A 115343-nucleotide genomic window follows, 5' to 3' on the forward strand; every position below is an offset into this window, starting at 1 on the left:
TTTTATTCGCTTCAATGGCTTTAGCTGGTTTTTCAGTTAATGCTCAAGAAGTAAAATTTGAAGAATTTGATCTAGACAACGGATTACATGTTATTCTTCATCAAGACAACACGGCTCCTGTTGTTATAACATCTGTTATGTATAATGTTGGGGGAAAGGATGGAGATAGATCTCGTACTGGGTTTGCTCACTTTTTTGAACATCTTCTATTTGAAGGCTCAGAAAATATTGAGCGTGGGGAATTTATGAAAATTATTCCTGCAAATGGAGGTACTTTTAACGCTAATACTTCTCAAGACAGAACATATTATTATGAGATTTTCCCTTCTAATAAATTAGAATTAGGATTATGGTTAGAGTCTGAGCGTATGCTACACCCTGTTATTGACCAAGTTGGAGTTGACACTCAAAACGAGGTTGTAAAAGAAGAAAAACGCCAACGTTATGACAGGCCTTATGGAGGTTTATTAGAAGCCATTGGATCCAATGTTTTTGAAGTACACCCTTATAAAGACCCTAATATTGGTTACCTAGAGCATTTAGATGCTGCTACCTTAGAAGAGTTTAATACTTACTTTAAATCTTATTATGGTCCAAATAATGCCGTATTAATTGTTGCAGGAGACTTAGACATTGCCAAAACCAAAAAAATGGTTGGCGATTATTTTAATGAAGTAAAAAAGGGACCAGAGGTAGTTAGAAATTTTCCTAAAGAAACTCCTATTACTGAGACTAAAGAGGCTATAGCTTATGATAAAAATATTCAAATTCCTGCAATTCTTGCGGCATATAGAACCCCAGGTTTTGGAACACGTGATGCATATATTCTAGACATGATCTCTTCTTATTTAAGTGGTGGTAAAAGTTCTATTTTGTACAAAAAATTAGTAGACGAACAAAAAGAAGCACTACAAGTTCAAGCAGTAAATCTAGGACAAATGGATTATAGCGTTTTTGCTTTATTTGCTTTGCCTTTAGGTGAAACAACCTTAGACACTCTACTATCTGAAATGGATGAAGAAATTACTAAAATGCAAAACGAATTAATTTCAGAAAGAGATCATCAAAAACTTCTAAATCAATTTGAAAATCAATTCGTAAATTCTAATTCAAGTATTGCTGGTATTGCTGGCTCGTTAGCAACATACTACTTATTATATGGCGATGTAAACCTAATAAATAAAGAAATTGACATTTATAGATCAATTACTAGAGAAGACATTCAAGCTGTAGCTAAAAAATACTTAAGCCCAAATCAACGCGTAGAAATAGAATATTTACCTAAAAAAGATGAGCAATAAGATGAAAACAATATATATCATGAATACTAAATTATTTGCCTTTATACTATTGTTTTTTGTAAGCATAAGTATTAACGCACAAATAGACCGATCTAAACAGCCAGAAGCAGGTCCAGCTCCAAAGATTACATTAGAAACTCCAGAAGAGTTTGAATTAAAAAATGGACTTAAAGTTCTTGTTGTTGAAAACCATAAATTGCCTAGAGTTTCTTACTCATTACGTATAGATAACAATCCAATTGCAACTGGCAAAAAAGCTGGTGTAGAAAGCTTAATTGGTAATATGTTAGGCAACGGAACTACATCAATTTCCAAAGATGATTTCAATGAAGAAATTGATTTTTTAGGAGCTAGTCTTAATTTTGGTTTTAGTGGTGGTTTTGCTAGCTCATTATCTAAATACTCAAATCGTATTATAGAATTAATGGCTGATGCAGCTATAAATCCCTTATTAACAGAAGAAGAATTTGACAAAGAAAAAGTAAAGCTTCTTGAAAATTTAAAATCTAACGAAAAAAGCATTGATGCTATTGGCAATCGTGTAGGCGACGCCCTATCTTACGGAACAAGTCATCCTTACGGTGAATTTATAACAGAAGAAACTATTAATAATGTAACTTTTATTGATGCTGTTGCTTTTTACGAAAGATATTTTAATCCAAATAATGCTTATTTAGTTGTTATTGGAGATATTGATTTAAAAACCATTAAAAAACAAATTAAAAAACATTTTAGTGCTTGGGAAAAATCTAAAGAAACACAATCTGCAGTAATTGCCGTGAGCCCAAATATAGAAGCAACTCAAATTAATTTTGTCGATTTACCAACTGCATCTCAATCTAGTATCTCCATTACTAATAATGTAGATTTAAAGATGAATGATGAAGATTATCATGCTTCTTTAATTACAAACAACATCTTAGGTGGTGGTGGCGAAGGTTATTTATTTAAAAACCTTCGTGAAGAACACGGGTATACTTATGGTGCTTATTCAAGTTTGAGCGCAAACAGATATGGCGCAGGGCGTTTTGAAGCAACAGCCAAAGTAAGAAATATGGTAACAGATAGTGCCGTTGTACAAGCGCTAAAAGAAATTAATCGTATTAAAACAGAACCTGTAGATGCACAAACACTTAAAGATGCAAAAGCTAAATATGTTGGTAATTTTATTATGGGCTTAGAGCGTCCACAAACAGTAGCAAATTATGCTCTTAATATCAAACTTAACAACTTACCACAAGATTTTTACGAAACATATTTACAAAAAATTAACGACGTAACTGTTGAAGACATAAATAGAGTTGCCAATAAATATATCAAGTCTGAAAACGCAAGAGTTGTTGTTGTTGGTAAAGGAAGTGATGTATTAGAAAACCTTGAAAAAACAGGTATTCCAATTAAATATTACGATGTATATGCAAACGCTGTAGAAAAGCCAACTTACGAAATACCAATGCCTGCAGATATGAGTGCAGACAAAGTACTTAACGCGTATATTTTGGCAATTGGTGGTAAAGAAAAATTAGATAAAGTGAATTCTGTTTTTATAACAGCTGAAGCTGAGTTACAACCTGGTGTAATGATGAATTTAGCAATGAAAAAAACTGTGAAAAATCAGGCGCTTCAAGAAATCACTGCGATGGGTCAGTCTATAATGAAATCTGTTGTTGATGGCGAGTCTGGTTACATGGTAATGCAAGGACAACGTAAAGATTTAAGTGACGATGAATTGAAAGAAGCTCAAGTGGAGTCTTCTCCTTTTCCAGAAGTTAACTATTTAAATGGTGGTGTTTCTCTTGAAAAAATAGAAAAAATAGAAGGCCAAAACGCTTATAAAATTAAAGTGAGTGATGAAACTTCTATTTATTATAGTGTAGAAACAGGTCTAAAAATCATGGAAGTTAAATCTGCTCCAACAGGATCTGTATCAACATACTTTACAGAATACCAAGAAGTATCAGGAATAAAATTCCCTTTTAAAATAGGACAAAGTTTTGGACCTCGTAAATTAGATTTCTTAGTAAAAGAAATTAAAGTTAATGAAGGCGTAAGTGATGTAGATTTTGACTAAAAATCTATCTAACATTTAAATTAAAAAAGCCGAAGTTATTATACTTCGGCTTTTTTTATGATTTTTTTTTATGCGATAAATAAACTCCAAACAAAATAATTAAACAAGCAACACCTTGTAAAAAACTAAAACCCTCACCATCAACAAAACCCCACATCAATGCAACAACAGGCATAACATATGTAACCGACGACGCAAAAACAGGCGTAGAAAGATGCACCAATTTATTAAACAATATTTTTGCCATTGCTGTACCAAAAAAAGATAAAATAGTAATATAAAGCATTGACATTTTAAATTCAGGATTTTGAAATGTTGATTTAGAAAAGAAATCTGTAAACAATAAAACGAGTACCGCCGGAATAAATATAGCAGCATAATTTCCCACAGCAATTGTTAAGGGTTTAACATCTTGCAAATAACGTTTTATAATATTAACATTCGTAGCATACATAACAGTTGATAAAATTACAAATCCAGCATACATATAATTTTGATTTGGATTTAAATCAGCTCCTTTTAAAATGAGTAATGCTGTACCTATAAAGCCAACAACAACACCTAAAATTTGTCTTTTTGTTGACACTATATTAAACACAGCAAATCCTAATAGGATAGTATTTAAAGGCACTAAAGAGTTTAAAATTGAAACTACAGCACTATCTATTTCTGTTTCTGCTATAGCAAAGAAAAAGGCCGGAATAAAAGACCCAAGAAAACCAGAAAGAATTAACCATTTCCATTCTTTTTTTTTAATTGTTTTTAGCTTATTAAACCCAAGCGAAAACAAAATAAGTCCTGTAATAATATTTCTTAATGCTCCTAATTGAAAAGGTGTTAAACCTAAAAGTGATTTCTTTATTAAAATGAAAGAACTCCCCCAAATTAATGACAAAACAATAAGATAAACCCATTTTTTATTAGCTAAAAACATAAACTCTTTCCTTTACACAGCAAAAGTGAAGTTTTTTTAACACAAATAGACCTAAATTATTATTAGTTTTGTAAACAATTAAATTACAAAAACTTATACTATGAAACGTATTAAATATATTTTCGCTCTTGTATTAATTTCAACTTTTGCTTTAAGTTGTAAAAACGAAGTAAAACCAGAAATTAAAACGGTTGAAGTTGAAACTGAAGCTGTAAAAGAATTAGACCCAAATGCAACTTATGCTAAAGCAGAATTTACTATTGATGGTATGACCTGTGCTATTGGTTGTGCTGCTACTATTGAAAAAAAGATTGCTAAAATGGAAGGCGTAAAATCGGCAACTGTAGATTTTGATAAAAAATTAGCCATGGTTGAATATAATGAAGCAAAAGTAAACCCTACTTTACTTGAAAAAACGGTTGCAAGCGTTGCTGATATTTACAAAGTAAGCAACATGAAAACAGTTGAGGATTTTTCAACTAAAAAAAGTAATGTTCATTAATTTGAGGTCATACTAAAAATAAAAAAAGCTTCTCAAAATGAGAAGCTTTTTTTATTTCCACTTAATAGTTTCCATAATTTGCCTTATATCTTTTTGAATATAATTGGCAGCTGGTAAAATGGAATCATAATTAGGTTTTGCATAAAAATACAACGACCCAGTTAAAAAATGATTTACACTATCGGTTACATAAAACTGTGCTAGCGATGCTACATTACCTTTAACCTCAGAGAATAGACCATAAACTTTACGTTCCTTACTTTCATAAGGATAAGCTGGTATCTCATTAGCTTTTTTTGTGTGCTCTAAGGTGAATTTTTGAGCATCTCTTAAAAAATCTCTTAGGTTCTTTTCATCCTTATCAATAGCCTTGTAGGTTAAAAAAATAGTACCTTTTAACGACGGATATTCTAAATTAATCCCATAACTTTTAGTTGGAGCTTTCAGTTCTTTAGATGTAACTTTTGTTGCTAACAAATTTGTTTCAAATGAAAATGGTAATTCTAAATCAACATCAACATACTTAGCTTTTGGATAATCTAATCGTAAATAAGCTTTTGGTTTTGGCACATAATCTTCATCGCATGATAAACAGAAAATGACTAGCAATAAAATGAAAATATTTTTTATCATTATGTTATAGTAAATTTTACAAGCTTAATACGCTTTTTGTCCATAGCTTCTATAGTGAAAACGTAATTTTTAAAATTTATTTTACTATTTAACTTGGGAAAATTTCTTGATATTTCTAAAACAAAACCCGCAATGGTTTCTGCTTCTCCTTTACTTTCTTCAAAAACGGTATCATCTTCAGCTTTAATAATTTTATAAAAATCCTTCAGTGCTGTTTTCCCTTCAAACACATAATTATTTTCATCTAATTTTGAATACGTTAAATCCTCATCATCAAACTCATCACTTATATCTCCCACAATTTCTTCAATAATATCCTCTAAAGAAATTAGTCCAGATGTACCTCCATATTCATCTACCACAACTGCTAAATGTACTTTCTTTTCTTGAAATTCGGCCATTAAATCATCTAACTTTTTGTTTTCTGGCACAAAAAATGGTTCGCGAATTAAAGTTGTCCAATCAAATTGTTTTCTATCTATATAAGGTAACAAATCTTTTACGTAAAGAATACCTTCAATAGTATCCATATTGTCCTTATAAACTGGAATTCTTGAATAGCCATTCTTTATTATTTCTGGCATAATCTCCGTATATTTTTGACCAATATTTAAAGAAAAAATATCAATACGCGGACGCATAACTTGCTTTGTATCAGTGTTCCCAAAAGACACTATACCTTGCAGAATTTTATGTTCTTCTTTAGTAGTATCTTCATCACTTGTTAACTCTAATGCTTGAGAAAGCTGGTCAACACTTAAATTAGATTTTTGTTTACCCAATTTGTTATGAATAGCCAACGTAACACTACGCATTGGCAAGCTTACTGGCGACAAAAGAATATCTAAAACCCGCAATGGGTACGCCATAAATATGGCAAACTTTAAATTATTACGACTGGCATAAATTTTTGGTAAAATTTCGCCAAATAATAAGATTAAAAAGGTAACAACAACAACTTCTAAAACAAACTTTATTTGAGGATTAACAATGCTACCAAACATAAAATCACCTAAAAAGGCAAACAAAATAACTATCGCAATATTTATAAAATTGTTTGCAACAAGTATGGTGGCTAATAATTTTTTTGGACGTTCTAAAAGCATTAAAATGATTTGAATGCGTTTAGATTTTGCTTCAACACCATCCTCAACATCTCCTCTATTTAACGAAAATAAAGCTACCTCTGCTCCAGAAATAAGTGCAGAACATAATAAAAGCAAAAATAACAGTGCAAAAGAAAAAACAACTGAAAAATCAACTGCCATAATTAAAGGTCTAAAACTCGTGGGGTCAGGATCCAAATACTTTTGCTTTAGTTAAACTTAAAAAGGGAGATCGTCATTTTCAATTTCAATAGACTCATTACTTGGCTTTTGAGTTGCCATTGAGTTTTGTACAGGAGTATTACCCATGTTGCTTTCACTCTCTTTTTTTGTTGAAAGAAATGTAAAATCGTTACATTGAATTTCTGTAGAATATCTATCATTCCCCTTTTCATCTTGCCATTTTCGGGTTTTCAACCTACCTTCAATGTAAACTTTATCGCCTTTACTTAAATACTTTTCGCAAATCTCTGCAGCTTTATTTCTAACTACAATATTATGCCATTCAGTATTTGTAATACGCTCATTAGTTTGCTTACTTGTGTAAGTTTCATTTGTTGCCAAAGGAAATCTCCCAATACAACCACCACCTTCAAAATAATGCATCTTTATTTCATCACCCAAATGCCCAATAAGCATTACTTTATTTAAAGTTCCAGACATATCTACCGTTTTAAAGAGGGCAAAAGTAACCTTTTGCTTTCCATTTTTTTAAAATTAATAAAAAAATATGATTGTTAATACTAAACTAATCAAAATTAAATGATTCAATAAAATTTCCTATTAAAATTGGCACCGCGTATTCGTGTATTTTATGTATTGAAATTCCTTTAACAGCAAGCCTCTCAACATTAATAATCCAAAAATTTGTATAAAGATGTTGATGCGATAATTTATGAACAATAGGTTCTTTATTATATAAGGACAATTCAAAAGATGTGTTTTTTAATAAATCATCACTTTCAATTTGCTTTTTAAAATTTTTAGAATCAATATTCTTTTCTATTTCAATTAAGGGAAATTGATATAGGTTTTGCCAAATACCTTTTCCTTCCCTTTTTTCCAAAATAGTTTTTTGATCTTCTGATATAAATACTAAAAAGTTGAAATACTTTTTTTTCGCTTTAGCAGATTTAATTTTTACAGGTAAATCGTTAATTCTATTTTTATTAAAAGCAATGCATCCTTCATTTAATGGACAAATATTACAATACGGATTTTTAGGCTTGCATTGTATGGCTCCAAACTCCATAATAGCTTGGTTAAACTCGGCTGGATCCTTTTTATCAATTAATTCTTGAGCTAGTTGCTTAAACTCCTTTGCTCCTTTTGATGAATTAATAGGTGTATCTATTCCAAAATATCGAGACAGTACTCTATAAACATTTCCATCAACAACTGCAGCAGCCTCATTAAAACAAATAGAAGCAATAGCACTTGCGGTATAATCACCTACACCTTTTAGTTTTAGTAACTCTTTATATGTATTAGGAAACACTCCTTTTAATTCATCTGCAACATATTTAGCAGTAGTATGTAAATTTCTAGCACGAGAGTAATAACCAAGTCCTTGCCATAATTTCAAAACCTCACTTTCATTTGCGTCTGCAAGATCAAAAATAGTGGGATATTTAGCGACAAATGCATCATAATATGGTAACCCCTGACTCACTTGTGTTTGTTGTAAAATAATTTCAGATAGCCAAATGTAATATGGATTTGTAGTTTCACGCCACGGCAAAATTCTTTTATTATTTGAATACCAGTTAGTTAGTGTTTTTGAGAATATCATTAATTAATTAAATAGTGTGAACAAAAATAAACGTTTATAATCTTAAATTTTAATGAATTAGGTTTGAAATATTGAATATTTAATCCCTATATTTGCATCCCTTTTAGAATTAATAGTAACAAAAAAATAATATATTAAAATGACGAAGGCTGATTTAGTAGCAAAAATTTCTGAAAAATTAGGAATTGAAAAAGGTGATGTTCAAGCAACTGTTGAAACATTTATGGAAGAAGTAAAGACTTCTTTAGAAAGTGGTGATAACGTTTATTTAAGAGGCTTCGGTAGCTTCATTATTAAAACAAGAGCCGAAAAAACTGGTAGAAACATTTCAAAAAATACGACTATAAAGATACCAGCACATAATATCCCTGCATTTAAACCTGCAAAAGTTTTTGTTGAAGGTGTTAAAACAAATGTAGACGTTAAGTAAAACATTAATCGAATTATTAATTTAAAAAGACACTATTTATGCCAAGTGGTAAAAAACGCAAAAGACATAAGGTAGCGACGCACAAACGTAAGAAACGTAGACGCGCTAACCGTCACAAAAAGAAAAAATAAATCGAAAAAAAGTAGTTAGATTAACTACTTTTTTTGATTTAAAAACAACAAGTTCTTTGAAATGAGTTCATTATTTTTTTGACACTTATTAAGTGTTTTATGGACTCCACGGATGTTAAAAATCCTGTGAAAAAATAATGTATAATCCATCTGTCACCTTAAAAGTGATGGATTAAAATTAACAAAATGGATAAAGAATTGATCATTCGATCTAGTTCCGATAATGTTGATTTTGCCTTATTAAAAGATGGAAAACTTATTGAATTACAGAAAGATGAAGATAGTAACGACTTTTCGGTTGGCGATGTGTTTATAGCCAAAATACGAAAAGCAGTTCCTGGACTAAATGCTGCATTTGTAAATGTAGGTTATGAGAAAGATGCATTTTTGCATTATCATGATTTAGGCCCAAAACTTCCTTCTCTTTTAAAATTCACAAAACGTGTAAGCACAGGTAAACTAAGAGATTTTACTTTAAAAAATTTCCCATTTGAAAAAGATATTGAGAAAGATGGCAAAATTGCCGACGTCTTAAAATCTAATCAATCGCTATTAGTACAAATAGTAAAAGAACCTATATCTACAAAAGGGCCAAGAATAAGCTCAGAGCTTTCAATTGCTGGTAGATATATTGTTTTAGTTCCTTTTTCTAACCGTATTTCTATTTCTCAAAAAATAGAAGACAGAGAAGAAAAAGACCGACTTAAACGCCTGGTAAAGAGCATTACTCCACCAGGTTTTGGTATCATTGTTCGTACTGTAGCACAAGGCAGAAAAGTAGCTGAACTAGATAAAGATTTACAAAATTTGCTTAGTCGTTGGACGGCAATGTGTAAAAAGCTACATAAAGCACATCACCCTAGTAAAGTATTAGGAGAAATGAATAAAGCCTCGTCTATTTTACGAGACATATTCAATGATACCTTTACAGGAATTACTGTTGATGATGAAGAGCTTTATTTACAAATTAAAGATTATGTGCAAGAAATTGCACCAAAAAAAGAATCAATAGTTAAATTGTATCAGTCTAATGTTCCAATTTTTGAAAAATTTGGAATTGAAAGACAAATAAAAACTTCGTTTGGAAAAACCGTTTCTATGTCAAAAGGTGCTTATTTGGTAATTGAACATACCGAAGCGCTTCATGTTATAGATGTAAACAGCGGAAATAGATCTAACAAAGCAAACAATCAAGAGGATACAGCATTAGAAGTTAATTTAATAGCTGCTACAGAAATGGCTCGCCAGTTACGTTTACGTGATATGGGTGGTATTATTGTAGTGGATTTTATTGACATGACCAATGCTGAAAATAGGCAAAAATTGTTCAATCACCTTCGTGATGAAATGAAGGATGATAGAGCAAAACACAAAATATTGCCTCCAAGTAAATTTGGATTGATACAAATTACAAGACAGCGTGTTCGCCCAGAAATGAACATTAAAACTCGTGAGGAAAACCCTGATGAGATTATTAATGGCTCTGAGGTTGAAGCACCTATAGGAATCGTGCAAAAAGTTAATCACGATCTTGAACAACTATTAAAAAAAGACTATAAAAAGTTGACTTTAAACACACATCCTTTTATAGCAGCCTTTTTAACAAAGGGCTTTCCATCTATACGTTCAAAATGGTTTTTTGAACACAAAAAATGGGTTAAAGTTTTACCAAGAGATGCTTACACATACCTTGAATATCATTTTTTTGATAAAAATGGTAAACAAATTAAATAATAAAAAAGCCTTACTAAATTAGTAAGGCTTTTTTTGTTTAGTTTTTATAAACTTTTAAAAGATTTTATCTCATTTTTAGAATCTCTCAATTTTTTTACCCCAAAAGCAGTTGCACCTAAAAGTAAAATAGTTAAGCCTCCATCTAATGGTATTGAGTCACCACCAACAGAATTAGGATTTCCTTCATTTCCTGAATTTGGATTGTGGTTATCTCTAAATTTCTCTTTATTAAATAAACTAACTAACCAATCCCAAAAACTCATTGAACTTAGTATAAGTTGAGCAGGAGCTGTTTTTAAATTAGTTGAACTTATTTTAGTGGTGGATGTTATTAAGTTGGTATCTAAGTTAATTGCATTGGCATTTACTGAGAATACTAAAAATAATGTTAATGCAATTAAATTAATAGATTTAAACAATGTAATCTTTCTGGTTTTCATAATCTCTCTGTTTTAAATTAATACCTACTCAAAGCTCTTATAATTAACCGAATACAGTTTGCTCTTTTAAATAAAATATTAACCTAAAAACATAATAACTTTGAAAACATATAGATTTTAAGGTGCTGGATTTGGAATTTGAGCGTGTATCGCATTTATTTCTCCCAATAATTCTTTACTTAAATCAACATTAATACTCTCTATATTTTCTTTAAGTTGCTCTAAATTAGTAGCTCCAACAATATTACTTGTTAAAAATGGCTGTTGATTCACAAACGCCAATGCCATTTGTGTTAGACTTATATTATTCGCTTTTGCCAATTGTAAATATTTTTCTGTTGCCTTTTTTGAGCGATCACCACTGTAACGTGCCATTCCAGGAAAAAGATTTAATCGTGAATCTGGGCTAGCGGTTCCTTCTATATATTTTCCCGTAAGCATGCCAAATGCTAGTGTAGAATAAGCTAATAATCCAATATTCTCTCTTATAGAAACTTCAGCAATATCACCTTCAAAAGTTCTATTTAGTAATGAGTATGAATTTTGAATTGTTATCATTCTTGGTAAACTATTATTCATTTTATGTTCTTCTAAAAAACGCATAGTTCCCCAAGCTTTTTCATTTGACAAACCAATATGCCTAATTTTACCTGCTTTAATTTGCTTGTCTAATGAGTGTAATACTTCGTTAAAATTATCCTCCCAAAAATCATTTGAATCATGTTTATAATCACGATTTCCAAAGGTATTAGTTAAGCGCTCTGGCCAATGTAGTTGGTACAAATCAATATAATCGGTTTGTAAGCGTTTTAATTCTTTATCTATTGCATCTTCAATTGATGCAAAACCATCTTTTCTAATATGTGCTACATAATCGCTACTGCGACCAACTATTTTACTTGCTAATACTACTTTATCTCTATTACCCGTTTTTTTAAGCCATGTACCAATAATTTCACTTGTACTTCCTTGTGTTTCTGGTGTTGCTGGAACTGGATATAACTCTGCAGTATCAATAAAATTAACTCCTTGGTTAAAAGCATAATCTAATTGTGCATGACCATCAGATTCTGTGTTTTGGTTTCCCCAATTCATGGAACCTAAACAAATTTTACTAACTTTTATATTGGTATTTGGTAATGTTGTGTATTTCATTTTATGAATTATTCTATGATTAGATTAATTAGTAAAGATAAAAAAACCCTTCAGTTGATTTAAAACTGAAAGGTTTAAAACTTTGTTAACGTTTATAAGTTTAATTATCGTTTAACAACTTAGATAGTTCATCTAACTTTGGTGTTAAAATCACCTCAATACGTCTGTTTTTTGCTTTTCCTTCTGCCGTTTCGTTTGATGCAACTGGCGCATATTCCCCTCGTCCTGCAGCGGTTAAATTTTCTGGATTAATAGATACGTTTTCTCTTAAAATATTAACTATTGCCGTAGCACGCTTGGTTGATAAATCCCAGTTACCACTTAACTGTGCATTACCTTGATAAGGAACATTATCCGTATGCCCCTCAATTAAAACTGCGATGTCTGGATTATCTCCAAGCACATTTCCTAATTGTTGTACTGCTCTTCTACCTTCACTACCAACTGCCCAACTTCCAGAGTTAAATAATAGTTTATTTTCCATAGAAACATATACTTTTCCATCGCGTTGTTCAACTGTTAACCCTTTACCTTCAAAATCGGTTAAAGCTCTTGAAATCGCATTTTTTAAGGCTGTCATTGCTGCATCTTTTGATGCAATAACATTTTCTAATTCTGCAACTCTGTTTGAACGATCTTCTAACTCCTTTTTAAGTTTTTCTAAACGTGCGTTTTCTGCTGCTAAAGCTTGTTCTTTAGCTTCTAATTGTGCTAATAATTCTCTGTTCTTTTTAGAATTTGCTGCAATTGACGCCGAACTATTTTCTTCTAATGCATTATAGGAAGCTTTTAAATTATCATAATTCGCTTTTGAAGCATTATAATCAGCTTGTAATTTATCACGTTGAGTAACAGCCTCATCGTAAGCCGACTGAATTTGTTTTAATTCATTTTCTGCAGCAGTTTTAGCGCTTAAAAGTGCTTCATTATCTAATGATAATTTTCTGTTTTCACTTTTCAAATCAGCATATTTTGCTTCTAAATCTTTATATACTTTTGGTGATACACAAGAGGTAAAAACCACTAGAACTAATACTAAGAATGTGCTTTTTTTAATCATTTTGATAGGTTTGTTTACTTAATAAATACTTTTAATTTTCTATTTCTAACAGAATAGGACAATGGTCGCTATGTACTGCATCAGAAAGTATAACGGCTCTTTTAATGTTTTCTTGTAATGGTTTTGAAACCATGGCATAATCTAATCGCCAACCTTTGTTGTTAGCTCGCGAATTTGCACGATAACTCCACCATGTATATTGTTGAGATTCTTGATTTAAATATCTAAAAGAATCTATAAATCCACTATCAATAAAACTTCCAATCCATTCTCTTTCTACAGGTAAAAACCCTGAAACACCTTTCATTTTAGGATTGTGAATATCAATTTCTTCATGACAAATATTATAATCGCCACAAATAACTAAGTTTGGAATTTCTATTTTAAGATTATTTATATAGGCATGAAACATATCCATATATTCTAATTTATGGTCTAAACGCGCATCATTTGTGCCTGATGGTAAATATAAACTCATAACTGAAAGGCCATCAAAATCTACACGCACGTTGCGTCCTTCAAAATCCATAGATGCTATTCCTGTTCCATATTCTACATGGTTTGGTTCTGTTTTGCTTAAAATAGCAACACCACTATAACCTTTTTTTTGAGCACTAAACCAATATTGGTATTTATATCCAGCCTCAGTAAATAGGTTTAAATCCAGTTGTTCTTTTAACGCCTTAATTTCTTGTAAGCAAATAACATCTGGATTTGCACTTTTAACCCAATTTATAAAACCTTTATTTAAAGCTGCTCGAATACCATTTACGTTATAGGATATAATTTTCATCTGATTTAATAAGAATTTTAGCTAAAATAAATAATGCGTTACATTTACACTATTAAATATAGCATGAGTTTTAACGAAGCTATTAACAAAATATTTTAAACGTTTTACAGTTTAATTACTTGATGAAGTTTTTTACATATATTCTTATGTTTCTAATTGGTTTTTGTGGAGTTTCGCAAGACCAAAATTCTAATTATAAAACTAAAAAATTTGCTGTAAAAGATTCTATTCGTATTGATAGTGTAAGCATAAATTCAAGCTACTTTTCAATCAAAAAAAAGAATAACACAGTTATAGATTCTACCTTTTATACTGTTGATTTTTCTAAAGCCATTTTAACCTTTAAAAAACCTATTGAAACTGATTCAATAATTATAAATTACTTGAAATTTCCTGAGTTTTTAACTAAAACTTATAAGCAATTGGATGAGAAGATAATAGTTGAAAATAATAGTAACAATCAAATATTATACAAGTTATCTCAACCTAATACGTCTAATACTTTTATTCCTTTTGATGGTTTAACAACCTCAGGAAGCATTTCACGAGGCGTTACTGTAGGCAATAATCAAAACTCGGTTTTAAATAGTGAATTAGATCTTCAAATTACAGGAAAGTTAAACGACAAAGTCTCGCTTAGAGCTTCCATTCAAGATGCTAATATTCCTTTACAAGAAAGTGGTTATAGTCAGCGTTTAGATGAGTTCGACCAAGTTTTTATTGAATTGTTTAGCGAGCGTTGGAATATTAGAGCTGGTGATATTGATTTAGTAAACAACAATTCTTATTTCGCTAATTTTTCTAAACGTGTACAAGGTTTAAATTTAAATGTTAAACTAGGTGAAGAAGATAAACAAACCAATTTATTTGCTGCTGGTGCTATTGTTCGCGGACAATTCACCACTAGTCAATTTACAGCACAAGAAGGCAATCAAGGACCATATAAACTCCAAGGACAAAATGGTGAGTTGTTTGTGCTTATTGTATCTGGTAGTGAAACCGTTTATGTAAATGGTGTTGCTGTAAAACGAGGCGAAGATCAAGATTATATAATTGATTATAACGCGGGTGAAATTATTTTCAACTCAACATTTCCCATTACTTCCGAGATGCGTATTACTGTTGATTATCAATTTAGTGATAGAAATTACTCGCGTTTTGTAGCTTATGGTGGTGGAAAAATTGAAAGTAAAAAATTAAATATTGGAATTTCTGTGTATTCTGAAAATGATGCTAAAAATCAGCCACTACAACAAAATTTATCTGAAGAACAAGTTCAAATTTTAGCTGATGCTGGAGATGACAGAACGCAAATGGTTGCGCCATCAGAAGTACGAGAAGACTTAAATGAAAATAGAATATTATATAGAAAAGAGTTTATTAGTGGTAATGAAGCTTTTGTTTTCTCAAATAGTCCAGACGATGAATTGTATAGAGTAAGATTTTCTTTAGTAGGTAACAATCTAGGAGATTATATTTTAAGTAACACCAATGCTATTAATAACATTTATGAATATGCTGGAATTAATCAAGGAAATTATGCGCCAATTGTGCAATTAATAGCGCCAACAAAACTACAGATTGCTGTTTTAAATGGAAGTTATAAACCTTCTGAAAAAACTACCATAAATTTTGAAGCTTCAGGGAGCAAAAATGATTTGAATTTATTTTCTAACGCTGATGATGAAAACAATGATGGTTTTGCTGGTAAAATAAATATTGAACAATCGCTTATAAAAAATGATAGTCTTTGGAATTTTGATGTGTTTGTAGATAGTGATTATATAAGTAAAGACTACCGAAATATTGAAGGACTTTACAATCCAGAATTTAACCGAGATTGGAATTTAGACCAAACTAATATAAATGGTATAGGTCTTAATTTAGGAAATCAAATACTTCTAAATTCTGGTTTTAGATTTTTTCATCATAAAAAAGGTTTTGCAGATTACCAATTTGAGCATCTAAATTTTTCAGATGGATTTAGTGGCAACAGACATATTATAAATGCCAATTTACTATTAAACAAGTTTAACATTTTATCTTATTCAAGCTTTTTAGATGCCAATTCTAATACAAATTCCTCTACTTTTTTAAGGTCTTACAACCGTATTACTTATAGTATGAAAAAAAGTTGGTTAGGGACAAAACTAGCTTTTGAAGATAATGAACAAACAAACATTTCAACTCAAACTCTTACACCATTAAGTCAGAAATTTAAGTCTTATGAAGTGTTTATAGGGGTTGGAGATAGCACTAATGTTTTTACTGAAATTGGCTACAAAAACCGTGTAAACGATAGCATTAGAAATAACGAATTACAAAAAGTAAATACATCAAATACATTTTATTTAGACTCCAAACTTGTTCAAAATAAAAACACCAATTTATCATTGTATGCTAATTATAGAAGCTTAAAAAGCGAAGATGAAAATGTAGAAGATGAACGATCTATAAATTCGAGGTTACAATTCAATCAAAATATTTTTAACCAATTAATACAATGGAATACCATTTTTGAAACCAATTCTGGAACATTACCTCAACAAGATTTCACCTATGTTGAAGTTGAAGCTGGACAAGGCACTTACACTTGGATTGATTATAACACTAACGGCATTCAAGAACTTGAAGAGTTTGAAATCGCTCAATTTCAAGATCAAGGCAAATATATTCGGGTACTTTTACCTAATCGAGTATTTATAAAAACACATCAAAATAGGTTGAGCCAAACGCTAACTTTAAATCCTGCACAATGGTCTGTTTCAGAAAATAAAACAGAAAAAATATTTTCACATTTTTACAATCAAACCAGCTATTTAATAGATAGAAAAACAAAAAGAGAAGGCAATAGTTTTAATCTAAATCCTTTTAAAAATAATGAAGAAGATCAATTAGGATTACAACTAAATTTTAGAAACGTTTTCTTTTTTAATCGCGGAAAGCAGCGCTATACAACATCTTACACCTTTCTTGATAATACCACTAGAAATATTTTATCTATTGGATTTATTGAGAATAGTTTAAAAAGTCATCAAATTAATTTTAATCATAAAATAGCTGAAAGTTGGTTAATCAATTTTCTATCTGCTTTTGATAATAACGAAAGTATAAGCGAAAATTTTGCAAGTAAAAATTACAATTTTGATGAAGCAAGATTTACCCCTAAACTCTCTTATTTATTTAATGACAATTCAAGTTTTGATATATTCTATCAATATGCAAGTAAAGAGAATACTATCGGAAACTTAGAATCTTTAAAACAACAGAAATACGGTATTTCTTTTTCTTTAACTAATAGCCAAAAAAGTGCTATAAATGGTGAGTTTAATTATTTTTCGAATATATATGATGGAAATGCAAATACACCTGTTGCATATCAAATATTAGAAGGTTTACAACCGGGAAAAAACTTTACATGGAGTTTGTTAGCGCAAAAAAAGTTAACCGATTTCTTAGACCTTAACTTAAGTTATTTTGGAAGAAAAACTGAAACCAGCAAAACCATTCATTCTGGATCAATTCAATTAAAAGCTTATTTTTAAAATTTAGAATTATCTATTTTTTCAAAAACTGAAATAATTGTTTTTACCGCATTTATATAAAATTCTGGTTTGATGTTTTCGTAATCATCAGTTGGTTCATGGTAATCCTTATGGTCTTCAACTCCAAAGTATAAAAACGGAATGTCTTTTTTATAAAAATTAGCATGATCGGAAGCATAGGTCCAATTCTCTAAACCATCATATCCTTCGTGTCCAGTTAAAAGTTTAATCTTTTTAGATTCTTCAATATTTGAAACAATATATTTTAATTGTTTATTTTTCGCTGTTCCTACTACAAACAATTCATCCTTTTCACTCCTACTAATCATATCCATATTAATATTGAGGATAATGTCCTTTTTTGAAACAATAGGATTATTTACAAAATATTTTGATCCCTGTAAACCTAATTCTTCAGCATCAAAAGCAGCTAAAATAACTGAGTGTTTAGGTGGATTTTTTATAAAATACTCAGCAAAACTGAATAAGGCACTTATACCAGAAGCATTATCATCTGCTCCATTATATATTGTATCATGTTGAACACCTTCATGGTCATAATGCGCGCTTAAAACAATATATTTATTGGATGATTCAGAGCCTTTAATAATACCTAAAACATTTGTAGCTTTATAATAGTTTCGTTTATTAATGAAGGTGAAATTTTGATTATAATCCTTAACCAATGGTAAAACATGCAATGCATTAAATTGATTGATGATGTATTTTTTTGCCTTTATTGCGCCTTCTGTATTGGTTCGCCTACCTTCAAAAGCATCTGATGACAATGCTTGAATGTGCTTTAATAAAGAGGTTTCATTAAATAATTCATGCGTATTTAAATCACCTTGAGCTACGCTTACACCACTAAAAAATAAGCAGTAAATAAATAAACAGTAAATAGATTTAGGCATAAAAAAGACAATAATATATATTTAAAAAATAGCTGACAAAGATACATATATTATTCATATCCCCTTTTTGTATAAAACAAAAAAGCTCATATCATCAAAAATGATATGAGCTTCAAGTATATATTTTGTTTTTAAATAGATGCTTTCATAAGCTCTCTATTCATTCTAGCTATGTTTTCTAATGAAATTCCTTTAGGACATTCAATCTCACAAGCACCTGTGTTTGTACAGTTACCAAAACCTTCTAAATCCATTTGGGCAACCATGTTTTTAACACGGTCTGCTGCTTCAACTTGTCCTTGTGGTAATAAAGCATATTGTGATACTTTAGCTCCTACAAATAACATCGCTGAAGAGTTTTTACAACTTGCAACACATGCCCCACAACCAATACATGTTGCTGCATCCATAGCTTCATCTGCAGCATGTTTTGAAATTGGAATAGCATTTGCATCTTGTGTATTACCAGAAGTATTTACAGAAATATATCCACCTGCATGTTGAATTCTATCAAAAGAACTTCTATCTACAATTAAATCTTTTAATACTGGAAATGCTGTTGCTCTAAATGGTTCAATAGTAATTGTATCACCATCTTTAAACATTCTCATGTGTAATTGACAAGTGGTAACTCCTCTATCTGGACCATGTGCTTCTCCATTTATATACATAGAACACATGCCGCATATTCCTTCGCGACAATCATGATCGAAAGCTACTGGGTCTTCCCCAGAGTTTACTAACTGCTCATTTAAAACATCCATCATTTCTAAAAAAGACATATGCTCTGAAATTTCAGTAACTTTATAATCCACCATTCGACCCTTTGTCTTCGAGTCTTTTTGTCTCCAAATTTTAAGTGTTAAATTCATAGTGTCTTTTTTTATTTGTATGAACGTTGTTTTAGTTCAATATCTTTAAATTCTAATTCTTCTTTATGTAAAACTGCGTCTGCAGGTTCTCCTTTATACTCCCAAGCTGCAACAAATGCAAAATCTTTATCATTACGTTTTGCTTCTCCTTTTTGAGGTCCAGATTCTTCTGCAGATTCTTCACGGAAGTGACCTCCACAAGATTCTTCTCTCATTAAAGCATCTTTAGCAAATAATTCACCTAATTCTAAGAAATCAGCAACACGTCCTGCTTTTTCAAGTTCTGGATTAATTTCAGCTGCCGTTCCTGGCACAGAAACTTCTTTCCAGAATTCTTCTCGAATTGCTTTAATTTCTGCCATAGCTTCTATTAGGCCTTCAGCATTTCTAGACATTCCTGCCTTATCCCACATTACTTTTCCTAATTTCTTATGAAAATAATCTACAGATTTTGTTCCTTTATTATTTACAAAGAAATTAATACGATCTGTAACTTCTTTTTCAGCTTCTTCAAATTCTGGCGTATCAGTCGAAATTTTTCCGGTACGAATATCATCTGATAAATAATCTCCAATAGTATATGGTAATACAAAATAACCATCAGCTAAACCTTGCATTAAAGCAGAAGCTCCAAGTCTGTTTGCTCCATGATCTGAGAAATTAGCTTCTCCAATACAATAACACCCTGGAATAGTTGTCATCAAATTATAATCAACCCAAACACCTCCCATTGTATAGTGAACTGCCGGATAAATCATCATTGGTGTTTCGTATGGATTTTCATCTACAATTTTCTCATACATTTGGAATAAGTTCCCATACTTTTCTTCAACAATAGCTTGGCCTAATTCGTATACTTTTTCTTTTGATGGATTTGATATATTATGAATTTTAGCTTGCTCGACTCCATAACGTTGAATCGCCGAAGCAAAGTCTAAGTAAACGGCTTCTCCAGTTGCATTAACTCCGTAACCAGCATCACAACGCTCTTTTGCAGCTCTTGAAGCTACATCACGAGGCACTAAGTTTCCAAAAGCTGGATAACGACGTTCTAAGTAATAATCTCTTTCATCTTCAGACAAATCGGTTGGTTTTTTACGTCCTTCACGAATTGCCATAACATCTTCCATATTCTTTGGCACCCAAATACGTCCATCATTACGAAGAGACTCAGACATCAATGTTAATTTAGACTGATAATCTCCTGAACGCGGAATACAAGTTGGGTGAATTTGCGTATAACAAGGATTAGCGAAATACGCTCCTTTTTTATGAATTTTCCATCCAGCTGTCACATTCGATCCCATAGCATTGGTTGATAAGAAATATACATTTCCATACCCTCCAGAAGCTACAACTACCGCATGAGCAGAATGTCTTTCTATTTCTCCTGTAATTAAATTACGAGCGATAATACCACGAGCTTTTCCATCAACTTTTACGACATCTAGCATTTCGTGGCGGTTATACATTTGTATTTTACCACGTGCTATTTGACGGTTCATTGCTGAGTATGCTCCTAATAAAAGTTGTTGTCCTGTTTGTCCTTTAGCATAAAAAGTTCTAGAAACCAATACACCTCCAAAAGAACGGTTATCTAACAACCCTCCATAATCACGTGCAAAAGGAACACCTTGAGCCACACATTGATCTATAATATTTGTTGATACCTCAGCTAAACGATATACGTTAGCTTCACGCGAACGATAATCCCCTCCTTTTACTGTATCGTAAAATAATCTATATGTCGAATCACCGTCGCCTTGATAATTTTTAGCAGCATTAATTCCTCCTTGTGCAGCAATTGAGTGTGCACGACGTGGAGAATCTTGATAACAAAATGCTTTTACATTGTATCCCAATTCTGCTAAAGTTGCAGCGGCAGAACCTCCTGCTAAACCTGTTCCTACAACAATAATATCTATGTGACGCTTATTGGCAGGATTAACTAAGTCTATATGATTTTTATAATCTGTCCATTTATCTTGAATTGGACCTTTTGGTACTTTTGAATCTAAAGCCATACTATTTAAGATTAATGGTTAAAATGATGATAAAGTGCAATAAAAATAAATCCTAATGGAATTATTATAGAGTAAGCTTTTCCAATACTCTGTAAACGTTTTTTACGAATTGTTGAAGCTCCCATAGATTGAAATGCTGCTGTAAAGCCGTGTAATAAGTGTAATGCTAAAAACACAAAAGCTAACACATATGCTCCTACTCTAATCGGGCTTACAAATTTATGTGTTAGTTCTTCATAGTATCTAAACCCTTCAACGCCTTCAATAGTTCCAGACCAATCGCCTTGAATATATTTCGTATTAATTTCTGGAAACCAAAAATCAATAAAATGCAGTACTATAAATGCGAGAATAGCAAGACCGCTATATATCATATTTCTACTCATCCATGAAGAATTAGCTGCGCCATTATTTTTTACATAAGCTATTTTTCTTGCATTTTTATTCTTAATCTCTAATACAAATCCCATAATAAAATGAAATACTACACCGAAAATTAAAACAGGTTGCAATGCAAATTGCACCAACGGGTTTGTACCCATAAAATGTGAAACTTCGTTAAAAAGTTCTGGACTGAATACGGATAAAATATTAATTGCAAAATGTTGAAGTAAGAAAAACATAAGGAAGAATGCTGAAAGTGCCATAGCTACTTTTCTTCCAATTGAAGATTTAAAAAATCCACCCATTATTTTAGAAGTTAATTTATTTAATTACAAAGGTAAGCTAGCATTCATTTATAGACAAATAACAAATGTCTTGTTTTTACTATTTAGAATGGTTTTAAAGAGATTGACCCAACTAACAATACGTTAATTTATTTTTACAAAAATTAAAGTATTGAAAATTATTAAATAGTTTTTTTAAATAATTCATAATAATTTTGTTAATTTATAAATACTAACCAATTAAAATCAATAAAAATGGAAGAGTATTTACCGTTGATTATTCAATTAATAACTGGAGCTGTTGGAGGAAATCTAGCAGGCTCTCTTTTGAAAAACTTATCGTTAGGAACAATAGGCAATACTATTGCTGGACTTGTTGGTGGCGGACTAGGAGGTCAGCTTTTAGTAATGCTTGGTCTTGGTGACGGAGCCGCTGCAACCGAAGCAGCATCAAGTATGGATATTGGTAGCATTATTAGTAGTGTTGCTGGAGGTGGTGTTGGTGGTGGTGCTCTTATGGCAATTATTGGAGCTATTAAAAACGCCATGAATAAATAATTTATTCATCTAAATAAATAAAGAGGGGTAAAATATAAATACACCTCTTTATTTATTGATTTAAAAGTAATTATTCTAAGATTATCTTTTTAGTTATAAACAAAGATTCAGAATAAATATTTACAAAATAAATACCTTTAGAAAAACCTGACAAACTAATTATTTTTGTTTGTGATGAATCAGAAATATCACATTCTACAATCTGTCTACCGCTAATATCATAAATAACAGCCTTTTCTAAATTTATAAAGGATTTATTTTTAATAAAAAGTTCTTCTCTTGTAGGATTTGGATACAATATAATGGCTTTTTCAAACTCACCTTCTTCAACGCTCAGGCTACAAGAACTAGTATCATAGTCTGTCATTAATTCTAAATTACATATAGGATTTGTTGTACTTCTTGTTTGAACATTAACCCCTGCTTCAATATCATCATTACTTAACACTCTATTATATTCAGAAATTCCCATACTATAATGCATAACAGCATTTGAATTAATCACATGACCTAATTGGTGTCCATGACCCAATTCGTGTAAAGCAACACTTTCAAAGTCATACTGCGATCCGCTAGGAGTTCCAGTACCAAAATACCAAGAAATAGCATCATCAAAAACAATATCTAAACCTGAAACATACCATTGAGGATTAGGCAAACTACATGATGGTGCCGAATACCAAGAATAACAAACCCCTAAAACGCCACTGTCTAGCTCATTACCATTATCAAACCTAATAACATTTGTACCATCACTACTAACAACATCTGTTGCTGTTCCATTATTTTTTATGGTCCAATTTACTTTAGTATTACAACGCCAACTTTCAAGAGCTCTTTCAAAAGCTACTCTCGCTCCAGGTTTTTCTGTATCATTAAAAAAATCTGTTTGCATAGTCCATACATAGCCTCCAGTTATAAAGCTTTGTTCGTAGTGCTGTACAGGATATGCCTGTATACCTGAGCCTGGATCATATTCTACATTAGATTCTGAATATGAAATAGTTAAATCAGTTGTAGATTCTATCTTTACAGAAGCCGCGTCTTTTACACGAATTTTTCCAGTTCCTGCAGTAGAAGGAACTTCAACAATAATTTGAGTATCTGTCCAAGATACAACTTGAGTATCTAAAGCATCAACAAAAAAGGCAAGTCCTCCCTCATTGGCATCTGAAAAGCCAACCTCACCAGAAGTCCCAAAACCAGAACCATTTATTGTTATTTCTGTTTTTGTGCCAGCTGTTGCAGTTGTAGGCGAAAAACTTGTTATAACTGGAGATAAAATCTTACTTTGACTTGATGCTTTTTTAAATTTTATAGTATTGTAAGCAGAAACTTCTACGTACTTTTCTTTTGTAATATACATCAACTCGTTATAAAAATTTGAAGAAATCCCTGATGTTTTATTAAATGGATTAACCACTAGATCATCGTATAAATTATACCTATAAAATCCCTGAAGAGCACTGTAAGTTTTAAATTTCTGATTTAGAGATTTAGTAACAGATTTAGTAATTACCTGGCTACTTTCTAACATAAAAACACCAACATTTCCCTTTTTTAATTTCAAACTTGAAGACACTATTAATGCTTCTAGACCAACCGTTCCTCCTAAAGTTATTACATCTACATTTTTTGATTCTAGTTTTCCTTTAAAAACCTTGTAAACCTTAATAGTATTGGAAGTATAAATTAAATTATTACTCCAAAAGGAGCTTTGTGAAAATACCTCACCTTCAACAATTAATATTGAATTATCAATCTGTTCTTTCAAAGAAATTTTCCTTAGAGAAAGTTGTGCAAATAGCGCGTTGAAACTCAATAAAAAGAGTAATAATGCAATTTTTTTAGTATTGTTTTTCATTTTCAAAAATTTAATCTATAGGTTTTAAAATGTATTTATGTTTGATATTATCCAAAAATAAAGAATTATTAATAAAGTCTTTTTTCTTTTTGTAATTTTATTGCCAAAAAAAAATTATGAAATATCTACCAATAAACAACAAACTCTTTATAAAAAATCGCAAAAACTTTACAGCTAAAATGAAACCTAACAGCTTAGCTGTTTTTAACTCAAATGATATTTATCCTATAAGTGCAGATAGCACCATGCCTTTTGAGCAACATAGAGATATTTTTTATTTAAGTGGCGTTGATCAAGAAGAAAGCATATTAATTTTATTTCCAGATTGCCCAAAGGAAAAGCATCGAGAGATTTTGTTTTTGAAAGAAACCAATGCACATATTGCGGTTTGGGAAGGTGAAAAACTAACTAAAGAAGCAGCTTTTAAAACTAGCGGAATTAAAACTGTGTACTGGCTTCAAGATTTTGAAAAAGTTATGTTTGAGTTAATGACACAATGTGATACTGTCTATATTAACACAAACGAACATTATAGAGCTAATGTAGAAACTGAAACACGTGAAGATCGTTTCACAAAATGGATTAAAGACAAATATCCTGCGCATAGCGTTGCTAAAAGTAACCCAATATTACAACGTTTACGTTCAGTAAAAGAAGATATCGAAATTGAGCTTATGCAGCAAGCTTGTAATATTACCGAAAAAGGCTTTCGTCGTATTTTAAATTTTGTAAAACCAGATGTTTGGGAATATGAAATTGAAGCCGAATTTATGCATGAATTTTTACGTAATCGCTCAAAGGGGTTTGCTTACACACCAATAATAGCCTCTGGTAACAACGCCAATGTTTTACATTATATTGAAAACAACCAACAGTGTAAAGCAGGGGATTTAATTCTATTTGATGTTGCTGCAGAATATGCTAATTACTCAAGTGATTTAAGTAGAACTATTCCTGTTTCTGGAAAATTTACTAGCAGACAAAAAGATGTTTACAACGCAGTAAATAGAGTTAAAAATGAAGCTACCAAAATGCTTACACCTGGAACTATTTGGGCAGATTACCATGTTGAAGTTGGCAAAATTATGACATCAGAATTAATAGGTTTAGGTCTATTAGATAAAGCTGAAATTCAAAATGAAAATCCAGATTGGCCCGCTTATAAAAAATATTTCATGCACGGCACCTCTCATCATATAGGTTTAGATACGCACGATTACGGTATTTTAACAGAACCTATGCAAGCAAACATGGTGTTTACTGTAGAACCTGGAATTTATATTCCAGAAGAAGGTTTTGGAATTCGTTTAGAAGACGATGTTGTTATAAAAGATAAAGGAGAGCCTTTAAATTTAATGCAAAACATTCCTATTGAAGCAGATGAAATTGAAGAACTTATGAATTCATAAAAAGTAAAGGGTCGTTATTAAACGACCCTTTTTTCAAAAACATTTAATTATTGCAATTTACAGAGTGACTAATTCAAATAAATAATCGTTTAGTTTTTGAAGTGTCTTAATTTTATGCTTTGTGTCAATTAATAGCGAAATGTTATTATTGCTTCCACCGTAAGAAATCATTCTAATTTTTACATCTTGTAATATTTGAAACAACTTATAGGTGTCTTGATGGTTTACAATAGAATGACCTACCAAGCATACAATACTTTGGTTTTTATCAACTTCTATTAAAGCTATTTTATCTAATTCAGCTAAAATTTTATCAAGATTTCTATCATCATCAATAGTTAATGAAACTGCAACTTCCGATGTAGTAATCATGTCGATAGAAGTTTTGTAAGTTTCAAAAATTTCAAACACCTTTTTAAGAAATCCATGAGCCTGCAACATACGTGCAGATTTAATTTTAATAGCTGTTATATTATCTTTCGCAGCAATAGCTTTTATACCATTTTCTGAAGTATCACTGGAAATTAATGTACCATGAGCCTCAGGATTCATAGTATTTTTTAACCGCACAGGAATATTATCTGCTCTTACCGGCGTAACCGTTTGTGGGTGTAATATTTTGGCTCCAAAATAGGCTAATTCTGCTGCTTCATCAAACGATAAATTTGAAATTGGTTTTGTATTATCAACATGTCTTGGATCATTATTATGCATCCCATCAATATCTGTCCAAATTTGAACTTCTTCAGCTTTAATAGCAGCACCAATAATAGTAGCGGTATAATCGCTTCCACCTCGTTGTAAATTTGAAATTTCATCATTATTATTCAAACAAATAAAACCTTGTGTGATATAAATTAGAGAATCTTCAGCATTATTTAAAATAGCTTGAAGATTTTTAGCAATATGGTCTATCTCTGGTTCTTTAAACTCATCAATTCTCATAAAACTTAAAGCAGGCAATAAAGTGGAACTTATATTCTCCTGCTTTAAGTAGCTATTAAACATGTATGTTGAAAGTAACTCGCCTTGAGCAACAATTTGATTTTCTAAATTTTCAGAAAAAACTTTATAAGTACATTCTACCAAAAAGTTAAATACGCCTGAAACGTATGTTTTAACATCTTCATTCAAACCCTTCTTTTGTAAAAGCTTGTCTATAGTTATAAAATATGTTTCATGAAGTTTATTTATCTTTTCTATGGCTTCATTAGGTTTATTATCTGCAATATTTTGTGCTATAGCTACTAATTGATTGGTGGTTCCAGACATAGCCGAAAGCACCACTACTTTTTTCTTTCCATCGTTAATTATACTTTTAACGTTGCTCATATTTTCAACAGAACCTACCGAGGTTCCCCCAAATTTCAATACCTTCATTTTCATTTATTTGACTATAAAATTATAACTCATTTATCTATTAACTATTTTTATTTAAAAAAAAGTTTATTTTTGCACATATTGTTAAATAGTTAACATGAAAACTGTATCTAATTGTGTAGAAGATATTTTAATATCTCAACCGTATCTGGAAGAAGCACTTTCAAGAAATATTATAAATTTTAGTGCTTTGGCTATTGAACTTACCGAACCTATTAGCCAAATGCTTAAAAAGGACGTGAAGCCAGGCGCTATAATGATGGCTCTTAGACGTTACAATCCGCCAGTTGCATTATCAAATTCTGTAAAAATGAAAAAAGTAATTCAGAATTTAGGTGACATAACTGTTCGTTCGAATTTAACAGATTTTACAGTAAAAAATTCGGAGACTATCATTGATAATCATTCTAAAATTCTGGATAGAATAAATCAAGAATCTAAATTATTCTATACATTTACTCGAGGTATTCATGAAAGCAACATAATAATATCTAGTAGCTTAAAAGATTTCATTCAAGAACAATTAAAAAATGAAAGCTTTTTAGCAGTACAAGATGGCTTATCTGCTATAAGTATAAACTTACCAAAGGACAATTCTAAAATTGCGGGATTATATTATCATTTTTTTAAGCGATTAGCATGGGAAGGTGTTGTGCTTTATGAAGTAATTTCTACAACAAACGAATTTACTATTTTGGTTGAAGACGAATATGTAGATAAAGCTTTTGCTGCTATTAAAAAAGTGAAATCTTAATTACTTATTTTCAAATTTTTCAAACACATTTACAATTACGAAAGTAAATAAAGCCGGTAACACCCATCCTAAATTTTCATTAGCTAAAGGAATAATTGCTTTAATATTTTCTAAATTTTCAGTAGGCAATAAAAAACCTAAAAAGTCTGGAATACTAAAAATAAAAGCGACTAAAACTACACATCTAAAAACCAATTTTGATGCAAATTTTTCAGGTAATACATTTAGTAAAATTAGCACAATACATAAAGGGTAAATAAACATTAAAGCAGGAAGTGCCACATCAATAATGTATTTCACATCCATTTGCCCAATACCAACACCTACTATGCAACAAAAAATAGCCGAAATTAAATATGCTTTTTTGAATGTTTTAAAATAAACTTTAAAAAAATCTGATACACTAACAATAATAGCAACGGCAGTTGTAAAACAAGCTAAAGCTACTAATACACTTAAAAATACAGACCCTACATTTCCTAATGTTCTTACAGCTATTCCCGAAAGAAGGTTTGTTCTAGATATATTTTCTTCAAATTGAGTATTATAGAATGCCCCTGTCGCAATTAATCCTGCATAAATAATGAGTAATCCAAACATGGCTATAAATCCAGATTTAGCAACCATGGTTTTTTTCTCATTAAAAGACATATTGCTATTTGAATTGTTAATAGACACCAAAACAACACCCCCCATAATCATACCTGCCATGGCATCATAAGTTTGATAGCCTTCTAGTAATCCATCAATTAAAGGCATTTTAAAAGCCGATGGATTCATATCTCCTACTGGATAAAAAACACCAACCACAATAATGCTTAATATAATTAAAACTATTATTGGTGTTAAGTATTTACCTATTATACTTAGTACTCTATTCCTATTTATTACAAACACAAATACTAGTACAAAATATATAATACTAATAAACAAAGGGCTTATATTAAAATAAGGCTCAATAGCCATTTCGTAAGTTACTGCAGCTGTTCTAGGGCATGGCAATGCTATAGTTATTGCCAGCATACAGAAACAAAAAATAGAACTAAAAAAAGGTGAGACGTTTTTACCAAAATCAAACATAGTGCCCTGTAATTTGGCATGTGCAAATATTGCTAATAAAGGAATAATCGTTGCTGATATTAAAAAACCTAATGCAACTAGCCACCAATCTGGTCCAGAATTAAAACCTAATAATGGTGGTAAAATTAAATTACCAGCACCAAAAAAACCAGCAAATAATGCGAAACCAAATACAAAGGTTTCTTTAGTTTTATTCATTGTATGATTTTATCTTTGCCTAAGATAAATTAAAAATGACTCTAGAATACAAAGACATCAATATTTTTTATACCGATAATGGCAAAGGAAACTCCATTGTTTTCCTGCATGGTTTTTTAGAAAATAGCAATATGTGGCTTCCATTTATTCCTTCTTTAGCAAAGAACAATAGAGTGGTTTGTATTGATTTATTGGGTCATGGCAAAACCGGATGCTTAGGTTACATTCATACTATGGAACTTATGGCTGATGCTATTGAAGCGGTTCTTAAAAAACTTGAAATTGAAAAAACCTTTATTATTGGTCATTCAATGGGTGGTTATGTGGCTCTTGCTTTCGCTGATAAAAACCCTGAAATGCTAAAAGGTTTATGTTTAATGAATTCAACTGCAGAAGCAGATTCATTTGAAAGAAAAAAAAATAGAGACCGAGCCATTCTAGCTGTTAAGGATAATCATAAAAGATTTATTAAAATGGCTATCTCAAATTTATTTAGACCTAAGAACAGAGCCGTTTTCTCTGAAGAAATAAAGCAACTCACAAAAGAAGCTCTACAAACACCTTTACAAGGTATAGTTGCTGCTTTAGAAGGTATGAAAATTAGAGGAAATAGAGAAGCGTTATTAAAAAGCAATACTTACAAATGTTTGATGATTATTAGTAAAAAAGATCCTGTTTTGGATTACAATTCACTAATTAAACAAACAAGAAAAGCACAAGTAAAAGTTGTTGAATTTGCAGATGGACACATGAGTCATGTGGAAAATGAAAATGATTTACTACAAAGCATAATGCATTTCATCGAAAATAATTGACGTTTTGTCGTTTATTTATTTTTTTTATGTAAGTTTATGTTCCAAACAACCCTAACATGAAAAAAATTACCACTAACAAACCCACCCTAATCCCAAAGGTATACTGCAATCTCTTTGGTCATGACTATCAAGTAACTAAAAAAGTAACCTACCATGTAAAAGAGTATACATGTAGGCATTGCAGAAAAGAATTAACTACAAATAGTAACGGCACATTAACCGAGCTAACCCCCAAGTTTAGAGAGATAAATGCTATTTTAGAGAAAATTCACGCAACAAGAATAGAACGTTCAAAGATAAAAAGTGACACTTCGTCGATTTACCACCAAGTTGTTTAAAGTTGTAAATCATTTTTTATACTTTAATTGTCTCTAGGAAGGCTAATTAAAAGATAAATGAAATGAAAAAAATTCATTGCAAGATGTTTGGTCACAAATTTCATGTAACACGCAAGGTAACATACCACGTTAAAGAATACACCTGTAAAAACTGTAAAAAAGAATTAACCACTAATGGCAATGGCTATTTAATTGAGTTAACACCAAAATTTAAAGAAATAAATGACGTTTTAGAGCGTATCTATAAAAATCGTTCTAAGAAAAAAATTGAAGAAACAACACCCCCATTAATTCCTATCGGAAATCTATTAATTTTTAGTCATTAAAATTTTTCCAACCTTGTGCTTTAATAGGTATTCTAGTCTCGGCTCTAGTTACTAAATGCATCCCTTCTCTTTCTTCTTTAATATGCCCAATAATACTTAAATTAGGGTTTGCTTTAATTTTCAGAAAATCATCTTGAGAAATAGTGAACAACAATTCATAATCCTCACCTCCGTTTAACGCTACCGTAGTGCTATCTATATTAAATTCCTCGCAAGTAGAAATTACTTGTGGATCTAATGGAATTTTATCTTCATACAAATCACATCCAACTTTACTTTGTTTGCATAAATGAATAATTTCAGAAGACAACCCATCACTAATATCAATCATTGAAGTAGGTTTAACATTCAAATCATTTAATAATTTAACAATGTCTTTACGTGCTTCTGGCTTTAATTGGCGCTCAATAATATAAGAATATGGTTCTAAATCTGGTTGACTATTTGGATTTACTTTATAGACTTCTTTTTCACGCTCAAGAACTTGCAAACCCATGTATGCAGCACCCAAATCTCCACTTACAACAAGTAAATCATTTGGTTTAGCTCCATTTCTATAAACCTCATTATTAGATTCAACCTCACCAATTGCTGTAACAGAAATTAATAAACCTGTATTAGACGATGTGGTATCCCCTCCAACAACATCAACATTATAAATATTAGCCGCAGTTTCAATACCCGCATACAAATCTTCTAAAGCCTCTAAAGGAAACCTGTTAGACACTGCAATAGAAACTGTAACTTGAGTTGGATTAGCATGCATTGCATAAACATCTGACAGATTTACAACAATAGCTTTATAGCCTAAGTGCTTTAATGGCATATAACTTAAATCAAAATGAATTCCTTCTAAAAGCAAATCTGTTGTCACTACAATTTTTTTGTTTTTGAATTCTAAAACTGCAGCATCATCTCCTATTCCTTTAATAGTTGATGATTGTTTTATTTTGAAATTCTCAGTTAAATGGTCTATAAGTCCAAATTCACCTAAATCACTTAATTGAGTTCGCTGTTGGTTTTTATCTTCTATCATATTGCAAAAATAAGAAGCTAATTTTGTTTTTACTATCTTTATACTAAAACATAACCTATTTAGTTTATTATTAAAAAAATTGCCATGAAATCATCACGAACTATTTACGCTATTTTTTTTGCGTGCTTACTATTTTCTTTCACACAATCCTGCAATACTGAACCTGTCGAAAGACCTGTAATAATAGATTCTGATAATGATGGGATTGACGACAGCATAGATAATTGCCCATCAACTACAAACCCTAACCAAGAAGATAATGATAATGATAATTTAGGCGACCCTTGTGATGAAGATGATGATAATGATGGCATTCTTGACATAAATGATAACTGTCCATTTACATCAAATCCAAACCAAGAAGATGAAGATAATGACGGAATTGGCAATTTATGTGATGATGATTTTATTAACCCCAACGCACCAATTGCTGAATGTATAAATGGTTTTGCTGATATTTATCCATGTGAAAATTACGATTTAGTAGGATATATTTCGATATCAGATTTAGGTGGTGCAGGATCTGCAGGAAATGATTGTTGGGGCTGGGTTGATCCAGAAACTCAAAAAGAATACGCCTTATTTTGCTCCACAACTGGAGTTGCTTTTGTTGATATTTCAAAGCCAAACGAACCGATTATTGTTGGAAAATTACCTACTGCAACTTTTAGTAGTTCTTGGCGGGATATAAAAATATATGAAAATTATGCATTTGTAGTAGCCGACAATGCAGGTAATCACGGTATGCAGGTTTTTGATTTAAGAAAATTAAGAACAGTCACTAATCCTCCAGAAACATTTATAACCGATGCTAATTTTACAGAATTTGGTAGCGCACACAATATTATAATTAACGAGGCAAATGCATATGCATATATAGTTGGTACAGGAAGAAATACTAACTACCAAGGTGGAACTATTATTGTTGATATTGAAAATCCTATAAACCCAACTAATGTAGGTATACTTAACGGGTATTCGCATGATGCCCAAGTTGTGGTTTATACGGGGCCAGATGCAGAACATTTTGGTAAAGAAATTTTTATAGGTAGTAATGAAAATGAAATTGTAATAGTAGATATAACAAACAAATCAAACCCAATACAACTCTCATCAATAAGCTATAATAATGTTGGTTATACACATCAAGGATGGTTTACTGAAGATTTGAGATACTTTATTTTAGGTGATGAATTAGATGAGATAAACTTTGGCAATAAAACTAAAACTATCGTTTTTGATTTTTCAGATTTAGATAATCCTATTTTTCAGTTTAATTATTTTGGCCCAACAGAAGCCATCGACCATAATGGTTACGTAAAAAGTGATACTTTTTATCTTGCAAATTATAGAGCCGGAGTAAGAATGGTTGATATCACCAATATTGAAAACAGCTCAATGACAGAAGTTGGTTATTTTGACACATATCCTGAAAATAATCTTGCAGATTTTGATGGTGCTTGGAGTGTTTACCCATATTTCCCTAGTGGCAACATCATTATAAGCGACATTAACAGAGGATTATTTGTAATTAGAAAAAGTGATTTATAATTCTTCCATTTATGAATACTATCAAACATGCTTCATTTCTGGTGTGGATTTTCATCATTATTTTAAGTTGTTCTTCAAATAATGATAATTCAAATATCCACAATGAGCATGAAATTGAAATAGATTTTGTAAAAACACTTGGCGGCACAAAAAATGAAAGTGCTCAAGCAATATGTAAAACACCTGATGGTGGTTATGCTATTTTAGGATACACCCAAAGTATAGATGGCGATATTGAAACTAAAACAAATGAATCTTTTGACTATTGGTTATTAAAATTTGATAGTAATAATCAGCTTCAATGGCAAAAAACCTATGGAGGAACGAATGATGACAGAGGAAGCGACATTATTCAAACCAGTGATGGCGGTTTTGCAATAATAGGTTTCACAAAGAGTAATAATAATGATGTTACAGAAAATGCTGGATCAAGCGATTTTTGGCTAGCAAAACTTGACAACGCAGGAAACATTAGCTGGCAAAAAAACTATGGTTTTTCTGGAGCAGATAACGGTATTTCCGTAATTCAAACTAACGATAATGGATTTCTATTAACCGGTGTTTTAGATGTTTCTGCTTCTGGTGGTTTAGGCAATAGTAAAAACGCTTCGATTAAACATGCAGGTGGTGATTATTGGGTAATTAAAATTGATGTATTAGGAAATAAAGAATGGAGCCATTATTATGGTGGCACTTTTACCGATACACCTTATGATGCCTTTCAAACAGAAGATAATAGCTATTTAATTGTAGGATCATCAGATAGTGATGATGTAGATATAAATAAAAATAAAGGTTCTTATGATTTTTGGATTATTAAAATTTCAGAAACTGGAGGACTCATCTGGGAAAAATCCTTTGGTGGTTCAGAAATTGATGAAGCTAGAGCAATAACAAGTTCCGGTGATGGAAATTACGTTATAGTTGGAGATACTAGAAGTAGCGATTTAAACGTTTCTAAAAACAAAGGCGCTGCAGATTTATGGGTAATTAAAATATCTCCTGAAGGAAATTTAATTTGGGAAAAAACTTTTGGCGGTAGTAGCTTCGATGTAGGTCGATCAGTTTTTAAAACTAAAGATAACAGCTTTTTAATATCAGGAAGTTCAAGAAGTGCCGACGGTGATATTTCAACAAATCAAGGTCAAAATGATGCTTGGATTTTAAAAATTGACGTCAATGCTAATTTAATCTGGCAAAAAAATATTGGAGGCTCAGAGATTGATTTTACTTACGATGCTGTTGAACTTGAAGACGAAACAATTATTGCTGTTGGAGAATCTGGAAGCTCAAACAACGGTATTCTAGAGAATAAGGGATTTACAGATTTACTTTTAATAAAATTAAAATAATTGAAAAAATTAGCCTCAATATTATTTACATTTTTACTGATTTTATCTTGTAGCGAAGATAAAGATGATAATGTTTCACAAGTAAGCACAACATTTAATTTTACTCATAATTGGGAGGGAACATTAGTTACAAATGCCAATTTCAACACCATTCAATACATCAACGCTAATGGTGAAGAATTAAGCATTGAGAAACTCAGATATTTAATATCAAAAATCACTTTTCAAAACACTAATGGAAAAACTTATATTATTGATGGTTATAATTTAGTTGATGTTACAAATAACAGTAATTTATCATTTTCATCTGTAACAACAATTCCAACAGGAGACTACACCAATGTCTCTTTTGTTTTTGGTTTTAATAACGATGATAATTATAATAACAACTACCCAGATTTAAATTCTACTTCATGGAATGTTCCAGAAATGCTAGGTGGTGGTTATCACTACATGCAGTTAGAAGGGAAGTTTATAGACAATACAACAACCGAAACTGGTTACGCTTATCATGCTATTAGAGCTGTTGATAATTCTGGCACTAATCTAGAATTTGAAGACACTTTTATTGAAGTTAATTTAGGCGAGGTCACTATAACAAATAATGCCACATTTAATATAGAAATGAATATTGCCCAATGGTTTAAAAGCCCAAATACTTGGGATTTAAATGTTTTAAACAATATGTTAATGCCAAATTATGATGCTCAAATAATGATTTATGAAAATGGTCAAAACGCATTTAGTTTAGAATCTGTAACACAATAAATAAAATTGAAAAAATGGCTATTACATATTTGTATAATAATCCTTTTCATTTTTACGTCCTGTACAAATGAACCAGTAGGAGAATATGTAGCTGTTCCAACTTCAAGTCCGCTACAAATCCCTCAACTATTTGAAGAAAACATCCTAAACCCAATAATACCAATAGATAACCCTCAAACAGTAGAAGGCATTGCATTAGGCAAAAAACTATTTTTCGACCCTATTTTATCTGCTAATAACACACAAGCCTGTGCCGATTGTCACGCTCCAGAAAATGCTTTTACAGACTCAAGTAGATTTAGCGATGGTATTGATGGTGTTTTTGGTAACAGAAACTCCATGCCTCTTTTTAATCTAGCTTGGAATTATGATGAAAAATTCTTTTGGGATGGTAATACTTTTGGTTTGGAACATCAAGCTTTTGTGCCAGTTTCAGATCCTATTGAAATGAAAAGCTCTTGGGCACAATTAGAAGCAGAACTTCAACAACATCCAGAATACCCAAACTTATTTCAACAAGCTTTTGGAGCTTCAACTATTGATTCTACTTTGGTAACAAAAGCCATAGGGCAATTTGAGCGTACTTTAATATCATCAAACTCAAAATTTGACAACTATCTTTTAGGAAAAACAGAATTAACTTCGCAAGAATTAAACGGATTTAATGTGTTTATGGACGAAAGCCGAGGTGATTGTTTTCATTGTCATGGAAGCGATAAAAATCCGTTATGGACAGATAATATTTTTCATAATAACGGTTTAGATGAAACTTTTTCAGACATAGGTTTGGGTGCAGTAACAGGCGATCCAGCAGATAATGGTAAATTTAAATCACCATCACTTCGTAATTTAAATTTCACCGCACCATACATGCACGATGGTAGATTTACAACCCTTGATGAGGTAATAAATCATTACAGTGAAGGTTTAAAAAACTCAGTAACTATTGATCCACTAATGAAAAAACTCACTCAAGGTGGCGTGGGTTTAACAGACATAGATAAAACCGATTTAAAAGCTTTTTTACTCTCCTTATCTGATTATGAGTTTATCAACAATCCAAACTTTAAAAATCAATAACAAAAACCTATAAAACTATATGCTAATATAATGTTAGGTTCTATGGTAATCCGTGACTTATATTGTATATTTGCACTCTATTTAGAGCAAATCTAATTAAAGAATTATGATAAAAGTTTCTGAAACAGCTAAAAAGAAAGTTATCGAGCTTATGCAAGATGATGGCTATAACCCAACTACAGATTTTGTTCGTGTTGGTGTAAAAAGTGGTGGTTGTTCTGGTTTATCTTACGATTTAAAGTTTGATAAAGAAAATCAAGAAGGCGACAAAGTGTTTGTAGATAATGACGTGAAAATTATTGTAGACAAAAAAAGCTTTTTATATTTAATAGGAACAACACTAGAATATTCAGGTGGATTAAACGGAACTGGTTTCGTGTTTAACAACCCTAACGCAAACCGTACTTGTGGTTGTGGCGAATCATTTTCATTATAAAATTAAGAAAGAATTATGTCGAAGTATACGGAAGATGATTTACGTGAAGAGCTTAAAACCAAAGAATACGAATATGGTTTTTATACAGATATAGAATCTGACACATTCCCTATTGGTTTAAATGAAGATATTGTTCGTGCTATTTCTCTTAAAAAAGGAGAACCAGAATGGATGACAGATTGGAGATTAGAGGCTTTCAAAGCTTGGAAAGAAATGACTGAGCCAGAATGGGCAAACGTACATTACAAAAAGCCAGATTTTCAAGCCATTTCTTATTATTCTGCACCAAATAGCAAACCAAAATACAATAGCTTAGATGAAGTAGATCCAGAGCTTTTAGCAACATTTGCTAAACTTGGAATCTCTATTGATGAGCAAAAAAAATTATCCAACGTAGCTATGGATGTTGTGATTGATTCTGTATCAGTTGCTACAACATTCAAAAAAACATTAGGTGAAAAAGGTATTATTTTTATGAGTATTTCTGAAGCTATAAAAAAGCATCCAGAACTTGTAAAAAAATATTTAGGAACTGTTGTTCCGCAAAAAGACAACTTTTATGCAGCTTTAAATAGTGCTGTATTTAGTGATGGCTCTTTTTGTTACATTCCAAAAGGTGTTCGTTGCCCAATGGAACTTTCTACATATTTTAGAATTAATCAAGCAGGAACAGGACAATTTGAAAGAACTTTAGTAATTGCTGATGAAGGTAGTTATGTAAGTTACCTTGAAGGTTGTACTGCACCTAGTAGAGATGAAAATCAATTACACGCAGCCGTTGTAGAGCTTATTGCCTTAGATGATGCTGAAATAAAATATAGCACAGTACAAAACTGGTATCCTGGAAATGCTGAAGGAAAAGGTGGTGTATTCAATTTTGTAACTAAAAGAGGTTTGTGCGAGAAAAACGCAAAAATTTCTTGGACACAAGTTGAAACTGGTAGTGCTGTAACTTGGAAATATCCAAGTTGTGTACTTAAAGGGGATAATTCAGTTGGAGAATTTTATTCAATTGCAGTAACCAACAATTATCAACAAGCAGATACTGGAACAAAAATGATTCATTTGGGAAAAAACACCAAATCAACCATCATTTCAAAAGGAATTTCGGCAGGAAAATCACAAAATAGTTACCGTGGTTTGGTTAAAATTAGCCCGAATGCAGATAATGCCCGTAATTTTTCGCAATGCGATAGTTTACTAATGGGTAATGAATGTGGTGCACACACTTTTCCATACATAGAAGCAAAAAATAAAACAGCAAAAATAGAACACGAAGCAACAACTAGTAAAATTGGTGAAGACCAAATTTTCTATTGTAATCAACGTGGTATTGACACAGAAAAAGCCATCGCATTAATTGTAAATGGTTTTAGTAAAGAAGTTTTAAATAAACTTCCAATGGAGTTTGCTGTAGAAGCTCAAAAACTTTTAGAGATAAGTTTAGAAGGAAGTGTTGGATAAATTATTTGTATTCAAAATGAAAAAAATATTCATTCTACTTTTATGTGTTTCTGCATTTATAAGCTGTAAAAATGATACAAAATCAAAAAGCACAGAAGAAACTATTATTACAGATAGTTCTGAGCGAACTAAAAAACAGAATGATGGTTTAACTCTATTAAAAGGAGATTTTGTTTATTATGGAGGTGCAGCAGTATTGCAAACTCATTCTGAAATTTATGGCGTTCTAATAACAGATAAAATGTTAGAACTAAATAAAAAGGCAGAAGAATACAAAAAAGAACCAACAGATATGGTTCAAGTTGAAATAAGAGGTAAAATAACAAATCAAAAAGACGATAAAATTCTTTGGGAAAACAAAGTTGAAATTGCTGAAATATTAAATGTTTCTGCACCAAAGAATAGAGATAACGTTGTAAAATTAGGACAATAAATAGTATGTTAAAAATTGACAATTTACACGCAAGTGTTGAGGACAAAAGCATTTTAAAAGGTATTAATCTTGAAGTAAAACCAGGTGAAGTACATGCTATAATGGGACCTAACGGTTCAGGAAAAAGCACACTTGCTTCAGTTATAGCTGGAAAAGAAGAGTATGAAGTTACAAAAGGTAACATTACTTTTGATGGTGAAGATATTGAAGAATTAGCTGCTGAAGAACGTGCACATAAAGGCATATTTTTATCATTCCAATATCCAATTGAAATTCCAGGCGTTTCAGTTACTAATTTTATTAAAACGGCTATTAACGAATCGCGTAAAGCAAAAGGATTAGAAGACATGCCTGCTAAAGACATGCTAAAACTTATTCGTGAGAAAGCAGATTTGTTAGAAATAGATAGAAAATTTTTATCACGCTCTTTAAATGAAGGCTTTTCTGGTGGAGAGAAAAAACGAAATGAAATTTTTCAAATGGCTATGCTAGATCCTAAATTAGCAATACTTGATGAAACCGATTCTGGGTTAGATATTGATGCACTTCGTATTGTAGCAAATGGTGTTAATAAACTAAAAAACAAAGACAATGCTGTTGTTGTAATTACGCACTACCAAAGGTTGTTAGACTATATTGTTCCAGATTTTGTTCACGTATTATATAATGGGCGAATTGTAAAATCTGGTGGTAAAGAATTAGCGCACGAACTTGAAGAAAAAGGTTACGACTGGATTAAAGAAGAAGTGAACGCATAAATTAGTAACCAGTTCTCAGTCCACAGTAAGTAACTAAACTGCAAACTGAAGACTGCTTACTGAAGACTTAGAAAAATGGATTTAAAAGAAAAATTATTATCATCTTATTTAGTTTTTGAAGATCATGTAGATATGGATACTCATATTCACAATCTTCGAAACGATGCTATAAAAATATTTGAAGAAAAAGGTTTTCCAACAAAAAAAGAAGAAGATTGGAAATACACCTCTTTAAATAAAATCTTAAAAGAAGACTATAGTGTTTTTCCTAAACAAGAAAACGCCATAGAATATAACGACGTTAAAAAATATTTCATCCATGATATAGATTCTTATAAAATCGTGTTTATAGATGGAAAATACTCTTCTCACTTATCGCAAACCACTCATGATGGTATGGATATTTGTTTAATGTCCGCTGCTTTTACAAAACCTAAGTACCGTTTAGTTATAGAAAACTATTTTAATAAAGCGGCTAGCAAAGACAGTTTATCATCTTTAAACACAGCGTTTTCAAGCGAAGGTGCTTATATCCATATTCCTAAAAATAAATTGGTTGAAAAACCAATACAAATCATACATTTTTCAACAGGAAATGAAGCTGCAACCATGTTACAGCCTCGTAACTTAGTTGTTGTTGATGAGAACTCCCATGTTCAAATTATTGAGCGCCATCAAAGTTTAACAAGCAATGCTGTTTTAACAAATAGTGTTACCGAAATTTTCGCAAATAAGCGTGCTATTGTAGATTATTACAAAATCCAAAACGATAATTCAAACGCCTCTTTAATTGATAATACCTTTATCAAACAAAAGCAAGAAAGTGTGGCATCTGTTCATACGTTTTCATTTGGAGGTAAATTAACACGTAATAATCTTAATTTTTATCAAGAAGGCGAACGTATAGATTCTACCTTAAAAGGAGTAACTATAATTGGAGATAATCAACATGTTGATCACAATACTTTGGTGCATCATATCGAGCCAAATTGCGAAAGTCATCAAGATTACAAAGGTATTTTTGATGAAAATTCTACAGGTGTTTTTAATGGTAAAGTTGTTGTTGAAAAAGAAGCACAAAAAACCAATGCGTTTCAAGCAAATAACAATATTCTAATAAGCGATAAAGCAACCATTAATACCAAGCCACAACTAGAAATTTTTGCCGACGATGTAAAATGCTCTCATGGTTGTACCATTGGTCAATTAGACGAAAGCGCTTTATTTTACATGCAATCCAGAGGTATTCCTAAAAAGGAAGCCAAAGCACTTTTAATGTACGCCTTTAGTAACAATGTTTTAAATTCGGTTAAAATACCTGAAATGAAACAACGTATTACTAAAATTATTGCTAATAAATTAGGCGTTAATTTAGGGTTTGATTTATAAAAAAATTTGAAGCTATTTCCCGCTATTCACTATATCTTTTTTGCTAAAAAAAACAAAAAAGGATGCCGTTGCTATCGGGGCTAAACACAAAGCTATGTTTAAAGTACATGATATACGAAAAGACTTCCCTATACTTTCACGAAAAGTAAATGGCAAACCTCTAGTGTATTTTGATAATGCCGCAACCTCACAAACACCACAACAAGTTATTGATGTAATTGTAGATTATTATTCAAATTACAATGCCAATATTCATCGTGGTGTGCATACTTTAAGTCAAGAAGCTACCGATTTATACGAACAAGCACGACAAAAAATACAAGCACACTTTAATGCTAAGTTTTCACATGAAATAATATTAACTTCTGGAACTACGCATAGTATAAACTTAGTCGCAAATGGCTTTTCTTCTATCTTAAAAAAAGATGATGAAATTATAGTTTCAGCTTTAGAACATCATAGTAATATTGTGCCTTGGCAAATGTTGTGTGAACGCACAGGAGCAACTTTAAAGGTTATACCAATGAATCAAGAAGGTGAATTGGTAATGACGGAATACGATAATTTACTTTCGGAAAAAACAAAACTGGTATTTGTAAATCACATTTCAAATGCACTAGGAACTATAAATCCAATTGAATCTATTATTGAAAAAGCTCACAAAATTGGAGCTGCAGTTTTAATTGATGGTGCCCAATCTTGCCCTCACATAAAACCAGATGTTCAAAAATTAGACGTCGATTTTTATGTAGCTTCAGCACATAAAATGTGTGGACCAACAGGCGTTGGTATGCTTTACGGAAAAGAAGAATGGCTTAATAAGCTTCCTCCTTATCAAGGTGGAGGTGAAATGATTGCAGAAGTAACGTTTGAGAAAACGACTTATGCAGCATTACCCCATAAATTTGAAGCTGGAACACCAAATATTTGTGGTGGCATTGCTTTTGGAGCCGCAATAGATTACATGAATACTATTGGTTTTGATGTTATTGCTTCTTACGAACATGACCTATTAGATTATGCTACTAAAAAACTTCTAGAAATAGATGGTTTAAAAATTTATGGTACTTCTAAGAATAAAACCTCTGTTATATCCTTTAATCTAAAAGGGATTCATCCTTATGATGTTGGTACTATTTTAGATAAACTTGGTATTGCTGTTCGTACTGGACACCACTGCGCACAACCTATTATGGATTACTTCAAAATTCCTGGAACAGTTAGAGCTTCCTTTTCTTTTTATAACACTAAATCTGAAATCGATATTCTGGTTGAAGGTGTCAAGAAAGCAAAAATGATGCTTTCGTAAGGTTTTCGTTGTTTTATTAAATTTTTATTGTTTAATAATTAACTATTTGTAGTGTTTTGTCGAATAATTAACATTTTTTTGAAGATATGTAAGATATTTTCTAAAATAATTCTATCTTCAGCGTCGACTAATTCAAATTTATATTACAAATGAAAAAATTACTTTTAAGTATGGCAGCAATAGCCTTACTATTTACAGCATGTGATGATGAAAAAAACGAAATCGTTCAAGAGCAAGAAATTGACATGAGCGATTTTTATGTTTACACAGATTTCAATGAAGATTTAGGCTCCAAATCAGCCAATTCTAAAGAGAAATTCAAAACATGTTATTCCATGAATGTTCTTAATAAACAACTTGATGCTAATCCCGGTTTAGCAAAAAAAATGTTTGATGTAGAATATCAAACAAGAAAATTTATAACCGCCAAAGGCAAACCAGGTGGTAATCCTGGAGGAGGCGGAAGTGGCGGCGGAGGATCTGATGTAGATGTATTACCAATAGAAGATGGTTTAGGAACTATAAATATTCCTGTGTATATACATATTGTTCTACCAAACGCTAATGATGTTTCTAACTCACAAATTCAATCACAAATAAGCGTATTGAATAACGATTTTAGCAGCACAAATACAAACTTACTTCCTTCTGGAGCAACAGACTTTATAAATGATGCAACAACAACGGGTGTTAGCTTTTCTTTAGCTCAAACATTTAGATACAATAATTCTACTTCATCTTGGGGAACTAATGATTCCGTAAAATCAGCTTATCCTCCTATTACTCCTGAAACACATTTAAATATTTGGGTTTGTAATATTGGTGGTGGTATTTTAGGTTATGCTCAATTTCCTGGAGGAAATTTATCAACAGATGGTGTCGTTTTATTACACTCAAGTTTACCTGGTGGTTCTGCAGCTCCATATAATTTGGGAAGAACTGCAACTCACGAAGTAGGTCATTATTTAAACTTACGCCATATTTGGGGTGATGGAAGATGTAAACAAGACGATTTTGTTACAGACACGCCTTCTTCTAATGGTGCTAACTATGGTTGTCCATCATTTCCAACAGTTAATTGTAATACAACTGATATGACAATGAATTATATGGATTATACAGATGATGCCTGCATGTACATGTTTACAGATGGCCAAAGAAATAGAATGCGTGCTATTTTTGCATCTGGTGGAGCAAGAGACACAATGGCTGGAAACTAAATAAACTCACATAATAAAAATTAAAAAGGCGCCAACTTTGGCGTCTTTTTTGTATTATTAATTATAAAAATAATCGATTAATTAAATGAAATTTTTATTAATATTTTTATCTATAGTACTAATTGAAAAAGGCTGTAACCAATCAAAAATAAATCAGGAAAATATTTCTGTTGAGTATACAGCATCGTCAAGAGGTATTTACAAACAAATAATAGTTGATAAAAAAACCATTTCAACCTTACAAAAAAGGGGAGGCATTCCAACGACTAAAGTTTGTAATGAAACTTATTGGGATAACTTAATAAAAGTAATCAAATCTATTAATATTGACTCGATATCATCATTACAAGCACCAAGTAAAGCGTTCCAGTATGATGGTGCTGCAATAGCAAATTTAAAAATAACTCATAATGGTAAAACCCATGAAACACCACCTTTCGATCACGGAAACCCACCAAAAAAAATAGCAGAACTTGTTAAAGAAATCCTATCAATTTCAGAAAATATTGAATAGCAACTTTTGTTATTGTATTTTTGTATAAAATATGTGCTTGTGACTATTGAAGATATCCAAAACGAAATTATAGATGAATTCTCAATGTTTGAAGATTGGGAAGAACGTTACCAATATATGATTGATTTAGGGAAAGATTTACCCCTAATTAACGACCAATACAAAACTGAAAGCAACATTATAAAAGGTTGCCAAAGTAAAGTTTGGGTACATGCCGAAATGAAAGATGATAAAATAGAATTTACTGCGGATAGTGATGCAATTATCACCAAAGGTATTATAGCTATTTTAATTCGTGCATTTTCAAATCAGCACCCAAAAGATATTATTGATGCGAATACCGATTTTATTGATAAAATTGGGCTTAAAGAACATTTATCTCCAACACGAGCTAATGGCTTAGTAAGTATGATAAAACAACTTAAAATGTATGCTATAGCATACCAAACACAATTAAAATAATGAGCGATACAACAATAGATACTACCGAATTAGGTGAAAAAATAGTAAACGTTCTTAAAACGATTTACGATCCAGAAATACCTGTAGACATTTACGAATTGGGGTTAATTTACGACGTATTTGTAAATGAAGATTACGATGTAAAAATATTAATGACATTAACAACTCCTAACTGCCCTGTTGCCGAAACATTACCACTAGAAGTTGAAGAAAAAGTAAAATCGCTTAACGCTGTAAATAGTGCTGAAGTAGAAATTACTTTCGATCCGCCATGGACGCAAGAATTAATGAGTGAAGAAGCAAAGTTAGAGTTAGGAATGCTTTAATTTATTTATGCAAGACGAAATTATAAATCGCGTAGCGAATAGCAAATTAGTTACTTTAAATCTTGAGGATTATTATCCTGAAGGAAGGCGTGTATTGTTTGATATTAAAGACTGGCTTTTTGAAGGTTTTGTATTGCGCGAAAAAGATTTTAGAAATCAAGTATCAGAATACGATTGGTCTCAATATAAAGGTAGCTATATAGCATTAACTTGTAGTAGTGATGCGATAATTCCTGGATGGGCTTTTATGCTTTTATCTATTCAACTAGAGCCTTATGTTAAAAAGACAATTATTGGCAATCTAGAAGCTCTAGAAACGTCTATATATCAAGATGTTTTAAATGATTTGGATGTAAGCACTTTTAAAGACAAACCTATTATCATAAAAGGCTGTTCAAAAAAACCTGTACCACAAAATGCCTATATCATGCTTGCAACAAAATTAAAACCTGTTGCTAGATCTATCATGTATGGAGAAGCGTGTTCTTCTGTTCCGCTGTTTAAAAAATAAATAATTTTTACTGTTTTTATTGTGACTTAATTGCAAAAAAGGGTCTCAATAATAATCAACTTTGTGAATATAAATCATCATTTTTGAAAGAAAAATTGACTTATATTTGCACGCATTTTATTAAAAAATCATAAAAATGAAAAAAACCTTATTATTATTCGCATTTATTATCGGAATCGCTTCGATGAACGCTCAAACTAAAGAAGAATTACATGCTCAAAAAGCGGAAAAACAAGCCATAGCAAATGCTGCTCAAGCTGAAGCTAACGCTTTACAAGCTCAAATTGATGCTTTACCAGGCTGGAGAAAAGGTGCATTTGGTACTATTGGAGGAAGCATTTCTAACTTTAACAATTGGTATTCACAAGGTGCTCCAAATAACTCATCAGGTAATATTGGCTTTACTTTTAACGGTTATGCTAATTTAATTGAAGATAAATTTTTCTGGAGAAACTCATTAAACACGAATTTAAACTGGGTAAAATTAGACAATAAAGATAATCCTGATGATGACGATAGTTTTAAACCAACAACAGATGTATTTAATATTTCGTCTTTATATGGTAGAAACCTTACTAAAACATTAGCTATTTCTAGTTTAATGGAATACAGAACAACATTATTAAACAACTTTAACGATCCTGGGTATTTAGATTTAGGTGTTGGTGCGACTTGGACACCAATTGAAAACTTAATAGTTGTTATTCACCCATTAAACTACAACTTTGTTTTTGCTGATAATGATGCTATTTTTCAATCCTCTTTAGGTGCTAAAATTGTTGCAGATTACACTAGACAAATTGGTGCTATAAATTTTAAAACTAATTTTTCAACCTTCCAAAGCTATGAAAGTGGTGATTTATCAAACTTTACATGGACTAACTCTTTTGGATATACATTATGGAAAATGATTGGTGTTGGTTTTGATTTTGGTTTAAGAAGTAACAAACAAGAAGCTTTAAAATATGCTTTAGGGCAGTTTGACCCAGTAGCAGTTCCTGCTCAAACTGAGCCTACATTTGATAATGTGGATAATAAATTACAAACTTATTACACTGTTGGATTAAGCTATAAGTTTTAATTCTCAATAATATAAAAAAAAGCACTTCAATTGAAGTGCTTTTTTTTGTCTTTTTTTACTCTGTTCCTTTAAAATCCTTAGTTTTATTCTTTTTACTAAACAGTCTTTTAAAAAACCCATCTCTCTTTTCTGGCTCACAATTTAAATCTTCTAAAACCTTTACTGTAGGACTTTCAAATTTAGATTTAGTAATGTTATTAAAGCTGCTGTCTGTATTTAGTTTTTGGTAAAATTTCGCAAAAATTGGTAGTGCAGAATTTGCTCCTTGTCCTAAACCTGTTGTTCTAAAACCAATGGCTTGATTATCGTTACCAACCCAAGTAACTGTTACCAAATTGGGAGTTAAGGCAACAAACCAACCATCTTTATTGTCTTGTGTAGTCCCTGTTTTTCCTGCTATATCATTAGTAAGATTATAAGTAAATCTTAACCTTGAAGCTGTACCTGAATTTACTGTAGATTTCATAATTTGTAGCATCACCTGTCTTGTATAATCAGTAAAAGCTTCATCTTTTTTAATTTGAGGTTTGAATGAAGCAATAATATTACCCTTTTTATCTTCAATTTTGGTAATACAATATGGCATTACAGCATGACCTTTATTAAGAAAACTCGCATAAGCCCCTGTTAATTCTTTCAAATTTATTTCGGCAACTCCCAAAGCTAATGATGGCTGATTGGGTAATTCTTTAGAAATCCCCATTTTTTTCGCCTGTTCTAAAACTTTAGGAATTCCAACTTCATTTAAAACTTTAACTGCTATGGTATTTATAGAATTACTTAATGCAGTCTCTAAATTATAATTTAAATAAGAATTTTCTTCATTGCTACCAGAATTACTTGGTGTCCAATTATCATAGTTTTTATACGTTACTTCACCCAAAGAAAAATAAGTACAAGGATTCATTCCATTTTCAATAGCCGCTGTATACACAAAAGGTTTAAAAGTAGAGCCAACTTGTCTTTCGCTTTGCGATACATGATCGTATTTAAAATACCTATAATCAATACCTCCTATATAAGTTTTTATTGCTCCCGTTTTAGGCTCTATAGACAACATTCCTGTATTTAAAAACTTTAAATAATACGATAAACTATCAATAGTAGACATGTTTTGAATGGTATCCCCTTTCCAATTAAAAAGTTCAATTTCATTTTTAAGTAATAGTGAATCCTTAATTTGCTTATCGGCTAAACCTTGTTTTTTATAAAATTTATATTTGTTCAGACTTTTAATAGCAGTTTCAAATATTTGTCCGTTAGTTTTCCAAGGTGTTTGTTTTCCAAAAGACGCTTCAAAATCACTTTGTAATTTATTAAGATGTTCTCTCATTGCAGTTTCTGCTAACTCCTGCATTTTGAAATCTAATGTGGTATGAACAATTAAACCATCTCTATATAAATCATAAGATTTGCCCTCATTTGTATTAATAGAATCTAATATAACAGCTAATTCTTTTTTAACTTGTTCTCTAAAATACGGAGCAATACCAACATCATGATTAAAGGAACGATAATCTAAAACCAAATCTTGATTTTTATAAAACTCAAGCGAATCTTTTGAAAGGTATTCATATTTAACCATTTGATTAAAAACCACATCACGCCTGTCTTTACTGCGCTGTAAGTGTAATCTCGGATTAAAATAATTATTAGCCTTTAAAGTTCCTATTAAAGCAGCAGCTTCAGATCTTGTTAAATCATTCGTCGTTTTATTGAAGAATTTTTGCGCTGCACTTTCAATCCCATAAGTGTTATCAGGAAACGTAACCGTGTTGAAGTAAAGCGTTAAAATTTCTTTTTTCGAATAGATTTCTTCTATCCGCTTAGCAATTATAGATTCTTTAAACTTATTGATTAGCATCCCAAAAACGGGGTAATCTTTTCGTCCAAATAAGTTTTTGGCTAATTGAAGTGTAATGGTGCTTCCTCCACCGGCAGATTTATCTTGAAGAATAATATTTTTAAAAAAAACTCGTGCTAAACTTACATTATCAATGCCATCATGCTCATAAAAACGAGCATCTTCTGTAGCAATTAGGGCATCAATTAAGTGTTGAGGAAATTTATCGAAAGTTAGAGGTTGCCTATCATAAATATAATACTTACCAATTAAAGCACCATCTTTATCTAAAACCTGTGTAGCTTGTTCTTGTTTTATGGAACTTAAATCTTCCTTTGATGGTAACTTACCAAATAGTCCTAAATAAATACTAAAATATAATCCTATAAAAAAAACAAAAACAGATACTCCAAAAATCAATCCCCATTTTACCCATTTTATCTTCAAAACTCTAAATAGCCAAATAAAAAAAGGCATATTCTTAAGTTTATCTAGCTGAATATTATTCATTATCTTCATAATCTGGATACAGAAAATGATTGTAAGGAAAACGAGTTACATGAATTTCTCTAACTTCATCATAAACACGTTTTTTAAAGTCTTCTAAATTTTCTTTATTTAATGCCGAAATAAATAAAGCATTATTGCCTACTTTACTCATCCATGTACTTTTCCATTCCTCTAAAGAGTAATGTCTTTCTGTTCTTTCTGTTTCTAAATCGTCATCATCTAAAGGTTCTGCTTCGTAAGCATCAATTTTATTGAAAACCATAATAGTTGGCTTATCACCACTTTTTATTTCTCCTAAAACTTTCTCTACAGAAGCAATGTGTTCTTCAAAATTAGGGTGTGAAATATCTACAACGTGCAGCAATAAATCGGCTTCACGAACCTCATCAAGTGTACTTTTAAAACTATCTACCAATTGAGTTGGTAATTTTCTAATAAACCCTACGGTATCACTTAATAAAAAGGGTAAGTTTTGAATAACCACCTTTCTAACCGTAGTGTCTAATGTTGCAAACAACTTATTTTCGGCAAAAACATCGCTTTTGCTTATCACGTTCATTAAAGTAGATTTTCCAACGTTTGTATAACCAACTAATGCCACACGAACCATTTTACCACGGTTACCACGTTGTACAGCCATTTGTTTGTCAATAGTTTTTATACGCTCTTTTAAAAGGGATATTTTATCACGTACAATACGTCTATCTGTTTCTATCTCGGTTTCACCAGGTCCGCGCATACCAATACCACCTTTTTGGCGCTCAAGGTGTGTCCACATACCTCTTAATCGAGGCAATAAATATTCGCATTGTGCTAATTCTACTTGCGTTCTCGCATAGCTAGTTTGTGCACGTTGAGCAAAAATATCTAGTATTAAATTGGTTCTATCTAATACTTTAACGTTAAGAATTTTACTAATATTTCGTTCTTGGGCCGATGATAATTCATCATCAAAAATTGCCGTACCAATATCATTATCTTCAATAAATTGGCGAACTTCTTCCATTTTACCTGTTCCTATAAATGTTTTAGGATTTGGCATGTCCATTTTTTGTGTAAAACGTTTCACCGCATAACCACCTGCAGTAAAGGTTAAAAACTCCAACTCATCTAAATATTCTTTAGATTTTACTTCGTCTTGATCTTTTGTTATAACGCCTATTAAAACTGCTTTCTCTAAAGCAATATCTTTCTTTTCAATCATGTTACAAAGTTAAACATTTGTAGCTATTATTATTTTTATATTTTTAAGCCTATTTTTGATTTATGGCAAACACTTTTGACGATATTCCTGTTCGTGACAATATGCAAACTATTGCATTTTATAATCTTGAAAATTTATTTGATTTAGTAGATGATCAATATACCAATGACAATGATTTTTTACCAACATCAGTTAAAAAATGGACTCCTAAACGGTATGATAATAAACTTAGAAAGTTAGGTTTTGCTATTTCTAATATTGGAAAACATGAAACTGGAAAACATCCTGCTATTGTTGGATTAGCTGAAGTTGAAAACGCAAAAGTTATTGAAGATTTAATAGCTTCAAAACATCTAGATGATTGTAATTATAATTATGTTCACTATGATTCTTTAGATGAACGTGGTATTGATGTTGCCTTACTGTATGACACTAATGCTTTTGTAGTTTTACATTCTGAAGCTTTTACTGTAGAGTTATTTAACAATCAAGGTCTCCCAGATTATACACGAGATATTTTGTTAGTATCAGGTTTGCTTGATGGCGAAAATGTAAATATTATTGTAAACCATTGGTCGTCTAGACGTGAGGGAGAAAAAGAAACCGAGCATAAGCGTATTGCTTCTTCTGATAAAGTTGGTGAGATTATTTCATCATTACGACTTGTAAATCCAGATGCCAAAATTATTATTATTGGTGATTTTAATGACGACCCAAGTAGTAATAGTATAAAACGTTTGGTTGAAGCTTACAGTTTACACAACTCTATGGAAACTTTACGTTCTTATAACAGAGGAACATCAAACCATAACCGCCAATGGAATTTATTTGATCAAATTTTAATTTCTTCCAACTTTTTTAAAACCTCAGATCATTTATTTGAATATAGTTCTGCTAATATTTTTGATGAAGATTTCTTAAAACTTTTTAACGGAAAATATAAAGGCACGCCTTTTAGAACCTATGTTGGTAAAAAATACAAAGGTGGTTATAGCGATCATTTTCCTGTTTATGCTGTTTTTAAGAAGTGATCATTTATTGTAGTAAAGAAAAGTTTGTCATTCTGAATTTATTTCAGAATCACATCACACATTACTATACTTTTATGAGACCCTGAAACAAGTTCAGTGTGACGACAGCTTTTAAACTGCTTGAAAAAGAACAAAAGTAAGTCCCAAAATCACAACAGGTAAGAACCAAAGCAACCAAATATTATAAGTCAGTTTTCTGTTTTTAATCATTTTTGCGTTTAGTACTTTTCGTTTTCTACCGCCATATTGCATCCAGTTTTTGAAGTATATGAAAATAACAATCAAAACGAAAAGTGTCCATGCTTTACTTGCAGACATGGTATCCATATGCATTTGCCTAAAAAACTTTGCAAAAAACACACCTAACAATAAAAGCAAACTACATTGTAGAACAGTAATATAAAACGTAGCAATGCTATTGGCTTTCTTACTTTTTTTGTTTTTATAATATTGGAAAAAGTGAAAAAACAGGATGTCGAATGTTGTCATTTGGCTAATTTATGGTTACTAAGGCACATAATCAACACTAATTTCATCCAACTCATAAATACCATCAAAAGTATCTTGTCCGCTTCCAGTATATTTAAATGCAATATGCATAATTCCTAAGGCGCAAGATAAATCGACAGTTCCAGAATTAAACCACGGCACAAAAGAATCGGTGTCTTTTACAACATAAGCCGCAGATAATACACCCCACGTTGCGGATAGTATATTTTCTTCAGTTCCGTCCCAATCTAAAGAATATAAAACCTCCATAAAACTACTATCGGCAAGACTGTTAGAGGTTTTAAAACGTAATGTTTCACCATCTTGAGCATCTAAATTAATTGCAGGCGTTATTAACCAACCTATATTACTATCATCACCAGAACTAGCAGATTGAAATCTTGCAGACCGACCTAAAGACGCATTAGATGATGTTGAAGAATAACCTTCCCAAGCTTCTACACCAGCTTCAATATAATTAGTCCATCCATCAATTTCAATCGGTCTATTATTTCGTTGTGGTTGAAAATTTTCATATAATAAATTATTTGAACCTACACTTTCTGCTAATCCACAAGTTAATTCCATTGGGTCACAACGTTCGTCACTATCAAAATTTATATCAGCAGAACTGTTAAGGATAAGCACATTAAAATCATCACCGAAATCTCTACTAAAAATACCTGTAACTATTCCATTTCCTTGTGGAACAATTAAAGATTTAAAATCGGAAAAAGTACTTGTTTCTAAAATCATTGAAATTCTCGAATCGCAACTTTCAAGCAAACGATGTCCATCAAATTCATCAAAAGATTCACTTGCAAATGTTGACCCCAATTCAAATCTATTTAATTGCATATTATTAAGCTGAATTATGGTGTTTTTATCAGCTTCTGTTAAATCTGCTAAACCTGAAACTTTAGGGATTATAGTTGCTATCTCGTTACTTCTAATAATGATGTCTTGATATTCCGCAGCTTGAATTTGTTTTACAGATACAGCATCTCCTTTACCTATTGTAATAACACCGCTTGTTTCTCCAATAGTTAAACCATTTAATTTTATGTATACTTTTTGCCCAAATTGATATGTATCTGATAAGTTGCTTACATTTATACTTACTCTAAAACCTAGTCTTGGATCGTTATCTGGATTACTATCATCCACTTTATTTTGAATAATTAACTCCTCAAAAAAGTTTCCCGATTTATCTGAAGACACAACATAACCTTGAATATATAAATCGTTTTCATCATCAATAATTACCGTTGTATTATCATTATTTATAGCCTGTTCATAAAGTGATTTAACAGCTCTAAAAGTGGTGATTTGTTCTTGTAGAATATTTGGTTCTGTTATTGATATATCTGGTAGACTATAATCATCATCTTTTACACATGATGAGATAAGAAACATTGCCGATATTACTAATAACACTAGTTTTATTTTCATAACAATTAATTTAAAATCTAACATTTAAATTCAAGAAATAGGTTGTGCCTCTTCCGTACCAATATTTTGATCCAAAAACAGGAGTGTCTAATGCTTTATCATCTCTCAGTTCTCTGTAATTGGCATTTCTACCTTGTTCAAAACCCCCTGTTTTATAAACTTCATCTAAAAGGTTATTAATACTTGCAAAAAGTCCGACATAGTATTTACCTAACTTCCAGGATTTCCCTCCAACTAAATTAACCGACATATAATCATCAAAACGTTCTTGCCTTAATAATTCTCGAGCTAAATCTTCGTCATAATCATTAAACTCATTACCATCAAAATCTGTGGTAAAATTGGTTGATCTTGTTAATGGACTTACATCTATATAAATATTACTAAAAAAATTCGCAGTAGCACCAAACCACCAAAAATCGGGATCGCGATATTCAAATCCTATTGAGTAAGCATTTTGCGGACCAGAGGCCAGCTTATAATTTTTCAAATTTGATTGTCCAAAATCTTTAAATCCATTTACAAACCCAGCATCTAAGGACTCTTCATCGGGTTCGGTTGAAAGAAATAAATTTGGATTATTATCATAAGTAAATTGCCCCATTGCTGCGACACCTTTCAATTTAATAGTAGGGGTTACTTGAGCTTCAACACCCAACTCTAATCCTATATGTTTTTTGTTAATTCCCTGTAAAATCTCTTGTACAAATGCTGTATTATCACCACCAATGCCATCAGCAAAAAAGAATGATATTTCACTGGCATCATTAATTTTGGTATAATATGCGGTGAGTTTTGATTTAATTATTGACGACCGAAAAATATAACTAGCGTCGATTGATGTTATTTTTTCTACAGAGATATTAGGCACCACATTATGATTTTCTCTAGAATTTGAAAATGTGTTTTGTATAGAAGGTGCTCTAGAAATATAACCTGCGTTAACATCGAACACATGTTTTCCTGTTATTTTATAGGTGAAGCCTCCCTTTACACCAATTCCAGTAAAACTTAACTTGTTACCTTTTCCTAAGGAATTATCTGGAAATCCACCATTTTGATAAATGCCTTCTCTTTGATATGTTGTGTTTTTTATACTTGTAGCAGCATAAAAATCTATCTTGTTATAGATAAATTGTGTTTGTGCATAACCACTTAACTCATTTGAAAAAATATTATAATCGTATTTAAATTTATCCCCTTCACCAACTATTCTATTTGGGTTTGTTAAATCGTTTTGAGCTTCGTCAATATTAGTCGCAAAACCATCAATATCTAAATAGGTTGACGCTCCTAAAAGATCTAAAACCTGTGCATAATTTTCAGATTTTAAAGTTTTATAATTTATCCCTACATTCAGAATAAGATTATTGCTTATTTCTTTATTTATAAGAGAATTCACCGTCAATTGCTTGTCATTTACAATGTCTTCATATAAAGCATAAATAGCATTGCCTCCGTTTTGTGAATTATTAATATTGGAACTATACATGGCATTCCAATCTATTTGTCCGTCATTTTGAAACGCTTTTAATGCACCATAAGCAAACTGTAAATCGTTTGGAAAATTACGTTCAAAATAACTTGGCAGTTTTTGATAATACGTTGGACTCGGATTTGAGCCACCGCCTTGTGGAAAACCATCAACTAAGTCTGTACCATTATAATCTAATCTGCTATTTCCCATTTTACCAAATTGATAGCCAATATTGGTATTTAATGTTGTTTTACTATTTATGCTCCAAAAATGGTTTAACATAACAATTGGCTCATTTACTTCCTTAATTCTTGAGTTACGCTTTTCGCCATCTTGAAAACCCCAATATTCGTTATATTTTATTCCTTTTAAATCATAAATTTCTTGAGTATTTGGTGATGATTTTCCTCTTCGGTTTGGTGTATAAATCGCTGAAAAACTTAGACTATGTTTATCATTAATAATTTTTTCTACGGATGTAAAAAAGGAATTAGAACTGTAACTTGTTGCTTCTTGATAACCTTCATTACCCCAACGCCTACCTACAGAAACTGTATAAGCCCAATTATTTTTCAACAATCCTGACACATAAGTTCCCATAAAACGGTTAGTATAACTTCTGTTTGAAGATGAATACGTTAAACGAGAACCTGGTCTAGCTTGTGATGCTCTTATATTAATATTTGTTGTGCCTAAAACACCTCCAAAAGTATAATTTGATGGTGTTAATCCTGATGTTAATTCTTGATTTCTCAATACATCATTTATACCTCCCCAATTACTCCATTGTGGCCGACCATTATAAACTTTATTCATTTCAATACCATTGATTAGAACTGAACTGTTATTTGAATCTAACCCTCGCACTCTAAAAAAAGAAGAACTAAACTCAAAAGCTGCTGTTCTTTGAAAAATATCGAGTGAAGATGCTAATAAACCCGAAATATTATCGGCGCCACTAGTATCGTCGTTAAGTTCATCATCAGATAAAGTAATGGTAAATAAATCGGCAGTACTTGAAACATCTCTATCTAAAGTCATATCCATAATATTTACCGTTTTTCCTTCATTTACAATAATTGGATAGCGTTTAGAAATGTATCCTGTTTTCGAAATTCGAAGAATTTGTTCACCTAAAGGCACGTTTTTATTAAAAATAAATTCACCAAAAATATTTGTTAATAAATACTGTTTTGTTTCCTCAATGGTAACCGTTACACTTTCAATAGGCTCAAAAGAAAGCGCATCTTTAACACTACCTTTAATAATTGTTTCTTGGGCGAGGGATATGTAAACTGATAAAATTGCAACTAAAAAAAGTAGTAAATTTCTATTCATTATTTAGATTAGAGTCGGCATAAAAATTTAAATCTAACTATTTTATATTAAAATACCTACATTTGAGATAAGTATTATATTTCAAATACTAAATAACACTCTATTATTAATGAAGTATTTAACTCTTTATATTTTATTTTTTTGCTTTTGCTCACTTATAAATGGACAAGAGAAAAAGACCTTTAAAATTCATACAGTAGCCTTTTATAATCTTGAAAATTTATTTGATACCATAAATGATCCTACAAAATTTGATGAAGCCAGCCCTATTATGGAAATAAAGGCTAATCGGCAAGATATTTATAGAAAGAAGATTAGTAATATGGCTCGAGTTATATCTGACATAGGATTGGATGTAACAAATAATTCGCCTGCTATTATTGGTGTTTCGGAAATTGAAAATAGAGAAGTATTAGAAGATCTTGTTAATGATTCCTTATTAATAAATAGAGATTATGGTATTGTTCATTATGATTCGCCAGATGTTCGTGGTATAGATGTGGCATTACTTTATCAAAAAAAATTATTTACACCAACGTCTAGCAGCAGTCATGAATTAAAAATCTATGACGATGAAAATCATAAAAGAATTTATACCAGAAACCAATTATTAGTAAGTGGTAAACTTGATGGTGATTTTATACATATTATTGTAAACCATTGGCCATCAAGACGTGGCGGAGAAGCCAAAAGTAGGCCAAAACGTATTGCTGCAGCTAAACTAAATAAACACCTTGTTGATTCGCTTCAAGTTATTAATCCATATACCAAAATTTTTATTATGGGCGATTTAAATGACAACCCAAATAATGCTAGTATAAAAAATGTTTTAAAGGCACAAAAAAATAAAAGAAAAGTAGGTTTAAAAGGTATCTATAATCCCTTTATAGCGTTTTATAAAAATGGCTTAGGCACAACAGCTTATCGCGATTCTTGGAGTTTATTCGACCAAATTATGATAACTAAATCTTTACTTGAAAAAGATTATTCGTCTTTTAGGTTTTATAAAGCAGGAATTTTTAATAAGCAATATTTAATTCAACCTACTGGCACTTACAAAGGCTACCCTTTTAGAAGTTGGTCTAATGGTGGTTTTAGCAATGGCTTTAGCGACCATTTTCCTGTATATGTCTATATTATTAAAGAAGTTAATTAATCTCTTTTTAACCTAACCAAGTACTCCAAGGAATTCTTGATAAAAACAAGACTAAGGCGATTGAATAAAATATAGCTATTGTTTTTAATTTACCGTTAGAAGTTAATTTCTTCTTATGTTTAGAGTAACCAATAGTTATTAAAGCTACAGCTATTATGTTTATTAAAGGGTGTTCTACTAAATATAACCTATTTACAGAATCTTTCATGATTTCACCCATACCTATCTCGCTAAACAGTTGTAATCTAGGAGATACAAAGTATAAAACCAATCCTATTAATAACTGAATATGTGATACTATTAATGTGAATAATCCCTTTCTAAAATCACTAGCTTCATATTCTTTATCTCCTAGCGTTTTTATAATAGCATTTACGGTAGCAATTATTAAAACTAAAAGCACTAAATATGCCCAATATGAATGAAGAGTTTTTACGATTCCGTACATGATTATTTTGTTTTATTTTTATTTAACAAATGTAATAATTAAAAGCATAAAAAAACCGCTTCAAGCTGAAGCGGTTTTAAATATTATAAGGAAAATATTATAGGAGTTTTAGTAAACTACCCATTCTCCATCTGTTTTAATTAAAGTTATAGTAAATTCTGAAAGTCCTCCAGCATAAACTAAATAGCTTAATTGATATTTTTGTCCTTCAACAGCATTTGGATCTAGATAATCCAATAATACACCTAAAGAATAAATAATATCATCTTGACTCCAACTAGAATCATAATCTGCATAATTTAAAAGTGTAGCAACTTTACTTGAATAATTTGGATCATCAGACAATGTCTCACCCATATAAGTATAATCAGCATCTGTAAGTGAATACTTTATAGTATTATCTGGAATCCAAATACCATTTTCTAAACCAAATTGTAATGTAGTAGAAATAGTAGATTGATAAGCCACCCAAACTCCGTTAGTATAAGTATATAAGTTACCTCTAGTTTGTGTTGCATTAGCCGAACTTGAATAGTATTTATAAATTACTATTATCTCATCTTCTTCTTGAGCATAAGGATTATTTATTCCTAAGAAAGTACTAATATAAGTATCTGCTGGAATAGAACTACTAAAGTTGTTGTAACGTCCTGGTTGTCCAGAAGCTTCACCCATAGAGTCATAATCGTTAGAAGTTAAGTAATAAACACCTGATGATAATTCCCAAGCACTACCAGTATATGTATAATATACCTCATTAGCAACAGTTTCTCCTTCTACTCCTGGAACTTTAACTAATACATTTTCTATTTCCCATGTAGCCCCAATAGTTAAATCAGATTCATATTTAAAAGCAATATGAATTGTTTCTCCTTCATAAGCTGAAAAATCAACATCCTCTGATGTTACTGCAGTCCAGCTACTTCCATCTGGCACAGGAGTTACATCAATAGTATCCCAAGTAGCAGTTGCTACATCACCATCATAATCGGTAGAAACCATAATATTATAATAATCTGATGCATTTGTATATCTAAGAACTTGAGTTAGTTGAAATAAAGGGTTTACTTGAGCTGTTAAATCAATTTCTGGAGAAACTAACCAATCTTCATTCACAAAATAGTTTGGATATTCTGAACCATTAATAGTTGCACCATATTGTGTTCCTGACCATACTTGAGTACCAGTAATATTAAAAGGAGTCCAATCTAAAAGAGATTGAGCTGTTTTAAAATCGGCACTAACAAGATTAGAAATCCCTTCTACAGGCACTTCTACATATGTGTTATATTGTACTAATACTGATTGTCCTTCTGTTGGAGATGTGTATTGAGCAGTAAGAATATCACTCATGAAATCTTCTGCATCTTCATTAGGATAAAATCCTGAAGCATTTAAATTTCCTTGAGGATAATCTGCATTAGCCAATGCATAAACATCTGCACCAGTATAATCACTTACTCCTTCTGCAGACCCAATATATAAAAGGTATTCAACCTTTGCTGAAGATCCATCAGATAGATAAGGGTATTTATCTGTTAAGAAAGCTGGTAATGCAGCTTTAGCATCGTCTTCTGAGCTAAAACTTCCAAAGCTAAGATCTAAGTCATCATAATCATCATCAGTTAACGTAAACTCGACATCTTGAACTACACCACCTTTGTTTGCATTAATATCATCATGAATATCTTCCATAGGATTACAACCAACTATGGTTGTTCCTAATAAAATTGCGAATAAATAAAATATTTTTTTCATAACTTTTTTTTAAAATTTAATTTTTAATCCAACACTATATGTTCTACCTGCTCCATAATATACTAAAGCAGAAGCAGATGTTCCGTCAGTATCATTAGCATCCGAAATATATTCAGTGTTAAATACATTGTTTACTTTACCATTTAAAACAGCTTCAAAAGATCCCATTTCAAATGTATGGCTTAAACCTGCATCAAATAAACCGTATGATGGTGTTTTCCATGTATCTGGAAGATCAGCACTACCTCTATCTGTAACGAAATAAGATGAGAACATATCTCCTGCGTAATTATAATCTACATAAATTTTAGATTTTTCTGCGATTTTATAATTAGCCCCTAAAGCAAAAGTAGTTTGAGCTGCATCACCAACTTTTAAATCTTTAGCATAAACATCAACAACATCTACTTCATCGCCATCTTGGTTTCTAACACTTGCAGATACATCACTTTTCCATTGCCAATCTCCAATAGATGCCATACCTGTTAATGTAAGCTCATCTGAAAACTTATATCTAAAATCTACTTCAATACCTTGATGTAAAGCATCCATACCAAGTAAGTTATAGTATACTCTTTCAGACTCTGGTGTTGGTCCAGGATAAGATCCAGAAATAGACTTATCTAACCAACTTGTACGGTAAAGGTTTACATTAGCGTATAATTTATCACTTCTATAACCATAACCCAATTCTACACTAAATACTTTTTCGTTTTCAGCACCTTCATTTAATTCTAAAGTGTCTTCATTTAAAAATACACTAGTTAAGAATGGTGCTTTTGAAAAGTATCCTACATTTACAAATACATTATTATTTGAATCTAAATTGTAGTTACCACCACCTTTTATACCATATCCTAAAAAATTGATATCAGCAGAAGTTCTACTTCCAATGATTTCATTATTCATAAATTCTTCTTTCTTGTAATTTGTGTTAGAAATATCTGTAGCCACAAATAAGTTAAAAGATTCATTAACTTGATATTCAGCTTGAGCAAAAAGTCCTGATCTGAATACAATACCATCATAATCCTTGTTGTAACGATCACCTACTTTTAATGGATTACCAAAAGCAAAAGTATCAGTTTCATTATCTAAGAAGAATTCTCCTCCTAATAAATCATCAACTTGATACCAGTGAGATCCTACATAAGATCTAGCATCTAAACCTCCTGAAATTGTTAATTTATCGCTTATAGTATTTTTATAAGATGATAAAACACCAAACCACTGATGTGAATTTCTTGAAGATGAAATTATATCTGTTGAGCCTCCTGCTCCATTTGCTATATTCTCTTCAACAACAGCGTCAAAATCAATTGGTTGTAAACCTGAAGAACCTATTCTGTAGTCGCTTGACCCAATTTTAGAACCTTCATCTCTACGTCCACCTCCGCTTCCAAAAGATGCATAAAGTGCTGTTGATAAAACTGAGCTGTCATTAATTTCCCATAAATGATTTAAAGAAATTTGAGGTTTATGATAGAAGTTATAAGATTGATGGTAAACTTGTCCGTTTTTATAACCCCAATCTTTATTAGCTTTTTGTGGACCTGAATCTGTATCTAATAATTCTGAAATAGTAGAACGATTAAAACGTTGTCCATGTGTTTGTTGAGCTCCAAAAGCACTAAATGATAATCTGTGAGAATCACTTAATTGTTGTGATAAACTTATAAAGTAATTATATCCTGAAAACTCAGTTCCATCAACATATCCGTCTCCAGTAATTTTTGATGCACTAACTGTTGCTGCAAAACCTTTTTCTGATAATCCTGTAGAATAGGTCATTCCATATTTCAAGTATCCATCGTTACCAATTCCGGTAAAAATATTTCCACCTTGTTCTGCATCAGTTGTTTTAGTAATAATGTTTACTGTTCCACCTACTGATGGTACAGCTACCTTAGAAGCTCCAAGACCTCTTTGTACTTGCAATGAAGATGTTACATCTCCTAATCCTGCCCAGTTAGACCAATAAACAGCTCCGTTTTCCATATCGTTAACTGGTACTCCATTAATCATTACTGCAACATTTTCAGAGCCAAAACCTCTTAATGAAATTCTACCATCACCATAACCACCACCTGCTCTAGTTGCGTATACTCCTGGTGTAGATTTTAAAATCTCTGGAAATTCTTGTGTACTTAATTTTAAAGCTATTTCCTCTGATTTAATTGTTGATACTGCTACTGGAGTTTTTCTATCTACAGCAACAGAAGCAATAATTTGAACTTCTTGCAAACCTACTTGGCTTGATTCTAAAAATACATTTCCTAAAGTTGCGTTTCCTGAAAAAGAAACTGTTTTTGAAGTGTAACCTACATAAGTAATTACAATTTCTCCTGAACTTCCTTTTGTGTTAAGCGTAAAATTTCCATCAAAATCTGTAACGACTCCATTGGACGTCCCTTTCTCAACAATGTTTGCACCCGGAAGTGGCATGTTTATTCCTGCTTCCAATACTATACCGCTAACAGTACTTTGTGCCATAATAACAGTAGTAAACAAAAATGCTACTGCCATTAATAAACTTTGAGTAATTTTTCTCATAATTTTTAAAAAGATTAATTATTTAATTTTTGAAATTAGTCGATGCAAAAATACGGATAATTAATGTTCTAATATTACCCAATTGTTAAGAAATTTAACAATTGTTGATAAATAAAGTGGTTTTTGTTTTAAAAATTATCACCCCTTTTGATTATTTCACTAAGAATATTTCTGAGTTTTATGAAAAATCCTTATAATAATTCAATAAATTATGAGTTGAAGAATCATGTGTATTAACGGCTGTATTGTTAAATTCTTGTAAAATTTTACTAGCTAGTTGCTTTCCTAATTCTACACCAAATTGGTCATAGCTAAAAATATTCCATATAACTCCTTGCACAAATATTTTATGCTCGTACATTGCTATTAATTTACCTAAACTTTCTGGTGACAATTTGTTGATAAAAATCGTATTTGTAGGCTTATTTCCTTCAAATACTTTAAAAGGAACAATCTCTTTTTGAGTTCCTTCTGCAATAACCTCAGATTCTGTTTTACCATTTAGTAAAGCTTCAGTTTGTGCTAAAAAATTAGAAATCAATTTGTCTTGATGATCTTGATTTGCGTGTAATGATTTTGTAAACCCTATAAAATCTGCCGGTATTAGCTTTGTTCCTTGATGTATTAATTGAAAAAAGGCATGTTGTGAATTAGTTCCTGGCTCTCCCCAAATAATAGTTCCTGTTTGATAATCTATTGGATTACCATTTCTATCAACACTCTTTCCATTACTTTCCATAATACCTTGTTGTAAATAGGTCGCAAATTGGTTTAAATATTGAGAATAGGGAATAATAGCCTCTGTTTCCGCTTTAAAAAAGTTGTTATACCACACACTTATTAATGCTAAAACTACTGGTATATTGGTTTTAAAATCTTCATTTTTAAAATGCTCATCCATTTTATGAGCACCTTGTAATAAGTTGTCAAAATTATTATAACCTACTGCTAAACTAATAGTTAAACCCACGGCACTCCAAAGCGAAAAACGTCCACCAACCCAATCCCACATTGGAAAAATATTGTTTTCGTCTATTCCAAAAGCTTTTACATTTTTAATATTAGTAGAAACTGCTACAAAATGTTTTGCAATATCATTTTCATCAGCCGATTTTAAAAACCATGATTTGATTGTATTTGCATTTGAAAGCGTTTCCTGAGTTGTAAATGTTTTTGAAACTATTACAAATAATGTTGTTTCTGGATTCAGTTTTTTAATAACCTCATTAACATGATCGCCATCTACATTACTTACAAAATGTGTAGTTAAATGATTTTTATAATATTGAAGTGAATCTACCACCATTGCGGGACCAAGATCTGAACCTCCAATACCAATATTTACAATATCTGTAAATGTTTCTCCCGTATATCCTTTTCTATGTCCATTAACAACTTCATTAGTAAAACTTTCTATTTTTTCTTTTACTTGATGTATTTCTGGCATAACATTAACACCATCAACAGTAATTTCAGAGCTTTTTGGAGCACGTAAAGCTGTATGCATAACAGCTCTTCCTTCTGTTTCATTTATTACTTCTCCTGAAAACTGACTTTTGATTGCCTCCTTTAGTTTAACCTCATCAGCTAACCCTAATAAAAATTTTAAAGTCTCTTCAGTAATTCTATTTTTTGAAAAATCTACATAAAAATCATCCCATTTAATAGTAAATTTATTTGCTCTATCTAAATCTTGAGCAAACAAATCTTTCATATGAACCTCTTTAACTTCTTTAAAATGTTCTTGTAATTTTTTCCAAGAATTTGTAGTTGTAGGATTTATATTTGGTAAAGACATATTATGAAGTTGCTTGAGTTATTACTGTTTGTTCTGGTTGCTTGTTTTCTTTAATTTCTGGCTTAAAGAATGTATTATCTAGCTTATATTTAATTGGTTTTATAAACTCTAAATATTCTATTTTTAAGGAATCTGAAATTGGTTTTGCTTCAGGAAGTTTTTGTTTAAAAGGATCTACTTGTTTTCCATTTTTCCAAAAACGATAACATACATGCGGTCCGCCTGTATTACCCGTCATACCTACCCAACCAATAACATCGCCTTGTTTTACAAATTGCCCCACTTTTGATTTACGTTTACTCATATGTAAATATTGGGTCTCATAAGTTGCATTATGGCGTATTTTCACATAATTACCGTTACCTCCTCTTCTTTTAGATTCTGTAACAGTACCATTTGCAGTTGCCATAATAGGCGTACCAATTGGTGCTGCAAAATCGGTTCCTTTGTGAGGACGTACTTTATAACCATAAACAGCGATTCTTCGTTTTAAATTATAACGAGAAGAAATACGACTAAACTTAACAGGTGCTTTTAAGAAGGCGCGTCTCAAATTTTTAGCTTCTTCGTTAAAATAATCAACAATACCTTTTACTGAGTCTGTCTCAAAGCGAAATGCATAAAAAGGCTCATTATTATGCTCAAAGTAAGCCGCTTTAACATCGTGAATACCTGTATAAATAGTATCATCAATATATTTATCAGTATAAATCACTTTAAAACGATCCCCTTTTTGTAAACGTCTAAAATCAATAGTCCATGCGTAAATTTCGTCTGCAAGTTTATTAGTCAATACGGCGCTAACTCCCTGTTCATCTAAAGTTTCAGAAATACTACTAGTAATAATACCCGTTACTGTTTTCTCAATATATCTAATTGGTTTTCTACTTTTGTAAGCATGTATAGAATCATTAAAATTAATCACCACATACTCTTCTAAACTAGGCTGATATATAAAACATTTAGGTGTTTCTAGTGAATCTTTTGCACAAAGAAGTGTGTATGGCTTACCCTTTTGAAAAAATCTGGCAATGTTATAAGTTTCTTTAGCTTTTTCTGCAATGTAAAAGATTTTGGGATAACCTACATTGTTTCGTTCTAAAACTCCCCCAAAGCTTTCCCCCGCTTTTACAGTATCTCTTTTTACTATGTAATCGTTTAATTTAAAACCAAATTCAAAAACATCCTTTGGCTCTTCAACCGCTGCTAATTCTTCTTTTACTATTACAGGTTTTTCCTCATCTTTTTTACAACCTATAAAACACATTGCTAGTGCTAGTATTGTTATATATCTGTTCCCCAAGTTTCTTTTTCTTTTTCTGTCCATAAATCCGGAAAAAATATTCTTTTTTGATATTTAGGGTGCATGTATTTTACCCATTCACTTCCCCCTGTTGCTTCGGCTGTTTTGCCGTTAATATTTAAATAATGGTTTGCTGTATTATAATGCGCCATAACCCATTTTATATTAACCGTATAATCATAATGGCGCATAGCATTTATTAACTCTTTATTGGATTGAGCGCTTTTAGGCAATGCCTTAAACTTTGTCCATAAATTGTTGTTTTTATAAAACTTTGTAAATCTAATAAATTCATCTTTATATCGCTCTTCAAAAGCAGATAATGTATACGTTTTTTTACCAGTTTTATAATCTTTACCTGCGGCTTGCCAATATAAATGTTCAAAAGCATGCTCGTAAGACGAATTACTATCAATACTATCTCTAAATCTTTTATCAATTAAATTATTAAGCTCCGTCGATGCAAATTCTATTTTCCTGTATTGCGCACTTTGAAAACCACTAGCTGGTGTTAATGTGGTTCTAAATTTATTATATTGATCTAAATCCATTCCATCTTTCATAATACTGAAAGAAGATGTAAGTACATCAAAATAACGACTAATACGCATTATTTTATCTGTAAATACTTCGGTGGTTAACTTATCGTTTTTCGCAACTTGTTCAATTTCACTAAGAATCATTTTGAACAAAAGTTCTGAAATTTGATGATACATGATAAACACTTTCTCATCAGGAAAAACTGTACGTTGCACTTGAAGACTTAATAAAGCATCTGTTTGGATGTAATCCCAATAATTTATGGGTTTACTGTGTAATAATCCTTCTAAATGCGCCTCAACATCTTGGTCTATAGCTTCGTATTTTTCTTTAAGTTGATTGGTTATTTTGGAGCTCAAAATTTCTTAATTATTAACAACTATTCTAAATGGGTGTTTTAATCCTTTAAAAGCTTCTAAGTCGGCCCTAAGTGACCCTACAGCCAAATCTGCTTTAATACGTAAAGGTACTTTATTTTTGTCTTTTGAAACCCAAAGTGTTAAACTTTCTTCTTCTTTAAAAACACGTCCTGCCATAACATAAGGGCGAAATTTTAATGACTCAATTTCGCCAAAATCTGTTTTAATAGTTTCTTCACCAAGGTATTTTAATTTAAATCCATAGTTTTCTTCATCAAAAAACATATCTATTTTTACTTCATCACCTACTTTCAACTTACTTATATCCAAATTATTTCTAAGATAATAGAACGTTGATACCATATCTTGAATATTAGGTTTGGTATCTATTATTTTTTTTGTGTTGTTTTTTTTATCGTTTATGTGCGCTTTATTATTTGCCTGATCAAAATCGATTTCTAAATCTTTTGTGTGACCTCCTTCATCAATATTTCTAACAAATTTATAAGGCATGATTGTTTTTTTATCAAAATAGCTTTCATACCTATCTTTTACTTTAAAAAACCATTTTATCATACCTGTTGTCCAGCCTTTTCCAACTACATGATATACTTCTTTGTCTTCTAATTTAGCATCTTTTACAGTAAGTGTAGCATTTCCTGCTTTTAGCCAATTACTATAACTCATTTTGAATTTAAACCATTCGCCATCACCAAATGCAGATTCTTTTTGCGCATAAGATGTTTGCAGCGATATTATTGCGATTATAATAAGTAGTGATTTTTTCATCTTTATTTGGGTAATTGTATTGTAACTCTTGTTACTCTACTTTATTGTTATAGCTTTGAAATTACAATTACTGTTCCAAAAATATAAAAAATCTTCAGACAGCTTGTAACTATAAGAAGTTCTTAACGTTAATTTATTACAAAAACCAAAAAACTCCATCATTACTGATGGAGTTTTTTATGTTTAAAGAAAAACTAAAGTGTCCCTCTATTTGCTTGTTCTCTTTCTATAGATTCAAAAAGCGCTTTAAAGTTTCCAGCTCCAAAACCTCTTGCTCCCATACGTTGAATAATTTCAAAAAACAATGTTGGTCTATCTTCAACTGGTTTTGTGAAAATTTGAAGTAAGTAGCCTTCTTCATCGGCATCAATCATTATCCCTAAGCCTTTAAGGGTTTCAATGTCTTCTCTTAATTCATGGCTATATTCTTCTAACCTACCAGGAACAGCTTTATAATATGCTTCTGGCGGAGTTGATAAAAATTCTACACCACTAGATTTTAACTGGCTTACTGTACTTATGATATCATCTGTTGCAACTGCTATGTGTTGCACGCCTGCCCCTTCATAAAAATCTAAATATTCTTCTATTTGAGATCGTTTTTTCCCTTTTGCAGGTTCGTTTATAGGAAATTTTATGCGTCCATTACCATTACTCATCACCTTACTCATAAGCGCCGAATATTCAGTATGAATTTGTTTATCATCAAAAGACAAGAAATTTTCAAAACCCATAACATCTTCATACCATTTTACCCAAGTATTCATTTGCCCCCAGCCTACATTACCAACCATATGATCAATATATTTTAAGCCTGCTGGCTTGGGGTTATAATCTGATTTCCACTCACGAAAACCAGGTAAAAATGAACCGTTATAGTTTTTACGCTCAACAAACATATGTACAGTTTCTCCATAAGTATAAATCCCCGCTCTAACCACTTCTCCATGTTCATCTTTTTCAACAACTGGTTCCATGTAGGATTTCGCTCCTCTGCTTGTAGTTTCTTGATATGCTTTTCTGGCATCTTCTACCCAAAGCGCTACTACTTTTACACCATCGCCATGTTTTACGATATGATCATTTATAGGTGATTTACTAGTAAGTGGTGTTGTTAAAACTAACTTTATTTTATCTTGCTTAAGCACATAGCTTACTGCGTCTTTGGAGCCTGTTTCCAAACCTTTATAGGCGTAAGACTGAAAGCCAAATGCTGTTTTGTAAAAGTGAGCAGATTGTTTTGCGTTACCTACATAGAATTCTACATAGTCTGTTCCTATAAGGGGCAAAAAATCTTGTGCGCCTTCGAATATTTTTTCTAAACCGTAGTTTACTGATTTTATGTCTTTACTCATGATTAATTTTTTGTTTGTTGATTTATTAAATCGTTTAGTTGATAAGGAAAACGTCTTTTTTAGCCCTGATTGAAGCGACATCCTTTTTTGATTTTTCTCAAAAAAGATATAGCGGAAAGCAGGAAGTCGCTTCTAATAAAAAGCTTACTCTAACCAAGATTTATGGTAGCTGTCGTCGGCAATTTTCATAGCTTCTTCTGTAACCTTAAGCGGCTTAAAGGTATCTACCATTACGGCTAATTCATCGGTTTTAGTTTTACCAATACTTCGTTCTGTTGCTCCAGGGTGTGGGCCGTGTGGAATCCCTGCTGGATGTAATGAAATATGCCCCGCTTCAATATCATTTCTACTCATAAAATCGCCATCTACATAATATAACACCTCATCGCTATCTATGTTGCTATGATTGTATGGCGCTGGTATGGATTGTGGATGATAATCGTAAAGTCTTGGTACAAAACTGCACACCACAAAAGCATCTGTTTCAAAAGTTTGATGAACTGGTGGCGGTTGATGTATACGACCGGTTATGGGCTCGAAGTCGTGAATTGAAAAAGCATAGGGATAGTTGTAACCATCATACCCCACAACATCAAAAGGATGCGAAGCATAAACCATTTCAATAATATCGTCTTGCTTTTTTACTTTTATTAAAAATTCGCCGCTTTCATTATTTGTTTCTAATTCATATGGCCTGCGGATATCTCGCTCGCAAAATGGTGAATGTTCTAGTAATTGCCCAAACCAATTACGGTAGCGTTTTGGCGTATAAATTGGTCGGCGAGATTCGACAATAAATAGTCTATTATCTTCCGTATCAAAATCTATTTTATAAATAATTCCTCTTGGAATTAACAGATAATCACCGTATTTAAAATCTAAATTCCCTAAATGTGTTCTTAACTTACCGCTGCCTTTATGTATAAAAATAAGTTCGTCGGCATCTGTATTTTTATAAAAATAATCTTGAGTTGATTGCTTTGGAGCCGCCAAAATAATAGCACAATCACTATTTATTAAAACTGTTTTTCGGCTTTCTAAAAAATCGTTTTCTGGCTTAACTTGAAATCCTTTTAAACGGTAGGATTGTATATTATTTGCTTTTGCAATTTTTGGTGCTACACTGTATTGTTTTTTAATTTCTTTAACTTGTGTAGGTCGTTGCTCGTGGTAACTGTTTGTAGACATACCGTCAAAACCAATAGTACCAAATAGTTGCTCGTAATACAAATTACCATCTGGTTTTCTAAATTGAGTATGACGCTTATGCGGTATATTTCCTAATTTATGATAAAAAGGCATTGCTTTAAAGTTTAAAAATTAGATATTGAAAGTAATCCTTGAAATTAGTTTTAGGATAACTTATTTGTTTAGTAATTATAAAGATACAATAAAAACTGACCGATTACTCAGGATTTCTCTTGATGAGATAGTGTAGAAATGATAATAAGTCTTCCCAAAAAAGTTTCATAGTCTTACAAATATCGTAATTAATTTAAGAGAACGCAAAAAGACATTTATATTAACAGTATTTTACTAAAACCAAAACCCAATATTAAAAAACCATGTGCTTTGTTTTTGCTCTGGTGAATAACTATATTTTGCTTGTATAGGACCTATAAACGTATCTATTGCATAACCTAAAGCATATCCTCTATAGTCCGGTAATGTAAACCATTCGCCTGTATCAAAAATATTGTCTTCTATGTTAGCCCAATTCGCTTCTGCAGTAATGTGTTGGTTTTTATAAATTTCATAATCGGCTGTAATTGATGCTTTAACATAGCTGTTTCCTGTGAGCGAAATAAAATCGTACCCAACAAATGGCACAAAATTATTAATCAAATTATTTCCATAACCTCCTAATGCAAAATCTAATGTTCTGGTAGTATCTTCGCCAATTTTAAAACCTCCATGAGCTTGTAAATTAAAAGCTAGCTTGTCTAAAAGACTGAAAGCGTAACCTATATCTGCTTTTGCTATTGAAAAATTTTCAAAGTCTTTATTAAAATTTGAAGCGTACAAATACATGTGTAAATCGCTATTAAAGTAAACTCCTTTCGTTGGGAAGTATTTATTATCGTAAGTATCTAGTCTTAAATTACCAAAAAGACTTAAATAATCTGTTTTTTCAAAGAAAAACTCATCTTCAGGATTATTTCCTGAAATTGTTTCAGATTTCACTTCTAACCTTTTATGCTCTGCTCCAATACTTAATGCAAAATCTCTTCTAAATAAGGTTTGTAGATAAAACTGATTGGTTTGATCTTTAAGTTTTGCATCAATTTTATTTAATCCATTGGTTGCTATTTGGTCATCATCTAACAACAGTTGTGCATTAATATTTCTATTAAATTGATTGTATCTAGAATTTAATCCTATACTCCAATAAAAGCCTTTATCAATTAAATACTCGAAATTATATCGCACATTATCACCCAAAATTAAATCTAAAGAAGCCAAATCATTATTAAATAACACCCTTTTTTTTGTTATGTTTAAAAGTGCTGCACTTTTATATAAATCGTCATAATGTACTCCTAATTTTAAAAATGTATTTATTTGAGATTCTTTTAAATTAGCAATAAGATCATAACCTTCTTTATCCTTTGTGTTTTTTAATTGGTATTCAAAAGATTTGAAATTATTTGTAGCTACAAGATTATTAATGCCTTTATTAAAATCATCATAACTTATTTTTTCATCGTTTTTTAATTTAAGTTTTCCTAAAATATAAGCTCTTGTATATTTTTCATTCCCCTCAACAGATATCTCATTAATAACTAAGCTATCTATAGGCTGTGGTCTTATTTTTGGCTTAACATCGTATTCATCATATGATGCTAATTTTCTAAAAATATTCAGTTTAGATAATGCAGCAATTTTGCCTGCTTCTATAATTTTGGTTCCTTCATTAAATGAAACAACGCTGTATGGCTTTATATTTGGCTTAATGTAAACATCAGTTTTTTCAACTTTTATTTTCATATCGTTGATTGTCCTGAAGTTGTTAATTTGAAACAAAACATCTGTGGCTGATGTTAATTCTTCACGATTAGATAATCCATCTTGAACATCAACACCAATAATAATATCCACGCCTTTAGCACGTAACTCATCAATAGGATAGTTATTCACAACTCCCCCGTCAATTAAAATATCTCCATTAATAACAACCGGCTGAAATAATGATGGTAAGGCCCCACTTGCCATCATAGATTGTGTTAAATTACCTTTATCTAAAACAACTTGTTTTCCCGTTTCTATATTAGTTGCAATACAAAAAAAAGGAATGGGTAATTCACTAAAATCTTTTACTTGGTTAACATGTAGCGTTAATTTTAAGAATAAACTATAAGTGTTATTTCCTCTTGAAAGTGCTGATGGTAACTTTACTTTATAATTATCAAATGGCAATTTCACAGCATATTTCTCCATGTTATCACGTTGATCAAAAGCTGTAGAAGTTCTTGGTAACTCATCATTAATAATATTATCAAAATCTACTCCTTGGAAAATAGAATCTAGCTGATTTCCAGAATAACCAGATGCATATAATGCGCCAATTATAGCGCCCATACTAGTTCCTGCGACATAATCTACTTTTACGCCTAAACTATCTATAACTTTTAAAACACCAATATGTGCCAAACCCTTTGCGCCACCGCCACTTAAAACTAATCCTACTTTTGGCGTATGTTTTTCTTGTGTTTCATTTTGCGCTTTCGCGGAAAGAGAAACCACTAAGCATAAAGTTAATATGATGGTTTTAAAATTCAAATTGATTATTATAAACTATTTATCATGATAAAAATTATAAACTTTCTCTGCTCGTGAAACACCTACAACAGCTTCCAACTCATCTAACTTAGCATTGGCAACACGTTTTGCAGATTTAAAATGCTTTAGCAATTCTACAATGGTTTTTTCTCCCACACCTTGTATGGTTTCAAGCTCTGTATTTAACGCACTTTTACTTCGTCTATTTCGATGATGTTCAATACCAAAACGATGCGCTTCATTACGCAACTGCTGTATAATTTTTAAGGTTTCGCTTTTTTTATCTAAATATAAGGGAATTGGATCGTTTGGGTAGAATAATTCTTCTAAACGTTTTGCTATTCCAATAATCGCTATTTTCCCTCTTAAATTTAAAGCATCTAAACTTTTTAACGCAGATGATAATTGCCCTTTTCCGCCATCAATTATAATAAGCTGTGGCAATGGCTGTTCTTCTTCAACCAAACGTTTGTATCTACGATATACGACCTCTTCCATTGAGGCAAAATCGTCTGGACCTTCAACGGTTTTTATATTAAAATGTCTGTAATCTTTTTTGCTAGGTTTTCCATTTTTAAACACTACACAAGCTGCAACTGGGTTTGTTCCTTGAATATTAGAATTATCAAAACACTCAATATGTCTTGGTTCTTCAGAAAGTCTTAAATCGGCTTTCATTTGTGCCATAATTCTGTTTACATGCCTGTCTGGATCAACTATTTTTATCTGTTTAAAACGCTCCATTCTAAAATACTTCGCGTTTCTAAGCGATAAATCTAAAATGTGTTTTTTATCACCTAATTGTGGCACAGTAACTTTAATATTTTCACCTAAATCTACCTTAAAAGGCACATAAATTTCTTTTGAATTGGAATTAAAACGTTGCCTAATTTCGGTTATAGCTAATTCTAATAATTCCTTATCAGTTTCATCCAATTTCTTTTTTATTTCTAAGGTATGTGAACGAATTATAGAACCGTAAGACAATTGTAAAAAATTAATATAACCATAACTTTCGTCACTCATTATAGAAAACACATCAACATTGCTGATTTTAGGATTTACAATGGTAGATTTTGCTTGGTAATTTTCTAAAACTTCTACTTTTTCCTTTATCTTTTGCGCTTCTTCATACTGCATATCATCTGCTAAGTCTCTCATTTGCTTTTTAAACTGAGATAGCGAATCTTTAAAATTTCCTTTTAAAATTTCTTTTATAGCCTTAATATTATCGATGTATTCCGCTTCAGTTTCTAATCCTTCACAAGGACCTTTGCAATTTCCTAAATGGTACTCTAAACATACTTTATATTTTCCCGCTTGTATTTTTTCTTCAGCTAAATCATAATTACAAGTTCGTAAAGAATACAGCCCTTTTATTAGACTTAATAGCGTTGAAACGGTTTTCATACTAGTATATGGCCCGTAATAATCACCGCCATTTTTAAATACACGTCTAGTAGAAAAAACTCTTGGAAAACGTTCGTTTTTTATACAAATCCAAGGATACGATTTATCGTCCTTCAACAATACATTATATCGTGGTTTGTGTTTTTTTATTAAGTTGTTTTCTAACAATAAAGCATCTGTTTCTGTTTCAACAACTATATGTCTTATGCTTGCAATTTTTTTTACTAGCACTCGGGTTTTACCATTATCATGGGTTTTGGTAAAATAAGAACTTACTCGTTTTTTTAAATTCTTAGCTTTTCCAACGTAAATAATAGTACCCTCTTTATCGAAGTATTGATAAACGCCAGGTTGATTTGGTAAGGTTTGTAATTGTATTTCTAAAGCAGGAATATCCATTAAACCAAAGGTATATTAAATTCTAGATATTGTAAAAATTCGCTTTCCTTATTTTAGTACCTTGCACATAAGTTATTCATATTTAACATCTTTTTAAAAAATAAAATGAAAAAATTAATCCTTCTTTTTGTACTCGTAATGTTTTCGAAATTTATAAATGCACAAGAAAATCTAGATTTTTCTATGAGTTTTGATCACTTGGCACTATCGGTAAATGATGTTGATGTTGCTGCAGAATTTTATAATTCTATTTTAAATTTAAATGAAATCACTAACAAAACAAAGGTTGATGGTATTCGATGGTTTTCGTTAGGAGATAATAAAGAACTTCATTTAATTTCCATAGTTGCAGGCGAAATTAAGCTCAACAAAGCTGTACATTTTGCCGTTACTACATCAAGCTTTGATACTTTTATTAAAAGATTAACATCAATGAATATTAATTATTCTAGTTGGGCAGGAGAAGAACAAAAAATAACTATAAGAGCTGATGGTGTTAAACAAGTTTATGTACAAGATCCAGATGGTTATTGGATAGAAGTAAATAGCGTGAAGCAAAAAGCTTAAAAATCCTTTAATTTAAAGGAGATTACCATAAGTTTTTATAAGCTAATTTCTACATAATTAATCTTTTAATTTCCTACCTTGCGCCTCTTTTTAAAATAACAAATGAGTAAAAAAACAATTGGTAGGGTTGATAAAATTGACTTCCCAAAACTAGGTTTATTCAATATAAATGTGAAAATTGATACAGGTGCTTATACATCTGCTATTCATTGTTCTGAAATTATTGAAGAAAACAATGGGCTACGTTGTGTTTTTAATAGTGATGTTCACCAAAACTTTGGCAAAACCGAAATTTTTTTTGACACGTATACAAACACAAACGTAAAAAGCAGTAACGGATACAGAGAAAACAGATATAAAGTGAAATCTGAAGTTATATTTTTTGGAAAAACATACAAGATTAACTTAACTTTAAGCACTAGAGACGACATGAGGTTTCCTGTTCTAATTGGCAGGCAGTTTTTAAAACAAAAATTTATAGTAGACGTAGATTTAGAAAACGTTTCTTTTTATAAAAAAAACAATGAACATAGTAATTCTATCTAGAAATCGAGAATTATACTCGACAGAACGCCTTATTGAAGAAGGTGAAAAAAAAGGACATAAAGTAGAGGTTATAGATCCATTAAAATGTGATATTATAATCGAAAAAGAAAAGCCTACTATTTATTATAAAGATAGATATTTAGACTATGTTGATGCTATTATTCCTAGAATTGGTGCGTCTGTAACTTTTTACGGTTGCGCTGTGGTAAGACAATTTGAAATGATGGGTGTTTTTACCATTGTAACATCAGATGCTATTCAACGTTCCAGAGATAAACTGCGTAGTTTACAGCGTTTAAGTAAAGCGGGGATTGGCATGCCAAAAACAGTTTTTACTAACTACTCAAGAGATGTTGAAGAGGTTATAGAACATGTAGGCGGAACCCCTGTTATTATTAAACTATTAGAAGGCACACAAGGTTTAGGTGTTGTTTTAGCTGAAACAAAAAATGCAGCAGAATCGGTTTTAGAAGCCTTTAATGGTTTACAAGCTCGTGTTATTGTTCAAGAATTCATTAAAGAAGCCAAAGGTGCAGACCTTAGGGCTTTAGTTGTAGATGGTCAAGTAGTTGGTGCCATGAAACGCCAAGGTAAGGAAGGCGAATTTCGTTCTAATTTACACCGTGGTGGTTCTGCTAATATTATAAAACTAGATCATGATGAACTTAAGCTAGCAATGAACGCATCTAAAGCATTAAAACTTCCTGTTTGTGGGGTAGATATGTTACAATCTGCAAGAGGGCCTTTGCTTTTAGAGGTGAATTCAACTCCTGGTTTAGAAGGTATTGAGGGCGCTACTGGTCGTAATATTGCTAAAAGTATCATTAGTTATATTGAACGCAACACACAATAAATGCCAGAAACAAAAAATAACATTCTAACCATTTTAGGTGAGCAAATAAAATTAGGAGAAAGTAAAGAAGTTAATTTTGATGTGGCGAATTTGCATACCTCATCTTCTGTAAATGTTCCTGTAATTATAGAACGTTCAAAAAGACCTGGACCAACAGTTTTATTTACTGCGGGTATTCATGGTGATGAAGTTAATGGTGTTGAAATTGTTAGACAACTTATTGCAAAAGGCATAAACAAACCCAAATGTGGTACTATTATTTGCATGCCCGTTATTAATGTTTTTGGATTTATAAATTTAAAACGAGAGTTTCCAGATGGTCGTGATTTAAATCGAGTTTTTCCTGGAAGTCCTACGGGGTCTTTAGCCGGCAGGGTTGCCTATAAATTAATGCAAGATATTATACCTAATGTAGATTTTATTATTGATTTTCATACAGGTGGTTCTGGCAGATTTAACGCACCTCAATTACGCTATTCAAAAGACAACATTAAACTAAATGATTTAGCTAAAGCCTTTGGGGCACCCTTTGTTTTATATTCTAAAAATTTATCAAAATCGTTTAGATCTTCATGTTTTAAATTAGGTAAACCTTTATTGCTTTTTGAAGGTGGAAAGTCTTTTCATATAGACGAAGCTGTAACAAATTCTGGCGTTAATGGTTCTAAACGTATTTTGAATCACTTAAACATGTTGTCCACTAAATTTAAAGCATCTGCACCAAAAAAAGAATGTGTTTTTATAAATGAAAGCAAATGGATTCGGGCTAACTTTTCGGGTATGTTTAAAGCCTCAACTTTAATAGGAACAGCAGTAAAAAAAGGAGATGTTTTAGGTAATATTACAGATCCTTACGGGAAACTAAATTTTGCTGTAAAAGCACAAAATTCTGGTTATATTATCAATTTGAATGAATCGCCTATTGTTTATCAAGGTGATGCGCTGTTTCACATTTCCACAAAACTTAAAAAGTAATTTGCAATGACAAAAACTGAATTACGAAAAACATATAAAAACCTTCGTAATAAACTGTCTCAAAATCAAATTGAAGATTTTAGTTTAGCTATTTCTAACCAGCTTTTAAAACTTCCTGTTTGGGATTATTCTTTTTATCATATTTTCCTTTCCATAGAAGAACACAATGAGGTTAATACCGATTATATTTTGAATATTTTATCGGGAAAAGACAAAAATATTCTTATTTCTAAAAGTGATTTTGAAACCGGTGATATGATTCATTATCTATTAACCGACAATACCGTTATTAAAAAAAATACGTATAATATTCCTGAACCTATTGATGGTATTGAGATTACTGATGATAAAATTGAAGTTGTTTTTATTCCCCTTTTGGCATTTGACAAGCAAGGTAATCGTGTTGGTTATGGTAAAGGGTTTTACGACCGTTTTTTATCTAAATGTAATACCGAAACTATTAAAATAGGCCTTTCTTTTTTTGAAGCTGAAAATATTATTTTAGATACTATTGAAAGTGATGTGAAATTGGATTATTGTGTAACACCTAAAAAAGTTTATGAGTTTTAATTATTATTGGCAGCTTTCACAATACGTTTCCCGTAAATACTCATCTTCCAATAGCTGAAAAGTTACTCCACCAGCATCTATATAATTAAATAACTTACAAAAACGCTCCGCATTCACGTTAATGGCATTAAGCATCACTGTTCTGTAATTAGGATCTTTTGTAAGTTGTTTGTTAATAATTGTTAAGTTCAAATAATAAAATAACAAATCTTCATCAATATCAATGCTCCTTGCTTTACTTTCAAGCAAGTCTATTGCTAACTTATCATTACTATAGTAACTAAAAAACTGAGCCAAGCTTAAATAATCGTAATCAGTTAAAGTTAACTTTTTATAACTTTTATTTATTAATTCGACCGATTTATCTTTATTATCAAAATCTCTGTTTTTCATAAATTTTTCACAAATAATCATGTGAAAATTTACAATCATTTTTAAAATCAAAGATTTATCTATGTCATATTTTTTTAACAAATTAATCTCTCTTAATAATTCAACATCATCTATATCTATAGCATTAGAACTCCAAAGCTTAATTTTTACAGCTACTAAATTGTATTTAATCTCTCCAGCTTTTGGTACAAGCTTTTCAATTTCTAATAACTCATTATATGACACTAATGCTTGCCTTTCATCTAACATATACCTAAAAGCAGCATTTTTGTTCATTATTTTAGCAAATATTTCCTTTTTAGGTATCTCCATTTTTTGCAAAATATGTAAAGATGTTTCCTCGAACTTAAGCTTTTCGAAAATTGAGTTTTGAATTTCTTTAGCGTTTTCTAAATTATAAACCTCTATTGCCGAGTTAAATCGCTTTAAAAGCACATCTGCCATTTCACTGCTATACTTATCCTTTTTAACTAGTTCTAATTCTACAACAGCTTTTCTGTGGTTTTTAAAAATAGGCTCCATTTGCTTAGATATACTTCCTGCTATTTTTTCTTTAATTTCATTTTTAGTTAGTAATGACAAGTATTTATATGGCGTATTTTCAATATCATTAAACAATTCTACCCAGTTCTCTAAACTAGAAACATTAGTCTCAATTGTTGGCTTTTGAAAAGATTGTAAAGCGGCTACAATACTTTTACCTCGTAGCTTTTGCAATTCTATGTTCCTACTTTCAATCCCTTCTATAGAAGAATAGGCTTTAATATTTATAGCTTTAATATTAAAATCTGTTAATTTTAGAGAATCATAAATTGGTTTTATATCAGCCTGAGAATACTCAGATTTATTCTTTTTAAAAGGGATTACAAACTTCAAGGTTTTACGCCTTATAAAATCACCTTCATTTTTGATAGATTTTATTTTTTTTGTACTATAAGTTAAGGAGTCTAAATACATACCCATATCCAACAAATCTGATTCATAAGAATCTAAATCATATAGCACGTTATAAAGGCACAAGTTTTTATTACCAAGAAATAAAATGTTATATTCCAAATCTTTGTTAAGCAAACTAACAGGAACTTCACCAACGTTTACACTGTAGATATTATCACCTTTACTTTTTAATCCTTTTTTTAATGCTTCAGAATAAATTGGTTTAAGTAAATAACCCTTTATTTGAGTTTTCTCAATTTCTTCTAATTTACAATCATATCTATCTTTTGAAACGATATCAATAGCCAGTCCATCATCTTGATTTTGAAACAATAAATCAAACCAATGCTTATCATTTATTTCAAAATAAAGCGTTTTATTTTGTCTTATAATTGAAAACTTTACTTCAACAGGTTTTTTGCTATACGTTTTTAAGCATTCTTTACAATTTTGTTTTCTATCACTATCTGAGAAAACAATATCGTAAGTGCTTTGAGAAGAAACAATTTTAACCGAAAAGAGAATAAATAAAATTATAAAGAGGGATTTATCTTTCATTTAATTGAGAGACATTAAATTATGGTTTAGTTGATATATAAAAATAACAAAAATTATTGAGGTAATAAATACGTAGAAGTACTTATTTTTAAATCACTATTCATTGAATAACACCTTCTTAATTAATGCATTAAATCCCTTACCTATAGCTATATAGATAATATTAAAATGAATCTGAAAAAACTAAAATATTTGCCTCCATAAAAAAGGAAGCCACTAAAAGGCTTATTAAATTTGTTTAGTCTGGTTTTAATTTACTGCTCAGTATTACAACTTTCACAGTACGTTTCTCTTAAATACGCATCTTCTAATAGCTGAAATGTTACGCCTCCTTTTTCAATTGAATTGAATAATTTACAATAGCGCTCTTTATTCATATTAATAGCATTTAGCATAATTATTCTGTAATTAGAATCGTGAGTTAAATTTCTATTAACTAGAGTTAAATTTAAATAGTAGAATAATAAATCTTCATCAATATCTATACTTTTAGCTTTATTTTCTAAAAGTTTTACAGAAAAGCTTGGGTTTGCATAATAGCTAAAAAATTGAGCTAAGCTTAAATAATCGTAATCTGATAATGGAAATTCTTTATAATTATTGTTAATGTATGAAACCGACTTGTCTTTATTAACATAATCTCTTTTTCGCATTAAATTTTCGGCTTTAATAACATGAAAATTCACCATCATTCTTGAAATAAGTGAGGCCTCAATACCATAGTTTTTCAAAGCATTTATTTCGTTTTTTAATTTTGTTTCATCAACATCAATAGCATTAAAACGCCAAAGTTTTATTTTTATAGCAGCTATATTATACTTCACCTCTCCATCTTTAGGTACTAATTTTTCTAAATCTAATAATGCATTATAAACAATTAAACCATCTCTAATATTTAACATATATCTATAAGCAGAGTTCTTGTTAAATATTTTTGCAAACTTTACTTGTTTTGGTATTTGCATTTTTCTTAAAAAATCTGGAGAAACCTCTTTTTCTTTAAGTTTTTCAAAAATTGAATTTTGTATTTCTCTTGCTTCTTTTAGATTTTCTTCTCCTATTGCTGAATTAAACTTAGTTAATAACTCATCTGCAGACATACTTTTGTACTTATCTTTCTTTTCTAATTCTAATTCTAAAACGGCTTTTCTATGCTTCGTTAAAATTGGTTCTATTTCATTGGAAAGATCCCCTACAAGTTTTGCTTTAACTTCCTCTTTACTTAATTCTGCTAAACTTTCATATTTAGTCCCGTTAATATCATTTAAAAATTCTACCCAATTTTCGGAAGATGAAATACTAGTTCTTATAGTTGGTTTTTGAAAGGCTTGTAATGCTTTAACTATACTATTTGCGCGTTGTTCTTGCAACTCAATATTACGCTCTAAACGGCCTTCAATAGATGAATAGGCTCTTATATTTATTGCTTTTATATTAAAATCGGTTAATCTTAAAGAATCGTAAATAGGTTTTATATCCTCCTGAGAGTATTCTGCTTTATTTTTTTTAAAGGGTATTTTGAATTTTAAAGTTTTGTTTTTTAATATGTATCCTTCTTTCGCTGATACTTTTATTTGTTTTGCATCATAAGTTAAAGAGTCTAAATACATCCCCATATCTAACAAATCCCATGGGTAAGATTCTAAGTCATAAATAACATAATAATTACATAAATTCTTATTGCTTAAGAATAGAATATTGTATTCTAATTCGTCATTCAAAAAAGCTTCTGGAACTCTGCCAACATGTACTCTGTATATATTTTCTCCGTTAGGTTTTAATCCACTTTTTAGCTTCTGTGAATAAACAGGCTTTAATAGTAACCCTCTAATTTGTGTATCATTAACATATTCATATTCACAAGAATATCTATCTTTCACAACAACGTCAACAGCAATACCATCTCCTGCATTTTTAAACAATAAATTGAACCATTTTTTATCGTTTACTTCAAAATAAAGGTTGTCTTTTTCTCGCTTAATTGAAAATTGAACTTCTTTTGGTTTTTGGTTAAATATTTGAAAACATTGCTGACATTTTTGTTCTCTATCATTCCGCGGAAAAATTATATCAAAAGTATTTTGAGAAAAAGTTATGTTTGAAACGAAGAATAAGAATGAAATTAAGAATAGAAATTTACCTTTCATTAATTGAGGGTTTAAGTTAATGTCTTCCAAAAACTTAAATATAGCAAATACTATTAAAGTAGAAAATACTTACTTATACTTAGTTTAATTTATGCTTTCCTCTTTTTTAGAAAAAGCTTTTTTATTAAACACTATAAGCATTATAAACCCCGTACTAATTGCCATATCAGCTACATTAAATACAGGTTCGAAGAAATTAAAACGCTTGCCACCATATAAAGGAAACCACTGAGGCAAGTCTATTTCAAATAAAGGGAAATACAGCATATCTACAACCTTACCGTGTAATAAACCATCATAACCACCTGTATGTGGTAAAAAGGTAGCTACTTGGTTTGCGCTATCTTCAAACAAAATACCATAAAATACAGAGTCAATAATATTACCTAAAGCACCCGCAAATATTAATGCAATGGCAATAATTAACACTTTAGAACTTTGCTTTTTTGTAGTATCATAAAGCCAATACCCAATACCAAAAATAGCAACCACTCTAAATAAAGTTAGTACTACTTTTGCTGTTCTATCTGATATAAAAGACACAAAATCACTGATTTTTGTACCCCAAGCCATACCATCATTCTCAATAAAGTATATTTTAAACCAACTAAAAACACTTATACTTTCATGAAGTGCAAAATGGGTTTTGATATAAATTTTACTAATCTGATCAATTAGCAAAATTAGAACGATAAGGATTATGGATTTTTTTAATGACATTTAAAAGTATACTTCAAGATTATTTTCGATTCCAGAATTTGCAGGAATAACAAATAAAAAACGCCTCGTTTTAAATCGAGACGTTTCAAATATATAATTAATAAATATTATTGCATATTTTTTGCTTCAATACTTAAGGTTGCATGTGGCACAAGCTTTAAACGTTCTTTGTTTATTAGCTTTCCTGTTACACGACAAATGCCATAAGTTTTGTTTTCAATTCTGATTAAAGCGTTTTTTAAATCACGGATAAATTTTTCTTGGCGGATAGCTAAAGCAGAGTTAGACTCTTTGCTCATTACCTCACTACCTTCATCAAACGCTTTAAACGTTGGTGAGGTATCATCTGTACCATTATTATGGTCGTTCATATAGGCGCTTTTAATAAGCTCTAAATCGTGTTGTGCTTTTTTTATTTTATCTTGAATAAGCTCTTTAAATTCTCCTAAATCTTTATCTGAGAATCTTACTGTATTTTCAATAGCCATAATTTCAATGTTTTTGTATAAACAATTTGGTATTTACATCATCAAAAGCAATTTCTATACCATTGTCTAGTTTATCAATAATTTCAAGTTCGTTTGTTAATGTTTCCGATTTGATATAAGTCAAATTAGCATCTACTGCATTTACAATATGTTCATCTTTTTGAAGGGTAACATTAATTCTATCTGTTACTTCAAACCCTGAATCTTTACGTAAATTTTGAATACGATTAATTAACTCACGGGCTATTCCTTCTTTTCGTAAATCATCAGTAATAGTTACATCTAAAGCTACGGTTAAAGCACCTTCATTTGCAACAAGCCATCCCTCAATATCTTGTGATGTAATTTCTACATCTTCGCGTTCTAAAGTAATATTTTTTCCGTTCACTTCAACGACTAAATTGCCATTTTGCTCTATTTTGTTAATATCTTCTGCTGTAAAGTTAATTACAACATTGGCAATGGCTTTCATATCTTTTCCAAAACGGGGACCGAGCGCTTTAAAATTTGGTTTTATTTGTTTTACTAAAATATCTGAAGCATCCTCTAAAAGTTCCACCTCTTTTATGTTAACCTCATGTTTTATAAGGTCTGAAACCGCTAAAATTTCTTCTTTTTGTTGTTTACTATCAACAGGAATCATAATTTTTTGAAGCGGTTGACGCACTTTTATCTTTTCTTTAGCACGTAACGATAAAACTAAAGATGATATTGTTTGCGCACTTTCCATTTTGCGTTCAAGAGACTTATCAACAAAATTTTCGTCAAAAACAGGGAAATTTGCTAAATGTACACTTTCAAAATCTTCTTTTTTGGTAACTGCATTTAAATCTAAATACAATTTATCCATAAAAAACGGTGCAATTGGCGCTCCCAACTTAGCAATTGTTAACATACACGTATAAAGTGTTTGGTATGCCGAAATTTTATCTTGTTGGTAATCGCCTTTCCAAAAACGTCTTCTACTTAAACGCACAAACCAGTTACTCACGTAGTCTTGTGTGAAATCTGAAATAGCTCGCGCTGCTTTAGTAGGCTCATAATCGGCATAAAAAGTATCAACTTTCTGAATTAAAGTGTGTAATTCTGAAAGTATCCAACGGTCTAATTCTGGTCGTTCTGCTAAAGGTATATCTGCTTCAGCATAACTAAATTTATCTAAATTAGTATATAAACTAAAAAATGAATAGGTATTGTAAAGTGTTCCGAAGAATTTACGTTTTACTTCTTCTATGCCTTCTAAATCGAATTTTAAATTATCCCATGGATTTGCATTACTAATCATGTACCAGCGTGTCGCATCAGCACCATAATTTCCTAAGGTTTCAAAAGGATCAACAGCATTTCCTAGACGTTTAGACATTTTTTGTCCGTTTTTATCCAATACCAATCCGTTAGACACTACATTTTTATATGCTACAGAATCAAAAACCATTGTTCCAATAGCATGAAGTGTATAAAACCATCCACGTGTTTGGTCTACACCTTCTGCGATAAAATCGGCTGGATAAGACTCATGATTATCAATTTTTTCTTTATTCTCAAACGGGTAATGCCATTGTGCATAAGGCATAGAACCAGAATCGAACCAAACATCAATTAAATCGCTTTCGCGGAACATTTTTTGCCCTGAAGGAGATACTAATATAATATCGTCAACAATGTTTTTATGTAAGTCGATTTTAGCATAGTTTTCTTCTGAATTGTTTCCAACTTCAAATTCTGCAAAAATATCTTCTGCCAAAACACCTGCTTGAACAGCTTTTTGCATTTCAGCTTTTAATTCTTCAACCGAGCCTACACAAATTTCTTCTTTACCATCTTCAGTTCTCCAAATTGGCAATGGAATACCCCAATAACGAGAACGCGATAAATTCCAATCGTTTGCATTAGCTAACCAATTACCAAAACGACCAGTTCCTGTAGATTTTGGTTTCCAATTAATGGTTTCATTAAGCTCGAACATTCTGTCTTTAACATCTGTTACTTTAATGAACCAAGAATCTAATGGGTAGTATAAAATTGGCTTATCTGTTCTCCAACAATTTGGATAACTGTGTTTATATTTTTCAACCTTAAAGGCTTTGTTTTCTTCTTTTAATTTAATGGCTAGTTCTACATCTATAGAACGTTCTGGTGCTTCACCATCATTATAGTATTCATTCTTTACATATTTACCAGCATATTCTCCCATTTCTGGACGAAATTTACCTTGTAAATCTACCAATGGAACCAAGTTTCCATTCTCATCTTTTACCAACATTGGTGGTATTTCTGGTATTGCTTGTTTTGCAACCAAAGCATCATCTGCTCCAAAAGTTGGTGCTGTATGTACTATTCCCGTACCGTCTTCAGTTGTTACAAAATCTCCAGAAATAACTCTAAAAGCATCTTCTGGATTATCGTTTGGTAAGGCATATTGTAAAAGTTGTTCATATTTTATTCCAACTAAATCTTTACCTATAAATTCTTTTACAACAAAAAACGGAATTTTTTTATCTCCAGATTTATATGCTAATAATTCTGATTTTTCTTCAACTTTATTAAACTTCCCAGAAAACTGATAGTTAACTAATTTCTTAGCTAAAATAACGTTGATTGGCTCAAAAGTATATTGATTATAAGTTTCAACCAATACATAATCGATTTTAGACCCAACGGTTAACGCTGTATTACTTGGTAATGTCCAAGGTGTCGTTGTCCAAGCTAAAAAGTAAATATCTCCTTCATTTTGTAAAAAACTTGGAAGTGTATTTTCAATGGCTTTAAACTGAGCTACAACGGTAGTATCTGTTACATCTTGATACGTTCCTGGTTGATTTAACTCGTGAGAACTTAAACCTGTACCTGCTTTTGGCGAATATGGTTGAATAGTATAGCCTTTGTAAAGTAAACTTTTATTATAAATCTGTTTTAACAACCACCAAACAGACTCCATGTATTTAGGCTCGTAGGTGATGTATGGATCGTCCATATCTACCCAATATCCCATTTTTTGAGTAAGGTCATTCCAAACATCTGTATAACGCATTACCGCTTTACGGCAAGCGGCATTATAATCTTCAACCGAAATGGTTTTACCAATATCTTCCTTAGTAATTCCTAATTCTTTTTCAACACCCAACTCAATAGGTAAGCCATGAGTATCCCAACCAGCTTTACGCTTTACTTGGTAACCTTTCATGGTTTTATAGCGCGGAAAAATATCTTTAATAGCACGTGCTAAAACGTGATGTACACCTGGAAGCCCGTTTGCAGAAGGCGGTCCTTCAAAAAATACAAAAGGCTCGCTACCCTCTCTTGTAGTTACACTTTTTTCAAATATGTTATTTTCCTGCCAATAGTTTAAGATTTCATCTGCTACTTTTGGTAAGTCAAGTCCTTTATATTCAGGGAATTTCGCGCTCATTTACTCGTTAATCTTTTAAGTTCGCGAATTTAAGGAATTTTGATAAAAACATCCCCCGTTTTAAAGGAAAAGAGTGAACATTTTAAACGAGTTAATAATTTTAGGGTATCAGACAAGAGAATCAACTTAATACTCCAATATTTGTATTATTATTCATTTCATTAAGCCATTCTAACATGAAAACTATATATAAATTTTTCACTTTAACACTATTGTTTTTTGCTTTTAGTTGCAACCAAACTGCAAGTAGTCAAGCTCCTGAAGCCGTTAAAAAAACTTTTCAAGAAAAATATCCAGGTGAAAATGATCCCGATTGGCATAAAGATGCTCATGGAAATTTTGAGTCGCATTTTAAAATAGATGGCATTAAATATAGAGCCGATTTTAATGCTGATGGCTCTTGGATTGAAACTGAAACTAGTATTGACAAAAAAAATTTACCAAAAGCTATTAGAGAAAAAATTAAAAATAATTTTGATGGAGATATTACCGAAATTGAAAAGGTTGACCATTACTCAAAAGGTGTATTCTATGATGTTGAGTTTAAACAAAAAGGAAAAAATAAAGATATAGAGTTTAAAGCTAATGGTGATATTATCAACTAAATTTTATTAAAAAGCCAAAACAAATGTTTTGGCTTTTTATGTGTTTTAAAGTTCTATTAATATTAATTAACTAGTATTTTCTTTGTTAAAACTAAATTTTTATCTGTATGAATCAATACAGCATACGCATTTGCCACTAAATTATTAAAAGAAATACCTGCCTCTAATGTATCTTTAGATAGATTATTATATTCTAGTATTTTCTGCCCATGCATATTTAGCAAAACTAATTTTTTCACCATACTTTTTAATTGTTTTGCATGAAACTTTTTTGTTTTTGCTTGATAATACACATATTTCATATCATATTGAGCATCATTAGTACTTAAACTTTTTGCTCCTACACTTGTCTCTGGTTGAAATGCCAGCTCAAAACGGTCATTAAAACTACCTTTGTCTGACATAAATTGGTATGCTTCTCCAGTCGACAAATCGAAATAGCTACCCGTAATCTTGTCTCTTAAAAAAATGGGTTGTGATTCATCAATATTTTCTAGTTCTGTTATTTTTATTGAAAAAGTGTTTTCTCCTGATGAATTATGTTTTAGTTGCACTATTTTTTCTGGTACCAATGCTGCATAAGCTTGAATACTCATATTCATGCCTTTTAAATCTAAATGTAGATCATTTTCATAAGCTTCATTAACCTGGGCATCATATCCATAATCATAATCATCAGTTGTATCCTCACTAAAACCTAGTAATAATTCTCGTTTTACTAACGATCCCTGTATGCCATTAAATTCAAGTCTAATTGTTTGAAAAATAGAGCCGTTTGTTCTTCTCACTATAGGTTTAGAAGAGGTTTTTGATGTACTTTTATAATGATATGACTCTTTATTCTGTTGAGTTTTACTCTCAATTTCGTCTCCGATAGACCGATAAGAGCTAACTGCCCCTAACTTGTTATTTACTTGTGCTTTAAGACTAAATGCTAGTATACATTGTAAAATTATTATACTGAAGGTCAAGCTGTAGGTTTTGGGGCATTTTATTCTCAAATCTTAAAAATTTTGGATTAACTAATAATAAGAACTCAGATATATTATTAATTTGGGCTAATCATATAAATGGTATTCTAATTTTGGGTTAAAATTAAAACTTTTATAAGAAAAAGATCTCAAAAATAATTTTTATTCACTTTTAATCTATAAAAAATGTTTTTAATCGGTTATTTAATACCTTTAATCTGTATTTGAACAACATTGAGTTCGAAAAAAACATGAAACATAATAAAAGAAAAACGGATACTATTGTACTTATAGAGTATTAAATTTTACTTACTAGCCATTTAAAACAAAAAAAACCAGTGAAGTTACTTCACTGGTTTTTTAAAAATTTATTTGTTTCTACTATTTTTATTTGATAATCACCTTTTTTGTTAAGACTTCGTTAGATGCCGTTCGCAAACAAACCACATAAGCACCAGTTGCCATATTATCAAAACGTATTCCATTCTCTAAACTTTGTGTAGACACATTTTCTAACTCCATTATCCTTTGTCCTCGCATATTAATTAACGCTAAGTTCTTAACCTCGCTGTTTAATTTTTTAGCATAAAAAGTTTTGGTCGTATTTTGATAGTACATATAGTTTGCTGTAGCTAGTGACTCTTCTGTACTCAATGTTTTTTGTTCAGATTGAAAAACAATCTCAAAGCGCTCGTTAAACTTCCCTTGTGCAGAAGTGAAACTATAAGCCGTCTCTTGTGTTAAATCAAAATAAGTCCCTGTAAGATTATCTCTTAAGTAAATCTCTTGATCTTCTGCAATATTATCTAATTCTGATATTCTAATCTCAAAAGTGTTATTCCCTGATGATTTGAAGTTTAATGGCACTGCTTTATCTGCTGTGATTTCACTATAAGCTTGCATGTTCATATTCTCGCCTTTTAAATTCAAATTCATATCGTTATTATTCGATTCTGTACATCGAGCATCATAACCATAATCATAAGCATCACTAGTATAATCACTAAAACCTAACACTAACTCGCGTCTGGTTGCTGGTCCAGATACAGAACTAAAATCTAATCGGATTTTTTGCATGCTATCTTTTTCTTCATTAGTTGTGCTTTCTTTTGATGCTGTTCCTTTTGAAGATTTACTGTTGCTAGATTTAGAAAATACTGAACCATTATAAAAGCTACCATCAGCATCAGCTTCTTTTATAAACACTCGCTGATCATTATTAAACTCTACATTGCCATCTGCTATTATTTCTGTAATAAAGCCTTGCCCAACCGGAAGGTATTTTGATGGTACAATGGTGCCATCTAATGCGCCAAGATTTATACCATCAATACCCACGAATTGATATGCTCTTACATAGCTTAGCAAATTTACTTGTGCATAACCACCATTATACTCATTAAGGTTATGTGAGCTTCCGCTCCATTGCTGCCATAGTTGTATAGTACCATCTATTACACCCTGGTTATCAATTATAAATTTATGAATATTCAATGCTGATGCATACGGGTTCCCTAAAAGAAATTCTGTTTTAGAAACATTAGGAATAGATCCTAGTCCACCTTTATCCTTTACACTAACTAAAATGGTTCCATTATTAGGCTTACCTTCAAAGATGTATTGCTGTTCTGAGGCTGGAATGCCTGTTCCTTTTTGGGTATAACCTACACCTGGACTTAACCCTGCTGATGTATTTATTTGTGCCCAATCCCAATATGTTAAGCCGTTGATATAAGAATATAACCAATAGGTACTAATACTGCCATTACCAGTAAAGTTTGATGTAAATTGAAAATCAAGACCTAAATCATCTTTTAGCATATTTAAACTAAAATCTGAATTATTAATATTGTTTGTTGTAGCATTATTATTTATTAAACTTGTTGCACCTTTTACACCTACTGGAGAACCCCAATAGTTATACCAATACGCACTAGCTGTGCCTTCTTGACGCCTTAAAATCTCACCTTCTGCAGAGGTCACTAAATCACTGTTAATAGTTTGTATTAATTGAGAATCTGCTAATAAATCTAAAGTTCCATTCAATTCAAAATACCAATTATTTTCAACTAGATGATCACCTTGTATAGTCAACGTATTCCCAGAATCTATTATTAATCCTGATGTTATTATGTCATGACTCGCTGTAACATCACTTGATATTTTCACAATACTCCAGTCTTTATTGGTTGCGGTATTCCCAATATCCCAAACATTGCCATATAACCAAGTACTTGAACTAACCCAAGAACCACTATTTGTTGTAACATATGGTAGTGGCGCTGTTTGCTCTTCCACAACTTCTATATTCATTAAATTTATAGTCCTATTGTAACTCGAATAATCTGAAGTTATATTTTTCAAAATATCCTTCATAGGATAGTAGGCTATTAAATTATCCCAAGATACAGGATTATTTGTTGCTGTATCTTCAATATCCTTTGCTACAATAGTTCCTTTGACATTACCTAAATTATTTTCTATTTCTTGATAAACCGTTTTCTGTATTTGACTATCTGTTAAAGCAATATCAAAAACACGAACCTCATCTATATCTCCTTTAAAATACTTGTCGTCTGTTAGTGAATTTGAAAATCTACCAATTTCAAATGTATTATTTGCATCACTTCTAGATTCAATAGGAGCGCCTGCTAATAGAATATTAAAAGTATCTACTAAATCACCATCAACATATAACCTGATTAACCCTGTTGCGCTTGAATATGTACCCGCTAAATGGTGCCACTCATCATAGTTAATTGTAATACTAGGGCTATTACCAGCTTGTTTTATAGACATCCCTAATGGTTTAATTGTGAACGCAGGTCTATTTCCATTATTTAGAGATAGTTGACATCCAACATCTTCTCCTAGAATAACCATGTTTGTTGAATTACCAGAATCAGACTTTACCCAGGCCATAACAGTAACATCATTTAATCCATTAATAAAAGAAGGTCTTGTTAAATAATCATCTCCGCCGTCAAAATATATAGATGCATTTGCTGGAGGGTTTATATTAAATGAATCTCTATAATCTAAATCTCCACCAGATGACAAATCTCTATCAGTATCTGGCAAAACCGATAAATCCATTGGGTTTTCTATGTCTTCATTAACATCCCAAACACTATCGTTGCTACCATTAGTTTCGAAAGTATTTGATAATCCATCATTGTCATCATCGACATTTATAGAACTATTTGTCATTCCATTTTCTTCAATATCTGGAACACCATCATTATCTGAATCTAAATCTAAATAATCAGGGATTCCATCTCCGTCTGTATCTTCAATAGTATTTAATACAGATTCATAATTATCATCAATACCATTATTATTAGAATCGGCCATTAATGCTCCGTATCCACTTGGCGCAATATAACCATCTGTTTTTTGAGCCTCCACATTATCTGGTATTCCATCACCATCACTGTCTATATCCAAATAATTTAAAACAAAATCTGAATCTTCTAAACTTTCTGAAACAACATAATTAACAGTTCCAATATCTGCTGAGATTTGAACAGCATCTGGAATACCATCTGCCCCTACAACATTACTTACTACTCCATTTGTATTGCTCTGTCCATGACCAGCTTCATCAGCATCAAAAATGCCATCATTATCACTATCAAGGTCAAATAAATTTGCAATACCATCTCCATCATTATCAAGATGAGAATTGGTTGCTTTCACAGATCCTTGATCAAAATTACCAAAGTCTGACATTGTAATAACAAATGAATATATTCCTGGACTTAACGTAACTGTGCCTTGTACCAAAGTCCAAGGAGTTGCTTTTGATGAGCCATTCTGAACTGGTATTGCTATTGTTCCTGTATCTGTAACTAAAGTAGCTCCTGTATTATTATTTCCAGTTCCAGAATAAATTGCAAGTTTGGCAGTTGCTGAATTACTATTATCTCTTGGAGAAAAATAACCTGAATAAGTTATATCTGTTGTTGAAGTAATTTTAAAAGATTGGTAAACATCTGCATTACCATTTAGATCAAGATAGTGCTGGCTAAAACCAACAAAATTAGTGTTAGGATCGGCATCGAATGGTGGACCACCATTTCCATAATTATAAACATCCCCATTTACCTGAACGATATTAGCTGTACCTCCAGATCCTAAACCTCCTGGTATAACAACCCATGGTAAAATGGTAGATGAATTAACACCCTGCCCACCTTGATTGTTACCATTGTTTGGAACCGGTAAAAATTCAAACCCACCATAACTTAGAATATTATCTTCTTGTTCATCTAATATTCCATCATTATCATCATCTAAATCTACATCATCATCAATTCCATCACTATCATTGTCTAGACTTAATGCGATGCTACTAGCACTTTTAGCTGAAGAAAAAGCAATTTTATAATCTTCTATTTCCCCTGCCTTATACTTGAAATCACACGAAGTAAAATCAGTGTCACTCCCAGACACAAAACCAACTCTCATAATAGAGCTTCCTGATTGAGCTGAACTAGGCACAGGTATTGTAATAGGTACGTTTATCGTTTTATTTCCACTTGTATTATTATTATCTACTACTGTAAATAAAAATCGCTCACCAATATCTTCAAAATCATCATCGCTAGCTTCATTAAAATTCATCCATACTGCCAAAGTATTAACCTCATTATTCCAGCCATCTAATGTTATTGTAACATCGCCTGTAATTGTTTCTCCAACATTTATATCGATTTCGGGTAAAGAGGAATAGGAAGTATAACTTCCTGTTACTTTTGAACTAGAATTATTAACACTTTTAAATGCAACATTAGATATATAATTAGTATTATAAGTACCTATATTAATTGGAACACAAAAGCTAGGTTCTCCATCTTCAAGATCTGGCTGTGGAGTTGAACTTCCCTCTGATATAAAGTTAATATTATAATCTTCTACCTCTCCTGTTTTGTAATTATAATTACAAGATGTAAACCCAGAAGTAGCATCTATAAAACCAATTCTCATTCTAGCATCTCCTGCCTGTGCTGTTTCTGGCACTAGAATACTTATTGGTACGTTTACTTTTTTATCACCTCCTTTATTCTTACTATCTTGGAAAGTAAATAGAAACTTTTCTCCACTATCCTCAAAGTCATCATTATCATTTGTGTTAAAATTCATCCAAACAACTACTGCACTTGTATTTGTATTCCAACCATCAATAGTTACAGATACTGTACCATTAATTGTTTCCCCAGCTATAACATCCATGGGTGATATCGAGGAATAATATGTATATCCTCCGGTTACTCCTGAACTAGAATTGTTAATACTTCCAAATTTAACTTTGGATATATAATTAGTATTATAGGTGTTTATGTTAGATGGAACACAATACTGAGCGTTAAGGCTTGTAATTGATAAGAATTCAAAAACAAAAAACAATAAAACTCCATAATATGGAATAGCACACGTACTTTTCATAGGTTAAAATTTAATAGTTTGGGACCATTTAACTTTTTATAATACTAACGTAAATTTTAGTAAAATAGATTTAAAAAACTTTGAGGGAAGTTTAATTATTAATTACAAAATACAATATGTAGCTTGAAATCAATTATTCTGCAATATTAAAACTTATTATTTTCGATTAAAAAAAAGATTAATCCTTTTCGATAAAATCATTTAAAAAAGCCATAAAATACCCACAAAACAAATTAAATGCATAATAAAGGGATGAATTACATTTTTTTTAAATAAAAATTTAATGTTTAATTTATTATTAATATTCTAAAACAGTGACAATACTAATTCAAAAAATCGACAAAACCTAATAAAAATCAGATTAAATGCTTGATTTTTGCGACGAACTGTAAATTAGCTAAGAAAATTGAGCTTTTTAAATTAATTCTGTAACCAAATCTTCAATTTTAGAAATCAACTGAACTTTAATTACTGTTTTTTTTAGTGAAATTTTATTGTATTTAGAAACAAAGATGGTTGAAAAGCCTAATTTTTCAGCTTCCAAAATACGTTGTTCCACGCGTTGAACAGGGCGAATTTCTCCCGATAAACCAACCTCGGCAGCAAAACAAATATCTTTTTGTAGTGCGACATCTTCATTTGAAGATAAAATAGATGCTACAACTGCCAAATCTATTGCTGGGTCATCCACATTAATTCCACCTGTGATATTTAAAAAAACATCTTTAGCTCCTAAGCGGAAACCTGCACGCTTTTCTAAAACAGCTAATAACATATTTAAACGTTTGGCGTTAAAACCTGTTGCACTACGCTGCGGTGTACCATAAACTGCTGTACTTACTAAAGCCTGAACTTCTATCATTAACGGACGCATGCCTTCTAAAGTTGCAGCAATAGCATTACCTGATAGTTCTTCATCTTTTTTAGATATTAATATTTCTGATGGATTAGATACTTCTCGTAAACCAGAACCTTGCATTTCATAAATTCCCAATTCATTTGTAGACCCAAATCGGTTTTTATGTGCTCTCAAAATCCTAAAAACATGATTACGATCGCCCTCAAACTGCAAAACCGTATCTACCATGTGTTCCAAAATCTTTGGACCAGCAATATTGCCATCTTTTGTTATATGTCCAATTAATAAAACCGGTGTAGCGGTTTCTTTTGCGAATTTTATAAGCTCTGTGGTGCATTCCTTTATTTGTGAAATGCTTCCTGAAGATGATTCTATATAATCACTATGAAGTGTTTGAATAGAATCAATAATAACAATATCGGGTTCTAAAGCTTCAATTTGTTTAAATATGTTTTGAGTTTTAGTCTCGGTAAGAATGTAACAATTATTGTTTTCTGGATTAATACGTTCTGCCCGCATTTTTATTTGCTTTTGGCTTTCTTCACCAGAAACATATAAGGTTTTATAAGGTAGTTTTAAGGATATTTGAAGTAATAAAGTGCTTTTTCCAATTCCTGGTTCTCCTCCTAAAAGTGTTAATGATCCTGGAACAATTCCGCCGCCTAAAACACGATTAAACTCACCATCAAAAGTATCTAAACGAGCTTCTTTTGAGTTGTCAATTTCATTTATTCTTAATGGTACTGATGTACGCTTTGTTGGTGATGTTGGTGATTTCCAATCACTTTTTTCAGGTTTCTGAATAACCTCTTCAACAATTGTATTCCACTCTTTACATGCATTACATTGCCCTTGCCATTTTGCATATTGTGTGCCGCAATTTTGGCAGAAAAACGTTGTTTTAACTTTTGCCATTAATACCCAAAATCTTCTTTTATAGAGTCTGCCTTTTCTAAAACAATGTCTTTCGTAATACCTGCAATTTCTTTTAAAGTGTAAGCAGATTGATATGTACGCATTGCTTTTTTAGTCTCACCTGTTTCTTCATAAAAACGCGCTAAATAGTAACCTCCTAACAGTGTTTCTGGATATTCTTTTCTAGCAATTTTACCTAAATCCTCATAATACTCAAAAGTTTCATTTTTTTCTATGGCTGCAGAAATAGCTTTAAAATCATTAATTAAAATTTGTTTTTCAATACCAAATAAATCATAAATAGTTTGATATTTTTCTTCAAGATAAACCACAGGAGAGTTTTCTAACTCCAAAATAACCTCTTTGTACTCTTTTTTAGAAATAGGCTGAAAAACTTTAAACATGCCTTCTATTGCATTTGGTAAAGCGTGAGTTGGCACAGAATAATGTGATGGTCCTACAAAGCTATCAAAATCATAAAATAAATTTTTATTATCTATTGCAGCAATATCTGTATTTAAGGCATTTGTCATGTCCTTTATAGATGAATCATCATTGTTAGTGTTCGCTAAATAGTAAAATGTTTTGGTTTCAATTTTCCTTAATATTTCCGGAATATAATCAATCATATTAGGTGCTAATTCTGGACTAATTGCTATATAACCTTGAAATATAGGATCTGGTTTTAGTAAATAGTAATTAATAAAATTAGCTGTTTCACCATGTCCAACAGCAACTCTAAAACGACCTGTTTTATATGTTTTTTCAATATAAGGGATGAGTTCCATTCCTATAAACTCAAAAAAAGCTGCACCTGTTTCTATTGGTAATGAATTTTGTGCAGAATACATGCAATCGTCAAACCGTTTATCAAATTGATTTACACCAACAACAATAGCTTCTGGCATATCTTCCCAGTAAGAATAATAATCTACGTTTCCCGCCACGGCTTCAAACATATAATCACCATCTAATACAATAAATAATGGATAAGTTTTATCTTCATTTGAATTATATCCTCTTGGTAATTGAATTTTTAATTGGCGTTCACCATCTAATTTTGAAGATTGAAAAACTTCATATTTAACTTGTGCTTTAACTAGTGTGAAAGAACAAGATAAGAATAGCAATAAAATGATTGATTTTTTCATTTTAAAATGATTTGAGATTTAATAGTGGCAAGGTAATAAATTAACTAAGACATTAAAAGCAAAGTTTTACACTCTCTAAATAAGTTTTAAACTTTTTATTTAGCCTATTTTCTATTAAAAATAGGCAGGTAAATAAGTGATAAACCCCCAAAAATAATGACCATTACGGTTTGTGATGTCCACATAATCCAACCAAAAGCACGACTAGGATCTTCGGGAATACTAAATAATAAAAATGCTAAAACAACTGCCTCTGGGTAAGAGCCAATCCCTCCGTTTGTTGCCGCAATACTAAAACTAGCGGCTATAAAACCTATTAAAATGGCAGCAAAAGGGATGCTACTTGTTTGTTCAAGTGAAAATGAAGTAACATAAAACATAAGGACATACATTGCCCAAATAAAAAGGGTGTGAAATATAAAAGCCCATTTCTTTTTCATTTTAAAAATACTAAATGCGCCTTCTATTAAACCGTTTACAAAATCTTTAATTTTTAATGCTAATTTAGATTTTCCCTTTTTTATAAATCTTAAAGCAAAAACAAATAAAACAATAGCCAATCCTAAGGCTATTATTAGTTTTGTTGGATTAAATTTTTCAATTAAAAAACCATAGATAAAATCAAATTCTAGAAAAAGTGTGATAGCAATAATAACTAGCATAACTATCATGTCTGCAATACGTTCTGCTACAATAGTTCCAAAACCTTTTTCAAAAGGCACTCCTTCGTAATTAGTTAGTATAGATGCTCTAGCAACTTCGCCAGCTCTGGGAATTGTGTAATTAATTAAATAGGTAGCAAATACTGCCATGATACTATTTCCTAATTTAATTTTATAGCCTAATGGCTCTAGTTGAAAACGCCAACGGTAAGCGCGTGATAAATGGCTCAAAAAACCTAAAAAAAGACCTAAAAAAACCCAAGTATAATCTGCTTTTTTAAAATACTCAACCAACTCATCTATTGAAATTTGAGACAGCGAATACCAGACCAAAAAAACTCCCAATAATAATGGGAGTGAAATTTTAAGTATGCTTGTTATTTTGAGTTTCAAAAGTTTATTTTAATAAATTTGTGGCTTCGTCTGGAAAGACTAAAGATGGTTTAAAAACTTTTGCTTTTTCTATATCCATAAAAGCATAAGTTATTAATATTAAGGTATCTCCTACTGAAACTTTTCTTGCTGCAGCACCGTTAAGAGTGATTTCCCCACTATTTCGTGGTCCTGGAATACAATAAGTTTCTAAACGCTCTCCATTATCGTTATTTACGATTTGAACTTTTTCGCCTTGTATAATATTAGCAGCATCCATTAAGTCTTCGTCAATGGTTATACTACCTATATAGTTGAGTTCTGCACCTGTGCATTTAACTCTATGAATTTTAGATTTTACTACTTGAATTTGCATGTGGCAAAGATAATTAATTTAGAGCGATATTATCAATTAGTCTAATATCATCTGCATATACTGCAATAAACGCTCTGTATGATTTTTTGTTTGATTTTCTATTAACTGGTTTTAAGGTTTCGGATTCTGCTATGATAAAATATTCCAATTCTAATAAATCATGCTTAGAAAACTGTTTTTCAACCCATTCCGATACTTTATTAGCACTTTTTGTACCAAAATGCTTTTTGGCAGTTTTTAATGTTTTATAAATAAAAGGCGCTCCTTTTTTATACTCTGGTTTTAGCCGTGTGTTACGCGAACTCATGGCTAAGCCATTAGTTTCACGGTGTATTTTACAACCTACAACATTAACTGGAATGTTATATTTTTCTACTAGTTTTTTAATGATTGCTAATTGCTGGAAATCTTTTTCGCCAAAATAAGCATTATTAGGCTTTACAATCTCGAAAAAACGTTTTACAATAGTACCTACACCATCAAAATGTCCATGTCTAAATTTGCCTTCCATTTCAAACTCCAAGCCATCAAAATCAAATTCTTTAGACACTGTGTTGCCTTCATAAACATCTTCTACAGTTGGCGCATAAACCAATATGCTTGTTGCGCTTACAGTTTTCAATAAAGCAACATCGTTTTCTAAAGTTCTTGGATATTTTACCAAGTCTTCTTTATTATCAAACTGTGTGGGATTTACAAAAATACTAACTACCACTTTATCGTTGTTTGCTAGAGCTTTTTTAACTAATTGTAAATGCCCTTCATGCAATGCACCCATAGTAGGAACCAAGCCTATTGTTTGATTTTTAGCTTTTAAAGCTTCAATCGTTGCTATAATTTGCTGTTTTTCTGAGTAAACTTCCACCTTTTAATAAAAAATTAACGCGTGCAAACTTAAGATTTTACAATCAATTTGCATAAAATTTTGTACTTTTGCGTGTTTTTTATTTTGAATTTTAAAAAGTAGAACCTTTATATAGTAAGCTTTACAGAAATTTTATTTAAAAAATAAATCAGTGATTGCTATTCTAGAATGCCATTATTAAGTCAACAAAAACAAACATATGAAAGATAAGAGGATATTGTATGTATCATCTGAAGTAGTGCCTTATTTACCTGAAACCGAAATTTCTTCAATGTCTTTTGAAGCACCAAGATTGGTGAATCAACAAGGCGGACAAATAAGAATTTTCATGCCACGATACGGTAATATTAATGAACGAAGACATCAATTACATGAAGTTATAAGACTATCTGGTATAAATTTAGTGATTAATGATTTGGATATGCCACTTATTATTAAAGTAGCATCTATTCCAAAAGAACGTATTCAAGTTTACTTTATTGATAACGACGAATATTTTAAGCGTAAAGCAACTTTAACCGACGAAGATGGTAATTTGTTTTCTGATAATGATGAACGCGCTATTTTCTTTGCAAAAGGTGTGATTGAAACAGTTAAGAAATTAAACTGGTCTCCAGATATTATTCATGTTCACGGTTGGTTAGCCTCTTTACTACCTGTTTATTTGAAAGAATACTATAAAGACGAACCTTTATTTAACGAAAGCAAGATTGTTACTTCAATTTACAATCAAAGTTTTAACAATACTTTAAATAAAGACATGGTTAATAAGATTAAATTTGACAACATTAATGATGATGCTATTAAATTACTTAAAGAACCATCTTATAACAACTTAATGAAAGTTGCTATTGATTATTCTGATGCATTAATTGTTGGGTCTGAAAACATTCCTGATGATTTAAATGATTATTTAAAAGCATCTAATAAACCTATTTTAGAATATAAAAGTAAAGATGAATTTGGTGAAGCTTACACAACATTTTTTAATAATACCGTTTTAAGCTAAACTATTACATTCATTAAATATATATATGAAAAAGACGATTAAAGCCCTTAAATTCTCTGCTGCTTTTCTACTTATTGTTTCATCTTTTATTGCTTGCGATAAAGATTTTAATGTTATAGAAAGTGATGTTCTAGGAACAGAAAATTCAAATTTCACGACTGATAATGCTGTTTATCCTATTTCAGCTTACAACAGAAAACTAAATTCTTTACAAATAAATAATTTGGCTTCTAACTTACTTGGTGTTTTTAATGATCCTGCTTATGGTAAAACCACTGCCAGTATTATAACTCAAGTAACACCCACATCTTTTAACCCGGATTTTGGTGAAAACACTGTAATTGATTCAGTTGTTATAAACATCCCTTACTTTAATACAGTAGTAGGAACTGATGATGATGGCTATTCAAAATATGCTTTAGATTCCTTATACGGAAATCCCGAAGCACCAATTAAGCTTTCAATTTATCAAAATAATTATTTTTTAAGAGATTTTGATCCAAATTCAACACTTAATAATACTCAAAACTATTACTCTAATGCGAGTAGCACATTAAACTCTGCATTTACAAGTACTAGTGAAATAAATTTTGATGACCATATAGCAGCAACAATTTATGAGGAAGATATTTTTACTCCAAGCAAAAATGCTATAAAGACCACTATAGGCGAAGGTGATGATGCTGTTACAACAAGAACTACACCAGCATTTAGAGTCGTTTTTAACCAAGCAGATTATGCAGATGAACTTACATTCTGGAAAGAAACTATAATTGACAAACAAGATGATCCTGTTTTAAGCAATGCTAATAACTTTAAAGATTACTTTAGAGGCTTATATTTTAAAGCAGAGTCTATAGGAAGTGACGGTAACATGTTTTTAATTAATCTAGCTTCTACAGCTGCTAATATTACTATTTACTATTCAAAAGATTCAAGTGTAGAAGGAGAAACAATACAATCTACTTATGTATTAAATTTCACAGGAAACAAAATAAATACTTTTATTAATGATTACAACCTAGTAACGTTGCAAAATGGAGATAAAGATTTAGGTGATGAAAAACTTTATTTAAAAGGCGCCGAAGGATCTATGGCTGTTATTGACTTATTTGGAAACGAAGACACAAATAACAATGAGATAGCAGATGCCCTTGAAGATTTTATTAATGAATATAGACAAACTGATGACAATGGCGAATTCATTAAAAACAAGACAACAGGTAATTTTCTTTTAAAAAAACTTATAAATGACGCGCATTTAGAAATTTATGAAGACGAAACTATGCCAACACTTCCTGTAGATGAAAATGGAGACGCGTATCATAAATATGATCGTATTTATGCTTACGACATTAAGAATAACACCCCTACTATTGATTATCTGATAGATGCAACTGAAAATTCTCAAAGCGCGTTTAGTTCTAAAATTATTAGCCTAAGTCAAAGAGATACCGTTTTAGGAAGATATAAAATACGTCTAACAGAACATTTAAATAGTATTTTACTTAGAGATTCTACTAATACTAAAATAGGGTTAGTATTATCAACCAATGTGAATTATACTAATAATGCTAAAATTTTACAAAGTAATGATGCTGTTACTGCAGTTCCTGCTGCTTCTTTATTAACACCAAGAGGAACTATTTTATATGGTAGCAACGAGAACGTTTCAGAAGGTAAAAGATTAAAATTAAAGGTGTTTTTTACTGAGCCTAAACAAGATTAACGATTTAACTCATTTGTTTTTCAAAATATTTTTTTTCTAATTGAGAAAAATGACTTCCATCGTGTAAACAAGAAATTCATATAATAATTTATCGTAAATATGTGAAATATTTACTATGAATTTAACCACTAAATTAATCAAATAAACTATGTGTGGAATTGTAGGATATATTGGCCACAGAGAGGCTTACCCAATTATAATAGAAGGTCTTAAGCGCTTAGAATACAGGGGCTATGACAGTGCTGGCATTGCGCTTTTTGATGGTAAAAACCTTAAAGTTTCTAAAACAAAAGGTAAGGTTGCAGATTTAGAAAATCGTATTGAAAAGGAAATCACAAAAACAGGTAATGTTGGTATTGGTCATACACGTTGGGCTACTCATGGTGTTCCTAACGATGTAAATTCACATCCTCATATTTCAAACTCTGGCGATTTAGTTATTATTCATAATGGTATTATAGAAAATTATGAATCTCTTAAACAGGAATTGATTTCAAGAGGTTATACTTTTCAATCGGATACAGATACAGAGGTCTTAATTAACTTAATTGAAGACGTAAAAAAACAAGAAAACGTAAAACTCGGTAAAGCCGTTCAAGTTGCACTAAACCAGGTTGTTGGAGCTTATGCTATTGCTGTTTTCGATAAAAACAAACCAGAAGAAGTTGTTGTTGCTCGTTTAGGAAGTCCTCTTGCTATTGGTATTGGTGAGAACGAAGATGAGTTTTTTATTGCTAGTGATGCTTCTCCATTTTTAGAATACACTAAAAATGCTATTTATTTAGAAGATGAAGAAATGGCAATTATTAGACGTCATAAAGGCGTGAAAATAAGAAAAATTAAAGATGACTCTTTAGTAGATACTTATGTTCAAGAATTACAACTTAATTTAGAGCAAATAGAAAAAGGAGGGTTTGAGCATTTCATGCTAAAAGAAATTTTCGAGCAACCAAAAGCAATAACTGATACCTATAGAGGAAGATTATTAAGAAATGAGGCTATTATTAAAATGGCCGGTGTTGAGGACAACATGAAAAAATTTCTTAATGCTAACCGTATTATTATAGTTGCATGTGGTACATCTTGGCATGCAGGCTTAGTTGCTGAATATATTTTTGAAGACTTAGCAAGAGTACCTGTAGAAGTAGAATATGCTTCAGAATTTAGATATAGAAATCCTGTAATTACTGAAAACGATGTAATTATTGCTATTTCGCAATCCGGTGAAACAGCAGATACACTTGCAGCAATAAAATTAGCAAAATCTAAAGGCGCTTTTGTTTTTGGCGTATGCAATGTTGTGGGATCTTCCATAGCTAGAGAAACTCATGCTGGAGCTTATACACATGCAGGTCCAGAAATTGGTGTAGCATCTACCAAAGCATTTACAACTCAAATTACAATTTTAACATTAATTGCGTTAAGGCTAGCTCGTGCTAAAGGCACTATTAGTAGTTCCGATTTTCGTCATCATTTACTGGAATTAGAAATGATTCCTAAAAAAGTAGAAAAAGCTTTAGAAGCTGATGATAAAATTAAATTGATTGCAGATATCTATAAAGATGTTAATAATTTTCTTTACTTAGGTAGAGGCTATAATTTTCCTGTAGCCTTAGAAGGTGCTCTTAAGCTAAAAGAAATTTCATATATCCATGCAGAAGGTTATCCAGCAGCAGAAATGAAACATGGCCCAATTGCACTAATAGATGAGAATATGCCAATTGTTGTTATCGCTACTAAAAAAGGCCATTATGAAAAAGTAGTTAGTAATATACAAGAAATTAAGTCAAGAAAAGGAAAAATTATTGGTATAGTTACTGAAGGAGATGTTCAAGTTAAAGCACTTGCAGATCATATTATTGAAGTTCCAGAAACTATAGAATCCCTTTCTCCTTTACTTACTACAATTCCACTTCAATTACTATCTTACCATATAGCTGTTCTGTTAAATAAAAATGTAGATCAACCACGTAATTTAGCAAAATCTGTTACTGTAGAGTAAAAATATTAGCCATTTATATATAAACCCTAAGCCGTAATACTTCTTTCAAAAACATTGTAATTATCATTTTTAAAGCTTATTTTTAAATATATTGTAATTTTTAAGCCTGTTTTTTGCCAAAGACTACTATGCATGCATAATTTTTTTGCGTTTTTATTCGTAAGTAATCTATTATATACATATATTGCCAAACTAAAATTAAACTAATTCAAATAAATGAAAACAATTCTCCCATTTTTATTGTTGCTTTTCTGTGGATTTTCCTATTCCCAAACAACAATTACTGGTTCTGTTGTTGATGATAATAATCAACCCATTCCAGGAGCAAACATTATTATTTTAGGAACCTCTTCGGGTACTGTAACAGATTTTGATGGTAATTTCACACTTACTTACAATCAAAATCCTCCGTTTTCAGTTCAAGCTAGTAGCGTAGGTTTTGAAACTGTTACAGAGAAAGTTACATCAAATAATCAAAAAATTAATTTTGTTTTAAAAGAAGGCACATCATTAGATGAAGTGGTTATTTCGGCTTCAAGAACACCTGAGCGTATTTTTGAATCTCCTGTAACTGTCGAGCGTTTTGGACTAAAAGAAATAAAAAACACAGCCTCTGCCGATTTTTATGATGGTTTAGAAAACCTAAAAGGTGTCGATGTAAACACAAATAGTTTAACATTTAAATCTGTTAATACACGTGGGTTTGCAACATTTGCTAACAATCGTTTTATGCAACTTGTTGATGGGATGGACAACTCTACTCCAGCACTTAACTTTCCTATTGGAAATTTAGTTGGGATGACAGAAACTGATGTTTTAAGTGTTGAGTTATTACCTGGTGCATCATCTGCATTGTATGGTGCAAATGCTTTTAATGGTATATTATTTATGCGAAGTAAAAACCCTTTTGATCATCAAGGTATTAGTGCTTCAATTAAAAAAGGTATTACTTCACAAGAAGCTGCTGGCGATAACGATTACATAGATGTTAGTTTTCGTGCTGCACATAAATTTAGCAATAAGTTTGCAGCTAAAATAAACTTTGGTTACTTAAAAGGTACTGATTGGGCTGCAAATAGCGAAGTAGACAAAACTATGGTTGGTGGCACTAGAGCAACAAATATAAACTATAACGGTGTTAACGTTTATGGCGATTTAGTTTCTACAAATATTAGATCCAAAGCTCCAGAAGCTTACAAACCACTTGTTCCAAATGTATCTGTTAGTAGAACAGGTTATGATGAAGCCGATTTAACCGATTATAATGCTGAAAGTGTTAAAGCAGATTGGGGATTGTATTATAGACCTTTTGAAAACGACTTTGAAATATCGTATGTTGGTAAAGTAGGTACAGGTTCAACCATTTACCAAGGTAGTAACAGGTATCATATTGATGGATTCTTCCAAGAACAACATAAAATCGAAATAAAAAATGATAATTTCTTTTTAAGAGGTTATGTTGTTGGCGACAATGCTGGTGACTCTTATGACATGGTTGCTACAGCTATTCAAATAAATAGAGCATGGAAAAGTGATGAGCAATGGTTTAGTGATTACATATCAACTTATGTTGGAGCAACTCTAAGTGGAGCAAACGAGGCTCAAGCACATGCTGCTGCAAGAGGAGTAGCTGAATCTGGTAGATTTTTACCAGGAACTCCAGAATTTAATAATGCTTATAATAAAAGTATCAATGACCCTAATTTAGCAACGGGTTCTAAATTTCAGGATGCTTCTAAGTATTATCATGCTGATGGAAATTATAATTTAAGCCATTTAATTGATTTTGCTGATATTCAAGTAGGTGGTTCTTATAGAAAATACAATTTAAACTCTTCAGGAACTATTTATACAGATAAAAATGGTCAAATTGATTATTCAGAATATGGTGTTTATACACAAATTCAAAAAGATATTGAATTAAATGAAAGTTTAGAACTTAAACTTACTGGATCTGTCCGTTATGATAAATCAGAATTTTTTGACGGATTCTTTTCTCCAAGATTATCGGCTGGTTTAACAGTTAACAGAAACCACAACTTTAGAGCATCTGTCCAAACAGGATTTAGAAATCCAACAACACAAGATTTGTTTATTGGCTTAGATACAGGTGCATATGTTTTAGTGGGTTCTGCACCAGACAATTTAGATCGTTTTTCTCAAGATTATCCTATTAGTAATTCAGGTCAATTACTTGGTCAGCCATCTTCTATAACACAAACTGGTCGTGCAGCATATACCAATTCATACACAGGAAGTTCTGTGGAACAATTAGCAGCAACAGGAAACCCTGCTGTTTTAGCTTCACCAGATGCAATTGCAAATCCTAGTTTAGTAAAACCAGAACAAGTTAGTTCCGCAGAAATTGGATATAGAGGAAAATTCGAAAATTTAATTGTAGATTTTAGTACTTATTACAATAAATACAAAGATTTTATTTCTCAAGGATATGTAATTTCGCCTCTATATGGTACAGTTGGAGACAACTCATTATCAATTGCTGCAATAGCTAATGAAGATTACCAAGTATATGGTACCTATACAAATGCTGAAGCTGATGTTAAATCTTACGGAGCTTCTTTAGGCTTATCAACTAAAATATTTGGAAGTTTTGATTTAAGTGGAAGTTATACTTATGCAAAACTAGATTTTGATCAAGCTAAATATCCTGATTTTGTAACAAATTTTAACACGCCTGAACACAAGTTTAAAGCGTCTTTTGGAAATACAGAATTGTTTAAAAACTTCGGTTTTAATATAGCCTACAGATTTAGTGATGATTATTACTGGGAAGCTACATTTGGTGACGGTTTAGTACCAGAATTTCATGTAGTTGATGCACAAATTAACTTAGTAGTACCTAGTTTTAAATCAACTTTTAAAGCTGGTGCTACAAATCTTACTGGAAAAGAATACACTACAGCTTATGGTACCGGTTATATAGGTTCTATGTATTATTTATCATGGACAATTAACAACTTATAATTATTATGAAAAAGACAATTATGAATACAAAATATATATGGCTGTTAACAATTCTATTAGGGTTTTCAGCATGTAATACTCCCGAAGATATCCTTAAAGACTTCAATATAGATCCTCAAACTGGAGCCGAATTACCAGAATTAGTAATGGGAAGTGCAGATTTCTCAAACTATGTTGCTCTTGGAGGTTCATTTACTGCAGGTTTTACTGACAATGCTTTATTTATTGCAAGTCAAGAAAATTCATTCCCAAATATTTTATCAAAAGAGTTTGCTAAAGTTGGAGGTGGTGATTTCACACAACCTTTAATGAGTGATAATTTTGGTGGACTAGCTTTAAGTGGTAATAGATTACCTGGTTTTGACCCTCGTTTAGTTTTTGGCGGAGCTGGCCCTGTTCCTTTAGAAAGTGTTATAGGTCAAGTAACAGTGACCACAGATTTAACATCTAACCCAACAGGCCCTTTTAAAAATTTAGGTGTACCTGGTGCAAAAAGCTTTCATTTACTTGGCAACGGCTATGGTAATATAGCAAACTTTCCTGCGGCCGCTAACCCTTATGCAATAAGATTAACTGGCACAACGCCCGATGCTTCGGTTTTAGAATTAGCAATGGCTCAAAGTCCAACATTCTTTACCTTATCAGAAATTGGAGGAAATGATGTTTTAGGTTTTGCTTTATCAGGTGGCGATGGTTCTAATGTTATTACACCAAGCGCAGGTTCTGTTGGTGTTGGCTTTGATGCTACTTTCACCTATTTAGTTTCTGCATTAACATCTACAGGTGCAAAAGGTGTCGTTACTAATGTTCCATATATTACAGATTTGCCTCATTTCACAACGGTTCCTTATAATCCAATTCCATTAGATGCAGCTACTGCAGGCTTTTTAAATAGCGCTTCTGCTTATGGTGCTTATAACGCTGGAATTGTTCAAGCTTTTGCTTATTTAGTGAGCGTGAGCGCTATAAGTCAAGATGATGCCGATGCTGAAATAGTTAAAAGAACTATAAATTTTGAAGCTTCTTCAAACAATGCTGTTGTAATAATGGATGAAAGTTTAACTGATTTAACCGGTATAAATCCTGCTTTAGCAAGCATGAGACAAGCTACAGCTGATGATTTATTTGTATTAACTGCTTCTAGCTTTATAGGAACCGAAGCTATTCCTGGTAATCCTCAAACGGTAAATGGTGTTGCAGTTCCATTAGCAGATAAGTGGGTTTTAATACCTAGTGAACAACAAACAATAAAAGAGGCTACCGATGCTTACAATAATACTATTGCAGCAGTAGCAAATTCTAATGAAAATGTAGCTTTAGTAGATTTAAAAGGAATTTTAGCCGAATTAGCTTCAACAGGTATAACCTTTAATAATTATACCTTAAACGCAAGCTTAGTTACAGGTGGAGCTGTTGGTTTAGATGGTGTTCATTTAACAGCAAGAGGTTATGCTTATATGGCAAACAAGTTTCTTGAAGCTATTGATGCTGAATTTGGTTCGAACTTTGTGGCTTCTGGAAATGTTGCAAAAGCAGGAGATTACCCAACAAATTACTCTCCATTATTACAATAAGTTTATTTTAAAATATAATTTCTAAACGCCTTCTTAAAGAGGGCGTTTTTTATTGGAAAAAAGCTATAAAAACAACTTTATTTTTAAATTAAAAAATATATCTTTGCACGCGAAAACTAAAAGTGTTTTCATACAATTAAATCGCATAATATTAAACATATAAGTAATGTCTAAAGTTACAGGTAAAGTTGCACAAATAGTAGGTCCGGTTATCGATGTTGAATTCGCTGCTGGTTCAGAACTTCCAAAAATTTATGATTCATTAGAAATCAAAAGACCAGATGGTTCTTTATTAGTACTAGAAGTACAATCTCACATTGGTGAAGATACTGTACGTACTATTGCTATGGATTCTTCTGATGGCTTAAGCAGAGGGACTGAAGTTACTGCTACTGGTGCTCCTATTCAAATGCCGATTGGTGATGATGTTTACGGACGTTTATTTAATGTAATTGGAGATGCTATTGATGGACTTGGAGACTTACCTAAAGCTGGAGAAGCTGGGTTACCAATTCACCGTAAAGCACCTAAATTTGAAGATTTATCAACTTCTACAGAAGTTTTATTTACAGGTATTAAAGTAATTGACCTTATTGAGCCTTATGCAAAAGGTGGTAAAATTGGTTTATTTGGTGGTGCTGGTGTAGGTAAAACAGTATTAATTCAAGAGTTGATTAACAATATAGCAAAAGGTCACGGTGGTTTATCAGTATTTGCTGGTGTAGGTGAAAGAACTCGTGAAGGGAATGACCTTTTAAGAGAGATGTTAGAATCTGGAATTATCCGTTATGGTGATGATTTTATGCATTCTATGGAAGATGGCGGATGGGATTTATCTAAAGTTGATAAATCAAAAATGAAAGAATCTAAAGCGACTTTCGTTTTCGGACAAATGAATGAGCCTCCTGGAGCTCGTGCTCGTGTTGCCTTATCTGGTTTAACAATTGCTGAGTACTTTAGAGATGGTGCTGGTGAAGGACAAGGAAAAGATGTACTTTTCTTCGTAGATAACATTTTCCGTTTTACACAAGCTGGGTCTGAAGTATCTGCATTACTTGGTCGTATGCCTTCAGCGGTAGGTTACCAACCAACATTAGCAACAGAGATGGGTGCGATGCAAGAGCGTATTACTTCAACTAAAAGAGGTTCTATTACATCTGTACAAGCGGTTTATGTACCTGCAGATGATTTAACAGATCCTGCTCCTGCTACAACTTTTGCTCACTTAGATGCAACAACTGTATTATCTCGTAAAATTGCTGAGTTAGGTATTTATCCTGCGGTAGATCCATTAGATTCTACTTCTAGAATTTTAACTGCTGATATTTTAGGAAATGAGCACTACGATTGTGCACAAAGAGTAAAAGAGTTATTACAACGTTATAAAGAATTACAAGATATTATTGCTATTCTTGGTATGGAAGAATTATCTGAAGAAGATAAATTAGCTGTAGGTAGAGCTAGACGTGTACAACGTTTCTTATCTCAACCATTCCACGTAGCTGAACAATTTACAGGTATACCAGGTGTATTAGTTGATATTAAAGAAACTATAAAAGGATTTAACATGATTATGGATGGTGAATTAGATCGCTTACCAGAAGCTGCTTTTAACCTTAAAGGTACTATTGAGGAAGCTATTGAAGCTGGAGATAAAATGTTAGCTGAAGTTTAATATTAAACTATATAATTATGCATCTAGAAATTGTATCACCTGAAGCAACTTTATTTAGTGGAGAAGTAACTAGCGTTTCTGTTCCTGGAGTAAATGGTGAATTTGAAATGTTAAACAATCACGCACCTATTGTGTCTTTATTAAAAGAAGGTTTTGTGAAAATTTCAGGAAGCATCCAATTAGATAAAGAGGTTCAAGACAAATTTACTAAAGGTGATAAAAACACAACTTTATTAAAAATTAATTCTGGAACACTTGAAATGAAAGACAATAAAGTTATTGTTTTAGCAGATTAGAGTTTATCATTATAAAAAAGAAAAAGGCATCAAGTTTAAACTTGATGCCTTTTTCTTTTTAGTCATATTTCTTAATTAAGAATTTGAAGCAATTTTTTGTGTAATAGCTATATTTTCTTCTAGAAGATCTGATTCCTTAATCAAGAACTAATACATACTTTTTCGACATGACTAATATATTAAGTTACCATATAATTTTTCGCAAGACTTATAAATTCTACTTTTTGCTTCTTTATCCAATCTTCATTTTTATTTAATTCTTTAGCTATAATGTCGGCAACTAAAGGCGCTGCCTCAATGGCTGCTCTTGCGTCTAAAAACAATAACCTTACTCGTCTTGCTAGTACATCTTCAACTGTTCTTGCCATTTCATTTCTAACGCTCCATATTACTTCTGCAACTGTATATGGATAATTTGGATGAATCTTTTTATAATTATCTTCATTTTCTAATTGAAGGGCTTTTATTCCATCTAAATCACTTCCATAAACATATAAATGATTTTCGTTTGATATAAATCCTGATTTAATATTACCATGTATATCAAGATTTCTAGTTTGCGTTGTTATAAAAGGTAAGTTGTGAACTTCAATAGCTTTATCTATTACATCTTCTGCCATTTTTCTATAAGTTGTCCATTTACCACCTATAATGCTAATGAGATTACTCTCTGAAACAATTATTTTATGGCTTCGTGAAACTTCTTTTGTTTTGGTTTTATTTTCTTTAGGAGCGGCAAGAGGTCTTAATCCTGCATAAACACAAAGAATGTCTTTCTTTTTTGGAACTTTATTTAAATATAACTTAACGTTGTTAAGTATAAAACTTATTTCTGCCTTTGTTGGAACAGGATCAAGCGTTTTTTTTCTAACAGGCGTATCTGTTGTTCCCACCAAAACCTTATCATGCCAAGGAATAATAAATAATACCCTACCGTCTGATGTTTTAGGAATCATAATAGCGTAGTCGCTATTTAAAAACGATTTATCTAACACTAAATGAATCCCTCGACTTGGAATAATTGTTTTTTTGTGAGTTGGATCATTTATTTTTAAAATCTTATCTGTAAAAACGCCTGTTGCATTAATAATACATTTCGATTTAATATGATAAACGTTATCTGTTTCTTTATCAATTACAGTAACTCCTTTGTTTTTACCGTCACTATCATTTATAATATCAATAACCTTAAAATAATTGAGCAATGTAGCCCCTTGTTCGATGGCTGTTTGTGCTAAATTGATAGCTAATCTAGAATCATCAAACTGACCATCATGGTAAATTACACCGCTAGACAAATTCTCTTTTTTTAAATTAGGAAGTAACCGTAATGTATTTGAGTTATTAATTAATTTCGATTTTCCTAAACTTAATTTCTTAGATAACAAATCGTAAAATTTAAGTCCAATAGAATAATAAAATCCTTGCCACCATTTATAATTTGGAATTATAAATGACAAATTTTTAAAAAGATGTTTTGCGTTTTCTGAAAGAATACCTCTTTCTTCTAGAGCTTCTATAACCAAACCCACATTACCCTGAGCTAAATACCTTACTCCTCCATGTACCAATTTTGTGCTTTTACTTGAAGTCCCTTTAGCAAAATCACTGCCTTCAAACAAAACAGTTTTCAACCCTCTACTAGCAGCATCAATGGCAATACCTAAACCACTTGCTCCGCCACCAATTACAACAACATCAAATTCTTCAGTATTTATTATTTCATTAATTAATCGCTCTCTATAAAACATAAATGTTTTGTTTATTTTCGTTTTACTAATCTATAGATAAAAAAGCAAAATAGTCTCTGAAGCTTTAAAGTTAATTAACAATGATTACATTATTTATCAAGATTAATTAGTGGCTTTGATAAACTTACTGTTTTAACCTCTTCACTATTTATTTCTATTAAGTTGTTTGAAAATGAATTTGTTGATATTCTGCAATTAGTTGGTATTGTTAGAAAAACTCAAACTTGTTATTGGCTCTATTGCTAAGACAATACTTAATGATTTTTCTTGTAATAAATTATTTTAGGTGTTGATGGAATTGATTTGGAATTTGGACTAACAACAACCTATTAAACCGAAGCAATTTTTAAATAGAAAAACAATTGAAGATCTAGGTATAGAAATTGTAATTACTGACTAACTTTAATTTATATCACAAATCAAAATTTCCCATTCTTGATTGTTAGAATGAAACATATGCAGAGTTTTAAACCCAACGGCATAATGTGCATTTAGAGATCTTTGATTCATTTTATCAACCTCTGTTATTATACAGTTATATTCTTGTTTTAGCACCTCTTTCATTTTGCCATATAACCCCCTAAAAACACCTTGTTTTCTATAATTCTTATCGATACAAATTTGTCCCATAACAATATAGTTTTCTGTTGGCTTAACCTGGGTTTCAATCATATCAAACATGGGTTTTAAAACATCTATATCGTCTTTAAAAGCTTTAACCATACTTAACGCATAACCAATAACCATATCTTCATGCGTGGCAATAGTATGCGCACAAACATCATTCATCGCTTTTAGAACTTCAAAAGTATGTTGAACGGTAACAAACCCTTCTTGTTGTTTTTCAGTTTCAGAAATTGATATTGGGATATTCCGTTTTTGTAGTTCAAGAATTTGATACAACTCTTGTTCAGTTGAAGCTCTTTTATAAATTATATCGTTCACAATAAAAAAACTATACTTTTTTAATCACATTAGTCACAATTCCCCAAATGATAAAGTCGTTATCTTCTGTTATTTTTATAATGGGATAATTAGGGTTTTCTGGTTGCAACCAAAGACCTTCTTTATCTATTTTTAAACGTTTTACCGTAAACTCGCCATCTAAAAAACAAACAGCAATTTTATTATGACTAGGCTCCAAACTTCTATCTATAACCAACAAATCACTATCATCAAGTCCTGCACCTATCATTGATTGTCCACTTACTCGAGCAAAAAAAGTAGCTTCTTTGTTTTTTACAAGTTCATTATCTAAAGAAATACGTTCTTCCTTAAAATCCTCAGCAGGCGATGGAAATCCCGCTGAAATTCCTGTATCTAAAAAGATAGCGCCCAAACCATTTGAGGGTTTTGGAGTAAAAAAACTTAGATTTTTAGATTTATGTAGTAGTGTGTTTTTCATTTTAAGTCTAACAAAGAAGGTATTTGGATAAAGTTAATAAAGATTCTTATACAACGTTAATATTATTTTACTTTAATAACATCATTAATATTCGTTGTATATCTAGGAGATAAGCGTTCTTGACGCATTTTCCATGTACGTTTTAAATCTTGACTTCCTAGTTTAATTTTATGATTAGCATATTTAGCATTTAAATCATCTATAACACCCATTAATGGTTTATGTTTAGGGTCTTCATATTCAAATATATCTAATTGATGATTGTTTGTTGGCACCAATCCCATCACAATTACTCCAGCACGCTTATACTTGATTCCTTTTTTAAAAATACTAGACACATCTCTAACAGCTTCTCTACTAATAATTAGGCTAGAATCTGTTGGATAAGGTAAACTAACAACTCTACTCGCCCGGTGCTGTTCAAAATCTTTTTTGTGTCTGTCACTACTTAAAGTAACATAAATCATATGACAACTAGATCCTTGTTTACGGAGCTTTTCAGCACAACTTGTAGCAAACGTGGAAATACGTTCTTTAATATTATCAATATCTGAATAGGTGTATTCAAAACTTCGTGTAGTTGCAATAGCTTGTTTGTTTTTTGGCTCGTCTAACAATATTTTAGAGTTGCCTTCCAAATCCTTTTTGAGTTTCCATTCGGTAATTGAAAAACTTTTACTTACCCAATCATCAGGCAGTTGAATAAAATCGAATGCTGTTTTACATCCTTTGGCATTTAATCGTTTGTGGATGCCACGACCAATGCCCCAAACATCTTCAAGTTTTGTCCACTTTAAAGCTTTAATTCGTTTTTCTTCAGAATCAATTACATATACGCCTTTTGTTTCATTTGGAAATTTACGTGCTATTTTATTAGCCACTTTACTTAGTGCTTTTGTTGGAGCTATACCGACACAGGTTGGAATACCTGTCCATTTTAAAATACGTTGACGCATTTGATTTCCATAGTCGTCAAAATCATGATTTTCGAAGCCCTTAAACTCTAGAAAGGATTCATCAATACTATACACCTCAACATCTGGCGTGAATTGTTCTAATATTTTCATAACCCGACTACTCATATCTCCATATAATGGGTAATTAGAAGAAAATATCTGAATATTATTTACTTTACAAAAGCCTTCCCATTTAAAAATAGGTGCTCCCATAGGTAGCCCAATAGCTTTAGCTTCATCACTTCGTGAAATGACACAGCCATCATTATTACTTAAAATAGCAATAGGTTTATTGCGTAAATTAGGATTAAAAGCGCGTTCACAAGACGCATAAAAGTTGTTACAATCTACTAAGGCATACATGAGAGTAAAGATACGTGAATGCCTTAAATTTTATTAAAATAATAACTAAAAAAGCTTCCCGCTTTTTATAATCGTATTACCAATGCGCTTGTAAGAAACTTTAGTTCCGTTTGCACAAAATTCGTAAACTGCTTTTGCCTTTTGTTCTGAAGCAGATAGCAACAAAACTTCATCTTCGGTACAATTAAAATCTTTAGCGACTTTCTTTTTAACAAACTCAATAGTAGCTCGTCCCTTTTTTAATTGTGATTGAATTTTATTATTCAGCTCGGGCTCAACAAAATCTTCTGCTATATTACAGGTGTTACTTTCTTTTGCAATTAAAGCATTTGCTGAGTCACTATTATCAGCATCAATATACTCCCAAGTAAAGTCTGCTTTAAGCAAAACACGTCTGCCGTCTTCTGTTTTAACAATATAGTTATTTTGCGCAAAAGCAAAACTTGAGATAACAAATAAGAGAAGAAAGAAAGAAAATTTCATAGTGAATAAATAATTTAAATAATTCCAAAAATACGTTTTTTTGATGTCACAAAAAAGCCACCTATTTAGCCTGCAACCAACTTTCTCGTAATGCTTTTGCCTTTTTATCCAATTTTAAGTTATTGGCTTCAAACAAACTTAAAGTATAATTTTTACTTGCTTCTAAAATTACGTTAGCTTCTTTAGTTTCCCCTAAACGCTCATAAGTCACTTTAATTCTGTCGTTTGGTTTGAAGGAATTTATTATAGAGTCAAAATCGGTAGTTTCATTTATTAAAACATCATTTACTTGAATGATTTTATCGTCATTTTCTAGTCCAGCATTGTATGCCGATGATTTCATGGTTGTGTTTTCAGTTATTAAATCATTTCTTACTGTTGCTCCAAAATCGATTTTACTATTATCTTGAGTTAAAATCACTCCCATATTGTTTAGAAGTCTTTTCATGTCTGGCATATTACTTTTATAAATATAATTATCGAAAAAATAATTGCCAAAATCGTCTCCTGCATAAGTATTTAAAGTACTTCGTAAATCTTCAACAGTATATGGTATTTCTTGTTTTCCGAATGTTTTCCATACTAATTTCATGTAATCATCAAGATTTAATTCCTTTTCGCGGAGTGATAAATCTAAAGCAAGCCCAAGCATATTTCCATAAGAATAATAAGAAATAAATGTATTGCTTCTGTTTACAGGATCTACAGAACGTGCTGCATCAACAAATGGCGCTTGGTAACTCATTTCAATAGGATTAAAAAACTGCCTTCCTGGTGAATTCCAAACATAATTAAAAGTTCCTACTATACCATTGATGTATTTTTCTTGATTAATTAATCCTGCTCTACATAGAATTAATGTGGTGTAATAACTCGTAAAACCTTCGGCAAACCAAAGTTCACCACTCATATTTGCTTCATCAAATTTAAAAGGCTCTAAGCTTTTTGGGCGAATACGTTCTACATTCCAACTATGAAAAAACTCATGCGATACCGTTCCAATATTTCCACTTATACCTCCATCTGCTAAACTTCTTGTATTTGTTAAAATGGTTGAATTTCGATGTTCCATACCATCGCCAGAAGCATTTGGTATATAACAAGCCAAAAAAGTATAATTACCATAATCGAACTTTGGCAATTCTCCATAAACAGCCTTTTCTTGTAATACTATTTTCTTTACTTGTTCAAAATAAGTATCTAATTCTTCTTCTGTGCCG

Annotated in this window: 94 protein-coding genes (2 of these 94 running past the window's edge); 43 read left to right on the forward strand and 51 right to left on the reverse strand. The window is 31.3% G+C overall.

Going from position 1 to position 115343, the window contains the following annotated elements; genetic code table 11:
- Positions 1-1301 carry the 3' portion of a M16 family metallopeptidase gene (locus BT151_RS02425; RefSeq protein WP_072400167.1) on the forward strand. It extends 16 nt beyond the left edge of the window, so 1301 of the gene's 1317 nt are visible here — the last part of the coding sequence; its start codon lies off the left edge, out of view; its stop codon occupies positions 1299-1301.
- A gap of 19 nt (positions 1302-1320) precedes the next feature.
- The gene (locus tag BT151_RS02430; RefSeq protein ID WP_072400972.1) at positions 1321-3372 is read left to right on the forward strand and encodes a M16 family metallopeptidase; all 2052 of its coding nucleotides are present in this window, start codon (positions 1321-1323) and stop codon (positions 3370-3372) included.
- Positions 3373-3427: 55 nt separating this feature from the next.
- Here the strand turns inward: BT151_RS02430 and BT151_RS02435 are convergent, their stop codons facing one another.
- Complete coding sequence (locus tag BT151_RS02435; protein WP_072400168.1) at positions 3428-4306, reverse strand: DMT family transporter; 879 nt, start codon at positions 4304-4306, stop codon at positions 3428-3430.
- A gap of 100 nt (positions 4307-4406) precedes the next feature.
- Here BT151_RS02435 and BT151_RS02440 point away from each other — a divergent pair, with 100 nt between their 5' ends.
- A complete protein-coding gene (locus tag BT151_RS02440; protein ID WP_072400169.1) occupies positions 4407-4808 on the forward strand; it encodes a heavy-metal-associated domain-containing protein in 402 nt (133 codons plus the stop codon).
- Positions 4809-4859: 51 nt separating this feature from the next.
- On the opposite strand, the gene gldD is transcribed toward BT151_RS02440, so the two are convergent.
- The 4 genes from gldD to mutY all read right to left on the reverse strand — a co-directional run bounded on the left by gldD (position 4860) and on the right by mutY (position 8339).
- The gene (gldD, locus tag BT151_RS02445) at positions 4860-5441 is read right to left on the reverse strand and encodes a gliding motility lipoprotein GldD (protein WP_072400170.1); all 582 of its coding nucleotides are present in this window, start codon (positions 5439-5441) and stop codon (positions 4860-4862) included.
- On the reverse strand, positions 5441-6745 hold the full coding sequence (locus tag BT151_RS02450) for a gliding motility-associated protein GldE (RefSeq protein WP_072400171.1): 1305 nt from the start codon (positions 6743-6745) through the stop codon (positions 5441-5443). Before BT151_RS02450 ends, gldD begins: the two co-directional genes overlap by 1 nt.
- A gap of 21 nt (positions 6746-6766) precedes the next feature.
- Positions 6767-7210 carry a single-stranded DNA-binding protein gene (locus BT151_RS02455; RefSeq protein ID WP_072400172.1) on the reverse strand — a complete coding sequence of 148 codons (444 nt, stop codon included), beginning with the start codon at positions 7208-7210 and terminating at the stop codon, positions 6767-6769.
- 85 nt (positions 7211-7295) lie between these two features.
- Positions 7296-8339, reverse strand: coding sequence for an A/G-specific adenine glycosylase (mutY, locus tag BT151_RS02460; protein WP_072400173.1), 1044 nt, complete (start codon positions 8337-8339; stop codon positions 7296-7298).
- A gap of 139 nt (positions 8340-8478) precedes the next feature.
- Between mutY and BT151_RS02465 the strand changes: the two genes are divergently transcribed.
- Positions 8479-8769: an HU family DNA-binding protein gene (locus tag BT151_RS02465; RefSeq protein ID WP_019386001.1), complete on the forward strand. Its 291-nt coding sequence runs from the start codon at positions 8479-8481 to the stop codon at positions 8767-8769.
- Between the two features lie 317 nt (positions 8770-9086).
- On the forward strand, positions 9087-10634 hold the full coding sequence (locus tag BT151_RS02470) for an Rne/Rng family ribonuclease (protein WP_072400174.1): 1548 nt from the start codon (positions 9087-9089) through the stop codon (positions 10632-10634).
- 44 nt (positions 10635-10678) lie between these two features.
- Here the strand turns inward: BT151_RS02470 and BT151_RS02475 are convergent, their stop codons facing one another.
- The 4 genes from BT151_RS02475 to BT151_RS02490 form a co-directional block, all read right to left on the reverse strand.
- The gene (locus tag BT151_RS02475) at positions 10679-11074 is read right to left on the reverse strand and encodes a PID-CTERM protein-sorting domain-containing protein (protein ID WP_072400175.1); all 396 of its coding nucleotides are present in this window, start codon (positions 11072-11074) and stop codon (positions 10679-10681) included.
- 117 nt (positions 11075-11191) lie between these two features.
- On the reverse strand, positions 11192-12229 hold the full coding sequence (locus BT151_RS02480; RefSeq protein ID WP_072400176.1) for an aldo/keto reductase: 1038 nt from the start codon (positions 12227-12229) through the stop codon (positions 11192-11194).
- A 100-nt stretch (positions 12230-12329) separates the two neighbouring features.
- A complete protein-coding gene (locus tag BT151_RS02485; RefSeq protein WP_072400177.1) occupies positions 12330-13289 on the reverse strand; it encodes an OmpA family protein in 960 nt (319 codons plus the stop codon).
- Positions 13290-13320: 31 nt separating this feature from the next.
- The gene (locus tag BT151_RS02490; protein ID WP_072400178.1) at positions 13321-14082 is read right to left on the reverse strand and encodes an exodeoxyribonuclease III; all 762 of its coding nucleotides are present in this window, start codon (positions 14080-14082) and stop codon (positions 13321-13323) included.
- A gap of 122 nt (positions 14083-14204) precedes the next feature.
- Between BT151_RS02490 and BT151_RS02495 the strand changes: the two genes are divergently transcribed.
- Positions 14205-17627: a hypothetical protein gene (locus BT151_RS02495; RefSeq protein ID WP_072400179.1), complete on the forward strand. Its 3423-nt coding sequence runs from the start codon at positions 14205-14207 to the stop codon at positions 17625-17627.
- On the opposite strand, the gene BT151_RS02500 is transcribed toward BT151_RS02495, so the two are convergent.
- From BT151_RS02500 to BT151_RS02515, 4 genes are all read right to left on the reverse strand, one after another.
- Positions 17624-18541, reverse strand: a complete 918-nt coding sequence (locus BT151_RS02500; protein ID WP_072400180.1) for a M28 family peptidase — start codon at positions 18539-18541, stop codon at positions 17624-17626. The two genes, BT151_RS02495 and BT151_RS02500, sit on opposite strands and share 4 nt — an antisense overlap.
- A 131-nt stretch (positions 18542-18672) precedes the next feature.
- Positions 18673-19413 carry a succinate dehydrogenase/fumarate reductase iron-sulfur subunit gene (locus BT151_RS02505; RefSeq protein ID WP_072400181.1) on the reverse strand — a complete coding sequence of 247 codons (741 nt, stop codon included), beginning with the start codon at positions 19411-19413 and terminating at the stop codon, positions 18673-18675.
- A gap of 11 nt (positions 19414-19424) precedes the next feature.
- Positions 19425-21437 (reverse strand): fumarate reductase/succinate dehydrogenase flavoprotein subunit, encoded by a 2013-nt coding sequence (locus BT151_RS02510; RefSeq protein WP_072400182.1) that lies wholly within the window; start codon positions 21435-21437, stop codon positions 19425-19427.
- An 11-nt stretch (positions 21438-21448) separates the two neighbouring features.
- Positions 21449-22126 carry a succinate dehydrogenase cytochrome b subunit gene (locus BT151_RS02515; RefSeq protein WP_072400183.1) on the reverse strand — a complete coding sequence of 226 codons (678 nt, stop codon included), beginning with the start codon at positions 22124-22126 and terminating at the stop codon, positions 21449-21451.
- Positions 22127-22360: 234 nt separating this feature from the next.
- On the opposite strand from BT151_RS02515, the gene BT151_RS02520 reads away from it, so the two are divergent.
- The gene (locus BT151_RS02520; RefSeq protein WP_072400184.1) at positions 22361-22663 is read left to right on the forward strand and encodes a hypothetical protein; all 303 of its coding nucleotides are present in this window, start codon (positions 22361-22363) and stop codon (positions 22661-22663) included.
- A 70-nt stretch (positions 22664-22733) separates the two neighbouring features.
- On the opposite strand, the gene BT151_RS02525 is transcribed toward BT151_RS02520, so the two are convergent.
- Entirely contained in the window at positions 22734-24437 is a 1704-nt protein-coding gene (locus BT151_RS02525; protein WP_171946599.1) for a T9SS type A sorting domain-containing protein, read from the reverse strand.
- A 206-nt stretch (positions 24438-24643) separates the two neighbouring features.
- Here BT151_RS02525 and BT151_RS02530 point away from each other — a divergent pair, with 206 nt between their 5' ends.
- Positions 24644-25936, forward strand: a complete 1293-nt coding sequence (locus BT151_RS02530; protein WP_072400186.1) for an aminopeptidase P family protein — start codon at positions 24644-24646, stop codon at positions 25934-25936.
- Positions 25937-25993: 57 nt separating this feature from the next.
- On the opposite strand, the gene BT151_RS02535 is transcribed toward BT151_RS02530, so the two are convergent.
- Positions 25994-27316, reverse strand: a complete 1323-nt coding sequence (locus tag BT151_RS02535) for an aspartate kinase (protein ID WP_072400187.1) — start codon at positions 27314-27316, stop codon at positions 25994-25996.
- 97 nt (positions 27317-27413) lie between these two features.
- Between BT151_RS02535 and BT151_RS02540 the strand changes: the two genes are divergently transcribed.
- Complete coding sequence (locus tag BT151_RS02540; protein ID WP_072400188.1) at positions 27414-28070, forward strand: hypothetical protein; 657 nt, start codon at positions 27414-27416, stop codon at positions 28068-28070.
- On the opposite strand, the gene brnQ is transcribed toward BT151_RS02540, so the two are convergent.
- A complete protein-coding gene (gene brnQ / locus BT151_RS02545) occupies positions 28071-29348 on the reverse strand; it encodes a branched-chain amino acid transport system II carrier protein (RefSeq protein WP_072400189.1) in 1278 nt (425 codons plus the stop codon).
- A gap of 35 nt (positions 29349-29383) precedes the next feature.
- Between brnQ and BT151_RS02550 the strand changes: the two genes are divergently transcribed.
- The 3 genes from BT151_RS02550 to BT151_RS02560 all read left to right on the forward strand — a co-directional run bounded on the left by BT151_RS02550 (position 29384) and on the right by BT151_RS02560 (position 30827).
- Positions 29384-30163 carry an alpha/beta fold hydrolase gene (locus BT151_RS02550; RefSeq protein WP_072400190.1) on the forward strand — a complete coding sequence of 260 codons (780 nt, stop codon included), beginning with the start codon at positions 29384-29386 and terminating at the stop codon, positions 30161-30163.
- Positions 30164-30219: 56 nt separating this feature from the next.
- Entirely contained in the window at positions 30220-30501 is a 282-nt protein-coding gene (locus BT151_RS18730) for a hypothetical protein (protein ID WP_072400191.1), read from the forward strand.
- Between the two features lie 83 nt (positions 30502-30584).
- Positions 30585-30827: a hypothetical protein gene (locus BT151_RS02560; protein WP_245794699.1), complete on the forward strand. Its 243-nt coding sequence runs from the start codon at positions 30585-30587 to the stop codon at positions 30825-30827.
- Here BT151_RS02560 and thiL read toward each other — a convergent pair.
- Positions 30817-31863, reverse strand: a complete 1047-nt coding sequence (gene thiL / locus BT151_RS02565) for a thiamine-phosphate kinase (protein ID WP_072400193.1) — start codon at positions 31861-31863, stop codon at positions 30817-30819. The genes BT151_RS02560 and thiL overlap by 11 nt on opposite strands.
- 84 nt (positions 31864-31947) lie before the next feature.
- Between thiL and BT151_RS02570 the strand changes: the two genes are divergently transcribed.
- The 16 genes from BT151_RS02570 to BT151_RS02645 all read left to right on the forward strand — a co-directional run bounded on the left by BT151_RS02570 (position 31948) and on the right by BT151_RS02645 (position 46517).
- Complete coding sequence (locus tag BT151_RS02570) at positions 31948-33414, forward strand: choice-of-anchor B family protein (protein WP_072400194.1); 1467 nt, start codon at positions 31948-31950, stop codon at positions 33412-33414.
- 11 nt (positions 33415-33425) lie between these two features.
- Positions 33426-34766 carry a hypothetical protein gene (locus tag BT151_RS02575; protein WP_072400195.1) on the forward strand — a complete coding sequence of 447 codons (1341 nt, stop codon included), beginning with the start codon at positions 33426-33428 and terminating at the stop codon, positions 34764-34766.
- On the forward strand, positions 34767-35534 hold the full coding sequence (locus BT151_RS02580) for an MbnP family protein (RefSeq protein WP_072400196.1): 768 nt from the start codon (positions 34767-34769) through the stop codon (positions 35532-35534).
- Positions 35535-35540: 6 nt separating this feature from the next.
- The gene (locus BT151_RS02585; RefSeq protein ID WP_084647844.1) at positions 35541-36614 is read left to right on the forward strand and encodes a cytochrome-c peroxidase; all 1074 of its coding nucleotides are present in this window, start codon (positions 35541-35543) and stop codon (positions 36612-36614) included.
- A 106-nt stretch (positions 36615-36720) separates the two neighbouring features.
- On the forward strand, positions 36721-37050 hold the full coding sequence (locus tag BT151_RS02590) for a HesB/IscA family protein (RefSeq protein ID WP_072400197.1): 330 nt from the start codon (positions 36721-36723) through the stop codon (positions 37048-37050).
- Between the two features lie 15 nt (positions 37051-37065).
- Positions 37066-38514 carry a Fe-S cluster assembly protein SufB gene (gene sufB / locus BT151_RS02595; RefSeq protein ID WP_072400198.1) on the forward strand — a complete coding sequence of 483 codons (1449 nt, stop codon included), beginning with the start codon at positions 37066-37068 and terminating at the stop codon, positions 38512-38514.
- A gap of 16 nt (positions 38515-38530) precedes the next feature.
- Complete coding sequence (locus BT151_RS02600) at positions 38531-38947, forward strand: hypothetical protein (protein WP_072400199.1); 417 nt, start codon at positions 38531-38533, stop codon at positions 38945-38947.
- Between the two features lie 5 nt (positions 38948-38952).
- The gene (gene sufC, locus BT151_RS02605; RefSeq protein ID WP_072400200.1) at positions 38953-39705 is read left to right on the forward strand and encodes a Fe-S cluster assembly ATPase SufC; all 753 of its coding nucleotides are present in this window, start codon (positions 38953-38955) and stop codon (positions 39703-39705) included.
- Between the two features lie 75 nt (positions 39706-39780).
- Positions 39781-41094, forward strand: a complete 1314-nt coding sequence (gene sufD, locus BT151_RS02610; RefSeq protein WP_072400201.1) for a Fe-S cluster assembly protein SufD — start codon at positions 39781-39783, stop codon at positions 41092-41094.
- Positions 41095-41188: 94 nt separating this feature from the next.
- Positions 41189-42403, forward strand: a complete 1215-nt coding sequence (locus tag BT151_RS02615; protein WP_072400974.1) for an aminotransferase class V-fold PLP-dependent enzyme — start codon at positions 41189-41191, stop codon at positions 42401-42403.
- 149 nt (positions 42404-42552) lie between these two features.
- Positions 42553-43623: a zinc metalloprotease gene (locus BT151_RS02620; protein WP_072400202.1), complete on the forward strand. Its 1071-nt coding sequence runs from the start codon at positions 42553-42555 to the stop codon at positions 43621-43623.
- Between the two features lie 85 nt (positions 43624-43708).
- Entirely contained in the window at positions 43709-44137 is a 429-nt protein-coding gene (locus BT151_RS02625) for a hypothetical protein (RefSeq protein ID WP_072400203.1), read from the forward strand.
- Positions 44138-44176: 39 nt separating this feature from the next.
- Complete coding sequence (locus tag BT151_RS02630; protein ID WP_072400975.1) at positions 44177-44599, forward strand: SufE family protein; 423 nt, start codon at positions 44177-44179, stop codon at positions 44597-44599.
- Positions 44599-44925 carry an SUF system Fe-S cluster assembly protein gene (locus BT151_RS02635; RefSeq protein WP_072400204.1) on the forward strand — a complete coding sequence of 109 codons (327 nt, stop codon included), beginning with the start codon at positions 44599-44601 and terminating at the stop codon, positions 44923-44925. The genes BT151_RS02630 and BT151_RS02635 overlap by 1 nt, the downstream gene beginning before the upstream one ends.
- Before the next feature lie 7 nt (positions 44926-44932).
- The gene (locus BT151_RS02640; protein WP_072400205.1) at positions 44933-45436 is read left to right on the forward strand and encodes a DUF2480 family protein; all 504 of its coding nucleotides are present in this window, start codon (positions 44933-44935) and stop codon (positions 45434-45436) included.
- A gap of 136 nt (positions 45437-45572) precedes the next feature.
- Complete coding sequence (locus tag BT151_RS02645; RefSeq protein WP_072400206.1) at positions 45573-46517, forward strand: DUF3078 domain-containing protein; 945 nt, start codon at positions 45573-45575, stop codon at positions 46515-46517.
- A gap of 55 nt (positions 46518-46572) precedes the next feature.
- On the opposite strand, the gene BT151_RS02650 is transcribed toward BT151_RS02645, so the two are convergent.
- A complete protein-coding gene (locus BT151_RS02650) occupies positions 46573-48837 on the reverse strand; it encodes a transglycosylase domain-containing protein (protein ID WP_072400976.1) in 2265 nt (754 codons plus the stop codon).
- Between the two features lie 25 nt (positions 48838-48862).
- Positions 48863-50074, reverse strand: a complete 1212-nt coding sequence (gene hflX, locus BT151_RS02655) for a GTPase HflX (protein WP_072400207.1) — start codon at positions 50072-50074, stop codon at positions 48863-48865.
- A gap of 62 nt (positions 50075-50136) precedes the next feature.
- Between hflX and BT151_RS02660 the strand changes: the two genes are divergently transcribed.
- Complete coding sequence (locus BT151_RS02660; protein WP_072400208.1) at positions 50137-51105, forward strand: endonuclease/exonuclease/phosphatase family protein; 969 nt, start codon at positions 50137-50139, stop codon at positions 51103-51105.
- A 111-nt stretch (positions 51106-51216) separates the two neighbouring features.
- On the opposite strand, the gene BT151_RS02665 is transcribed toward BT151_RS02660, so the two are convergent.
- Genes BT151_RS02665 through BT151_RS02675 form a run of 3 tightly spaced genes read right to left on the reverse strand, consistent with a single transcriptional unit; the run spans position 51217 to position 55861 of the window.
- On the reverse strand, positions 51217-51594 hold the full coding sequence (locus BT151_RS02665; protein WP_072400209.1) for a hypothetical protein: 378 nt from the start codon (positions 51592-51594) through the stop codon (positions 51217-51219).
- An 18-nt stretch (positions 51595-51612) separates the two neighbouring features.
- Positions 51613-53046, reverse strand: coding sequence for a DUF5689 domain-containing protein (locus BT151_RS02670; RefSeq protein WP_143144241.1), 1434 nt, complete (start codon positions 53044-53046; stop codon positions 51613-51615).
- Positions 53047-53056: 10 nt separating this feature from the next.
- Positions 53057-55861: a TonB-dependent receptor gene (locus BT151_RS02675; protein ID WP_072400211.1), complete on the reverse strand. Its 2805-nt coding sequence runs from the start codon at positions 55859-55861 to the stop codon at positions 53057-53059.
- A 109-nt stretch (positions 55862-55970) separates the two neighbouring features.
- Here BT151_RS02675 and BT151_RS02680 point away from each other — a divergent pair, with 109 nt between their 5' ends.
- Positions 55971-57017 (forward strand): endonuclease/exonuclease/phosphatase family protein, encoded by a 1047-nt coding sequence (locus BT151_RS02680; protein ID WP_072400212.1) that lies wholly within the window; start codon positions 55971-55973, stop codon positions 57015-57017.
- Positions 57018-57024: 7 nt separating this feature from the next.
- Here BT151_RS02680 and BT151_RS02685 read toward each other — a convergent pair whose 3' ends face one another.
- From BT151_RS02685 to uvrC, 11 genes are all read right to left on the reverse strand, one after another.
- Entirely contained in the window at positions 57025-57465 is a 441-nt protein-coding gene (locus tag BT151_RS02685; protein ID WP_072400213.1) for a hypothetical protein, read from the reverse strand.
- Positions 57466-57573: 108 nt separating this feature from the next.
- On the reverse strand, positions 57574-59223 hold the full coding sequence (locus BT151_RS02690; protein ID WP_072400214.1) for a choice-of-anchor J domain-containing protein: 1650 nt from the start codon (positions 59221-59223) through the stop codon (positions 57574-57576).
- 9 nt (positions 59224-59232) lie between these two features.
- The gene (locus tag BT151_RS02695) at positions 59233-61776 is read right to left on the reverse strand and encodes a TonB-dependent receptor (protein WP_072400215.1); all 2544 of its coding nucleotides are present in this window, start codon (positions 61774-61776) and stop codon (positions 59233-59235) included.
- A 178-nt stretch (positions 61777-61954) separates the two neighbouring features.
- Positions 61955-63574, reverse strand: a complete 1620-nt coding sequence (gene pgi / locus BT151_RS02700) for a glucose-6-phosphate isomerase (protein ID WP_072400216.1) — start codon at positions 63572-63574, stop codon at positions 61955-61957.
- Between the two features lies 1 nt (position 63575).
- Entirely contained in the window at positions 63576-64901 is a 1326-nt protein-coding gene (locus BT151_RS02705; RefSeq protein ID WP_072400217.1) for a peptidoglycan DD-metalloendopeptidase family protein, read from the reverse strand.
- A complete protein-coding gene (locus BT151_RS02710) occupies positions 64859-65776 on the reverse strand; it encodes a tryptophan 2,3-dioxygenase family protein (RefSeq protein WP_072400218.1) in 918 nt (305 codons plus the stop codon). Before BT151_RS02710 ends, BT151_RS02705 begins: the two co-directional genes overlap by 43 nt.
- 6 nt (positions 65777-65782) lie before the next feature.
- On the reverse strand, positions 65783-66565 hold the full coding sequence (locus BT151_RS02715) for a DUF3108 domain-containing protein (RefSeq protein WP_072400219.1): 783 nt from the start codon (positions 66563-66565) through the stop codon (positions 65783-65785).
- Positions 66566-66759: 194 nt separating this feature from the next.
- On the reverse strand, positions 66760-67920 hold the full coding sequence (gene hppD / locus BT151_RS02720) for a 4-hydroxyphenylpyruvate dioxygenase (protein ID WP_072400977.1): 1161 nt from the start codon (positions 67918-67920) through the stop codon (positions 66760-66762).
- A gap of 144 nt (positions 67921-68064) precedes the next feature.
- Positions 68065-69222 (reverse strand): homogentisate 1,2-dioxygenase, encoded by a 1158-nt coding sequence (locus BT151_RS02725; protein ID WP_072400220.1) that lies wholly within the window; start codon positions 69220-69222, stop codon positions 68065-68067.
- A 234-nt stretch (positions 69223-69456) separates the two neighbouring features.
- A complete protein-coding gene (locus tag BT151_RS02730; protein WP_245794701.1) occupies positions 69457-71700 on the reverse strand; it encodes a patatin-like phospholipase family protein in 2244 nt (747 codons plus the stop codon).
- A 15-nt stretch (positions 71701-71715) separates the two neighbouring features.
- Positions 71716-73509, reverse strand: coding sequence for an excinuclease ABC subunit UvrC (gene uvrC, locus BT151_RS02735; RefSeq protein WP_072400222.1), 1794 nt, complete (start codon positions 73507-73509; stop codon positions 71716-71718).
- 105 nt (positions 73510-73614) lie between these two features.
- On the opposite strand from uvrC, the gene BT151_RS02740 reads away from it, so the two are divergent.
- The 5 genes from BT151_RS02740 to BT151_RS02760 all read left to right on the forward strand — a co-directional run bounded on the left by BT151_RS02740 (position 73615) and on the right by BT151_RS02760 (position 77020).
- On the forward strand, positions 73615-74076 hold the full coding sequence (locus BT151_RS02740; protein ID WP_245794703.1) for a VOC family protein: 462 nt from the start codon (positions 73615-73617) through the stop codon (positions 74074-74076).
- Positions 74077-74178: 102 nt separating this feature from the next.
- Positions 74179-74622: an ATP-dependent zinc protease family protein gene (locus BT151_RS02745; RefSeq protein ID WP_072400224.1), complete on the forward strand. Its 444-nt coding sequence runs from the start codon at positions 74179-74181 to the stop codon at positions 74620-74622.
- On the forward strand, positions 74600-75475 hold the full coding sequence (gene rimK, locus BT151_RS02750) for a 30S ribosomal protein S6--L-glutamate ligase (protein WP_072400225.1): 876 nt from the start codon (positions 74600-74602) through the stop codon (positions 75473-75475). Before BT151_RS02745 ends, rimK begins: the two co-directional genes overlap by 23 nt.
- The gene (locus BT151_RS02755) at positions 75476-76450 is read left to right on the forward strand and encodes a succinylglutamate desuccinylase/aspartoacylase family protein (RefSeq protein WP_072400226.1); all 975 of its coding nucleotides are present in this window, start codon (positions 75476-75478) and stop codon (positions 76448-76450) included.
- A gap of 6 nt (positions 76451-76456) precedes the next feature.
- Positions 76457-77020 (forward strand): 5-formyltetrahydrofolate cyclo-ligase, encoded by a 564-nt coding sequence (locus BT151_RS02760; RefSeq protein WP_072400227.1) that lies wholly within the window; start codon positions 76457-76459, stop codon positions 77018-77020.
- 3 nt (positions 77021-77023) lie between these two features.
- On the opposite strand, the gene BT151_RS02765 is transcribed toward BT151_RS02760, so the two are convergent.
- The 5 genes from BT151_RS02765 to ileS all read right to left on the reverse strand — a co-directional run bounded on the left by BT151_RS02765 (position 77024) and on the right by ileS (position 85671).
- Entirely contained in the window at positions 77024-78907 is a 1884-nt protein-coding gene (locus BT151_RS02765; RefSeq protein WP_072400228.1) for a hypothetical protein, read from the reverse strand.
- Positions 78908-79161: 254 nt separating this feature from the next.
- Positions 79162-81054 (reverse strand): hypothetical protein, encoded by a 1893-nt coding sequence (locus BT151_RS02770; RefSeq protein WP_072400978.1) that lies wholly within the window; start codon positions 81052-81054, stop codon positions 79162-79164.
- 84 nt (positions 81055-81138) lie between these two features.
- Positions 81139-81774, reverse strand: a complete 636-nt coding sequence (locus tag BT151_RS02775) for a lipoprotein signal peptidase (RefSeq protein ID WP_072400229.1) — start codon at positions 81772-81774, stop codon at positions 81139-81141.
- A 107-nt stretch (positions 81775-81881) separates the two neighbouring features.
- Entirely contained in the window at positions 81882-82262 is a 381-nt protein-coding gene (locus tag BT151_RS02780) for a TraR/DksA family transcriptional regulator (protein ID WP_072400230.1), read from the reverse strand.
- A 4-nt stretch (positions 82263-82266) separates the two neighbouring features.
- Positions 82267-85671: an isoleucine--tRNA ligase gene (ileS, locus tag BT151_RS02785; protein WP_072400231.1), complete on the reverse strand. Its 3405-nt coding sequence runs from the start codon at positions 85669-85671 to the stop codon at positions 82267-82269.
- A gap of 176 nt (positions 85672-85847) precedes the next feature.
- On the opposite strand from ileS, the gene BT151_RS02790 reads away from it, so the two are divergent.
- Positions 85848-86276, forward strand: a complete 429-nt coding sequence (locus tag BT151_RS02790; protein WP_072400232.1) for a PepSY-like domain-containing protein — start codon at positions 85848-85850, stop codon at positions 86274-86276.
- Positions 86277-86338: 62 nt separating this feature from the next.
- Here the strand turns inward: BT151_RS02790 and BT151_RS02795 are convergent, their stop codons facing one another.
- The 7 genes from BT151_RS02795 to panC form a co-directional block, all read right to left on the reverse strand.
- Positions 86339-87247: a hypothetical protein gene (locus tag BT151_RS02795; protein ID WP_072400233.1), complete on the reverse strand. Its 909-nt coding sequence runs from the start codon at positions 87245-87247 to the stop codon at positions 86339-86341.
- A 387-nt stretch (positions 87248-87634) separates the two neighbouring features.
- Positions 87635-92695: a LamG-like jellyroll fold domain-containing protein gene (locus BT151_RS02800; RefSeq protein WP_072400234.1), complete on the reverse strand. Its 5061-nt coding sequence runs from the start codon at positions 92693-92695 to the stop codon at positions 87635-87637.
- A 415-nt stretch (positions 92696-93110) separates the two neighbouring features.
- Positions 93111-94469 carry a DNA repair protein RadA gene (gene radA, locus BT151_RS02805; RefSeq protein WP_072400235.1) on the reverse strand — a complete coding sequence of 453 codons (1359 nt, stop codon included), beginning with the start codon at positions 94467-94469 and terminating at the stop codon, positions 93111-93113.
- Positions 94469-95620 carry an alpha/beta hydrolase gene (locus BT151_RS02810; protein WP_072400236.1) on the reverse strand — a complete coding sequence of 384 codons (1152 nt, stop codon included), beginning with the start codon at positions 95618-95620 and terminating at the stop codon, positions 94469-94471. Before BT151_RS02810 ends, radA begins: the two co-directional genes overlap by 1 nt.
- Positions 95621-95724: 104 nt before the next feature.
- Complete coding sequence (locus tag BT151_RS02815) at positions 95725-96675, reverse strand: lysylphosphatidylglycerol synthase transmembrane domain-containing protein (RefSeq protein ID WP_072400237.1); 951 nt, start codon at positions 96673-96675, stop codon at positions 95725-95727.
- 4 nt (positions 96676-96679) lie between these two features.
- A complete protein-coding gene (gene panD / locus BT151_RS02820) occupies positions 96680-97030 on the reverse strand; it encodes an aspartate 1-decarboxylase (RefSeq protein ID WP_072400238.1) in 351 nt (116 codons plus the stop codon).
- Between the two features lie 13 nt (positions 97031-97043).
- Positions 97044-97895: a pantoate--beta-alanine ligase gene (panC, locus tag BT151_RS02825; protein WP_072400239.1), complete on the reverse strand. Its 852-nt coding sequence runs from the start codon at positions 97893-97895 to the stop codon at positions 97044-97046.
- A gap of 199 nt (positions 97896-98094) precedes the next feature.
- Between panC and BT151_RS02830 the strand changes: the two genes are divergently transcribed.
- From BT151_RS02830 to BT151_RS02860, 7 genes are all read left to right on the forward strand, one after another.
- Positions 98095-98904, forward strand: coding sequence for a glycogen/starch synthase (locus tag BT151_RS02830; protein ID WP_072400240.1), 810 nt, complete (start codon positions 98095-98097; stop codon positions 98902-98904).
- Positions 98905-98929: 25 nt separating this feature from the next.
- Entirely contained in the window at positions 98930-100633 is a 1704-nt protein-coding gene (locus BT151_RS02835; RefSeq protein WP_072400241.1) for a BamH family beta-barrel-assembly machinery protein, read from the forward strand.
- Positions 100634-100781: 148 nt separating this feature from the next.
- Positions 100782-102635 carry a glutamine--fructose-6-phosphate transaminase (isomerizing) gene (glmS, locus tag BT151_RS02840; RefSeq protein WP_072400242.1) on the forward strand — a complete coding sequence of 618 codons (1854 nt, stop codon included), beginning with the start codon at positions 100782-100784 and terminating at the stop codon, positions 102633-102635.
- A gap of 216 nt (positions 102636-102851) precedes the next feature.
- A complete protein-coding gene (locus BT151_RS02845) occupies positions 102852-105620 on the forward strand; it encodes a TonB-dependent receptor (protein ID WP_072400243.1) in 2769 nt (922 codons plus the stop codon).
- 5 nt (positions 105621-105625) lie between these two features.
- On the forward strand, positions 105626-107194 hold the full coding sequence (locus BT151_RS02850; RefSeq protein WP_245794705.1) for an SGNH/GDSL hydrolase family protein: 1569 nt from the start codon (positions 105626-105628) through the stop codon (positions 107192-107194).
- A 166-nt stretch (positions 107195-107360) separates the two neighbouring features.
- Positions 107361-108869 (forward strand): F0F1 ATP synthase subunit beta, encoded by a 1509-nt coding sequence (gene atpD, locus BT151_RS02855; RefSeq protein ID WP_072400244.1) that lies wholly within the window; start codon positions 107361-107363, stop codon positions 108867-108869.
- A 17-nt stretch (positions 108870-108886) separates the two neighbouring features.
- The gene (locus BT151_RS02860; protein WP_072400245.1) at positions 108887-109165 is read left to right on the forward strand and encodes a F0F1 ATP synthase subunit delta/epsilon; all 279 of its coding nucleotides are present in this window, start codon (positions 108887-108889) and stop codon (positions 109163-109165) included.
- Positions 109166-109344: 179 nt separating this feature from the next.
- Here the strand turns inward: BT151_RS02860 and BT151_RS02865 are convergent, their stop codons facing one another.
- The 6 genes from BT151_RS02865 to BT151_RS02890 all read right to left on the reverse strand — a co-directional run.
- Positions 109345-110916, reverse strand: a complete 1572-nt coding sequence (locus BT151_RS02865) for a glycerol-3-phosphate dehydrogenase/oxidase (protein WP_072400246.1) — start codon at positions 110914-110916, stop codon at positions 109345-109347.
- 402 nt (positions 110917-111318) lie between these two features.
- Positions 111319-111861, reverse strand: coding sequence for a GNAT family N-acetyltransferase (locus tag BT151_RS02870; RefSeq protein WP_245794707.1), 543 nt, complete (start codon positions 111859-111861; stop codon positions 111319-111321).
- A 10-nt stretch (positions 111862-111871) separates the two neighbouring features.
- Positions 111872-112321 (reverse strand): LexA family protein, encoded by a 450-nt coding sequence (locus tag BT151_RS02875; protein WP_072400247.1) that lies wholly within the window; start codon positions 112319-112321, stop codon positions 111872-111874.
- Positions 112322-112383: 62 nt separating this feature from the next.
- Positions 112384-113640, reverse strand: coding sequence for a Y-family DNA polymerase (locus tag BT151_RS02880; RefSeq protein ID WP_072400248.1), 1257 nt, complete (start codon positions 113638-113640; stop codon positions 112384-112386).
- 45 nt (positions 113641-113685) lie between these two features.
- Positions 113686-114123, reverse strand: coding sequence for a DUF3157 family protein (locus BT151_RS02885; RefSeq protein WP_072400249.1), 438 nt, complete (start codon positions 114121-114123; stop codon positions 113686-113688).
- A 61-nt stretch (positions 114124-114184) separates the two neighbouring features.
- Positions 114185-115343 carry the 3' portion of a M61 family metallopeptidase gene (locus BT151_RS02890; RefSeq protein ID WP_072400250.1) on the reverse strand. 626 nt of this gene lie beyond the right edge of the window, so the window shows 1159 of its 1785 coding nt (coding positions 627-1785); its start codon lies beyond the right edge, outside the window; it ends in the stop codon at positions 114185-114187.

It is taken from the genome of Flaviramulus basaltis (assembly GCF_900114265.1).
Taxonomy (GTDB): domain Bacteria; phylum Bacteroidota; class Bacteroidia; order Flavobacteriales; family Flavobacteriaceae; genus Flaviramulus; species Flaviramulus basaltis.

Excerpts from the sequence above, each read along its gene's own strand:
- BT151_RS02430 (WP_072400972.1), top strand. The coding sequence starts at position 1,321 with ATGAATACTAAATTATTTGCCTTTATACTATTGTTTTTTGTAAGCATA.
- BT151_RS02435 (WP_072400168.1), bottom strand. The coding sequence starts at position 4,306 with ATGTTTTTAGCTAATAAAAAATGGGTTTATCTTATTGTTTTGTCATTA.
- BT151_RS02440 (WP_072400169.1), top strand. The coding sequence starts at position 4,407 with ATGAAACGTATTAAATATATTTTCGCTCTTGTATTAATTTCAACTTTT.
- gldD (WP_072400170.1), bottom strand. The coding sequence starts at position 5,441 with ATGATAAAAAATATTTTCATTTTATTGCTAGTCATTTTCTGTTTATCA.
- BT151_RS02455 (WP_072400172.1), bottom strand. The coding sequence starts at position 7,210 with ATGTCTGGAACTTTAAATAAAGTAATGCTTATTGGGCATTTGGGTGAT.
- mutY (WP_072400173.1), bottom strand. The coding sequence starts at position 8,339 with ATGATATTCTCAAAAACACTAACTAACTGGTATTCAAATAATAAAAGA.
- BT151_RS02465 (WP_019386001.1), top strand. The coding sequence starts at position 8,479 with ATGACGAAGGCTGATTTAGTAGCAAAAATTTCTGAAAAATTAGGAATT.
- BT151_RS02470 (WP_072400174.1), top strand. The coding sequence starts at position 9,087 with ATGGATAAAGAATTGATCATTCGATCTAGTTCCGATAATGTTGATTTT.
- BT151_RS02475 (WP_072400175.1), bottom strand. The coding sequence starts at position 11,074 with ATGAAAACCAGAAAGATTACATTGTTTAAATCTATTAATTTAATTGCA.
- BT151_RS02480 (WP_072400176.1), bottom strand. The coding sequence starts at position 12,229 with ATGAAATACACAACATTACCAAATACCAATATAAAAGTTAGTAAAATT.
- BT151_RS02485 (WP_072400177.1), bottom strand. The coding sequence starts at position 13,289 with ATGATTAAAAAAAGCACATTCTTAGTATTAGTTCTAGTGGTTTTTACC.
- BT151_RS02490 (WP_072400178.1), bottom strand. The coding sequence starts at position 14,082 with ATGAAAATTATATCCTATAACGTAAATGGTATTCGAGCAGCTTTAAAT.
- BT151_RS02495 (WP_072400179.1), top strand. The coding sequence starts at position 14,205 with ATGAAGTTTTTTACATATATTCTTATGTTTCTAATTGGTTTTTGTGGA.
- BT151_RS02500 (WP_072400180.1), bottom strand. The coding sequence starts at position 18,541 with ATGCCTAAATCTATTTACTGTTTATTTATTTACTGCTTATTTTTTAGT.
- BT151_RS02505 (WP_072400181.1), bottom strand. The coding sequence starts at position 19,413 with ATGAATTTAACACTTAAAATTTGGAGACAAAAAGACTCGAAGACAAAG.
- BT151_RS02510 (WP_072400182.1), bottom strand. The coding sequence starts at position 21,437 with ATGGCTTTAGATTCAAAAGTACCAAAAGGTCCAATTCAAGATAAATGG.
- BT151_RS02515 (WP_072400183.1), bottom strand. The coding sequence starts at position 22,126 with ATGGGTGGATTTTTTAAATCTTCAATTGGAAGAAAAGTAGCTATGGCA.
- BT151_RS02520 (WP_072400184.1), top strand. The coding sequence starts at position 22,361 with ATGGAAGAGTATTTACCGTTGATTATTCAATTAATAACTGGAGCTGTT.
- BT151_RS02530 (WP_072400186.1), top strand. The coding sequence starts at position 24,644 with ATGAAATATCTACCAATAAACAACAAACTCTTTATAAAAAATCGCAAA.
- BT151_RS02535 (WP_072400187.1), bottom strand. The coding sequence starts at position 27,316 with ATGAAGGTATTGAAATTTGGGGGAACCTCGGTAGGTTCTGTTGAAAAT.
- BT151_RS02540 (WP_072400188.1), top strand. The coding sequence starts at position 27,414 with ATGAAAACTGTATCTAATTGTGTAGAAGATATTTTAATATCTCAACCG.
- brnQ (WP_072400189.1), bottom strand. The coding sequence starts at position 29,348 with ATGAATAAAACTAAAGAAACCTTTGTATTTGGTTTCGCATTATTTGCT.
- BT151_RS02550 (WP_072400190.1), top strand. The coding sequence starts at position 29,384 with ATGACTCTAGAATACAAAGACATCAATATTTTTTATACCGATAATGGC.
- BT151_RS18730 (WP_072400191.1), top strand. The coding sequence starts at position 30,220 with ATGAAAAAAATTACCACTAACAAACCCACCCTAATCCCAAAGGTATAC.
- BT151_RS02560 (WP_245794699.1), top strand. The coding sequence starts at position 30,585 with ATGTTTGGTCACAAATTTCATGTAACACGCAAGGTAACATACCACGTT.
- thiL (WP_072400193.1), bottom strand. The coding sequence starts at position 31,863 with ATGATAGAAGATAAAAACCAACAGCGAACTCAATTAAGTGATTTAGGT.
- BT151_RS02570 (WP_072400194.1), top strand. The coding sequence starts at position 31,948 with ATGAAATCATCACGAACTATTTACGCTATTTTTTTTGCGTGCTTACTA.
- BT151_RS02575 (WP_072400195.1), top strand. The coding sequence starts at position 33,426 with ATGAATACTATCAAACATGCTTCATTTCTGGTGTGGATTTTCATCATT.
- BT151_RS02590 (WP_072400197.1), top strand. The coding sequence starts at position 36,721 with ATGATAAAAGTTTCTGAAACAGCTAAAAAGAAAGTTATCGAGCTTATG.
- sufB (WP_072400198.1), top strand. The coding sequence starts at position 37,066 with ATGTCGAAGTATACGGAAGATGATTTACGTGAAGAGCTTAAAACCAAA.
- BT151_RS02600 (WP_072400199.1), top strand. The coding sequence starts at position 38,531 with ATGAAAAAAATATTCATTCTACTTTTATGTGTTTCTGCATTTATAAGC.
- sufC (WP_072400200.1), top strand. The coding sequence starts at position 38,953 with ATGTTAAAAATTGACAATTTACACGCAAGTGTTGAGGACAAAAGCATT.
- sufD (WP_072400201.1), top strand. The coding sequence starts at position 39,781 with ATGGATTTAAAAGAAAAATTATTATCATCTTATTTAGTTTTTGAAGAT.
- BT151_RS02615 (WP_072400974.1), top strand. The coding sequence starts at position 41,189 with ATGTTTAAAGTACATGATATACGAAAAGACTTCCCTATACTTTCACGA.
- BT151_RS02620 (WP_072400202.1), top strand. The coding sequence starts at position 42,553 with ATGAAAAAATTACTTTTAAGTATGGCAGCAATAGCCTTACTATTTACA.
- BT151_RS02625 (WP_072400203.1), top strand. The coding sequence starts at position 43,709 with ATGAAATTTTTATTAATATTTTTATCTATAGTACTAATTGAAAAAGGC.
- BT151_RS02635 (WP_072400204.1), top strand. The coding sequence starts at position 44,599 with ATGAGCGATACAACAATAGATACTACCGAATTAGGTGAAAAAATAGTA.
- BT151_RS02640 (WP_072400205.1), top strand. The coding sequence starts at position 44,933 with ATGCAAGACGAAATTATAAATCGCGTAGCGAATAGCAAATTAGTTACT.
- BT151_RS02645 (WP_072400206.1), top strand. The coding sequence starts at position 45,573 with ATGAAAAAAACCTTATTATTATTCGCATTTATTATCGGAATCGCTTCG.
- BT151_RS02650 (WP_072400976.1), bottom strand. The coding sequence starts at position 48,837 with ATGCCTTTTTTTATTTGGCTATTTAGAGTTTTGAAGATAAAATGGGTA.
- hflX (WP_072400207.1), bottom strand. The coding sequence starts at position 50,074 with ATGATTGAAAAGAAAGATATTGCTTTAGAGAAAGCAGTTTTAATAGGC.
- BT151_RS02660 (WP_072400208.1), top strand. The coding sequence starts at position 50,137 with ATGGCAAACACTTTTGACGATATTCCTGTTCGTGACAATATGCAAACT.
- BT151_RS02665 (WP_072400209.1), bottom strand. The coding sequence starts at position 51,594 with ATGACAACATTCGACATCCTGTTTTTTCACTTTTTCCAATATTATAAA.
- BT151_RS02670 (WP_143144241.1), bottom strand. The coding sequence starts at position 53,046 with ATGAAAATAAAACTAGTGTTATTAGTAATATCGGCAATGTTTCTTATC.
- BT151_RS02675 (WP_072400211.1), bottom strand. The coding sequence starts at position 55,861 with ATGAATAGAAATTTACTACTTTTTTTAGTTGCAATTTTATCAGTTTAC.
- BT151_RS02680 (WP_072400212.1), top strand. The coding sequence starts at position 55,971 with ATGAAGTATTTAACTCTTTATATTTTATTTTTTTGCTTTTGCTCACTT.
- BT151_RS02685 (WP_072400213.1), bottom strand. The coding sequence starts at position 57,465 with ATGTACGGAATCGTAAAAACTCTTCATTCATATTGGGCATATTTAGTG.
- BT151_RS02690 (WP_072400214.1), bottom strand. The coding sequence starts at position 59,223 with ATGAAAAAAATATTTTATTTATTCGCAATTTTATTAGGAACAACCATA.
- BT151_RS02695 (WP_072400215.1), bottom strand. The coding sequence starts at position 61,776 with ATGAGAAAAATTACTCAAAGTTTATTAATGGCAGTAGCATTTTTGTTT.
- pgi (WP_072400216.1), bottom strand. The coding sequence starts at position 63,574 with ATGTCTTTACCAAATATAAATCCTACAACTACAAATTCTTGGAAAAAA.
- BT151_RS02705 (WP_072400217.1), bottom strand. The coding sequence starts at position 64,901 with ATGGACAGAAAAAGAAAAAGAAACTTGGGGAACAGATATATAACAATA.
- BT151_RS02715 (WP_072400219.1), bottom strand. The coding sequence starts at position 66,565 with ATGAAAAAATCACTACTTATTATAATCGCAATAATATCGCTGCAAACA.
- hppD (WP_072400977.1), bottom strand. The coding sequence starts at position 67,920 with ATGAGTAAAGACATAAAATCAGTAAACTACGGTTTAGAAAAAATATTC.
- BT151_RS02725 (WP_072400220.1), bottom strand. The coding sequence starts at position 69,222 with ATGCCTTTTTATCATAAATTAGGAAATATACCGCATAAGCGTCATACT.
- uvrC (WP_072400222.1), bottom strand. The coding sequence starts at position 73,509 with ATGGATATTCCTGCTTTAGAAATACAATTACAAACCTTACCAAATCAA.
- BT151_RS02740 (WP_245794703.1), top strand. The coding sequence starts at position 73,615 with ATGAAAAAATTAATCCTTCTTTTTGTACTCGTAATGTTTTCGAAATTT.
- BT151_RS02745 (WP_072400224.1), top strand. The coding sequence starts at position 74,179 with ATGAGTAAAAAAACAATTGGTAGGGTTGATAAAATTGACTTCCCAAAA.
- rimK (WP_072400225.1), top strand. The coding sequence starts at position 74,600 with ATGAACATAGTAATTCTATCTAGAAATCGAGAATTATACTCGACAGAA.
- BT151_RS02755 (WP_072400226.1), top strand. The coding sequence starts at position 75,476 with ATGCCAGAAACAAAAAATAACATTCTAACCATTTTAGGTGAGCAAATA.
- BT151_RS02760 (WP_072400227.1), top strand. The coding sequence starts at position 76,457 with ATGACAAAAACTGAATTACGAAAAACATATAAAAACCTTCGTAATAAA.
- BT151_RS02765 (WP_072400228.1), bottom strand. The coding sequence starts at position 78,907 with ATGAAAGATAAATCCCTCTTTATAATTTTATTTATTCTCTTTTCGGTT.
- BT151_RS02770 (WP_072400978.1), bottom strand. The coding sequence starts at position 81,054 with ATGAAAGGTAAATTTCTATTCTTAATTTCATTCTTATTCTTCGTTTCA.
- BT151_RS02775 (WP_072400229.1), bottom strand. The coding sequence starts at position 81,774 with ATGTCATTAAAAAAATCCATAATCCTTATCGTTCTAATTTTGCTAATT.
- BT151_RS02780 (WP_072400230.1), bottom strand. The coding sequence starts at position 82,262 with ATGGCTATTGAAAATACAGTAAGATTCTCAGATAAAGATTTAGGAGAA.
- ileS (WP_072400231.1), bottom strand. The coding sequence starts at position 85,671 with ATGAGCGCGAAATTCCCTGAATATAAAGGACTTGACTTACCAAAAGTA.
- BT151_RS02790 (WP_072400232.1), top strand. The coding sequence starts at position 85,848 with ATGAAAACTATATATAAATTTTTCACTTTAACACTATTGTTTTTTGCT.
- BT151_RS02800 (WP_072400234.1), bottom strand. The coding sequence starts at position 92,695 with ATGAAAAGTACGTGTGCTATTCCATATTATGGAGTTTTATTGTTTTTT.
- radA (WP_072400235.1), bottom strand. The coding sequence starts at position 94,469 with ATGGCAAAAGTTAAAACAACGTTTTTCTGCCAAAATTGCGGCACACAA.
- BT151_RS02810 (WP_072400236.1), bottom strand. The coding sequence starts at position 95,620 with ATGAAAAAATCAATCATTTTATTGCTATTCTTATCTTGTTCTTTCACA.
- panD (WP_072400238.1), bottom strand. The coding sequence starts at position 97,030 with ATGCAAATTCAAGTAGTAAAATCTAAAATTCATAGAGTTAAATGCACA.
- BT151_RS02830 (WP_072400240.1), top strand. The coding sequence starts at position 98,095 with ATGAAAGATAAGAGGATATTGTATGTATCATCTGAAGTAGTGCCTTAT.
- BT151_RS02835 (WP_072400241.1), top strand. The coding sequence starts at position 98,930 with ATGAAAAAGACGATTAAAGCCCTTAAATTCTCTGCTGCTTTTCTACTT.
- glmS (WP_072400242.1), top strand. The coding sequence starts at position 100,782 with ATGTGTGGAATTGTAGGATATATTGGCCACAGAGAGGCTTACCCAATT.
- BT151_RS02845 (WP_072400243.1), top strand. The coding sequence starts at position 102,852 with ATGAAAACAATTCTCCCATTTTTATTGTTGCTTTTCTGTGGATTTTCC.
- BT151_RS02850 (WP_245794705.1), top strand. The coding sequence starts at position 105,626 with ATGAAAAAGACAATTATGAATACAAAATATATATGGCTGTTAACAATT.
- atpD (WP_072400244.1), top strand. The coding sequence starts at position 107,361 with ATGTCTAAAGTTACAGGTAAAGTTGCACAAATAGTAGGTCCGGTTATC.
- BT151_RS02860 (WP_072400245.1), top strand. The coding sequence starts at position 108,887 with ATGCATCTAGAAATTGTATCACCTGAAGCAACTTTATTTAGTGGAGAA.
- BT151_RS02865 (WP_072400246.1), bottom strand. The coding sequence starts at position 110,916 with ATGTTTTATAGAGAGCGATTAATTAATGAAATAATAAATACTGAAGAA.
- BT151_RS02875 (WP_072400247.1), bottom strand. The coding sequence starts at position 112,321 with ATGAAAAACACACTACTACATAAATCTAAAAATCTAAGTTTTTTTACT.
- BT151_RS02880 (WP_072400248.1), bottom strand. The coding sequence starts at position 113,640 with ATGTATGCCTTAGTAGATTGTAACAACTTTTATGCGTCTTGTGAACGC.
- BT151_RS02885 (WP_072400249.1), bottom strand. The coding sequence starts at position 114,123 with ATGAAATTTTCTTTCTTTCTTCTCTTATTTGTTATCTCAAGTTTTGCT.